Origin of the sequence: Cricetibacter osteomyelitidis (assembly GCF_004340985.1) — a bacterium.
GTDB lineage: Bacteria > Pseudomonadota > Gammaproteobacteria > Enterobacterales > Pasteurellaceae > Cricetibacter > Cricetibacter osteomyelitidis.
The window spans coordinates 1-115,343 of record NZ_SLYB01000004.1 but is presented as its reverse complement, the minus strand read 5'-3'; the positions used below and the strand labels follow the sequence as shown (position 1 = coordinate 115,343).

General features: G+C 39.4%; 121 protein-coding genes and 2 pseudogenes (1 of these 123 running past the window's edge). 99 read left to right on the top strand and 24 right to left on the bottom strand.

What is annotated here, in order from left to right:
- The 19 genes and pseudogenes from EDC44_RS03300 to EDC44_RS03210 form a co-directional block, all read left to right on the top strand.
- On the top strand, positions 1-125 hold the 3' end of the coding sequence (locus EDC44_RS03300) for a nucleotidyltransferase substrate binding protein (RefSeq protein ID WP_131975339.1). It extends 268 nt beyond the left edge of the window; 125 of the gene's 393 nt are visible here — the last part of the coding sequence; its start codon lies off the left edge, out of view; its stop codon occupies positions 123-125.
- Positions 126-234: 109 nt separating this feature from the next.
- Positions 235-927 carry an aspartate/glutamate racemase family protein gene (locus tag EDC44_RS03295; RefSeq protein ID WP_131975337.1) on the top strand — a complete coding sequence of 231 codons (693 nt, stop codon included), beginning with the start codon at positions 235-237 and terminating at the stop codon, positions 925-927.
- A gap of 59 nt (positions 928-986) precedes the next feature.
- Positions 987-2,441 (top strand): decarboxylating NADP(+)-dependent phosphogluconate dehydrogenase, encoded by a 1,455-nt coding sequence (gene gnd, locus EDC44_RS03290; RefSeq protein ID WP_131975335.1) that lies wholly within the window; start codon positions 987-989, stop codon positions 2,439-2,441.
- A gap of 174 nt (positions 2,442-2,615) precedes the next feature.
- Positions 2,616-3,971, top strand: a complete 1,356-nt coding sequence (gene dnaA, locus EDC44_RS03285) for a chromosomal replication initiator protein DnaA (RefSeq protein WP_243647894.1) — start codon at positions 2,616-2,618, stop codon at positions 3,969-3,971.
- A gap of 10 nt (positions 3,972-3,981) precedes the next feature.
- Positions 3,982-5,082, top strand: a complete 1,101-nt coding sequence (gene dnaN, locus EDC44_RS03280; RefSeq protein ID WP_131975331.1) for a DNA polymerase III subunit beta — start codon at positions 3,982-3,984, stop codon at positions 5,080-5,082.
- A gap of 3 nt (positions 5,083-5,085) precedes the next feature.
- Positions 5,086-6,174, top strand: coding sequence for a DNA replication/repair protein RecF (gene recF, locus EDC44_RS03275; RefSeq protein ID WP_131975329.1), 1,089 nt, complete (start codon positions 5,086-5,088; stop codon positions 6,172-6,174).
- A gap of 401 nt (positions 6,175-6,575) precedes the next feature.
- Entirely contained in the window at positions 6,576-6,707 is a 132-nt protein-coding gene (locus EDC44_RS03270; protein WP_279388364.1) for an SDR family oxidoreductase, read from the top strand.
- 9 nt (positions 6,708-6,716) lie between these two features.
- Positions 6,717-7,556, top strand: coding sequence for a 5-dehydro-4-deoxy-D-glucuronate isomerase (gene kduI / locus EDC44_RS03265; protein ID WP_131975327.1), 840 nt, complete (start codon positions 6,717-6,719; stop codon positions 7,554-7,556).
- 31 nt (positions 7,557-7,587) lie between these two features.
- Positions 7,588-8,574, top strand: coding sequence for a TRAP transporter substrate-binding protein (locus tag EDC44_RS03260; RefSeq protein ID WP_131975325.1), 987 nt, complete (start codon positions 7,588-7,590; stop codon positions 8,572-8,574).
- Positions 8,575-8,634: 60 nt separating this feature from the next.
- On the top strand, positions 8,635-9,114 hold the full coding sequence (locus EDC44_RS03255) for a TRAP transporter small permease (protein ID WP_131975324.1): 480 nt from the start codon (positions 8,635-8,637) through the stop codon (positions 9,112-9,114).
- Positions 9,115-9,127: 13 nt separating this feature from the next.
- A complete protein-coding gene (locus EDC44_RS03250) occupies positions 9,128-10,432 on the top strand; it encodes a TRAP transporter large permease (RefSeq protein WP_131975322.1) in 1,305 nt (434 codons plus the stop codon).
- Between the two features lie 344 nt (positions 10,433-10,776).
- Positions 10,777-11,784 carry a TRAP transporter substrate-binding protein gene (locus tag EDC44_RS03245; protein WP_131975320.1) on the top strand — a complete coding sequence of 336 codons (1,008 nt, stop codon included), beginning with the start codon at positions 10,777-10,779 and terminating at the stop codon, positions 11,782-11,784.
- Positions 11,785-11,799: 15 nt separating this feature from the next.
- Positions 11,800-12,309 (top strand): TRAP transporter small permease, encoded by a 510-nt coding sequence (locus EDC44_RS03240; RefSeq protein ID WP_131975318.1) that lies wholly within the window; start codon positions 11,800-11,802, stop codon positions 12,307-12,309.
- 13 nt (positions 12,310-12,322) lie between these two features.
- Positions 12,323-13,603, top strand: coding sequence for a TRAP transporter large permease (locus EDC44_RS03235; protein WP_131975316.1), 1,281 nt, complete (start codon positions 12,323-12,325; stop codon positions 13,601-13,603).
- Positions 13,604-13,614: 11 nt separating this feature from the next.
- Entirely contained in the window at positions 13,615-14,634 is a 1,020-nt protein-coding gene (locus EDC44_RS03230; protein WP_131975314.1) for a zinc-binding alcohol dehydrogenase family protein, read from the top strand.
- 10 nt (positions 14,635-14,644) lie between these two features.
- Positions 14,645-15,718: a mannonate dehydratase gene (gene uxuA, locus EDC44_RS03225; RefSeq protein WP_131975402.1), complete on the top strand. Its 1,074-nt coding sequence runs from the start codon at positions 14,645-14,647 to the stop codon at positions 15,716-15,718.
- The gene (locus EDC44_RS03220; protein WP_131975312.1) at positions 15,718-17,322 is read left to right on the top strand and encodes a mannitol dehydrogenase family protein; all 1,605 of its coding nucleotides are present in this window, start codon (positions 15,718-15,720) and stop codon (positions 17,320-17,322) included. Before uxuA (EDC44_RS03225) ends, EDC44_RS03220 begins: the two co-directional genes overlap by 1 nt.
- An 8-nt stretch (positions 17,323-17,330) precedes the next feature.
- A complete protein-coding gene (locus EDC44_RS03215) occupies positions 17,331-18,011 on the top strand; it encodes a GntR family transcriptional regulator (protein ID WP_131975310.1) in 681 nt (226 codons plus the stop codon).
- Positions 18,012-18,167: pseudogene (locus tag EDC44_RS03210) on the top strand (sugar kinase); the annotation flags it as partial.
- A 144-nt stretch (positions 18,168-18,311) separates the two neighbouring features.
- Here the strand turns inward: EDC44_RS03210 and uxuA (EDC44_RS03205) are convergent.
- Positions 18,312-19,499 (bottom strand): annotated as a pseudogene (gene uxuA, locus EDC44_RS03205) (mannonate dehydratase).
- A gap of 26 nt (positions 19,500-19,525) precedes the next feature.
- Complete coding sequence (locus EDC44_RS03200) at positions 19,526-20,281, bottom strand: FCD domain-containing protein (RefSeq protein ID WP_131975308.1); 756 nt, start codon at positions 20,279-20,281, stop codon at positions 19,526-19,528.
- Between the two features lie 161 nt (positions 20,282-20,442).
- Between EDC44_RS03200 and EDC44_RS03195 the strand changes: the two genes are divergently transcribed.
- The 6 genes from EDC44_RS03195 (at position 20,443) to EDC44_RS03170 (ending at position 25,076) form a co-directional block, all read left to right on the top strand.
- Positions 20,443-21,471: an alcohol dehydrogenase catalytic domain-containing protein gene (locus EDC44_RS03195; protein WP_131975306.1), complete on the top strand. Its 1,029-nt coding sequence runs from the start codon at positions 20,443-20,445 to the stop codon at positions 21,469-21,471.
- Positions 21,472-21,495: 24 nt separating this feature from the next.
- Positions 21,496-22,482: a TRAP transporter substrate-binding protein gene (locus EDC44_RS03190; RefSeq protein WP_131975304.1), complete on the top strand. Its 987-nt coding sequence runs from the start codon at positions 21,496-21,498 to the stop codon at positions 22,480-22,482.
- Positions 22,483-22,543: 61 nt separating this feature from the next.
- Positions 22,544-23,011, top strand: a complete 468-nt coding sequence (locus EDC44_RS03185; protein WP_131975302.1) for a TRAP transporter small permease — start codon at positions 22,544-22,546, stop codon at positions 23,009-23,011.
- 2 nt (positions 23,012-23,013) lie between these two features.
- Entirely contained in the window at positions 23,014-24,288 is a 1,275-nt protein-coding gene (locus EDC44_RS03180; RefSeq protein WP_131975300.1) for a TRAP transporter large permease, read from the top strand.
- A gap of 97 nt (positions 24,289-24,385) precedes the next feature.
- Entirely contained in the window at positions 24,386-24,661 is a 276-nt protein-coding gene (locus tag EDC44_RS03175; RefSeq protein ID WP_131975298.1) for a type II toxin-antitoxin system RelB/DinJ family antitoxin, read from the top strand.
- Between the two features lies 1 nt (position 24,662).
- Positions 24,663-25,076, top strand: a complete 414-nt coding sequence (locus EDC44_RS03170; RefSeq protein ID WP_165870219.1) for a type II toxin-antitoxin system VapC family toxin — start codon at positions 24,663-24,665, stop codon at positions 25,074-25,076.
- 101 nt (positions 25,077-25,177) lie between these two features.
- On the opposite strand, the gene uxuA (EDC44_RS03165) is transcribed toward EDC44_RS03170, so the two are convergent.
- From uxuA (EDC44_RS03165) to EDC44_RS03145, 5 genes are read right to left on the bottom strand one after another with little or no spacing between them, the layout of a single operon-like run.
- Positions 25,178-26,365: a mannonate dehydratase gene (gene uxuA / locus EDC44_RS03165; RefSeq protein WP_131975294.1), complete on the bottom strand. Its 1,188-nt coding sequence runs from the start codon at positions 26,363-26,365 to the stop codon at positions 25,178-25,180.
- A 21-nt stretch (positions 26,366-26,386) separates the two neighbouring features.
- A complete protein-coding gene (locus tag EDC44_RS03160) occupies positions 26,387-27,136 on the bottom strand; it encodes an FCD domain-containing protein (protein ID WP_165870218.1) in 750 nt (249 codons plus the stop codon).
- Positions 27,137-27,155: 19 nt separating this feature from the next.
- The gene (locus EDC44_RS03155) at positions 27,156-29,516 is read right to left on the bottom strand and encodes a glycoside hydrolase family 31 protein (RefSeq protein ID WP_131975290.1); all 2,361 of its coding nucleotides are present in this window, start codon (positions 29,514-29,516) and stop codon (positions 27,156-27,158) included.
- An 18-nt stretch (positions 29,517-29,534) separates the two neighbouring features.
- Complete coding sequence (locus tag EDC44_RS03150; protein WP_131975288.1) at positions 29,535-30,836, bottom strand: TRAP transporter large permease; 1,302 nt, start codon at positions 30,834-30,836, stop codon at positions 29,535-29,537.
- Positions 30,837-30,848: 12 nt separating this feature from the next.
- Positions 30,849-31,340, bottom strand: a complete 492-nt coding sequence (locus EDC44_RS03145; protein ID WP_131975286.1) for a TRAP transporter small permease — start codon at positions 31,338-31,340, stop codon at positions 30,849-30,851.
- 241 nt (positions 31,341-31,581) lie between these two features.
- Here EDC44_RS03145 and EDC44_RS03140 point away from each other — a divergent pair, with 241 nt between their 5' ends.
- The 5 genes from EDC44_RS03140 (at position 31,582) to EDC44_RS03120 (ending at position 36,488) form a co-directional block, all read left to right on the top strand.
- Positions 31,582-32,571 carry a TRAP transporter substrate-binding protein gene (locus EDC44_RS03140; protein WP_131975284.1) on the top strand — a complete coding sequence of 330 codons (990 nt, stop codon included), beginning with the start codon at positions 31,582-31,584 and terminating at the stop codon, positions 32,569-32,571.
- Positions 32,572-32,653: 82 nt separating this feature from the next.
- Positions 32,654-33,499: an SDR family oxidoreductase gene (locus tag EDC44_RS03135; RefSeq protein WP_131975282.1), complete on the top strand. Its 846-nt coding sequence runs from the start codon at positions 32,654-32,656 to the stop codon at positions 33,497-33,499.
- 1 nt (position 33,500) lies between these two features.
- Positions 33,501-34,904, top strand: a complete 1,404-nt coding sequence (gene uxaC / locus EDC44_RS03130; protein ID WP_131975280.1) for a glucuronate isomerase — start codon at positions 33,501-33,503, stop codon at positions 34,902-34,904.
- A 9-nt stretch (positions 34,905-34,913) separates the two neighbouring features.
- Positions 34,914-35,837: a sugar kinase gene (locus EDC44_RS03125; protein WP_131975278.1), complete on the top strand. Its 924-nt coding sequence runs from the start codon at positions 34,914-34,916 to the stop codon at positions 35,835-35,837.
- A gap of 9 nt (positions 35,838-35,846) precedes the next feature.
- Positions 35,847-36,488 carry a bifunctional 4-hydroxy-2-oxoglutarate aldolase/2-dehydro-3-deoxy-phosphogluconate aldolase gene (locus EDC44_RS03120; RefSeq protein WP_131975276.1) on the top strand — a complete coding sequence of 214 codons (642 nt, stop codon included), beginning with the start codon at positions 35,847-35,849 and terminating at the stop codon, positions 36,486-36,488.
- Positions 36,489-36,549: 61 nt separating this feature from the next.
- On the opposite strand, the gene EDC44_RS03115 is transcribed toward EDC44_RS03120, so the two are convergent.
- The gene (locus EDC44_RS03115; protein WP_131975274.1) at positions 36,550-37,461 is read right to left on the bottom strand and encodes a GntR family transcriptional regulator; all 912 of its coding nucleotides are present in this window, start codon (positions 37,459-37,461) and stop codon (positions 36,550-36,552) included.
- Between the two features lie 158 nt (positions 37,462-37,619).
- Here EDC44_RS03115 and EDC44_RS03110 point away from each other — a divergent pair, with 158 nt between their 5' ends.
- The 4 genes from EDC44_RS03110 to EDC44_RS03095 all read left to right on the top strand — a co-directional run bounded on the left by EDC44_RS03110 (position 37,620) and on the right by EDC44_RS03095 (position 41,619).
- Positions 37,620-38,624 (top strand): zinc-binding alcohol dehydrogenase family protein, encoded by a 1,005-nt coding sequence (locus EDC44_RS03110; RefSeq protein WP_131975272.1) that lies wholly within the window; start codon positions 37,620-37,622, stop codon positions 38,622-38,624.
- 174 nt (positions 38,625-38,798) lie between these two features.
- Positions 38,799-39,782, top strand: a complete 984-nt coding sequence (locus EDC44_RS03105) for a C4-dicarboxylate TRAP transporter substrate-binding protein (RefSeq protein WP_131975270.1) — start codon at positions 38,799-38,801, stop codon at positions 39,780-39,782.
- A gap of 56 nt (positions 39,783-39,838) precedes the next feature.
- The gene (locus tag EDC44_RS03100; RefSeq protein ID WP_131975268.1) at positions 39,839-40,330 is read left to right on the top strand and encodes a TRAP transporter small permease; all 492 of its coding nucleotides are present in this window, start codon (positions 39,839-39,841) and stop codon (positions 40,328-40,330) included.
- On the top strand, positions 40,327-41,619 hold the full coding sequence (locus EDC44_RS03095; RefSeq protein ID WP_131975266.1) for a TRAP transporter large permease: 1,293 nt from the start codon (positions 40,327-40,329) through the stop codon (positions 41,617-41,619). The genes EDC44_RS03100 and EDC44_RS03095 overlap by 4 nt, the downstream gene beginning before the upstream one ends.
- A gap of 120 nt (positions 41,620-41,739) precedes the next feature.
- Here EDC44_RS03095 and exuR read toward each other — a convergent pair whose 3' ends face one another.
- The 4 genes from exuR to EDC44_RS03075 form a co-directional block, all read right to left on the bottom strand.
- Positions 41,740-42,534 (bottom strand): transcriptional regulator ExuR, encoded by a 795-nt coding sequence (exuR, locus tag EDC44_RS03090; RefSeq protein WP_131975264.1) that lies wholly within the window; start codon positions 42,532-42,534, stop codon positions 41,740-41,742.
- Between the two features lie 97 nt (positions 42,535-42,631).
- A complete protein-coding gene (locus tag EDC44_RS03085; protein ID WP_131975262.1) occupies positions 42,632-43,948 on the bottom strand; it encodes a TRAP transporter large permease in 1,317 nt (438 codons plus the stop codon).
- Entirely contained in the window at positions 43,948-44,439 is a 492-nt protein-coding gene (locus tag EDC44_RS03080; RefSeq protein WP_131975260.1) for a TRAP transporter small permease, read from the bottom strand. Before EDC44_RS03080 ends, EDC44_RS03085 begins: the two co-directional genes overlap by 1 nt.
- A 64-nt stretch (positions 44,440-44,503) precedes the next feature.
- A complete protein-coding gene (locus EDC44_RS03075) occupies positions 44,504-45,493 on the bottom strand; it encodes a TRAP transporter substrate-binding protein (protein WP_131975258.1) in 990 nt (329 codons plus the stop codon).
- Positions 45,494-45,712: 219 nt separating this feature from the next.
- On the opposite strand from EDC44_RS03075, the gene uxaC (EDC44_RS03070) reads away from it, so the two are divergent.
- The 5 genes from uxaC (EDC44_RS03070) to EDC44_RS03050 all read left to right on the top strand — a co-directional run bounded on the left by uxaC (EDC44_RS03070) (position 45,713) and on the right by EDC44_RS03050 (position 51,808).
- A complete protein-coding gene (gene uxaC / locus EDC44_RS03070; RefSeq protein ID WP_131975256.1) occupies positions 45,713-47,125 on the top strand; it encodes a glucuronate isomerase in 1,413 nt (470 codons plus the stop codon).
- A gap of 13 nt (positions 47,126-47,138) precedes the next feature.
- Complete coding sequence (locus EDC44_RS03065; RefSeq protein ID WP_131975254.1) at positions 47,139-48,596, top strand: tagaturonate reductase; 1,458 nt, start codon at positions 47,139-47,141, stop codon at positions 48,594-48,596.
- 131 nt (positions 48,597-48,727) lie between these two features.
- On the top strand, positions 48,728-50,209 hold the full coding sequence (locus EDC44_RS03060) for a UxaA family hydrolase (protein ID WP_131975252.1): 1,482 nt from the start codon (positions 48,728-48,730) through the stop codon (positions 50,207-50,209).
- 9 nt (positions 50,210-50,218) lie between these two features.
- Positions 50,219-51,160: a sugar kinase gene (locus EDC44_RS03055; RefSeq protein WP_131975250.1), complete on the top strand. Its 942-nt coding sequence runs from the start codon at positions 50,219-50,221 to the stop codon at positions 51,158-51,160.
- Between the two features lie 9 nt (positions 51,161-51,169).
- Entirely contained in the window at positions 51,170-51,808 is a 639-nt protein-coding gene (locus EDC44_RS03050) for a bifunctional 4-hydroxy-2-oxoglutarate aldolase/2-dehydro-3-deoxy-phosphogluconate aldolase (RefSeq protein WP_131975248.1), read from the top strand.
- A gap of 33 nt (positions 51,809-51,841) precedes the next feature.
- On the opposite strand, the gene EDC44_RS03045 is transcribed toward EDC44_RS03050, so the two are convergent.
- Positions 51,842-52,885: a glycosyltransferase family 9 protein gene (locus tag EDC44_RS03045; RefSeq protein WP_131975246.1), complete on the bottom strand. Its 1,044-nt coding sequence runs from the start codon at positions 52,883-52,885 to the stop codon at positions 51,842-51,844.
- An 80-nt stretch (positions 52,886-52,965) separates the two neighbouring features.
- On the opposite strand from EDC44_RS03045, the gene EDC44_RS03040 reads away from it, so the two are divergent.
- From EDC44_RS03040 to EDC44_RS13150, 28 genes are all read left to right on the top strand, one after another.
- The gene (locus EDC44_RS03040) at positions 52,966-53,685 is read left to right on the top strand and encodes a 3-deoxy-D-manno-octulosonic acid kinase (RefSeq protein WP_131975244.1); all 720 of its coding nucleotides are present in this window, start codon (positions 52,966-52,968) and stop codon (positions 53,683-53,685) included.
- 86 nt (positions 53,686-53,771) lie between these two features.
- Positions 53,772-54,398, top strand: a complete 627-nt coding sequence (gene hflD, locus EDC44_RS03035) for a high frequency lysogenization protein HflD (RefSeq protein WP_131975242.1) — start codon at positions 53,772-53,774, stop codon at positions 54,396-54,398.
- 21 nt (positions 54,399-54,419) lie between these two features.
- Positions 54,420-55,787, top strand: coding sequence for an adenylosuccinate lyase (gene purB / locus EDC44_RS03030; RefSeq protein WP_131975240.1), 1,368 nt, complete (start codon positions 54,420-54,422; stop codon positions 55,785-55,787).
- A gap of 135 nt (positions 55,788-55,922) precedes the next feature.
- A complete protein-coding gene (locus EDC44_RS03025) occupies positions 55,923-56,678 on the top strand; it encodes a class I SAM-dependent methyltransferase (protein WP_131975238.1) in 756 nt (251 codons plus the stop codon).
- Between the two features lie 636 nt (positions 56,679-57,314).
- Complete coding sequence (locus EDC44_RS03020; protein ID WP_131975236.1) at positions 57,315-59,372, top strand: type VI secretion system Vgr family protein; 2,058 nt, start codon at positions 57,315-57,317, stop codon at positions 59,370-59,372.
- Positions 59,373-59,383: 11 nt separating this feature from the next.
- The gene (locus tag EDC44_RS03015) at positions 59,384-61,147 is read left to right on the top strand and encodes a DUF4123 domain-containing protein (RefSeq protein WP_131975234.1); all 1,764 of its coding nucleotides are present in this window, start codon (positions 59,384-59,386) and stop codon (positions 61,145-61,147) included.
- A complete protein-coding gene (locus tag EDC44_RS03010; protein WP_131975232.1) occupies positions 61,140-62,504 on the top strand; it encodes a hypothetical protein in 1,365 nt (454 codons plus the stop codon). The genes EDC44_RS03015 and EDC44_RS03010 overlap by 8 nt, the downstream gene beginning before the upstream one ends.
- Before the next feature lies 1 nt (position 62,505).
- A complete protein-coding gene (locus EDC44_RS03005) occupies positions 62,506-62,874 on the top strand; it encodes a hypothetical protein (protein ID WP_131975230.1) in 369 nt (122 codons plus the stop codon).
- A 131-nt stretch (positions 62,875-63,005) separates the two neighbouring features.
- Positions 63,006-63,746, top strand: coding sequence for a hypothetical protein (locus EDC44_RS13180; protein WP_243647893.1), 741 nt, complete (start codon positions 63,006-63,008; stop codon positions 63,744-63,746).
- Between the two features lie 2 nt (positions 63,747-63,748).
- The gene (locus EDC44_RS02995; RefSeq protein ID WP_131975228.1) at positions 63,749-64,138 is read left to right on the top strand and encodes a hypothetical protein; all 390 of its coding nucleotides are present in this window, start codon (positions 63,749-63,751) and stop codon (positions 64,136-64,138) included.
- A 170-nt stretch (positions 64,139-64,308) separates the two neighbouring features.
- Complete coding sequence (locus EDC44_RS02990) at positions 64,309-64,590, top strand: hypothetical protein (protein WP_131975226.1); 282 nt, start codon at positions 64,309-64,311, stop codon at positions 64,588-64,590.
- Between the two features lies 1 nt (position 64,591).
- The gene (locus EDC44_RS02985) at positions 64,592-64,939 is read left to right on the top strand and encodes a hypothetical protein (protein ID WP_131975224.1); all 348 of its coding nucleotides are present in this window, start codon (positions 64,592-64,594) and stop codon (positions 64,937-64,939) included.
- Between the two features lie 156 nt (positions 64,940-65,095).
- Positions 65,096-65,566, top strand: a complete 471-nt coding sequence (locus tag EDC44_RS02980) for a hypothetical protein (RefSeq protein WP_131975222.1) — start codon at positions 65,096-65,098, stop codon at positions 65,564-65,566.
- Positions 65,566-65,934 (top strand): hypothetical protein, encoded by a 369-nt coding sequence (locus tag EDC44_RS02975; RefSeq protein ID WP_131975220.1) that lies wholly within the window; start codon positions 65,566-65,568, stop codon positions 65,932-65,934. Before EDC44_RS02980 ends, EDC44_RS02975 begins: the two co-directional genes overlap by 1 nt.
- 364 nt (positions 65,935-66,298) lie before the next feature.
- Positions 66,299-66,751 (top strand): hypothetical protein, encoded by a 453-nt coding sequence (locus EDC44_RS02970; protein WP_131975398.1) that lies wholly within the window; start codon positions 66,299-66,301, stop codon positions 66,749-66,751.
- Positions 66,751-67,161, top strand: a complete 411-nt coding sequence (locus tag EDC44_RS13175) for a hypothetical protein (RefSeq protein ID WP_243647892.1) — start codon at positions 66,751-66,753, stop codon at positions 67,159-67,161. Before EDC44_RS02970 ends, EDC44_RS13175 begins: the two co-directional genes overlap by 1 nt.
- Positions 67,162-67,332: 171 nt before the next feature.
- On the top strand, positions 67,333-67,614 hold the full coding sequence (locus tag EDC44_RS02960) for a hypothetical protein (protein WP_131975218.1): 282 nt from the start codon (positions 67,333-67,335) through the stop codon (positions 67,612-67,614).
- Between the two features lies 1 nt (position 67,615).
- A complete protein-coding gene (locus tag EDC44_RS13170) occupies positions 67,616-68,005 on the top strand; it encodes a hypothetical protein (protein WP_243647891.1) in 390 nt (129 codons plus the stop codon).
- A gap of 157 nt (positions 68,006-68,162) precedes the next feature.
- Positions 68,163-68,636: a hypothetical protein gene (locus EDC44_RS13165; RefSeq protein WP_243647890.1), complete on the top strand. Its 474-nt coding sequence runs from the start codon at positions 68,163-68,165 to the stop codon at positions 68,634-68,636.
- A gap of 2 nt (positions 68,637-68,638) precedes the next feature.
- Positions 68,639-69,028 (top strand): hypothetical protein, encoded by a 390-nt coding sequence (locus EDC44_RS02945; RefSeq protein ID WP_131975216.1) that lies wholly within the window; start codon positions 68,639-68,641, stop codon positions 69,026-69,028.
- Between the two features lie 104 nt (positions 69,029-69,132).
- Positions 69,133-69,417, top strand: coding sequence for a hypothetical protein (locus tag EDC44_RS02940; RefSeq protein ID WP_131975214.1), 285 nt, complete (start codon positions 69,133-69,135; stop codon positions 69,415-69,417).
- A 1-nt stretch (position 69,418) separates the two neighbouring features.
- A complete protein-coding gene (locus tag EDC44_RS02935) occupies positions 69,419-69,808 on the top strand; it encodes a hypothetical protein (protein WP_131975212.1) in 390 nt (129 codons plus the stop codon).
- A gap of 92 nt (positions 69,809-69,900) precedes the next feature.
- Positions 69,901-72,747: a toxin VasX gene (locus EDC44_RS02930; protein WP_243647889.1), complete on the top strand. Its 2,847-nt coding sequence runs from the start codon at positions 69,901-69,903 to the stop codon at positions 72,745-72,747.
- Positions 72,748-72,756: 9 nt separating this feature from the next.
- Positions 72,757-73,185 (top strand): hypothetical protein, encoded by a 429-nt coding sequence (locus EDC44_RS13160; protein ID WP_165870215.1) that lies wholly within the window; start codon positions 72,757-72,759, stop codon positions 73,183-73,185.
- A gap of 175 nt (positions 73,186-73,360) precedes the next feature.
- Positions 73,361-73,933 carry a hypothetical protein gene (locus tag EDC44_RS13155; protein ID WP_165870216.1) on the top strand — a complete coding sequence of 191 codons (573 nt, stop codon included), beginning with the start codon at positions 73,361-73,363 and terminating at the stop codon, positions 73,931-73,933.
- A gap of 118 nt (positions 73,934-74,051) precedes the next feature.
- Positions 74,052-74,492 carry a hypothetical protein gene (locus EDC44_RS02920; protein WP_243647888.1) on the top strand — a complete coding sequence of 147 codons (441 nt, stop codon included), beginning with the start codon at positions 74,052-74,054 and terminating at the stop codon, positions 74,490-74,492.
- Positions 74,493-74,501: 9 nt separating this feature from the next.
- Positions 74,502-75,272 carry a hypothetical protein gene (locus tag EDC44_RS02915; protein ID WP_243647887.1) on the top strand — a complete coding sequence of 257 codons (771 nt, stop codon included), beginning with the start codon at positions 74,502-74,504 and terminating at the stop codon, positions 75,270-75,272.
- A gap of 15 nt (positions 75,273-75,287) precedes the next feature.
- Positions 75,288-75,668, top strand: coding sequence for a hypothetical protein (locus EDC44_RS13150; protein WP_243647886.1), 381 nt, complete (start codon positions 75,288-75,290; stop codon positions 75,666-75,668).
- A 134-nt stretch (positions 75,669-75,802) separates the two neighbouring features.
- Here EDC44_RS13150 and EDC44_RS02910 read toward each other — a convergent pair whose 3' ends face one another.
- From EDC44_RS02910 to rbsK, 3 genes are read right to left on the bottom strand one after another with little or no spacing between them, the layout of a single operon-like run.
- Positions 75,803-76,819: an aldose 1-epimerase family protein gene (locus tag EDC44_RS02910; protein ID WP_131975210.1), complete on the bottom strand. Its 1,017-nt coding sequence runs from the start codon at positions 76,817-76,819 to the stop codon at positions 75,803-75,805.
- Positions 76,820-76,829: 10 nt separating this feature from the next.
- Positions 76,830-78,119, bottom strand: coding sequence for an L-fucose:H+ symporter permease (gene fucP, locus EDC44_RS02905; RefSeq protein WP_131975208.1), 1,290 nt, complete (start codon positions 78,117-78,119; stop codon positions 76,830-76,832).
- 11 nt (positions 78,120-78,130) lie between these two features.
- Positions 78,131-79,051 carry a ribokinase gene (gene rbsK / locus EDC44_RS02900; protein ID WP_131975206.1) on the bottom strand — a complete coding sequence of 307 codons (921 nt, stop codon included), beginning with the start codon at positions 79,049-79,051 and terminating at the stop codon, positions 78,131-78,133.
- Positions 79,052-79,209: 158 nt separating this feature from the next.
- Between rbsK and deoC the strand changes: the two genes are divergently transcribed.
- The 16 genes from deoC to prmA all read left to right on the top strand — a co-directional run bounded on the left by deoC (position 79,210) and on the right by prmA (position 91,339).
- On the top strand, positions 79,210-79,884 hold the full coding sequence (gene deoC, locus EDC44_RS02895) for a deoxyribose-phosphate aldolase (RefSeq protein ID WP_131975204.1): 675 nt from the start codon (positions 79,210-79,212) through the stop codon (positions 79,882-79,884).
- Positions 79,885-79,900: 16 nt separating this feature from the next.
- Complete coding sequence (gene deoR, locus EDC44_RS02890) at positions 79,901-80,641, top strand: DNA-binding transcriptional repressor DeoR (protein WP_131975202.1); 741 nt, start codon at positions 79,901-79,903, stop codon at positions 80,639-80,641.
- A 233-nt stretch (positions 80,642-80,874) separates the two neighbouring features.
- Positions 80,875-81,423 (top strand): PTS glucitol/sorbitol transporter subunit IIC, encoded by a 549-nt coding sequence (gene srlA, locus EDC44_RS02885; protein ID WP_131975200.1) that lies wholly within the window; start codon positions 80,875-80,877, stop codon positions 81,421-81,423.
- Positions 81,424-81,450: 27 nt separating this feature from the next.
- Entirely contained in the window at positions 81,451-82,446 is a 996-nt protein-coding gene (gene srlE / locus EDC44_RS02880; protein ID WP_131975198.1) for a PTS glucitol/sorbitol transporter subunit IIB, read from the top strand.
- Between the two features lie 10 nt (positions 82,447-82,456).
- A complete protein-coding gene (srlB, locus tag EDC44_RS02875; RefSeq protein ID WP_131975196.1) occupies positions 82,457-82,822 on the top strand; it encodes a PTS glucitol/sorbitol transporter subunit IIA in 366 nt (121 codons plus the stop codon).
- A gap of 10 nt (positions 82,823-82,832) precedes the next feature.
- Positions 82,833-83,612 carry a sorbitol-6-phosphate dehydrogenase gene (gene srlD / locus EDC44_RS02870; protein ID WP_131975194.1) on the top strand — a complete coding sequence of 260 codons (780 nt, stop codon included), beginning with the start codon at positions 82,833-82,835 and terminating at the stop codon, positions 83,610-83,612.
- A 49-nt stretch (positions 83,613-83,661) separates the two neighbouring features.
- A complete protein-coding gene (fsa, locus tag EDC44_RS02865; protein ID WP_131975192.1) occupies positions 83,662-84,324 on the top strand; it encodes a fructose-6-phosphate aldolase in 663 nt (220 codons plus the stop codon).
- A 59-nt stretch (positions 84,325-84,383) separates the two neighbouring features.
- On the top strand, positions 84,384-84,743 hold the full coding sequence (gene gutM, locus EDC44_RS02860) for a transcriptional regulator GutM (RefSeq protein ID WP_131975190.1): 360 nt from the start codon (positions 84,384-84,386) through the stop codon (positions 84,741-84,743).
- Positions 84,744-84,767: 24 nt separating this feature from the next.
- Positions 84,768-85,532: a glucitol operon DNA-binding transcriptional repressor SrlR gene (gene srlR, locus EDC44_RS02855; RefSeq protein ID WP_131975188.1), complete on the top strand. Its 765-nt coding sequence runs from the start codon at positions 84,768-84,770 to the stop codon at positions 85,530-85,532.
- A 154-nt stretch (positions 85,533-85,686) separates the two neighbouring features.
- Positions 85,687-86,139, top strand: coding sequence for a type II 3-dehydroquinate dehydratase (gene aroQ / locus EDC44_RS02850; protein ID WP_131975186.1), 453 nt, complete (start codon positions 85,687-85,689; stop codon positions 86,137-86,139).
- A gap of 172 nt (positions 86,140-86,311) precedes the next feature.
- Positions 86,312-86,773: an acetyl-CoA carboxylase biotin carboxyl carrier protein gene (gene accB, locus EDC44_RS02845; RefSeq protein WP_131975184.1), complete on the top strand. Its 462-nt coding sequence runs from the start codon at positions 86,312-86,314 to the stop codon at positions 86,771-86,773.
- 97 nt (positions 86,774-86,870) lie between these two features.
- The gene (gene accC, locus EDC44_RS02840) at positions 86,871-88,217 is read left to right on the top strand and encodes an acetyl-CoA carboxylase biotin carboxylase subunit (RefSeq protein WP_131975182.1); all 1,347 of its coding nucleotides are present in this window, start codon (positions 86,871-86,873) and stop codon (positions 88,215-88,217) included.
- A gap of 63 nt (positions 88,218-88,280) precedes the next feature.
- Positions 88,281-88,760, top strand: a complete 480-nt coding sequence (locus EDC44_RS02835) for a hypothetical protein (protein WP_131975180.1) — start codon at positions 88,281-88,283, stop codon at positions 88,758-88,760.
- Positions 88,761-88,772: 12 nt separating this feature from the next.
- Positions 88,773-89,012: a YhdT family protein gene (locus EDC44_RS02830; protein WP_131975178.1), complete on the top strand. Its 240-nt coding sequence runs from the start codon at positions 88,773-88,775 to the stop codon at positions 89,010-89,012.
- Entirely contained in the window at positions 89,012-90,457 is a 1,446-nt protein-coding gene (gene panF / locus EDC44_RS02825; protein ID WP_131975176.1) for a sodium/pantothenate symporter, read from the top strand. The genes EDC44_RS02830 and panF overlap by 1 nt, the downstream gene beginning before the upstream one ends.
- Positions 90,458-91,339: a 50S ribosomal protein L11 methyltransferase gene (gene prmA / locus EDC44_RS02820; protein WP_131975174.1), complete on the top strand. Its 882-nt coding sequence runs from the start codon at positions 90,458-90,460 to the stop codon at positions 91,337-91,339.
- A 55-nt stretch (positions 91,340-91,394) separates the two neighbouring features.
- Here the strand turns inward: prmA and EDC44_RS02815 are convergent, their stop codons facing one another.
- The gene (locus EDC44_RS02815; protein WP_131975172.1) at positions 91,395-92,792 is read right to left on the bottom strand and encodes a DASS family sodium-coupled anion symporter; all 1,398 of its coding nucleotides are present in this window, start codon (positions 92,790-92,792) and stop codon (positions 91,395-91,397) included.
- A 203-nt stretch (positions 92,793-92,995) separates the two neighbouring features.
- Complete coding sequence (gene gdhA / locus EDC44_RS02810) at positions 92,996-94,342, bottom strand: NADP-specific glutamate dehydrogenase (protein WP_131975170.1); 1,347 nt, start codon at positions 94,340-94,342, stop codon at positions 92,996-92,998.
- A gap of 310 nt (positions 94,343-94,652) precedes the next feature.
- Between gdhA and EDC44_RS02805 the strand changes: the two genes are divergently transcribed.
- From EDC44_RS02805 to EDC44_RS02795, 3 genes are read left to right on the top strand one after another with little or no spacing between them, the layout of a single operon-like run.
- Entirely contained in the window at positions 94,653-95,426 is a 774-nt protein-coding gene (locus tag EDC44_RS02805) for an amino acid ABC transporter substrate-binding protein (protein ID WP_131975168.1), read from the top strand.
- Positions 95,410-96,126, top strand: coding sequence for an amino acid ABC transporter permease (locus EDC44_RS02800; protein ID WP_131975166.1), 717 nt, complete (start codon positions 95,410-95,412; stop codon positions 96,124-96,126). Before EDC44_RS02805 ends, EDC44_RS02800 begins: the two co-directional genes overlap by 17 nt.
- Positions 96,127-96,147: 21 nt before the next feature.
- Complete coding sequence (locus tag EDC44_RS02795) at positions 96,148-96,915, top strand: amino acid ABC transporter ATP-binding protein (RefSeq protein WP_131975164.1); 768 nt, start codon at positions 96,148-96,150, stop codon at positions 96,913-96,915.
- 58 nt (positions 96,916-96,973) lie between these two features.
- On the opposite strand, the gene smpB is transcribed toward EDC44_RS02795, so the two are convergent.
- Positions 96,974-97,456: an SsrA-binding protein SmpB gene (smpB, locus tag EDC44_RS02790; protein ID WP_131975162.1), complete on the bottom strand. Its 483-nt coding sequence runs from the start codon at positions 97,454-97,456 to the stop codon at positions 96,974-96,976.
- 144 nt (positions 97,457-97,600) lie between these two features.
- Here smpB and EDC44_RS02785 point away from each other — a divergent pair, with 144 nt between their 5' ends.
- The 4 genes from EDC44_RS02785 (at position 97,601) to argG (ending at position 103,384) form a co-directional block, all read left to right on the top strand.
- A complete protein-coding gene (locus EDC44_RS02785; protein ID WP_131975160.1) occupies positions 97,601-98,908 on the top strand; it encodes an acetyl-CoA C-acyltransferase in 1,308 nt (435 codons plus the stop codon).
- 14 nt (positions 98,909-98,922) lie between these two features.
- Complete coding sequence (locus tag EDC44_RS02780; protein ID WP_131975158.1) at positions 98,923-101,058, top strand: 3-hydroxyacyl-CoA dehydrogenase NAD-binding domain-containing protein; 2,136 nt, start codon at positions 98,923-98,925, stop codon at positions 101,056-101,058.
- 71 nt (positions 101,059-101,129) lie between these two features.
- Complete coding sequence (locus tag EDC44_RS02775; protein ID WP_131975156.1) at positions 101,130-101,960, top strand: NAD(P)-binding domain-containing protein; 831 nt, start codon at positions 101,130-101,132, stop codon at positions 101,958-101,960.
- Between the two features lie 89 nt (positions 101,961-102,049).
- A complete protein-coding gene (argG, locus tag EDC44_RS02770; RefSeq protein WP_131975154.1) occupies positions 102,050-103,384 on the top strand; it encodes an argininosuccinate synthase in 1,335 nt (444 codons plus the stop codon).
- Between the two features lie 131 nt (positions 103,385-103,515).
- Here argG and rpmG read toward each other — a convergent pair whose 3' ends face one another.
- The 3 genes from rpmG to radC form a co-directional block, all read right to left on the bottom strand.
- Positions 103,516-103,686, bottom strand: coding sequence for a 50S ribosomal protein L33 (gene rpmG / locus EDC44_RS02765; RefSeq protein ID WP_005613503.1), 171 nt, complete (start codon positions 103,684-103,686; stop codon positions 103,516-103,518).
- Positions 103,687-103,697: 11 nt separating this feature from the next.
- Positions 103,698-103,934: a 50S ribosomal protein L28 gene (rpmB, locus tag EDC44_RS02760; protein WP_131975152.1), complete on the bottom strand. Its 237-nt coding sequence runs from the start codon at positions 103,932-103,934 to the stop codon at positions 103,698-103,700.
- Between the two features lie 196 nt (positions 103,935-104,130).
- Complete coding sequence (radC, locus tag EDC44_RS02755; protein ID WP_243647885.1) at positions 104,131-104,793, bottom strand: RadC family protein; 663 nt, start codon at positions 104,791-104,793, stop codon at positions 104,131-104,133.
- Positions 104,794-104,989: 196 nt separating this feature from the next.
- On the opposite strand from radC, the gene coaBC reads away from it, so the two are divergent.
- From coaBC to crp, 5 genes are read left to right on the top strand one after another with little or no spacing between them, the layout of a single operon-like run.
- Positions 104,990-106,201, top strand: coding sequence for a bifunctional phosphopantothenoylcysteine decarboxylase/phosphopantothenate--cysteine ligase CoaBC (coaBC, locus tag EDC44_RS02750; protein ID WP_424276061.1), 1,212 nt, complete (start codon positions 104,990-104,992; stop codon positions 106,199-106,201).
- A complete protein-coding gene (gene dut / locus EDC44_RS02745; protein WP_131975150.1) occupies positions 106,188-106,643 on the top strand; it encodes a dUTP diphosphatase in 456 nt (151 codons plus the stop codon). Before coaBC ends, dut begins: the two co-directional genes overlap by 14 nt.
- Positions 106,644-106,652: 9 nt before the next feature.
- On the top strand, positions 106,653-107,291 hold the full coding sequence (gene slmA, locus EDC44_RS02740; protein WP_131975148.1) for a nucleoid occlusion factor SlmA: 639 nt from the start codon (positions 106,653-106,655) through the stop codon (positions 107,289-107,291).
- A gap of 41 nt (positions 107,292-107,332) precedes the next feature.
- Positions 107,333-107,551 (top strand): YheU family protein, encoded by a 219-nt coding sequence (locus EDC44_RS02735; protein WP_131975146.1) that lies wholly within the window; start codon positions 107,333-107,335, stop codon positions 107,549-107,551.
- 24 nt (positions 107,552-107,575) lie between these two features.
- Positions 107,576-108,229 (top strand): cAMP-activated global transcriptional regulator CRP, encoded by a 654-nt coding sequence (gene crp, locus EDC44_RS02730; protein ID WP_131975375.1) that lies wholly within the window; start codon positions 107,576-107,578, stop codon positions 108,227-108,229.
- A 30-nt stretch (positions 108,230-108,259) separates the two neighbouring features.
- On the opposite strand, the gene EDC44_RS02725 is transcribed toward crp, so the two are convergent.
- Both EDC44_RS02725 and EDC44_RS02720 read right to left on the bottom strand, forming a co-directional pair.
- Positions 108,260-108,991, bottom strand: a complete 732-nt coding sequence (locus EDC44_RS02725; protein ID WP_131975144.1) for a glycosyltransferase — start codon at positions 108,989-108,991, stop codon at positions 108,260-108,262.
- Positions 108,981-110,576, bottom strand: coding sequence for a glycosyltransferase family 2 protein (locus EDC44_RS02720; protein ID WP_131975142.1), 1,596 nt, complete (start codon positions 110,574-110,576; stop codon positions 108,981-108,983). Before EDC44_RS02720 ends, EDC44_RS02725 begins: the two co-directional genes overlap by 11 nt.
- A gap of 126 nt (positions 110,577-110,702) precedes the next feature.
- Between EDC44_RS02720 and rfaD the strand changes: the two genes are divergently transcribed.
- From rfaD to glmU, 4 genes are all read left to right on the top strand, one after another.
- Positions 110,703-111,632 carry an ADP-glyceromanno-heptose 6-epimerase gene (gene rfaD / locus EDC44_RS02715; RefSeq protein ID WP_131975140.1) on the top strand — a complete coding sequence of 310 codons (930 nt, stop codon included), beginning with the start codon at positions 110,703-110,705 and terminating at the stop codon, positions 111,630-111,632.
- 83 nt (positions 111,633-111,715) lie between these two features.
- On the top strand, positions 111,716-112,753 hold the full coding sequence (gene waaF / locus EDC44_RS02710) for a lipopolysaccharide heptosyltransferase II (protein ID WP_131975138.1): 1,038 nt from the start codon (positions 111,716-111,718) through the stop codon (positions 112,751-112,753).
- An 89-nt stretch (positions 112,754-112,842) separates the two neighbouring features.
- Positions 112,843-113,811, top strand: coding sequence for a lipopolysaccharide heptosyltransferase RfaC (rfaC, locus tag EDC44_RS02705; RefSeq protein WP_131975136.1), 969 nt, complete (start codon positions 112,843-112,845; stop codon positions 113,809-113,811).
- A 16-nt stretch (positions 113,812-113,827) separates the two neighbouring features.
- Complete coding sequence (gene glmU / locus EDC44_RS02700; RefSeq protein ID WP_131975134.1) at positions 113,828-115,198, top strand: bifunctional UDP-N-acetylglucosamine diphosphorylase/glucosamine-1-phosphate N-acetyltransferase GlmU; 1,371 nt, start codon at positions 113,828-113,830, stop codon at positions 115,196-115,198.
- Positions 115,199-115,343 lie beyond the last annotated feature (145 nt).

The following is a 115,343-nucleotide window of genomic DNA, read 5'->3' as shown; positions in this document are numbered from 1 at the left end:
AATATCGGGAAATACGTAGCAGAACCGGCCATACTTATGACGAAAATATTGCAGTCGAAGTTGTTGCAGATATTCCAAAATTTTTAACGGAAGCAATTTATTTAACAGAAAAACTGGAAAAATAATTATGTTGAATATGCAACCGGAACATTTAAAAATCGTGCAGGCTATTTTAAAGCGGCATGTGCCAAATTTTGCAATAATATTACTTTTTTATCACTAATGGAGTTAAAAATGAAAACCTTAGGCATTATTGGAGGTATGAGTCCTGAAAGTACGGTAACCTATTACAATGAAATTAACCGTTTAGTTAATCAAAAAATGGGGAAAAATACTTCTGCCCCAATTGTGATGGTGAGCGTAGAATTTGAAGAAATTGTACAGTACCAAAAAACCGGACAATGGGAACGAGCGGGCGAGATTTTAGCAGATTCTGCAAAAAAATTAGTACAGATTGGTGCGGATGGTATCGTACTTGCGACTAATACAATGCACAAAGTGGCACCGCAAATTATTGAAGCGATTAATATTCCTTTTCTGCATATTCTAGATGCTACAGCCGATGCGATTAAAGCTCAAGGTTTAACTAAAGTGGCTTTACTTGGAACACGTTTTACGATGCAGGATAATTTTTATCGTGAGGGTTTGGCACAGCGCGGTATTATTGCTATCGTACCAAATGATAAGGTACAAACGGAAATTCATCGTATTATTTTTGAAGAACTTTGTATTGGCCAATTTATCGAAACATCAAAACAGTTTTATTTACAAACTATTACAGAACTTGCTCAATTAGGTGCTGAAGGTGTAATTTTGGGCTGTACAGAAATTGGTTTATTAGTACAACAAGAAGATTTCACATTGCCTTTTTTTGATACGGCACAGCTTCATAGCCAAATGGCGGCAAAATTCGTATTAGAAAAATAACAATTTAAAATGTGCAATTTAGATTGCTCGTAATCAGTTCAACACAACAGGAGAAAAAAATGTCAATGAAAGGTGATATCGGCGTTATCGGTTTAGCGGTAATGGGACAGAATTTAATTTTAAATATGAATGACAACGGCTTTAAAGTAGTGGCGTATAACCGCACTACTGCTAAAGTTGATGAGTTTTTACAAGGTGCGGCAAAAGGTACGAATATTATCGGAGCATATTCATTACAAGATCTCGCGGATAAACTTGAAAAACCGCGTAAAGTAATGTTAATGGTGCGTGCCGGTGATGTAGTGGATCAGTTTATTGATTCTTTACTACCTTACTTAGAAACAGGCGATATCATTATCGACGGTGGTAATTCAAATTATCCGGATTCAACCCGTCGCACTAAAGCCTTGGCTGAAAAAGGTATTCGCTTTATCGGTTCCGGCGTTTCCGGCGGTGAAGAAGGGGCCCGTCACGGACCATCGATTATGCCGGGCGGTAATGAAGAAGCATGGCCTTATGTAAAACCGATTTTACAGGCCATTTCCGCTAAAACCGACAAAGGAGAACCTTGCTGTGACTGGGTGGGGAAAGACGGTGCCGGGCATTTCGTGAAAATGGTACACAACGGTATCGAATACGGCGATATGCAATTAATCTGCGAAGCCTATAACTTCTTAAAAGACGGTTTGGGGTTAAGCTATGATGAAATGCAGTCTATTTTTGCCGAATGGAAAAAAACCGAACTTGACAGCTATTTGATTGATATTACAACCGATATTCTAGGTTACAAAGACACCGATGGCGAGCCATTAGTGGAAAAAATCCTAGACACAGCCGGTCAAAAAGGGACGGGTAAATGGACGGGGATCAATGCCTTGGATTTAGGTATTCCGTTGACTTTAATTACAGAATCTGTATTTGCCCGTTGTGTATCATCTTTTAAAGATCAACGCACAGCATTAGAAAACAGCTTTAAGAAAACCGTCGGCACTGTTGAAGGCGACAAAAAAGTCTGGATTGAAGCGGTACGCCAAGCATTGTTGGCATCAAAAATCATTTCTTATGCACAAGGCTTTATGTTAATTCGCGAAGCATCCGAAAACAACAACTGGAATATCAACTACGGCGGTACTGCATTATTATGGCGTGAAGGCTGTATTATTCGCAGTGCGTTCTTAGGCAACATCCGTGATGCTTATGAAGCAAATCCGGATTTAGTGTTCTTAGGCACCGACCCATACTTCAAAGGTATCTTGGAAAACTGCTTGAGCAACTGGCGCAAAGTGGTGGCAAAAGCTATCGAAATCGGTATTCCAATGCCTTGTATGGCATCGGCTATCACCTTCTTAGACGGCTACACCACAGCTCGTTTACCGGCGAACTTGTTGCAGGCTCAACGCGACTATTTCGGTGCTCACACCTATGAACGCACCGACAAACCGCGTGGTGAGTTTTTTCACACTAACTGGACAGGTCGCGGTGGTAATACGGCATCAACCACTTATGATGTATAATTAAAATTAGATATCGGGGCAATATTTGCCCCGAATTTTTGCTTACCAAATTCCCTTCAAGATCTCAAACGATCTTTTTATCTTTTTTTGCATCTTGGTTACAGATCTTTTGCCCGCTTTATTGTAAAATCTCTGCCATTGCAATTAACTTTTTTAGATAAAACGGAGTTTTCTGTGTCATCACTGTGGCAAGACTGCCTTACCCAATTACAAGATCAAATCGAACGCAGCCAATATGATGTGTTTATCAAACCCCTACAAGCGGATGAGATGAACGGCAAGATTGTGCTTTATGCGCCGAATATTATGATCGTGAACTGGGTAAAAGAAAAATTTTGGACATTGATAGAAGACAGCTTACGTTTTATCAGTAAAAATCCGGAATTTTCCGTGAAAATCCAGCAAGGCTTAAAGCCGGTGCGGGAAGTTGCGGTTCAGCCGGTTATTGAAGCGAATAACATCGAAAAAAGTGCGGTGGATTCTGACAAAGAATCGCAAAGCGATTTTCGTTCCAATCTCAACACCAAATATGTGTTTGAAAATTTCGTGGAAGGTAAATCCAACCAAATGGCACGAGCGGTGGCACAAAAAGTCGCACAGAATCCCGGCGATCCCACTTCAAACCCGTTTTTCTTATATGGCGGTACCGGTTTAGGTAAGACCCACTTATTGCATGCTATCGGCAACGAAATTCTGGCGAATGACCCGAATGCCCAGGTGTTGTATATCCATTCCGAACGTTTTGTGCAGGAAATGGTGAAAGCCTTACGCACCGATACTATTGAAAAATTTAAAAAATTCTACCGCTCTTTAGATGCTTTGTTGATTGATGATATTCAATTCTTTGCCGATAAAGATCGCACACAAATTGAATTTTTCCATACCTTCAACAGTTTATTTGAAGGCGGACGACAAATTATTCTGACTTCCGACCGCTATCCGAAAGAAATTGACAAAATCGAAGAGCGGTTAAAATCCCGTTTCGGTTGGGGATTAAGCATTGCCATCGAACCACCGGATGTAGAAACCCGCGTGGCGATTTTATTGAAAAAAGCGGAAGAAAATAATATTGTCTTACCGGAAGAAGTCGCGTTTTTTATCGGTCAACGGTTGCGTACCAATGTGCGAGAATTGGAAGGGGCGTTAAACCGCATTAAAGCCACCGCCAATTTCACCGGCAAACCTATTGATATTGATTTTGTGCGTGATGCTTTGAAAGATATGTTAGCCGTGCAGGAACGTTTGGTGACCATTGATAATATTCAAAAAGTGGTAGCGGAATACTATCGTATTAAAGTCTCCGATTTAAAATCCAAAGTGCGTACCAAACAAATCGCTCATCCGCGACAACTTGCAATGGCATTAGCAAAAGAATTGACTAACCGCAGTTTGCCGGAAATCGGCAAAGCCTTTGGTGACCGCGATCACACAACCGTGTTACACGCGTGCCGGGCGGTGGATAAACGTTGCAAAGAAGACAACAGTACACAGGAAGATTATTCCAATTTAATTAGAACATTATCAGCATAAGGGGCAGACGATGCAGTTTATTATTTCTCGTGAAAATCTGTTAAAACCATTACAACAAGTTTGCGGTGTATTGAGCAGTCGCCCAAATATTCCGGTGCTTAACAATGTGTTATTGAACATCGATAACGGCGTGTTGACCATTACCGGTACGGATCTTGAAGTGGAATTATCCACCCGCACCCAATTGGTTTCTGCCAGTGATAATGGGTCTTATACCATCCCGGCAAAAAAATTCTTGGATATCTGTCGTAGTCTGCCTGATGAGGCAGAAATCAATGTTAGTTTTGAAGATGATCGTGCCTTGATTAAATCCGGTCGCAGTAAATTTAATCTCACCACGCTACCGGCACAGGAATACCCGAATTTAGAAAATTGGCAGTCCGAAGTGGAATTTAGCATTGAACAGGTGACACTACGCCGTTTAATCGAAGCGACCCAATTTTCCATGGCAAACCAAGATGCCCGTTATTTTTTAAACGGAATGAAGTTTGAAACCGAAGGTAATTTATTACGTACCGTCGCTACCGACGGTCACCGTTTGGCAGTTTGTACCATTCCTTTAGATCAAGATCTACAAAATTATTCCGTGATTTTGCCACGTAAAGGGGTGTTGGAATTAGTGCGTTTGTTGGAAGCTAACGAGCAACCGGCTACCTTGCAAATCGGCACCAATAATTTACGCGTACAATTAGGCAATATTACTTTCACATCAAAACTCATTGACGGCCGTTTCCCTGATTATCGACGTGTATTACCACGGGATGCCAGCCAGATCTTAGAAGCCGACTGGAATGCGTTAAAACAAGCCTTTGTGCGTATGGCGATTTTATCCAGCGAACGCTTCCGCAGTGTACGTTTGATCTTAGAACAAAACCAATTGAAAATCACCGCTACCAATCCGGAACAGGAAGAAGGCGAAGAAATCGTTGATGTATCATACAACGGTAATCCGATGGAAGTGGGTTTTAATGTCAGCTATATTTTAGATGTATTGAATGCTTTGAAATGCAGCCAAGTGAGAATGCGTTTAACGGATTCATCGTCCAGTTGCTTAATTGAAGACTGCGAAGATCCGAGTGCGGAATATGTAATTATGCCGATGCGTTTGTAGTTTATGGCAATTTCACGCTTACTCATTGAAAATTTTCGTAATTTAAAAGCCGTCGATCTGGAATTTGATCACGGCTTCAATTTCTTAATGGGCAATAACGGCAGTGGCAAAACCAGTTTATTAGAAGCTATTTTCTATCTCGGTCACGGCAGATCCTTCAAAAGTGCGGTCAGTAATCGCATAATTTCCTATGATGAACCGCACTTTACCTTACACGGTAAAATTCAAGAACAGCAACATCATTGGTCGGTAGGCTTACAAAAACATCGCCAAGGCAACACAATTGTAAAAATCAATGGCGAAGATGGTAATAAAATTGCCGATCTTGCTCATTTATTGCCAATGCAAATCATCACCCCGGAAGGCTTAACTTTATTAAACGGCGGACCAAGCTATCGCCGGGCTTTCTTAGATTGGGGCTTATTTCATCATCAAACCGGCTTTCATTCAGCGTGGTCAAACTTACACCGTTTACTCAAACAACGCAATTCTGCCTTACAGCAAACCACGCATTATGCCCCGCTGAAAATTTGGGACGTGGAGCTGGCCAAATTAGCACATCAGGTAACTGAATGGCGGGCAAATTACGCCGAAGCTTTACGCCCTGAAATAGAACAAACCTGCCGATTATTTTTACCAGAACTGGAAATCAGTGTGAGTTTTCATCAAGGTTGGGAAAAAAATACTGAGTATGCCGACTTATTAGCCGTGCATTTTGAGCGTGATAAAACCATGGGTTACACAGCCTCAGGTCCACAACGTGCGGATTTCCGTTTCAAAGCTAACGGACTTCCCGTGGAAGATGTGCTTTCTCGCGGACAACTTAAACTTTTAATGTGTGCCCTACGCCTTGCCCAAGGCGAACACCTAATGCTCGAAAAACAACGCCACTGCATTTTCCTCATCGACGACTTCGCCTCCGAACTGGATCAAACTAAGCGTAGCTTATTAGCCGAACGCCTGCAACAAAGCGGCTCGCAAGTGTTTGTCACTGCGATTACTCAAGATCAACTAAAACAAATGCAGCCGGAAAAACACCGCACTTTTGGGGTGGATAATGGCAAATTGCAACTATGGAATGAAAGTTTATAGCTTTGATAAATTTTTTTGCCTAATGCTGTGCTATATGGGATAACTCAGTTATCGCAATATTCTTTTGTTTAGATAACATTTCTTTTAAATACGACAGAGATAGAATCTTGTTGTATTCCTTATTATAAGTTACTAGAACATAGTAAATATCAAATATAGTGGCTTGGACACTTATCAAAAATATTGAATAGCATTTAGCTATGATTACCCTCCTGTATTATGGAACTGATATTCAAGATATATATAGTTATTTTTAATATTAAAAAATCTGTTTTAATTTTATAAAACATTATTTTGTTTTTGTTGATTTGTGGTTTTAGGTGTTGTACTATATACACAAATGAAAAAAACACTGATCTTGAGCGAAGTAAAGAAATCTTAGATTGAATTCCGGCAGGAAGATGGGGACACCAAATAATGTTGGTGGTCCATGCGTATTTTTAGCATCGCCGGCATCTGATTATTTGAATGGTTATACCGTCGCAATAGATGGTGGTTGGCACGCAAGAGAATATTCAAAAAATAATTTGTAGGAGATAGTAATGAAAATTTATCACAATATTCATCCAATGGATTCTAAAGATTATGATACGGAGCGTCTTCGTGAGGAATATTTATGCCCGGATTTATTTGAAAAAGATTCAATTAAAGTGGTGTATAGCCATATAGATCGCTTAGTTGCCATTGGGGTTGTACCTAATAAAAATCTATTAAAATTAGATGATTTTATCGATAACAAGCAATTTGGTACAAATTATTTTCTTGAACGTCGAGAGTTAGGGATTGTGAATTTAGGTGGAAAAGTAGAGGTCAGATATAAAGGCGGTAGTTTTATTTTAGAACATCTCGATGCGTTATATTTATCTAAAGAGACTGAGTCTGTTGAATTTTTATCTTTAAACGAATCGGAAGATAATTGTTTATATTGTTTAAGTGCACCAGCTCATCACAAATATGAAAATAAACTGATTCAAAGAAATAATGCAAGAATGATTAAATCAGGTTCTCAAGAAAATGCTAATGCGAGGGTCATTTATCAATACCTCCATCCGGAAGTTGTGCAAACATGTCAGCTATGTCTAGGTGTTACCCATTTAGAACCCGGTAGTGTATGGAATACAATGCCGGCACACACTCATGTGAGAAGAATGGAAATTTATCTATATTTTAATATTAAACCTTCTCAAGTCGTTTTCCATTTCATGGGGGAACCATCAGAAACAAGACATTTGATAATCCGAGATAAACAAGCCGTATTTTCACCAAGTTGGTCTATTCATTCTGGTTGTGGTACTCAAAATTATAGCTTTGTTTGGGGAATGGCCGGAGAAAATCAAACTTATGATGATATGGATTTTGTCAATATGGATGAAATTAAGTAATTTTTTAATATTACCCAGTAAGGAGATTATTATGCTTATTACTAAATTAACTAAATTAGTTCGATCAATTGTTATTGCCGGTGGATTATGCGTTACACTAACCGCTAATGCAGCAACAGAGTTGAAAGTTGCATTTAATCAATCGGATAAACATCCACAATATCAAGCTCTAAAATATTTAAGTGAAAATCTTTCAAAGGAAACTGATGGACGTTATAAATTAAACATTTATCCAAATGAATTATTAGGCGATCAACGAGCATCATTAGAGCTAGTTCAAAATGGGGCGATACATATGGCAATCGTCGCTAATCCTTTGGTTGAGAATTATGATAAAACATTCTCCGTTATCGCTTTGCCTTATATTTATAACTCTTTGGAACACCAAGAAAAAGTCTTTACTGGAAATGTGCTGGATGAGTTGTTTGCTTCAACAAAAAAATTTGGATTTGAAGTTTTGGGGGCTTACACCGCTGGTGCGAGAAGTGTATATACAAAATCTTCTCCGGTAAAATCTATTGCCGATTTGAATGGAAGAAAAATCCGAGTAATGCAATCTAACACAATGATAAAAATGTTAGCTTGCATGGGAGGCACCGGTGTACCGATGAATCAAGGAGAAGTTTATACAGCCATTCAACAAGGAGTATTAGATGGTGCGGAAAATAATGAAATTACTTATATGGATTTAAAGCAATATGAAGTAGCGCCATATTTTTCTCGTACAAAACATCTTATGGTTCCTGATTTACTCGTTATTAGTGAACAATTTCTTTCTTCTTTATCTGAAAAAGATCAAGCAATTTTGAAAAGACTTGTAAAAGAGAGTATTCAAAAAGAATATCAGTTATGGAGAGAGCAGGTATTAGTTGCTGAACAATTCTCCAAAGATAAAGGCGCTGAATTTTTAGAAGTGGATATCAAACCATTCCAAGATAGTTGTCAAGGTTTACAAAATGATTTAATTAAAACAGATTTTCAAAAACAATTGTTTGAAAAAATCCTTTCTTTAATTTAAATATTATTAAACCCGGATTATTTATAAATAATCCGGGTTTATATTAAGTAAGGAGAAATTATGCTTCTTCTCGTAAAAAAAATAGTTGATAAGATTATGGCATTATTATGTATCGCTATTGTTTTATCTATGTGTGTATTAGTCACATATCAAGTTATTACTCGATATATATTTAATAGCCCTAGTGCAGTTAGCGAAGTGTTAGCCAGATATTTATTCATTTGGCTTGTTTTATTTGGTGGTGCCTATGTATTCGGATTAAGAGAACATATGTCAATTTCATTTATTAAACAAAAATTTTCCAATAAAGTACAAATATATCTTGATATGTTTTCTGAATTAGTCATAGCAATGTTTTCATTAAGCATAATGATATTAGGTGGATATAATATTACTGTTCGCCAAATGTTCCAGATGGATTCTGCTTTACAATTACCGGTGGGTGTAATTTATAGTGCTATACCTGTATCCGGAGTTATTATTCTATTTTATTTTATCCATAATGAAATAATGTTATTCAGAAAATTAAAAGATTCGTAATAAAGGAGATATTATGGAACTATCAACTATCGCGGCTCTTGTTATGTTACTTGGGACAGTATTCTTTTTAATTATCGGAACACCAATAAGTATTAGTGTTGGTATTTCTTCGTTCTTGTCAATGCTATTAATCCTTCCATTTTCGGGAGCTGTAATTACATCATCCCAGCGTATATTTGTTGGCTTAGATTCATTCGCATTACTGGCTATCCCATTTTTTATCCTTGCGGGAAATATAATGAATAGTGGCGGTATAGCATTGCGATTAATTAATTTATCAAAACTGGTCAGTGGGTGTTTTCCGGGTTCGCTGGCACAAACAAACACAGTTGCAAATATGCTATTTGGTTCAATTAGTGGTTCAGGTGTTGCCTCTGCGGCTGCTATTGGTGGAATAATGGCACCAATTCAGGAAAAAGAAGGCTACGATCCAAAATTTAGTTCTGCTGTAAATATAGCTTCAGCACCTACAGGAATGTTAATTCCGCCAAGTAATACTCTTATTGTATATGCAACGGTTGCGGGTAGTGTATCGGTATCCGCACTGTTTATGGCAGGCTATATTCCTGGTATCCTATGGGGTGTTAGCGTCATGATTGTTGCTGGAATTATAGCGAAAAGAAAAGGGTATATTCAAAAAAATACCATAACATGTAGAGAAGCTTTTAGAGTATTAATCGATGCATTACCAAGTTTATCATTAATTTTTATTGTGATTGGTGGAATATTAGGTGGCGTATTTACTGCAACCGAAGCCTCTGCAATAGCAGTCGTATATTCATTATTTCTAGGTTTTTGTTATAGAAATTTATCTTTAAGTCAATTACCTAAAATATTTTTAGATACGGCAAAAATGTCTGCCATCGTTATTTTTATGTTGGCTACATCTTCAATTATGTCATGGGTTATGGCATTTACTCAATTACCTACTATTATTGCTAATAGTCTTTTATCAATAACAGATAATCCAATTTTAATTTTATTAATTATTAACATCGTTTTATTGTTTATTGGTACTTTTATGGATCCAACTCCCGCAGTATTAATATTCACTCCGATCTTTTTACCGATTTGTATGAATTTAGGCATGGATCCTGTGCATTTTGGAATATTGTTAGTATTTAATTTATCCCTGGGAACAATAACACCACCTGTTGGACCAATATTATTTACCGGTTGTAAAGTCGCTAATATTGAGATTGAAGATGTGATAAAAATGCTGGTTCCTTTCTTTGTCATGATTTTTATTGTATTGATGTTAGTGACATATGTACCTGCAATCTCAATGTTTATTCCTCAGTTAATGGGATTAGTTTAATCACAAGGAAATGTTCGTGAAAGCTCTCGCAATTTTGCCGGAAAATGACCGCACTTTTACCGATTATCAGCGTTGCCTTGGTGCCCTCAGCTGAGCGACTATGGTCGTTTGATGATAAAGAAGCCGGTAATATGTGAGTATTTTATCGGCTTTTTCTATTTCCTTTAATGTGATAAATGAAATGGTGGTGTAATAAACAAAATGCGGGAATTTGGATGGTTTTCTTAAAAGAATTTTCTATTTTGTGATCTCCTTCACAGTTTTTATTTTCTATTTCTGCTAATTTTTCACCGTTAGTTAAACTTGTATACTAGTATTTGTTAAACCAATCTATCGAGGTTACTATGAAAAAGAGAACATTTTTAAAAACATTATTGGCAAGTGCAATGCTGTTTTCCGTAGCGGCTTGTAATGATTCGGGCGATTCAGCAGAGAAAAAAGTGGTAAAAGTTTCATCGGTGGTTGCTGCAACACATCCTTCAACAGTTGCTTTAAAAGAAGTTTTTAAACCAATGATTGAAGAAAAAACACAAGGTCGTTTCCAAATTGATGTGTATGATTCAGGTCAATTAGGCGATGAAAAACAATCCTTTGACTATACCCGTCAAGGCATTATTGATTTGTCTGTGCTCGGTACGGTGATGTGGTCTGAAGTGCCGAAAATGTCAGTGCCTGATTTTCCATTCTTATTTAAAGATGTTCCACACGCTCGCAAAATTTATCAAGGTGAAATCGGTAAAGAAATTGCGGATAGTTTTGAATCCACTCAACCGATCAAGTTCTTAGCCTGGATGCCGAACGGCGCTCGTGTGTTTTCCTCAAGCAAAGCGTTGACCAATCCTGACCAATTCAAGGGGCAAAAAATGCGTATGCCTAACAATCCGATTCACGTCAAAGTAGCGGAATTATTGGGGGCAAATGTGGCAATTATGAGCTTAGGAGAAGTGTTTAGTGCTTTGGAACAAGGCGTGGTGGATGGTCAGGATAATCCGCTTTCTACTTTCGTACAACAAGGTTTCTATTCCGTAAATAAAAATATTTATGAAACCAATCATATGATTTCATCACTTGAGTTGCTTGCCAATAGTAAATTCTGGGAAAAATTAAGCGATGAAGATAAAGCTATTTTCTTAGAAGCGGCTAAAACAACATCAGATAAAAGCTGGGATTTATACCAAGCCAGTATTGATGCAGATAAAAAATTCGTCACTGAAAAAGGCGGTTCAGTTGTAACACCAAGTGATGCGGATAAAACGGTGTTAGTAGAAAAAATGCAACCGCTTTACGATGATTTATACAAAAAATACGATTGGGCAAAAGATCTCGTTGAACGTATCAGAAATACCGATTAATCAAGGGGCTAGAGTATGAAAACTCTGACAGATAAATTGTTTAAAGGTATCTCGCTGTTGCTGGGGTTAATGTTGGTTGTGATGATCGCATTGGTATTCCTGAACGTTATCTTACGCTTTTTCTTTAACTCCGGTCTGGTATGGTCGGAGGAAGTATCAAGATACGTATTTGTGTATGTGATCTACATCGGTGCGATTGTCGCAATGAAAGAAAACGCTCATTTAGGCGTAGATACCTTGATTAAAAACGTGCCGGAAAAAATTAAGCTGTTTTTATTTATTCTCGGTAGATTAATCATTATTGCGGTAATGGGTATTTTGATGAAAGGATCTTATGCCATGGTAATGCAATCAATGACGGCAAAAGCCGCTGCTACGGGATTACCGTTATCTTTCGTTTATGTGACGGGATTAATTACCGGTGCCGCCATTATTTTGATCAGTGTATTAAATATTGTCGATGTGATTAAAAATCCTCAAGTTATTCATCGAGCGGTATTGATGAGTGACTCGGATTCAGATTAACAGGTAGGTCTCTATGACAATTATTATTTTCTTAGCAAGTTTAATCGGTGGCATTATTATTGGGGTGCCGATTGCATTTTCACTGCTCTTTTCAGGCATTACGCTAATGCTCTATTTAGATGTGTTTAATGCGCAAATTTTGTCACAAAACTTATTCAATGGTGCCGACAGTTTCTCCATGATGGCGATTCCATTTTTTGTGGTTGCCGGTGATTTAATGAACCGTGGCGGATTAACCACTAAAATTGTGGATGCAGCAACGGCAATGGTGGGGCATATTCGTGGCGGTTTGGGTTATGTAGCGATCGTAGCAATCTTATTATTCGCAAGTTTGGTCGGTTCTGCCGTTGCCTCCACGGCGGCACTTGGCGCAATATTGATTCCAATGATGGTGCAATCCGGTTATAACCGAGATCGTTCTACCGCATTAATTGCCGGTGGTAATATTTTATCACCGATTATGCCGCCATCCGTGCCAATGATTATTTTTGGTGTCACCGCAGGTGTTTCCGTAACCGATCTGTTTATGGGCGGTATCGCACCGGCGGTATATATTACCGTAGTGCTGTGCGTAGTTTGGGCATTGGTATCTCGCAAAGATTCCGCAGCACCATTGCCCCGTAAATCTTTCAAAGAAGTCATTACAGCGTTACGTAAAGCAGTATGGGCAATCTTAATGCCGATTGGTATTTTACTCGGTTTGCGAAGCGGAATGTTTACGCCAACGGAAGCCGGCGTTATGGCTGTTGTGTATTCTCTTGTGATTGGTGTGTTTGTTTATCGTGAGCTTACTCTTGCAGACATCAAAGAAAGTATGATTGCTTCTGCTAAAGCCAGTAGTGCAATTATGTTCTTAGCCGCTGCGGCAATGGTATCTGCTTGGCTAATGACGATCGGTAATATCCCTCGTATTGTGACCGATTTACTCCATCCGTTCCTTGATTCTCCAACCTTATTAATGCTGGTTATCGCAGGATTAGTCTTACTGGTTGGAACCGCAATGGATGTTGTACCGACCATCTTAATTCTCACACCAGTACTTATGCCGGCAGTAAAAGCGGCGGGAATTAATCCTGTGTATTTTGGCGTGGTATTTATTATTCTCTGTGTAATGGGTTTATTAACACCACCGGTAGGCACGGTTCTCAATGTGGCAGCCAGTACGGGCAAAATCACAATGGAACGCATTGTGAGAAAAATCGGACCGTTCTTGCTTGCTATTGTGATAGTGGTGTTAGGGTTGATTTTATTCCCGAGTCTATTTATGCAACCGTTAGAATTTTTCACGAAATAAGGATTCGTACAATGAAAGTGATTAATGTAACCAAACCTTTTGAATTGAGTATTCAAGATAGCCCAAATTATGAAATTGAAAAAGATGACGATGTGATTATCAAAGTGCAATACGGTGGTATTTGCGGTTCCGACATCGGGATTTATACCGGTGGTAATTCGCTTGCAAAATACCCGATTATTATCGGACACGAGTTTGTCGGGCGAGTAGAAAAAGTGGGACAAGCGGTAAAACACGTGAAAGTCGGTGATTTTGTAGTGAGCGATATTGTCAACAGCTGTGGACATTGTTATGCCTGCCGTACGGGTCATCACAATGTATGTAAAAATCTTCAAGTTACTGGTGTACATCTAAATGGCGGTTTTGCCGAATACGCAAAAGTGCGGTCGGAAAATGTGTATTTTGTGGATACTAACAAAATTCCGGAAAAAACGGCTTGTTTAATTGAGCCTTATGCGGTGGGCGTTGAAATTAATACCCGAGCTAACGTAGCAAAAGGCGATAAAGTTGTGGTGTTCGGTTCAGGTCCGGCAGGATTGGCAGCAATGCAAGTGGCGATTGCCCGAGGTGCGGAAGTACTGATTACCGATATCTTTGATGAACGTCTAGCTCTTGCACGAGAAATGGGGGCAACTCAAGCCATTAATGTTAAAGATGTTGATATGCGAGAAGCAGTCAATAAATTTACAGATAATGAAGGGGCTCACGTGGTCATTGATGCGGTTTGTTCGCCACAAAGTATTTTAGATGCCTTGGATATTGTTGCTCCGTCAGGGCGATTTGTGGTGTTAGGTACGGGGGCGACACCATCGGAAATTCCGCAAGTGGCATTTACCAAAAAAGGTATTAATGTATTCGGTACACGTTTAAATAACAAACGTTTCCCTGAAGTGATGGCATTATTTGAACAGGGCAAAGTAACTCCTGAAAAAATGATCACCCATACCTATAAATTTACTGATATTGAAAAGGCATTTGATGTGATCAAAAACGAAAAAAATACCGTATGTAAAGTTTTATTAGAGTGGTAAGGATTAAATGATGAAAACAACATTCAGATGGTACGGCTTAGGCAATGACACAATTCCACTAAGTTACATTAAACAAATTCCAAGTATGAGCGGTGTTGTGTGGGCATTGCACGATATGGCAGCAGGCGAAGTATGGCCGGAAGAACGTATTGCCGAAGTAAAAACCCAAGTTGAGCCATACGGCTTAAATATTGATGTGGTGGAAAGCGTGAATATTCACGAATCCATCAAACTCGGCACACCGGAACGTGAACAATATATCGAAAATTATAAAACCACATTAAGAAACCTCGGCAAATATGGCGTAAAAGTGGTTTGTTATAACTTTATGCCGGTATTCGATTGGATTCGTACGGATTTATTTAAAGAAACTGAAGACAAATCGACCGCACTTTTCTATGAACACGCCCGTATTGACGGCATTGATCCGAAAGTGCTGGTGAAACAATTTGAGGAAAACTCAAAAGAATTAACCCTGCCGGGTTGGGAGCCGGAACGCTTAAAACATTTAGATAAACTCTTTGATTTATATAAAAATGTGACCGAAGATGATTTGCGTGCGAATTTAAAATATTTCCTTGAACAAATTATTCCCGTAGCGGAAGAAGCGGGCATTAAAATGGCTATTCATCCTGATGATCCGCCCTTTTCCGTATTCGGCTTACCGCGTATTGTGAAATGCCACGATGATTTGCAAAAAATTGTGGATATGGTAGACAGCCCGTCTAACGGCTTAACCCTATGCAGTGGTGCGTTAGGACCGAATTTAAATAATGATATTCCGAAAATGATCCGCACTTTCCATAAACGTATTCCCTTTGCCCATATTCGTAATATCAAAGTGTATGATAACGGTGATTTCCTGGAAACCTCCCATTTAACTTCTGACGGATCTTTGGATATTACGGAAATTGTAAAAGCCTATCATGACGTGGGATTTGAGGGCTACTATCGTCCGGATCACGGTCGCCATATTTGGGAAGAAAAATGCCGTCCGGGTTATGGATTATACGATCGTGCCTTAGGCATTATGTATATTCAAGGCTTATGGGATGCTTTTGAAAGAGCCAAAGGAGCGAAATAATGAAATTATCTTACCAAGGTATAGCCAATCAGGCAGCGTGGTTGGATAAAGGCTATATTTTGCCGGAATATGATGTTGCTAGCGTTGCCAAAAATACAGCGGAAAACCCGATTTGGTTACATCTCGGTGCCGGTAATATTTTTCGTGCATTTTTAGCGAATTTGCAACAACGCTTATTAAATCAAGGGTTAAGTGATAAAGGCATTATTGTTGCGGAAGGTTTTGATTATGAAATTATTGAAAAAGCCTACCGCCCTTTTGATAATTTATCTATTTTTGCCCGTTTAAAAAACGATCATTCGGTAGATAAAATCGTCGTGAGCAGTATTGTTGAATCACTCAAAAATGATCCGAGTTTTACCGATGATTTTGCTCGCTTAAAAACCATTTTTGCTGCCCCTTCATTACAAATGGTTTCTCTTACCATTACGGAAAAAGGTTACCTGATTAAAAATCAAGCCGGAGAATATTATCCAACCGTTCAAGCCGACTTTGAAAACGGTATAGATAAACCGCAAAGTTATATCGGTAAAATTGTTGCTTTACTGCATTATCGTTTTAGCCAAGGCGCAAATCCGCTGGCAGTGGTGAGTATGGATAATATGTCTAAAAACGGTTCCAAATTGGAAAACGTCATTTTGGAATTTGCCGAACAATGGCAAAAGTGCGGTATGATTTCACAAAGTTTTATTGATTATTTGCATTCCGATAAAATCAGTTTCCCTTGGTCAATGATTGATAAGATCACCCCTCGTCCCGATAGCGAAGTGCAAGCTATGCTACAGGCTGACGGTGTGGAAAATCTTGATCCGGTGATAACGTCCAAAAATACCTATGTTGCTCCATTTGTTAATGCGGAAGAGTTGGAATATTTAGCCATTGAAGACCGATTCCCGAACGGACGACCGCCATTAGAAAAAGTCGGCGTGATTTTTACTGATCGTGAAACCGTTAATCAAATTGAAACAATGAAAGTGACCACGTGCTTAAATCCGTTGCATACCGGCTTAGCCGTATTCGGCTGTTTACTGGGCTACACTTCCATTGCGGCGGAAATGCGGGATCCTGAACTGCTTGCCTTGATTAAACGTATCGGCTATCACGAAGGTTTACCGGTGGTTACTGATCCGAAAATTATCAATCCGAAACAGTTTATTGATGAAGTAATCAATATTCGTTTCTCCAATGATTTTATTCCCGACACACCACAACGGATAGCAACGGATACTTCGCAAAAGCTCTCAATTCGTTTTGGCGAAACCATCAAATCTTATGTTCGAGAAAATAAAAATCTCAATGAATTGGTGGCAATTCCGCTCGTCTTTGCCGGTTGGCTACGTTATTTACTCGGCGTTGATGATCAAGGCAATACCTTTGAATTGAGTTCTGATCCATTATTATCAGAGTTAAAAGGCAAACTTTCTTGTGTTAAACTGGGCGAAAAAGTAGCAACAGAAATCTTACAACCGATCTTATCGGATAAAAATATTTTCGGTGTAAATCTGTATGATGTGGGGCTTGCTCACAACGTGGAACACTATTTTAACGAAATGTTGATTGGTCAAGGTTCTGTACGAGCAAGTTTACAAAAATACCTGAACTGAGAAAGAGAATGAACGAGCCAAAGAAACGAGAAAGTTCACGAGAATTTGCTTATCGAATGATAAGAGAAATGATCGTCAATATGGAATTAAAACCGGGCAATAAAGTGAGTGAAACCGAACTGGCTACACTGCTGGGATTAAGTCGCACACCGATTAGGGAAGCGTTAATTGATTTGGAAAAAAGTGGAGTTGTGCGGGTGATTTCACAAAAAGGTACATTTATTTCCTATATTGATCCTTTATTGATCGAAGAGGCTCGTTTTCTGCGTTTAACATTGGAAAAAGAAGTGGCTTCCCAATTATGTGAAGAGCAATATCAAGAACATCTTTATCTACTTGAAGACAATGTAAAATTACAGGAATTTTATCTTAATAACGAAAATTACGAAAAATTTTTAGAATTGGATAATGAATTTCATCGCTTGTTTTTTCAATTAACCAATAATATGAATATTTATAAGTTAATGAGCGGATTAAATATTCATTTTGACCGTGCACGTGTGGCAGTATTTAAAAATAAGCCTTCACTAAAAACCATTGTGGAACATCGTAATATATTAAGTGCAATGAAAAAACAAGATAAAGATCAAGTAAAAGAATATATTGAAGCCCATTTATATCAGTATATTTTAGATAAAGATCGCTTTGAAAAAGAATATAGTCAATATTTCAACAAGAGTGATGATTAAATGAAAACCCTCGCAATCCTCGGCGAATGTATGATTGAGCTGAATGGCGAACCATTCGGCAATATGCGGCAAACTTATGGCGGCGATACGCTTAATACCGCCACTTATTTAGCTCGTTGTACGCCCAAAAGTGCGGTGGAAATTCGCTATGTTTCTCTTTAGCAATTTTGCCCGAAAATGACCGCACTTTTACCGATTATCAGCGTTGCTTTGGTGACCTTTGACTATGAATAAGCGACAAAATAATGGATATTAAAAATATAGGGAATGCACTGATTCCCTATTTATTTTTATGATGACTTATTTATCTGAAAAATAAACCTTTTTAAGCCCTAATTCCAGTCCTCGAAATTCTGCCAACCCTTTTAATCGGCCGATTGCGGAATAACCCGGATTGGTTTTCTTGTGTAAGTCATCAAGCATTTGATGACCATGATCCGGACGCATTGGAATTAAACGGGTTTCGCCATTGGCTTTGCGTTTGTATTCTTCATCAAGCAAGACTTTGACCACATTAAACATATCCACGTCCCCTTCCAAATGCGCGGCTTCGTGGAAACTGAGCGGATTCTCTTCACGACAGGTTGAACGCAAGTGGGCAAAATAAATACGATCCGCAAATTGGGTTGCCATTTTCACTAAATCATTATCAGAACGCACGCCATAAGAGCCTGTACAGAAAGTAAAACCGTTTGCCGGTAGCAGTTGGGTGTTCACATACCATTGCATATCTTCAATCGTGGAGACAATACGCGGCAAGCCTAAAATCGGGCGTGGCGGATCGTCCGGGTGAACCGCCATTTTAATGCCCACTTCTTGGGCGACAGGGATAATTTCATTTAAGAAATAAGCTAAATGCGTACGGAATTTTTCCGTATCAATATCCTTATAGCGATCCAATTGCCCTTGAAACTCCTCTAACGTATAGCCTTCTTCTGCACCCGGTAGCCCTGCGATGATATTATTGGTCAGTTGCTTAATATCCGTTTCGGACATATTGTCAAAGTAAACTTTGGCTTGCCGGCGTTATTCTTCCGTATAGATGGCTTCCGCGCCCGGGCGTTTTAAAATATGTAATTCAAAGGCGGCAAAAGCGATTTGGTCAAAACGTAATGCTTTTGAGCCGTCCGGCAGTTCATAGGCGAGATCGGTACGGGTCCAGTCCAGCACCGGCATAAAGTTATAACACACCGTATCAATACCGCACTTTGCCAAATTGCGGATACTCTGTTTGTAGTTATCAATCCATTGTTGATAATTGCCGGTTTGCGTTTTGATTTCTTCGTGAACCGGCACGCTTTCCACCACCGACCAAACCAGCCCTGCCGCTTCAATTTCCGCTTTACGTTTTTCAATTTCTTCCAGCGACCAAATTTGCCCGTTTGGAATATGGTGAAGTGCCGTCACAATACCGGTTGCACCGGCTTGACGAATATCGGATAAAGAAACAGGGTCTTTCGGTCCATACCAACGCCACGTTTGTTCCATAGTTTTCTCCTATTGTCGTAGTATTATTAGATACCTACTGCAATCGGATTTGTATTGAATAGGTATCCATCAAATTTAGGATCTTCAACATCAGATAGTTCAAATAATTTAACTTTTACATTTTCTAAATGTTGCCACATTGTTTTGCGTGCAAGTAAAGGATCTTTTCTTTGTATTGCATTCAAAATATTTTCATGATCAATGATCCATAATCTGTGATGTTCATTTTTTAAGATTCTCAAGTGCAACTGTGCCCACATAGCACTATTAAATCGATATTCCCAAAGATCATTTTGCATTTTTATGAGAACATCATTTTGTGTAATTTCTGCTAATGCTAAGTGAAATTTCCTATCTACACTATAATCATCAGCATCTTTTTCTAGCAAAGCACGTTCTTCATCAAGCAATGTTTTTAAGAGAACAATATCTTTTTTTGTTGCCTGTTGAGCTGCAAATTCAGCGATCCCACTTTCAATTAATTGTCTGGCTTGTAAGAGCTCAAAGGGACCAACATCATTAAGAAGATTGGTATCTTTTTCTGCAATATTATTGCTAGGTAAATTTGTTACATATGCTCCAGAGCCTCTTTTTACCGTAACTAATTGTTCGACTTCCAGCATAACAATAGCTTCTCTTACTATAGTACGGCTGACGTTGAAGCGTTCTGATATTTCTCTTTCGGTAGGAAGACGTGATCCTATCGTATAAATACCTTGTTTTATTTCCGTTTTAAGTTGATTGCCAATATTGATATATGCTCTATGTGTACTATTTTCCATTAATTCCCCTTAAATTGGTATGCCAAAATATCAAATTTGTGATTTGGTTCACAAATTTGATATTTTGGCATACCATTTTGCTTTTTTATTGATTAAAATATTACCATATCGTTAGACAAAAGCGATCTTTTTTAACGAAATTTCAGTAGGAGAAATATTTTATGGGCAAAACAGTCAAAGCGGTATGCTTAAATGAACCTAATCATATTGAAATTAAAGATGTGGCATACCCAGAAAAACAGGAAAATGAAGTATTGATCAAAGTGGAAGCAATGGGAATTTGTGGTTCGGATATCGGAGCTTATAGAGGAACCAATCCACTTGTCACTTATCCGAGAATTTTAGGACACGAAATTATTGGTACTATTTTAGAAAAAGGAATTGGTATTCCAAATGAGGTTGAAGTTGGTGATCGTGTTGTGGTTGATCCATATGTTTATTGTGGACATTGCTATCCTTGTAGTATTGGTCGAACAAATTGCTGTGAAAGTTTAAAAGTCATCGGCGTACATATTAATGGCGGTATGCAAGAAGTTATAACTCACCCGGCTCATATGGTTGTAAAAATTAATGGCAATATACCAATAAATTATTTGCCGTTAGCTGAACCACTTACTATCTCTCTGCATGCATTACACCGTACTAATGTTACTGCCGGAGAACATGTAGTAATTATCGGTGCCGGAGCTATTGGTTTAATGGCTGCTCTTGCATGTATTCAATATAAAGCAATACCTATTTTAGTTGATATTCTCGATCAACGGTTATCTTATGCAAATCAAATCGGCATAGCACATACCATTAATCCAAATAATGAAAACGCTGAATTAAAAATCAAAGAAATCACAAAAGGGCGTATGGCGGAAGTTATTATTGAAGCTTCCGGAGCTAATATTTCGATCCGAAATGCGTTGAAATATGTTTCGTTCGCAGGGCGAATTGCTTTAACCGGATGGCCAAAAATGGAAACACCATTACCAACAAATCTAATTACATTTAAAGAATTAAACATTTATGGTTCAAGAACAAGTAAGGGAGAATTTGAGGAGGCACTGCATTTATTGGAAACAGGAAAAATCAATGCTGAAAAAATTGTTACTAAAACAATTAATTTCAATGAATTACCAAAATATGTTCAAAATCTATCTGAGCATCCGGAAAATTATTTAAAAGTAAACGCTATTTTTTAACAACCTTAAAATGAGGATCTTGCTATGAGACACTTATCATTGGTATTTAAAGCATTAGTTGCATCATCAATTTTATTAGGTTCACAAGCATATGCTAAAACCATTATAAAATTGGGACACTATAATTCAGATACACATTCATCAAATGTGGCGTTAAATGAATATTTCAAAAAGACGGTTGAAGAAAAAACCAATGGTCGTTATGAAATCAGAATTTTCCCGAATAACCAATTAGGCGGCGAAGATCAAATTGTTAATGGTCTACGTAATGGTACGATTGAAATGGGAATCACTGGATTGTTGTTACAAAATGTTGATCCTGTTTTTGGTGTTTGGGAATGGCCGTATCTATTTAAAGATAACCTGGAAGCTAAAAAAGTATTTTCATCGCCTATTTCTAACGAGATTGGCGATCAAATGGAAAAATATGGTATCAAATTGCTTGCTTATGGTATGAATGGATTTCGAGTTATTTCATCAAATAAGAAAATTGAAAAATTTGATGATTTTAAAGGCTTAAGATTGCGAGTACCGTTAAATTCTTTATTTGTTGATTGGGCAAAAGCAATGGGTATTAATGGGCAAAGTATGCCGCTAAGTGAAGTATTTACAGCATTGGAACAAAAAGTAATTGATGGGCAAGAAAATCCGTATGCCTTAATTAAAGAGTCTGGATTATATGAAGTTCAAAAATACATTATTCAAACAAATCATATTTTTTCACCGGGTCTTTTACAAATTAGCTTAAAGACTTGGAATAAAATATCAGATGAAGATAAAAAAATTTTTGAAGAAGCAGCAGCTCTTTATCAAGAAAAACAATGGGATTTGGCAATAAAATCTGAACAAGACGTAAAAGATTTTCTTAAAAAGAACGGGAAAGAAATTATCGTTCCTGATGAAAAATTCCACGCTGATATGTTAGAGGCCTCTAAGATACTTTATCAAAACTTTTATCAGAAATACCCTTGGGGGAATGAATTAATAAATAAAATTAATGCTTCTAAATAGTATTAATGTGCATCACGATTTCGTATTGTGATGCACCTATTTGAAGATTAAGGAGTTTCTTATGAAAGTAGTTTCAATATTAGATAAAACATTAAAAACTATATCCATACTGGCTTTAGTTTGTATGATTTCTCTTGTCTTCTTTAATGCAATATTGAGGTATTTTTTCCATTCAGGTATCGCATGGTCTGAAGAATTTGCACGGATATGCTTTGTTTATATGATTTTTTTCGGAATTATTTTAGTCGCTAGGGATAAAGGGCATTTAACTGTAGATATAGTAACATCAAATATTTCTATAAAATTTAAAAAATTATTTACAATAATTTCAGATCTCTTAATTTTATTTGCAATGTTACTTGTTTCTTATGGTGCGGCACAATTGATGGAATTGACATACACACAAAGAATGCCGGCAACTGAATTATCTTCGGCATTATTATATCTGGCTTCCTTTGTTTCATCAGTTACGTATTTCTGTATGACTTTGTATGATTTATATAAAAATGTATCCGTTAAGGAGAATTAACTATGTTACTCTTATTTCTTGGTAGCTTATTTACTCTGCTTTTTATTGGTGTACCAGTTGCTATATCAATGATATTAAGTTCAACTATTATGCTATTCCAATTGGATATGTTTGATACACAATTAATTACTGAAAATTTTGTGATGGGGACAAATAATTTCCCTTTAATGGCAATTCCATTCTTTATGCTTACTGGTGAAATAATGAAGCACGGCGGCATATCTGAAAGGATTATCAACTTTGCAATGAGTATGGTTGGGCATATAAAAGGTGGATTAGGATATGTTGCTATTATTTCAGGATTAATTTTTGCCGGATTATCTGGGTCTGCCGTTGCTGATACCGCAGCATTAGGAGCAATTTTAATTCCGATGATGGTCACAAGAAAATATGATGCTGCTCGCTCAACAGGTTTAATTTGTGCAGCCGGAATTATTTCAGTGGTTATTCCACCTAGTATTCCGATGATAGTTTATGGGATCACTGCCGGGGCGTCTATTACAAAATTGTTTATGGGAGGTGTTATTCCTGGTTTGCTAATGGTTGCCGGGTTATGGATTGTATGGAAAGCATTATACAGAAACGAAGAAAATAATATTTTTGAAAAACAAACAAAATCACAGCGTTGGCAGGCATTTAAAGCTGCTTTTCTTCCACTGTTATTGCCTGTCATTATTATTGTCGGATTAAGAGGAGGTATTTTTACTCCCACAGAAGCAGGGGTTGTTGCAGCAATTTATGCAGCAGGTGTTAGTATTTATTATCGTAGTTTATCTTTAGAAAAATTATCGGAAGTATTCATTGGTACAATTAAAACGACCTCAATGGTTATGTTTGTTGCAGCAGCTGCAATGATTTCAGGCTTTGCTGTAACAGTTGCACAAATTCCTACAGAGTTAGTCACCTTTATTCGTGAAATTACAGATAATGCAACAGTATTGATGCTTGTGATTATGGTGTTTTTACTTTTGATTGGTTGTGTTATGGATCTTATTCCTGCAGTACTAATCTTTGTACCTGTTTTACTTCCATTGTTGAGAGCATACAATATAGATGTGGCATATTTTGGCGTAATGATGGTAATTAACTTATCTATTGGCTTAATTACTCCCCCGGTTGGTACGGTTCTTTATGTCGGCTCAGGCATATCTAAACAAGGTATTGGTCAGTTGACAAAAGGGATAGCACCATTTCTGGTAGTATATTTTGTTATTCTAATATTGTTAGCCGTATTCCCACAAATAGTGATCACGCCGATGAATTGGCTATCTCAATAATATTTGAAAATTTCACGAATTAGATTTGCCGGAAAATTGAAAAGCGTGCAGATTAAGAGTATGATGTTGTCATTACAAAATAAATACGGAGGCTAATATGTCACAATCTGCATTATATCAATTTCGTATTGATCCGAAAGAAAAAGCGGAATCCTTTGCCGTGCTGGAAGAATTAGGGATTAATCCTGCGGTTGCAATTCGTATGTTTTTACGACAGGTGAAAATCAATCGTGCTATTCCCTTTAATATTCAGACTGAAAACATTAATCAAATTCAAGGATTTAATAGTGCATTGATGAATATGCCAAAAGGTGACGACATTTTATTTGAACATATTGAGCAAGATGCCCGTAGCGAAAATTGGGATAGTTAATATGTACTTATTCGATACGAATGTGATTAGTGAGCTCAGAAAAAAACAACCTAATCAAGGCGTTACTCGTTTTATCAATGAGATTAATGCCAAAGGCGAGCCTATTTTACTTAGCGTAATTACATTGGGTGAAATTATTAAAGGAATTTATGCTTTACAACAACGCGGTGATATTGAGCAAGCTAAAAGATTACAATATTGGTATCAGTCTGCAATTGAACCGATGCGCCCCTTGGCGGTTCCTTTTGATGCTCAATGTGCCGAAATGTGGGGAAAACTGATCGCTGAAAATCCTCATAATGTGATTGATAAACAATTAGTTGCTACTGCGATTGTAAAAAATCTGATTTTTGTAACACGCAACACCAAAGATATTCAAAATACGGGGGTGAAATATATTAATCCCTTTGATTAAACTAAATACGTGAGTATTTCATGGTCATACACTAGAAACCATAATAATGGATATTAAAAATATAGGGAATGCACTGATTCCCTATTTATTTTTATGATGACTTATTTATTTGAAAAATAAACCTTTTTAAGCCCTAATTCCAGCCCTCGAAATTCTGCCAACCCTTTTAATCGGCCGATTGCGGAATAACCCGGATTGGTTTTCTTGTGTAAATCATCAAGCATTTGATGACCGTGATCCGGACGCATTGGAATTAAACGGGTTTCGCCATTGGCTTTGCGTTTGTATTCTTCATCAAGCAAGACTTTGACCACATTAAACATATCCACGTCCCCTTCCAAATGCGCGGCTTCGTGGAAACTGAGCGGATTCTCTTCGCGGCAGGTTGAACGCAAGTGGGCAAAATAAATACGATCCGCAAATTGAGTTGCCATTTTTACTAAATCATTATCAGAACGCACGCCATAAGAGCCGGTACAGAAAGTAAAACCGTTTGCCGGTAGCGGTTGGGTGTCCACATACCACTGCATATCTTCAATTGTAGAGACAATACGCGGCAAACCTAAAATCGGGCGCGGCGGATCGTCCGGGTGAACCGCCATTTTAATCCCCACTTCTTGGGCGACAGGGATAATTTCATTTAAGAAATAAGCTAAATGTGTACGGAATTTTTCCGAATCAATATCCTTATAGCGATCCAATTGCCCTTGAAATTCCTCTAACGTATAGCCTTCTTCTGCACCCGGTAGCCCTGCGATGATATTGTTGGTCAGTTGCTTAATATCCGTTTCGGACATATTGTCAAAGTAAACTTTGGCTTGCCGGCGTTCTTCTTCCGTATAGGTGGCTTCCGCGCCCGGGCGTTTTAAAATATGTAATTCAAAAGCGGCAAAAGCGATTTGGTCAAAACGCAATGCTTTTGAGCCGTCCGGCAGTTCATAGGCAAGATCGGTACGGGTCCAGTCCAGCACCGGCATAAAGTTATAACACACCGTATCAATACCGCATTTTGCCAAATTGCGGATACTCTGTTTGTAGTTATCAATCCATTGTTGATAATTGCCGGTTTGCGTTTTGATTTCTTCGTGAACCGGCACGCTTTCCACCACCGACCAAACTAGTCCAGCCGCTTCCACTTCGGCTTTACGTTTTTCAATTTCTTCCACCGACCAAATTTGCCCGTTTGGAATATGATGAAGTGCCGTCACAATACCGGTTGCACCGGCTTGACGAATATCGGATAAAGAAACAGGGTCTTTCGGTCCATACCAACGCCACGTTTGTTCCATAATATTTTCCTCTTGTCTAAATTAAATACCCACAGTAATTGGATTTACGTTAAATAAATAGCCGTCGAAATTCGGATCGTTGAGATCGGAGAGTTCAAACAGTTTTTCTTTCACATTTTCTAAATGTTGCCACATTGATTTACGGGCGAGAGCCGGATCTTTGCGCTGAATTGCGGTAATAATATTCTCGTGATCCTGCAACCAAAGAAAACGATAGTTTTGGTCAGGGATATGCTGATGTAAGCCCTTCCACATATCACTATCATTACGATAGTCCCATAAGTCCTTTTGCATTTTAATTAACACTTCATTTTGTGTAATTTCAGCAATGGCACAATGAAAATCCTCATCGGCAACATAATCTTCATCACCGTGTTCAAGCGTTTCTTTTTCACGATTGAGAATCGCCTTAAGTCGCTCTACATCTTTTTTGGTTGCCTGAATTGCGGCAAATTCGGCAATACTGCTTTCCAGTAATTGTCTTGCCTGTAGTAATTCAAAGGGACCTACGTCAATAAAGTCTTTTTCATCATTTGCCGCTGAGCGTTTTGGCAAATTGATTACATAAACTCCGGATCCTTTACGAATATCAATGAGATTTTCTAATTCCAGCATAATCAGTGCTTCACGAATCACTGTACGGCTTACGCCCAACTCTTCAGATAAATCACGTTCGGTTGGGAGCCGCTCTCCTACTTGGTAAGCGCCTTGTTCCAAACGGGATTTGAGCAAAAGCCCGATTTTTTTATAGGATCTTAATTCATCGTTCATTATTTATCCTTCTTGAAATCTATAATGCTAATTGATTGGTTAAGCGGTTATTTACCATTAATGTTCTTGTTTCACCTTTTGGCAAGGTAAAATCCAACATTTTATATTGCGGCACGAAGTCGCCTTGACGTTCAACGGTCACTTCAATGGTTGAACTTGTACATTTTAATTCAATGTTGAGTAATAAGTGATGATTGTTTAAATACCCAAAGGATTTTCCATCGTCATCAAATAGTTCAATATTGGTTTTCCCTTGATTTGCGAACGGCAGAATCAATAATTCTCTCGTATCATCGGTTAATGTATTTTTATGGCCAAGCCCTGCTAACGGTAAAATCGTACCGGCTTTAATAAAGAGCGGGATTCGTTCCAGCGGTGCCTCTATATTCAGTTCTTGTTTGCCTTTATACCATTGATGGCTATAAAAATCATACCAACCGACGGTATTATCCGGTAGATAAACATTGCGAGTGCGCTGACCTTCTTCTACCACCGACGCGACTAATAAATCCTGACCGAATAAATAATCATCGGTTTCCGCAAAAGTGCGGTCATCTTTTGGGTGATCCAGAAATGTTGGGCGTAACATCGGCTCATTATATTTATGCGCCTTCCATAATAAATTATAGATGTACGGCATTAAGCGGTAACGCAATTGAATGGCACGACGGATAATATCCGTGACTTCCGGATACATCCAAGGTTCATTGACGGTGTTATCATCATTCCAAGAATGAATAGTAAAACGAGGGTGCATTACACCATTTTGAACCCAGCGTACGAATAATTCAGGCTCCGGCTTATTACCGGAAAATCCGCCGACATCGTGCCCGACATTATATAAACCGGATAAGCTCATTCCCAAGCCCATACGAATATTGTAGCGTAAGGTATGCCAATTAGTCCGATTATCTCCGGACCAAGTTTGTACATAACGGTTCATACCCGGCGAGCCCGAGCGGGAAATTAAGTAAGGGCGAAGCTCAGGCGCGTATTCCATTTGTGCCTCATAGGAGGCTTTCATCATCAATAATGGCTGCAATGGGCGAATTAATTTAATCGGTAAGCCTTTACCGAAGAAATGACATTTAGCGTTATTATCCCAGACTTCAAATTCATTATTATCATTCCACGTTGAGCCGATGCCCATTTCAAGCAGTTGGGATTTAACATTGGCTTTCCACCAATTCACCGTATCGGGATTGGTAAAATCCAAATGCGAACCTTCATCGTCCCAAAACATTGAACGTTCGGGATTATCCGATTCGGAATCTTTAATAAATAATCCTTTTTGGGCAACTTCTTGATATTTAGGGTGATCCTGCAATAAACAAGGCTTAATATTTGCCGCCAAATTCATACCCGCATCCAAGAAATATTGGCTCATTAATTTGGGTTGCGGGATTTTGTCATAGTTCCAGTTGAATACATAACGCTTGCCGTTAATTGAGGTATAGCCTGATGAGAGCTGGAATGAATCACAGGGAATATCGTGTTTTTTGCAGAGATCGACAAATTTTTTTAGTTGTTCTTGCGCATCCGGCGCATCGGTATAACTCATTGTGGAACCACTGTACCCCAAACTCCATTTCGGACCCAAAATAGTACCGCCGGTTAATTGGGTATATTTCTTGGTAACATCCAAAATTTCAGGCCCTAAGATCATATAGTAGTCTAAATCACCGTCTTCCGCTTGATAGCTGCGATAGTAGGCGTGGTAATTATCAATTTCACTGCCCAATCTAAACCAGCAAGAAGCAAGATTGTCATAATATAAACCGTAGCTGATTTTTTCCGTATGGGTAATATAAAACGGAATATGTTTATATAACGGGTCGGTAAATTCGGCGTTATAGCCCATCGCATCAAGATTACGCATTTCAAAGCGGCGACCTTTGCGGTTTAAATCACCGGCTTTTTCGCCTAAGCCGTAGTAATTATCCGTTACGGAACGCTGCACAAAATGAGAAACCTGCTTGTCGGAAATGCCGAATAAATACGCACCTGTTTTACGATCTGCCGCAAAAGTCTGCCAATTTTGACCGCACTTATATTGCCATTCCAGCCATAAGGGCTGATGTACAATGACTTTCAAGGTATCGGTTGCAATTTCCAGTTCACCCTGATTATCGGTGAGTGTATAAGAGGGTAATGAATAATCTTCCAAAGACCAGCGATCACGCCCTTGCCATGCCACATCGGTTTTATTTGGGCTAATTGCCCAAGTTTGAGGTACACGGAATGTTTCATTTTGGGTAAACGTGATACGGAAAATATCCTGTTCCAAGACAAAAATATGCAGCTGCCAGTTATGCTCGCATTGAATATCAATGCGATTATTTGCCTGTTTGATAAAATTTGTCAGTTTCAATGTTTTCATTTTCACCACCTAATTTGCTTAGTAACCTAATAATGTTTGTGGTAGTAATAAACTTAATTGTGGGACGAAAGTGACTAATAATAAAGTCAAAATCAATACGGCGTAGAATGGGAGTAACGGTTTGATCACCTGATCAATTTTTACGCCGCCAACAGAACAACCGACGAATAATGTACTGCCAACCGGCGGTGTGCAAATACCGATAGATAAATTGAACGTCATTAAAATACCGAAATGAACCGGATCCATTCCTAATTCCGTTACGATTGGCAAGAAAATCGGCGTGAAAATTAACAGTGCGGGGGTCATATCCATAAATGTCCCGATCATTAATAAAATCAAATTGATAATGAGCAAAATAACAATCGGATTTTCAGAAATTGCCAGTAATCCATCGCTAATAAGATAAGGAATATCCGCGTTTGCCATTGCCCAAGACATTCCCATTGATGTGCCGATTAACAATAAAATAATTGATGTTGTAACAGAGGCATCCAAAATGATTTTTGGCAGCTCTTTAATAGCAATTTCTTTATAGATAAATACGGATAGAATCAAGGTATAAACCACAGCAATTGCCGATGCTTCGGTGGCGGTAAATATACCGGCAATAATTCCGCCAATAATGACCACAATAAGCCCTAAACTTGGTAAGGCATCTAAGGTTTTGGTGGTGACATCTTTAAAGGTTGGTTTCGGTGGAATTGGGTAGCCTTTTTTACGGGCAAAGAAATAAGCTACAATCATAATCCCTAATCCCATCAAAATTCCGGGAATATAGCCGGCAAGGAATAGCGCGCCAATTGAGGTACCGCCGGAAATTAAGGAATACACAATAAAGGTATTACTCGGCGGAATTAACAAGCCTGTCGGCGAAGAGGAAATATTCACCGCAGCAGAAAATGCAGGGTCATAACCTTCTTTCTTTTGTAACGGCGCCATTGTGCCGCCAACTGCCGCCGCAGCGGCAACTGCAGACCCTGAAATTGAACCGAACATCATATTCGCAAGTACATTCACGTGTGCAAGCGATCCCGGTAATCGTCCACCCAATACTTTGGCAAATTCAATCAGGCGTAGTGCTATGCCGCCACGATTCATAATATTACCGGCTAAGATAAAGAAAGGAATTGCAAGTAAAGAGAAGCTATCTAAACCGGTTGCCATCTTTTGAGCAATAACCTGAATTGCCGCATCAACGGGAATTGACATCATAATGGTGAGTAGAGAAGCAATACCGATTGCAAAAGAAATTGGTGTACCAATGGCAAGTAAAATAAAGAAACTACCTGCCAGAACAAGAATTATTGACCATTCCATATCATATTTCCTTTAGTTATGTGAAGCTAATTGGCGATATTCTTCGGCTAAATCACGTAATAAGAATACCAACATAAAGAAACCGCTAACCGGGATTGCGCCGTAAATTAAGCCCATTTGAATACCCAGTACCGGTGAGATTTGCCCTGCATTAAGCGTATCCAGGACCAACTTACCGCCGCCGTAGCACATAACGGTAACAATGAATAAGATACTGATAATGTTAATAATCACACGAAGCGTATCTCGTTTTTTGGGCTGGTTTTCCCACTTAGTCAATAATAAGTCAATTGCAAGGTGTTTTTTCTGCCCTAATCCATAAGCCGCACCGACTAAGCCAACCCAGATAAATAAAAAGCGAGCTAATTCTTCGGTAACGGTGCTGGGATCATTAAGGATATAACGGGAAAACACCTGCCAAACAACGCAAACGACCAATGCGGCACAAACAATCACGCAAAGTGTAGAAAGCACTCTATCTAATAAGGCAATTAAGCGATTCATACATTCTCCTCATAGTAAGAAAGATTTGATTGGTGAACCAAATATACTGTATATCAAAATTTTTTGCTGCTTTTTTTATCGATTTTGTGATCTATATCACAAATTTAATAAAATTCATTAGTTCAATTACTACAATTGGTTTAATATCTTTGCGTCAATAAAACGATACTTTGTGTTTTAGTTGTCGTTTGATCGTAATCATTGTTATTTTTAGATCAATCCTACTATGGAGAATAAAACTATGTTTATCAAAAAAAGTACCTTAGCGATGGCACTAAGTGCGGTAATGGCTGCAACAGTTTCATTTTCAGCCGGGGCAAAAGTTGTCCTTAAATTAAGCCATAACAACGACAAAACTCACCCGGTGCATATTTCTATGCAAAAATTTTCCAATGATGTAAAAGCACAAACTAATGGCGAGGTGATTATTCGTATTTATCCGAACAGTCAGTTAGGCAATCAACGTGAATCAATAGAATTGTTACAATCCGGCTCTTTAGATATGGCGAAATCCAATGCAAGTGAATTAGAAGCGTTTGAACCGGTTTACGGCGCGTTTAATCTACCTTACCTATTTAAAGATACGGATCATTATTACCGCGTATTACAATCTCCTGAAGTCGGACAAAAAATTTTAGATTTAACCAAAGGAAAAGGCTTTATCGGATTAACTTACTATGATGCCGGTTCTCGCAGTTTTTATGCCAAGAAACCGATTAGAACACCGGAAGATTTAAAAGGGTTAAAAGTTCGTGTTCAGCCAAGCCCGAGCGCGTTAGAAATGGTCGAATATATGGGCGCATCGCCAACGCCTTTAGCTTTCGGTGAACTCTATACTGCGCTGCAACAAGGCGTGGTAGATGCGGCAGAAAATAACCCGACGGCATTAACCTTAATGCGCCACGGTGAAGTGGCTAAATTCTTTAGTGAAGATGAGCACACCATTATTCCTGATGTATTGGTGATTGGTGAAAAATCTTGGGCAAAATTAACGCCGGAGCAACAAGCCATTGTTAAGAAAGCGGCGAATGATTCGATGATGGCGCATAAAACCCTTTGGGCGGAAATGACTGAAAAAGAAATTCAAACGGCGAAAGAAAAAATGGGCGTAGAATTTGTAAAAGTTGAAAAACAACCCTTTGTTGATGCCGTAAAACCGATGCACGACAAAGCATTGAAAGATCCGGTTATCGGCTCTTATGTACAAAAAATTGATGAGTTACGTCAATAATAACTCACAATAACAAAACAATAAGGGCAAAGTCCGCACTTTGCCCTATATTAGTTGCTATTTAACCAGTGGAGAAAGTATTATGTCTATTGCACAAAATCATAATTTTAAAAATAAAACCATTGTTATTACCGGTGCTGGCGGTGTACTGTGTGGATTTTTGGCACACCAATTAGCCAAAACAGGTGCTAACATTGCATTATTGGATATTAATTTTGATGCCGCCGACAAATTCGCCCAAGAAATCAATGGGGCAGACGGTGTTGCCAAAGCCTATCAAACCAATGTGCTTGAATTGGATAGTATCAAAGCAAGCCGTGATGCCATTTTGGCTGACTTCGGCACTTGCGATATTCTTATTAATGGTGCCGGTGGCAATAGCCCGAAAGCCACCACGGACAACGAATTTCACGAATTAGAATTGCCGGAAAACACTAAATCATTTTTTGAATTAGACAAAGCCGGTGTGGAGTTTGTATTTAATCTTAATTATTTAGGTACATTATTGCCAACTCAAGTCTTTGCTAAAGATATGGTGGGTAAGCAAGGGGCAAATATCATCAATATTTCCAGTATGAATGCCTTTACCCCGCTCACTAAAATTCCGGCATATTCTGGCGCAAAAGCGGCAATCAGCAATTTTACCCAATGGCTAGCGGTGCATTTTTCACACGTGGGTATTCGTTGTAATGCCATTGCACCGGGTTTTCTTGTGAGTAATCAAAACCGTGCATTATTGTTCGATCAAAACGGCAATCCAACGCCTCGGGCACATAAAATTTTAACCAACACTCCGATGGGGCGTTTCGGCGAAGCGGAAGAGTTAGTCGGTGGTATTTTATTCTTAATGGACGAACGTTATTCCGGTTTTGTGAATGGTGTGGTGTTACCAATTGACGGTGGTTTCTCTGCATATAGCGGGGTGTAATATGAAATCTTTTATGGACGATGATTTTCTACTTTCTACGGAAACGGCAAAAACGTTGTATCATCAATATGCCGAAGTTATGCCGATTTTTGACTATCACTGTCATTTAAGCCCGAAAGAAATTGCAGAAAATCGTCAATTTAACAATCTTGCTGAAATTTGGTTAGAGGGCGATCATTATAAATGGCGAGCGGCACGCAGTGCGGGCATTGAAGAGCATTTTATTACCGGTGATGCTTCCGATTTGGAAAAATATCAGCAGTGGGCAAAAGTTGTGCCGAAATGTATCGGCAATCCCATTTACCACTGGACGCATTTGGAATTGCGCCGCCCGTTCGGCATTGAAAATACCGTATTTAATGAAAAAAGTGCGGTGGAAATTTGGGAAAAATGCAATACGTTACTTGCCAAGCCGGAATTTTCTGCCCGCGGCATTATGCAACAAATGAATGTAAAACTGGTGGGAACGACAGACGATCCGGTTGATGATTTACGCTATCACCAACAAATCAAGGCGGATAGCAGTTTTGATATTGAAGTCGTGCCGACGTTTCGTCCGGATAAAGCGTTCAAAATCGACTTGCCGACATTTACGGATTATATTCACACCCTATCTCAAGTGAGCGGCATTCAAATTAATCAGTTTGCCGACTTGTTAGCGGCGCTTGAGCAACGTTTAAATCATTTTGACAATGTGGGCTGCAAAGCCTCCGATCATGGTATTGAAATTGTGCGTTTTGCACCTATTCCGTCGGAACAAACGTTAGATCGCATTTTACAAACCCGATTAAGCGGCAGCGCATTAACGGAATTGGAAATTTCTCAATTTTACACCGCACTTTTAGTGTGGCTCGGCAAAGAATATCATAAACGAAATTGGGTGATGCAATACCATATTGGTGCACTTCGCAATAATAACACCCGAATGTTTAAGCAATTAGGTGCAGATAGCGGTTTCGATTCTATCGGGGATCGCAATTACGCAGAACAATTATCCGCCCTGCTGGATACGATGGATCAGACCAATCAACTGCCTAAAACCATCTTATATTGTCTAAATCCGCGTGATAACGAAATGATCGGGACAATGATTGGTAATTTCCAAGGTGGCGGCATTGCCGGCAAAATTCAATTCGGGTCAGGTTGGTGGTTTAATGATCAAAAAGACGGTATGGAACGCCAGTTACAGCAACTTTCCCAACTGGGTTTATTAAGCCAATTTGTGGGAATGTTGACGGATTCCCGCAGCTTCCTATCCTACACCCGTCACGAATATTTCCGCCGCATTTTATGCGAAATGTTAGGGAAATGGGTCGAAAATGGTGAAGTACCAAATGATCTAGAACTGCTTGGAAAAATGGTGCAGGATATTTGTTACAACAATGCGAAAAATTATTTTAAATAGGATATTGAAATGAAAAAAATCGCAATCCTCGGCGAATGTATGATTGAACTAAACGGCGAACCATTCGGCAATATGCGGCAAACCTATGGCGGTGATACGCTCAATACGGCGACCTATTTAGCCCGCTGCACGCCCAAAAGTGCGGTTAAAATTCATTATGTTTCCGCCCTTGGCACGGATATAGAACATTGGCAGGCTGATGGCATTAATACGGACTGGTTGCTGCGTGATGAAAAACGTCAACCCGGTTTATATTTAATTCAATTGGATAGCGTCGGTGAACGCACATTCTTATATTGGCGAAATCAATCGGCAGCCCGTTATTTATTGCAACACAATGATTATCCAAAGGTTTTAAGTGAATTACGCCACGTAGATATGATTTATCTCAGTGGCATTTCTCTTGCAATTTTGCCGGAAAACGACCGCACTTTATTGATAGAACAGCTTGCCGAGCTTGCCAAACAAGGTATTGAAATCGCCTTTGATAGCAATTATCGTCAGGCATTGTGGGAATCCTTGCAAAAAACACGTGAAATTTACACCGCACTTTTACCGATTGTCAGCGTTGCATTGGTGACTTTTGACGATGAACAAGCCATTTGGGCAGATTCCGATGAACAAGCAACAATCAAACGCTTAAAACAAGCCGGCGTGAAAACCGTGGTAGTGAAATCCGGTAAGTGCGGTGCGATTTTCAATCGTTTTGACGGTGTGGAACAACAAGTGCCGACCGTTCCGGTGGAAAATGTGGTGGATACTACCTCCGCCGGTGATGCCTTTAATGCCGGTTTTCTAAACGGTTATTTGCAAGGCAAATATTTAGTGACTTGCTGTCAACAAGGCAATAAACTGGCAGGGATTGTAATTCAACATAAAGGGGCAATAATCGAGAGTTCAGCGACAGCACATTTAATTCATGAATTTAATTAAGGAAAAACCATGTCATACACAACCGAACAAATTATTGAAAAACTAAGAAAAATCAAAGTAGTACCAGTGATAGCACTGGATAATGCGAACGATATTATTCCGCTAATGGATACCCTTTCCCAAAACGGCTTACCGGTGGCGGAAATTACCTTCCGTTCTGAAGCAGCAGAAGAAGCGATTAAATTACTCCGCCAACACGCCCCCGAGATTTTAATTGCAGCCGGCACGGTGTTGACCTCTGAACAAGCGGTCAAAGCCAAAAATGCGGGAGCGGATTTTGTGGTCACACCGGGGTTTAATCCGAAAATTGTGCAATTATGCCAAGATTTGAATTTTCCAATTACACCAGGAGTGAACAATCCAATGTCTATTGAAGCGGCAATGGATATGGGATTAAACGCAGTAAAATTTTTCCCTGCGGAAGCTAGTGGCGGCGTGAAAATGATTAAGGCATTGCTCGGGCCTTATGGCAATCTGCAAATTATGCCGACGGGCGGTATTAGTCCGAGCAATATTAAAGATTATTTGGCAATTCCAAATATCGTTGCCTGTGGTGGTTCGTGGTTCGTGGAAAAATCTTTAATTAAAGCGAAAAATTGGGATGAAATTGGACGATTAACTAGAGATGTGGTAGCGTTGGTTAATTCATAACGTCGCTTGATAATAAAGAAGCCGATAATACTGAGTATTTTATCGGCTTTTTCTATTTCCTTTATCGTGATACGGCATTGATACTGTGCATGAGCGTTTTCTTCGCAGTTTGCAGATGCCGCTTTAATTCAACAATGGCTCCTTGTTGATCTTTGCTGATAATTTTGATCAATAATGCTAAATGTTCTTCGACCGCTAAAATGTTACGACTTCGTAAATCTCTATTGTCCCACTGATAATGAAAGTGAAATATTACTGACATTAATTCTATAAAATCATCAATAAACGGATTATCTGCCGCTGAGAGAATTAAGGTGTGTAATTTATGATCCAGAAGTGAGAGATCAGCATATTGTTCAACGATATTTTCCTGTAAATATCGGTGTTCTTGTAATAATACTTTTATTTCGGACCATCTCATATCACTTTTGGGTAGCGCCATAAAGCAGGTTAGAGCATGACACTCCAACATTTCTCTTAATTCGAATAATTTATCCGCATAGTGCGGTGTAAATTCTATTAATTTCCAGGTTCCACGCGTTAAACTGGTAATCAATCTGAAACGGGAAAATTGAATTAAATATTCTCGTACGGTGAATATATCAACATTTGCATTTTTAGCTAATTCTAATTCTCTAAATTCATCACCCGGTTTGAAAAGTTTCTTTTGGATTGCATTTTTGAAATAGTTTTCAATTCGTTGATAGTGATTTGCACTACTTCTTTTTGTATGTATATACAGGATTTTATCATCCAACGTTGGGATACGGATAATATAAAAGAGACTATTTCTATATTCTATAATTCCTTTTTCAAGCAAATAGTTAGTTGCATGACGTATAGTCGTTCTGCTGACATTATATAGATCGGCTAAAGCCGATTGAGAGGGGAGTGGCGAAATTAAAAGTTGGTTCATTATAGAATCAATAATTTGATTGATAATATCCCGGCGTAAATTGAGATTCTTACTCATTTAACATTCTCCCATATAAAACCAGTCAATATAAAATACAGATAAAAAACATAAAAATTGACGAATAGTCACATAAATTTGAAGGATATCTGAATTACATAAAAAATTAAAGAAAAATCTACGTATTGTTTATATGACTAATTATGAGGATGTGTTTTATGAAAACTTTGGTATGTAATCAGCCGTATTCTTTTTCTTATCAAGATGTACCGGCTCCTACGGCACAAGCCAATGAAGTAGTGATTAAAGTTGCGGCTATTGGTATTTGCGGTACGGATATTCACGCTTATGCCGGAAATCAACCGTTTTTTTCCTATCCTAGAGTATTAGGGCATGAAGTCAGTGGTCAAATTACATCTGTTGGTTCACAAGTTACTCAATATAAAGTGGGTCAACGAGTCGCATTAGTGCCATATTTATCTTGTGGTAAGTGTGATGCTTGTATTGGCGGTAAAACAAACTGTTGCGAAAAAATCTCTGTAATAGGGGTACACCAAGATGGTGGTTTTGCTGAGTATTTGGCAATTCCGGAATCAAATGTGTTATCTGTGGCAGATAATGTTGATGATATTAGTGCAGCGCTCATTGAACCTTTTGCTATCAGTGCACATGCTGTAAGACGAGCCCAAATTAATGCCGGTGATGATGTATTGGTTGTAGGAGCCGGTCCAATTGGTCTGGGTGCGGCAGCAATTGCATTTGCAGACGGTGCTAATGTTGTTGTTGCAGATACCAGCCCCGAACGTTGTGAGCATGTTAAAAAACATGTGAATGTCAAAACAATCGATCCGTTGAATGAAAAAATTGAAGAGGCTTTCAATGGCCGTTTACCGTTAATAGTGATTGATGCGACAGGTAACCAAAAAGCAATGAGTAATGCCGTTAATCTGATCCGTCACGGTGGCCGAATTGTTTTCGTAGGATTGTTTAAAGGTAATTTAGAAATTAATGATCCTGATTTTCATAAAAAAGAAACAACAATGATGGGAAGCCGTAATGCCACTTACGAAGATTTTGCCAAAGTACAACGATTAATGGCAGAAAATCAATTATCTTCATCAATGATGTTAACGCATACTTTTAAATTTGATGACTTAGCTGAAATTTATGAGGAACAAATTGTTAAAAATAAAGCGTTATTTAAAAGCGTAATTCTTCTATAGAACATTATAAAGAACAGATAAAAAACATATAAATATGAGATTGGTACTAATTTATGAACAATTTCTTATGCAATTAGTGTGCCTTTATTTAAAGTACCACTGGCGATGAATTAACGTATTTTACGAAATCTCATAATCTGAAATTACGTTCAACCAACAAATAGAGAGGAAATTATGAAATTATCTAAATCATTAAAAACTATTTTGGCAACAGGATTACTTGGTATGAGTTTTTATTCTCAAGCGGCAACGGAATTGATGGTTGCTTATGGAAACCAGCCGGGTGAACCCATTGATAAAGCGATGCACTTTTGGGCTGAGAAAGTAAAAGAAAAATCTAATGGTGACGTTATTTTTAAACTATTCCCATCAAGTCAATTAGGTAGTCAAACTGAAGTATTAGAGCAGGCAAAATTTGGTGCGAATATTTTAACGATTAGTGATTATGGCGAATTAATGGATATTGTGCCTGATTTCGGCGTTATCAATGCACCTTATATTACTCAATCTTTTGAGAAAAAATCCAAGTTATTACAATCTGATTGGTTTAAAGACCTGAGTGCAAAATTAGACCAAAGCGGTGTCCATATTATTGTGCCTGATGTGATTTACGGTACCCGTCATTTATTGACCAAAAAACCGGTTACTAAACCGGAAGATTTAAAAGGAATGAAAGTTCGTGTACAACCAAACCGTTTATTTATTCAAACGGTTAAAGGAATGGGCGGTGTACCGACCCCGATGTCCTTGGCTGATGTTTACCCCGGCTTATCGGAAGGGATTATTGACGGTTTGGAAAACCCTTCTGTAGTGTTATATGGCGGTAAATTCTATGAAGTGGCGAAAAACCTTAACTTAACAGCCCATATGAAAAATGTATCGCCATTTGTTGTTGGAACTATTACTTGGAATAAATTGACACCAGAGCAACAGCAAATTATTACGGAAACAAGTCGTGATATGGTTACTTTTGTTGGTGAGTTAATGAACGAAGCTGAAAAAGAAGCTCTTGAAAAATTAAAAGCTGCGGGCGTTACAGTTAATGAAGTCGATATTCCTGCATTTGAAAAGTCGGTTGGTGCAACGATTTCAGAGGCTTTTCCTGAGTGGTCTCCGAATTTATATAAAAATATCCAAGAAAAACTTGCTCAGTATTAACCGCACTTTTGGGTATTCACTATCAGTGAATACCCTATTTTAAAGAGGATTGTTCTATGAATACTCTCACGAAAAAGAAATTTTGGCTTAGTGATTTAGATGAAATTTTTGCTTCCGTTTTCTTAGCGTTAATCGTTGTATTATCTTTCTACGGCGTAATTATGCGTTATTTTGTTAACTCACCAAGTGCCTGGGTTGAAGAAGTCTGCGTGGTATTCTTTATTTGGTTTACATTCTTGGCATCTAGTGCATTATGTAAAAATAATGAGCTAATTCGGATTGATTATGCGCTCACCAAAATGTCTGCTGATTGGGCACGTTTTATAGATGGAATTATTCAACCCCTAATTATGATTTTTTGTTTGGCATTTATGATTTATCTAGGCTTTAAATTGTTGCCAATGTCTAAATTAAGATTCACCCCTGCGTTACAAATTTCTTATCTTTATATTTATTCTGTCATTCCTATTAGTGCATTATTTATGGTTTGCTATGAAATCAGAAAGATTTATGTCTATATTAAAACTGTGAGAGGGAGCCAAGTATGAGCGTAATTATTCCAATTATCATTCTGTTATTTCTATTTGTTATTGGTACTCCCGTTGCATTTTGTATTTTCTTTTCAACATTAAGTTATTTCTTAATGAGTGATTTACCAATGCTTATGCTTATTCAGCGTTTAGCCGGTGGGTTAGAATCCGTCACCTTATTAGCTATTCCGTTCTTTATTATGGCCGGTGTATTTATGAATCATACGGGGATTAGTGAACGGCTATTAAAATTCTGTGAAGTTTTAACCGGGCATTTGAATGGCGGATTAGCTCAAGTAAACGTAGTATTAAGTACATTAATGGGCGGTTTGTTCGGTTCGAATATTGCTGATGCCGCAATGAATTCGAAATTACTTGTCCCGCAAATGGTGGCTCGCGGTTATAGTGCATCATTCTCTGCAGCTGTGACTGCTGCAGGTTCATTGATTACCCCTATAATTCCGCCGGGCATTGCGATGATTATTTACGGTTATGTGAATAACGTATCTATCGGTCGTTTATTTTTAGCTGGAGTTGTACCCGGAACAATGCTTTGTATCTTGATGATGATATTAGTATCTATCATTTCTAAGAAACGTGGTTATTTGCCAATTCGTGAAAAACGTGCCAGTTGTCAAGAAATTGTGGTTTCCGCTAAAGATGCAGTGTTAGCATTATTGTTACCGATAATTATCATCGGCGGTATCCGTATGGGGATATTCACACCGACAGAAGCCGGTGCCGTGGCAGTAATTTATGCTTTAGTATTAGGCATGTTTATTTATCGTAATATGGATGCTAGAAAATTATGGTTGGCAACACGTGAATCCGCATTAGGTGCAGCAAATGTATTACTGATTATCTGTGTTGCAGTAGCATTTTCCAAATTCTTGACTTGGGAAAGAGTTCCACAAGCTTTAGCCGCTTGGATGACTACGGTGGTTGATAGTCCGTTAATGTTCTTAATGCTAGTGAATGTTGCCTTATTGGTATTGGGTATGTTTTTGGAGGGGAATGCGATTATGATCGTACTTGCTCCACTGCTTGCACCTATCGCTCATTCTTACGGTATTGACCCAATTCATTTCGGTATTGTATTTATCTTTAACGGAGCAATCGGCACCATTACACCGCCACTTGGAACAGTAATGTTTACCACTTGTTCAATTACTGAGGTTCCTATTGAGAAATTTATAAAGGATGTGATTCCATTCTGGGGATTATTGTTAGTGGAATTATTACTCTTAACTTATATTCCGGCAATTTCCACTTGGTTACCTAACTTAGTGTATGGTGTAGCAAATTAATACGGATATAAATAAAGATTATCTCGTTATTCCGAATGTAGTGGTTTGTGGAAGTTCAGACCGAATCTGATAATTCAGTAAAAAATTATCTCTGTTTAATTCGGTCTGTTTTTCTAGAGATTAATCAGTTTGATTATTTGTGATCGATATGAGGTTATCATTCAAATGAATGACGGGATTTTCAGAAAACATATATCTATCAATACTTATTTCAAAATCATCATTTGCGCCATTAAATAACATTTGTTTAGTATTTTCTAGATGTTGCCACATTGCTAATTTTGCAGAATGCGGGTCTTTATTCATTAGTGCCTGCAATATTTCATCATGTTCTTTACACCAGCTATCAATTGAACGAGCGTCAATATGTTCATGTAATTTTCGCCAATATGGATTTAATACACGCTGTTGCCACATTTCTTGCACAATAGTGATTAGTGCACTATTACGTGTAATTTGAGCAATTTTAGTATGAAATTTAAAATCCCATTCTGAATCTCTGAAGCGATCTTCTTTACGGGCATTTTTTTGAATTTCCATGATATCAATAATGTCTTCCTTGGTAACTTGAGTTGCTGCAAATTCCGCAACAATACTTTCTATTAGTTGCCTTGCTTGTAGCAACTCAAATGGCCCGCACTTGGAAAACTCTAATCCTTTTTCTTGTGTTTCAACGACTCTTTTCGGATTATCTGAAATTACATGGATTCCGGAGCCTTTTTTGACTTCGACATATCCTTCTACTTCTAGCATTATAATAGCTTCACGTACAACCGTTCTGCTTACATTCATCTCTTCAGATATGAAACGCTCGGCAGGTAATTTTCCACCAACTTTATAAAAGCCGGAAGTAATTTTATTTTTTAATTCTTGTGCCAATTGTTGATAAAGGCGTTGATCATCAGTCCATTTCATATAAATGTAAATTTTAACTTGATTAGAATGAGAAAATTATAGCATAGATTAGCATAAATTGGTCGTTATCTTCGGATATATAGCGACCAATTTATAATTAGATTCCTAGCCAATTTGGTAAGAATAATGACAACTGTGGTATATAAGTTACTAATAATAAAGTAATTAATAATACAGCAAAGAATGGTAACATTGGTTTAATGAGATCTTGTAATTTAACTCCTGAAACTGAACATCCTACAAATAATGCACTACCCACAGGAGGAGTACATAGACCAATACATAAGTTAAAAATCATCATGATACCGAAGTGAACCGGATCCATTCCTAATTCTTGCACGATTGGTAAGAAAATCGGTGTAAAGATCAGTACTGCAGGTGTCATATCCATAAAAATACCGATGAGCAATAGTAAAATATTAATAATTAATAAGATAATAATTAAATTGTCGGAGATACTAATGAGCAATTCGTTAATCATATATGGAATATCGGCATTAGTCATCGCCCAAGACATGGCAACGGATACGCCAATTAAAAAGAGCACAATAGATGTTGTTACAACCGAATCTAAGATAATTTTAGGCAACTCTGTAAGTTTGATTTCTCTATATATTAATACAGAAAGAATAAACGTATAAACTACGGCAATAGCCGAAGCCTCGGTTGCTGTAAAAATACCACCAAGAATACCACCAATCACAACAATAACCATTAGTAGGCTGGGAACTGCATCTAACGTATATTTGATAATCTGTGATAACGTAGGTTTTTCAGAAACGGGGTAGTTACGTTTTTTAGCGATAACATAGTTCACAATCATAATGCCTAGTCCCATCATTAACCCGGGCACATATCCGGCCATAAAGAGAGTTGCAACGGAAATACCACCTGCAGTAAGAGCGTAAACAATCATGACGTTAGAGGGAGGGATTAATAAGCCGCTTATGCAAGATGTCACGTTGATTGCAGCAGAATATGCAGGATCACACCCGGCTTTCTTTTGTAGCGGAGACATTGTTCCACCAACAGCAGCTGCAGCAGCTACTGCTGAGCCGGAAATTGATCCGAACATCATATTTGCCATTACATTAACATGACCTAAAGATCCAGGGACTCGCCCAACTAATACTTGTGAGAAATTAATCAGACGTGTTGCAATTCCGCCGCTATTCATTAATGAACCGGCAAAAATGAAAAATGGAATTGCTAATAATGAAAAACTATCTAATCCGGTTGCTATTTTTTGTGCCGATACAATTAACGTAGTATGAACCGGTAACATAAAAAAGCCGGCTGATAAAGTCGCTATACCAATTGAAAAAGATATAGGTACTCCAAGAAACACGAGAAAGAAGAAAGAACCAAACATTACGAGGGGAATAAACCATTCCCATGACATTAACCATTCCATTATTTATTCTCCTTCAATACTGAAATATTTTCTATAAGAAATAAAATACTATAAAAAATCATTAAGATACCACTTAAAGGTAGAGCAATATAAACATAAGCCATTGGAATTTGCATGGATGGAGAAATTTGCCCGGAAGCATAAACATTGGAAACCAAGGTCCATCCTCCAAATACCATTACACCTGCTGAAAATGCAAATATACAGACATTAATTAAAATATTACTCATTGCCTTTTTCTTATGAGTGAGATTATGAGTAAAGAGATCAATGGACAAGTGTTTTTGTAACCCGACTGTATAAGCGGCACCTAATAATCCAACCCAAATCATACTGAAACGAGCAATTTCATCGGTCACAGTGCTTGGTATTTGTAATACGTAACGGCTAAATACTTGCCAGGTTACACAGATTACGAGTAATACCATCATAATTATTGAGAATGTTGAAATAAATATATCAACGGGTTTCTTTAAATTTATCAATAGCATATACAGTACCTTATATGAATAAAACAAGAATATCTCCCTACCTATTTTGTAGGGAGCGTATCTTTTATTGTGCTTTTAGGGCATTAATTTGTTCGAGCACTTTCTCTAGCTTCGGATTTTTAGCAAATTCTTCATATAGCGGTACCAGAGCATTACGGAATGGTTGTTTATCTACCTGAATAAAAGTAACTCCGGCTTTTTCAGCTTCTGTTCTCGCTTTTGCAACTTCTTCATCCCATAATTGTTGTTGATAAATTTCAGAATTTTTAGTCGCTTCTTCTAAAATTTTACGTTGATTATCATCTAGTTTTGTCAGAGATTTGCTGGAAATGATTAAGTAATCCGGCACGCTGGTATGTTGATCTTCAATATAATATTTTGCTACTTCCATATGGCGGGTTTGAGTGTATGACGGAATATTATTTTCCGCACCATCAATCACGCCTTGTTGTAATGCAGTATAAACTTCTCCAAATGGAATTGGTGCCGGTGAGCCACCTAATAATTCAATGAGTTTATTGGTTGTTGGTGTTGAGACCACACGAATTTTCATTCCTTTCATATCAGCTGGAGAGTGGATTGCTTTTTTAGCATAGAAACTACGTGTTCCGGCTACATACGAAGCGATAACATCAAAACCACTTGCTTTTGTTTTATCCGTTAATTCTTTGCCGATAGAACCGAATAACACTTTTTTAAAATGTTCATCATTATCAAATAAATATGGACAGCTGAATACAGACAATTCATTTACGAAGGATTCCATTTCACTTGCACTGGCTTTAGTCATATCTAGAGCATCATTTTGCAGTAATTCAATAGTTTCGCGAGGTCCCCCCATTTGACCGCTAGGATAAATACGAATTTTAAGTTCACCGTTTGATTTTTCTTGTACTTCTTTAGCCATTTGCTCAAGAGCTTTATGTACTACATGTGATTGATCGAGGTTGTGAGCTAGTTTTAAAGTAACTTTTTTAGCTAGTGCATCTGTTGATGTTGCAAGCATTGGTAGAGCAATACATAAGCTGGAAAGTAATAATTTGTTAAGTTTCATAATAGAAATCTCCAATAGTTAGGTTAGGAATATTAAAAATCATTTAATAAAAGTTATCATACAAATTTAACAACATGTTAATGCTATCACTTTAAAATTTAAAAGTATCATACAAGTTTTTATTATTGTGATCTTAATCACAAAAAAATATGTATAATTTATTTTAAATTGGTATAACATATTAAGCATTAAATCAAAACAACAAAACGAGGCTTAAAAATGAAAAATTTTATCAATGATAACTTTTTATTAGATACTGAAGTTTCAAAACAATTGTTTTTTGAATATGCTGAGAATCAGCCTATTTTTGACTATCATTGTCATTTACCACCGGAACAAATTGCATCAAATTATAAGTTTAAAAATCTGTATGATATCTGGTTAAAAGGGGATCACTATAAATGGCGGGCAATGCGTACTCATGGTGTTGATGAGAAATACTGTACGGGAAGTGCGGATGATTTTGAAAAATTTTCTGCATGGTGTGAAACTGTACCGCATACTATTGGTAATCCTCTTTATCATTGGACACATTTAGAATTACGTCGCCCATTTGGTATTACGGATAAATTACTTTCACCAAGCACAGCTAAAAGCATTTGGAAGGAGTGTAATACACTTTTGCAGCAAGATAATTTTTCTGCCAAGGGGATCATTACTCAAATGAATGTGAAATTTATAGGTACAACAGATGATCCTATTGACGATTTGAAATATCACCGACAAATTGCACTTGATCAATCATTCAAAACCCGAGTATCACCGAGTTTTAGACCGGATAAAGCCTTCAATATTGAATCCGAACATTTTGTAAATTATATCCAACAGCTGGGTAAAGTGGCTGATATTGAAATTACAACGTTTAACAATCTTTGTGATGCTTTAGCAAAACGTATCGATTATTTTGATGCAAATGGTTGCAAAGTCTCTGATCATGCATTAGATGTTGTGCTATATGAAGACTCTAATGAAAAAACTCTCGATCAAATTCTTACCGCAAGACTTGCCGATAATCAATTAGATAAGTCTCAGATTGCCCAATTCAAATCAGCCGTATTGGTTTTTCTTGGCGCGGAATACCACAAACGTAATTGGGTACAGCAATATCATATTGGCGCATTACGCAATAATAATACCTTTATGCTTAATCAATTAGGTCCGGATACTGGGTTTGATTCTATTAATGATGAACCGATAGCCCAAGCTCTTTCCCGTTTACTTGATGCTCAAGCCACAAATAACAGCTTACCAAAAACCATTCTTTATTGCCTGAATCCAAGAGATAACGAAGTACTTGGCACTATGATTGGAAATTTCCAACAAGCAGGTATTAGAGGAAAGATGCAATTTGGTACCGGTTGGTGGTTTAACGATCAAAAAGACGGCATGCAACGTCAAATGATGCAGTTAAGTCAGTTGGGATTACTTAGCCATTTTGTGGGAATGTTAACGGATAGCCGTAGTTTCCTTTCTTATACGCGGCATGAATATTTCCGCCGTATTTTATGCCAAATGATTGGTCATTGGGTACGTGATGGTGAAGCACCAAATGATATTAAATTATTAGGCGAAATGGTTTCAAATATTTGTTTTAACAATGCAAAAGACTATTTTGGTATCGAATTAAAATAATGAGGAGTAAAGAATGAAAACCCTAAACAGAACAAACTTTCCCGGTGCTCAATATCCAAGCAAAATTATTCAATTTGGCGAGGGGAATTTTTTGCGTGCATTTATTGACTGGCAGATTGATATTTTAAATGAAAAAACGGATTTTAATGCTGGTATTACGATTGTTCGCCCGATTAATACGGATTTTCCACCGTTGTTGAATACGCAGGATGGTTTATATACCACCATTATTCGAGGTTTGGATGAACAAGGTAATGTGGTAAAACAATGCCGTATTGTACGTTCGGTGAATAATGAAATTAATATTTATCAAAACTATGATGAATATTTGGCTTTAGCACATAATTTAGACATTAAAATTATTTTCTCAAATACCACCGAAGCAGGTATTAGTTATCATCAAGGCGATAAATTTGATGATCGTCCGGCAGTGAGTTATCCGGCAAAATTAACTCGATTGCTGTATGAACGTTTTACTGTTTGCAAGGGCGATAATGCACATGGATTTACAATTTTACCTTGTGAATTAATTGATTATAACGGTGAACAGTTAAAAGCCTTAGTATTGAAATATGCCGCTGAATGGAATTTAGTTGCGGAATTTACCCAGTGGTTAGAAACCGCAAATATTTTCTGTTCTACGTTGGTTGACCGTATTGTTACCGGTTATCCGCGTAATGAAGCGGAAACCTTAGAAGCGGAATTAGGCTATAAAGATACCTTCCTTGATACAGCAGAACATTTTTATTTGTTTGTGATTCAAGGTCCGAAATCCTTAGAAAAATTATTCCGTTTAGATCAAGTAAAAATGAATATTCTCATTGTGGATGATATTAAACCGTATAAAGAACGCAAAGTGGCGATCTTAAATGGTGCTCATACCGCTCTTGTACCGGTGGCTTATTTAGCTGGCGTGGATTATGTGGGGGAGGCGATGAAAGATCCTCAATTATGTCAATTTGTGAAAAGTGCGGTGGAAAAAGAAATTATTCCGGTATTGAGCCTGCCTAAAGATGAATTACAGCAATTTGCCGAAGCTGTTATCGGACGTTTTCAAAATCCGTTTATTCAGCACCAGCTATTGTCTATTGCTTTGAACAGTATGACTAAATATCGCACCCGTAATTTACCGCAATTATTGGCATATTATGAGAAATATCAGCAATTACCACCGCACTTAACCTTGGCATTGGCAGCATTGATTGCGTTTTATAAAGGCGAACGTAATAACCAAGTTATTCCATTGCAGGATGATGAATTTTGGCTAACCAATTATGCACAATGGTGGCAGGCCGTAGATGCCGGTGAAATGTCCGTGCAAGCCTTAGTCCATCAGGTATTGGCTCAAAAAGAGCATTGGCAACAAGATCTGACTCAAGTACCTAATTTAGTAAGTACAGTAGCAACACAACTGCAGACTATCCTTAACCAAGGTATAAGAAGTGCTATTGATATATATTGCAAGGGTTAAGTATGTTTCAACACACAGAGCCTTACAAGAGTTAGGCGCTATGTATTGCTCTGAATTGGAAGAGGTTACACCTATCCCAATTAAATTCTCCGCCATAAATGGCGAGGTTTCAACCATAAGGTAGATATTTGATGAAGCGGTTTATTAAAATTCATTCTGGTGATAATGTGGCGGTGGCATTGCAAAATTTATCTGCTCATACCTATTTTGCAGAACTCGGCGTAACCTTGTTGAGCGATATTGATCGCGGACATAAATTCGCCTTATGCCCGATTAAAGCCGGTGAAAATATTGTGAAATACGGTTATCCTATCGGCTATGCCACACAGGATATTGCAGCGGGCGAGCATATCCACACGCACAACACCCGCACGAATCTGAAAGATATTAATGATTACGAATATCTGCCGGAATTTACCGCACTTTCCATTAATACGGTGGATCGTGAAGTGCAAATTTATCGCCGTAAAAACGGTGATGTAGGGATCCGTAATGAATTGTGGATTGTGCCGACGGTCGGTTGTGTGGTGGGTATTGCCAATCAAATCAAAAAGCAATTTATGCAACGTCATTCCCTTGATGATATTGATGGCATATTCACGTTTAATCACAGCTATGGTTGTTCACAACTTGGTGAAGATCACGAAAATACCAAAATTATTTTACAGGATATGGTCAAACATCCGAATGCGGGGGCCGTGCTTGTGATTGGTTTAGGGTGTGAAAATAATCAAGTGGATATATTCCGGCACAGTTTAGGTGAATATGATGAAGAGCGTGTGAAATTTATGGTGTCACAACGTTTTGATGATGAAGTGGAAGCCGGCCTGGAATTATTAGAGCAACTTTACCAACAAATGCGACAAGATCGCCGACAATCAGGACTTTTAAGCGAAGTGAAATTCGGTTTGGAATGCGGCGGTTCAGATGGTTTTTCTGGGATTACCGCTAATCCGATGTTGGGTAATTTCTCGGATTATCTTATCAGCCACGGTGGTACGACCGTATTAACCGAAGTGCCGGAAATGTTCGGTGCGGAACGCATTTTGATGAGTCATTGTAAAGATGAAAGCACTTTCCATAAAACTGTGCAAATGATAAATAATTTCAAACAATATTTTATTGAGCATAACCAACCGATTTATGAAAACCCTTCTCCGGGCAATAAAGCTGGCGGCATCACCACATTGGAAGATAAATCCCTTGGCTGTACGCAAAAAGCAGGTCACAGCCAAGTGGTTGATGTACTAAAATACGGTGAACGGCTAAAAACCAAAGGCTTGAATTTATTGAGTGCTCCGGGTAATGATGCGGTTGCCACCAGTGCCTTGGCTGCGGCAGGTTGCCATATGGTGTTATTTAGCACGGGGCGTGGTACGCCTTATGGTGGTTTTGTTCCTACAATGAAAATTGCTACCAATAGCGAATTGGCACAAAAGAAAAAACATTGGATTGATTTTGATGCGGGTCGTTTAGTATATGATGTATCAATGGACAGGCTATTGGCAGATTTCATCGATTTAGTTGTGGATACGGTAAACGGCAAACCGACCAAAAACGAACTTAATGAGTTTAGAGAATTAGCTATTTTTAAAAGCGGCGTAACATTATAAGGTTAGATTATGAAAAAACTCGCAATCCTCGGCGAATGTATGATTGAGCTGAATGGTGAGCCATTCGGCAATATGCGGCAAACTTATGGCGGCGATACGCTCAATACGGCGACCTATTTGGCACGCTGCACGCCCAAAAGTGCGGTCAAAATTCATTATGTTTCCGCCCTTGGCACGGATAAGCTCAGTCAAGGCATGTTAGAACATTGGCAGGCTGATGGCATTAATACGGACTGGGTGCTGCGTGATGAAAAACGTCAACCCGGTTTATATTTAATTCAATTGGATAACGTCGGCGAACGCACATTTTTATATTGGCGAAATCAATCGGCAGCCCGTTATTTGCTACAACACAATGATTATCCAAAGGTTTTAAGTGAATTACGCCACGTAGATATGATTTATCTCAGTGGCATTTCTCTTGCAATTTTGCCGGAAAACGACCGCACTTTATTGATAGCACAGCTTGCCGAGCTTGCTAAGCATGGGGTTGAAATCGCCTTTGACAGCAATTATCGCCCGGCATTATGGGAATCCTTGCAAAAAACACGTGAAATTTACACCGCACTTTTACCGATTGTCAGCGTTGCTTTGGTGACTTTTGACGATGAACAAGCCATTTGGGCAGATACGGATGAACAAGCGACAATCAAACGCTTAAAACAAGCCGGCGTGAAAACCGTGGTCGTTAAATCCGGTAAGTGCGGTGCGATTTTCAATAGTTTTGAAGGTGTGGAACAACGAGTGCCGACCGTTCCGGTGGAAAATGTGGTGGATACTACCTCCGCCGGTGATGCCTTTAATGCCGGCTTCTTAAACGGTTACCTGCAAGGCAAAGATTTAGTGACTTGTTGTCAACAAGGGAATAAACTGGCAGGAATTGTAATTCAATATAAAGGGGCAATTATCGAAAACTCGGTGACAGCACATTTAATTCATGAATTTAATTAAGGAAAAACCATGTCATACACAACCGAACAAATTATTGAAAAACTCAGAAAAATCAAAGTGGTACCAGTGATAGCACTGGATAATGCGAACGATATTATTCCGCTAATGGATACCCTTTCCCAAAACGGCTTACCTGTGGCGGAAATTACCTTCCGCTCTGAAGCGGCAGAAGAAGCGATTAAATTACTCCGCCAACACGCACCCGAGATTTTAATTGCAGCCGGCACGGTGTTGACCTCTGAACAAGCGGTCAAAGCCAAAAATGCGGGAGCGGATTTTGTGGTCACACCGGGGTTTAATCCGAAAATTGTGCAATTATGCCAAGATTTGAATTTTCCAATTACACCAGGAGTGAACAATCCAATGTCTATTGAAGCGGCAATGGATATGGGATTAAACGCGGTAAAATTTTTCCCCGCAGAAGCCAGCGGCGGTGTGAAAATGATTAAGGCATTGCTCGGGCCTTATGGCAATCTGCAAATTATGCCGACGGGCGGTATCAGTGTGGCGAATATTAATGATTATCTCGCCATTCCGAATGTGGTCGCTTGCGGTGGTTCGTGGTTTGTGGATAAAGCGTTGATTAAAGCGAAAAACTGGATCGAAATCGGTCGATTGGCGAAAGAAGCGGTTGAAGTAATTAAGTAGTTGAAATGCCCTGCGATAATCAGGGCACTGTTTTTATATTGATAACAATTTTTTCATTTCTCTCTCCACATCACCCACCTGAATTTCCGCCATTAAATTTTTGCCTTGGAGTTTGGTTGCCCAAGGCAGTTGGTCTGAGGGTCTTCCGTATTCTTTTTGTACGTTTTTTTCGTACACGGAAATCACATTGGCGAGATTATTATAAGGCCCTGTGCGAAGCGGGTTGTGATAGGCATATAAACCGATCACTGGTGTGCCTTGGGTCGTGGCCATATGTGCCGGACCGGAGTCGGGGGAAATCACTAAATCCGCCATTCCAATCAACGCCGTGAGTTGTTTTAAATCGGTTTTCCCGGCTAAATTAGTGGGAATAAATTCACAAAGTGCGGTGATTTTTTCGATAATTTCCATTTCCCGTTTTGCCGATGAACCGCATAAGATCACATTGATATTTTGTCGATGAGCAATATTGGCTATTTCCGCATAACGTTCGGTCAGCCAATCCTTTTCCGCTTTGCTGGAGCAAGGTGAAATGATTAAATTTTTCCTTGCAGGATCAATATATTGCCGTACCGCTTTACGATCGGATTCACTGATGGGCATTGACCACGCAGGTTGATGTGTCGGCACGCCGAGATATGTCACAAAGGCTAAAAAGCCGTCAAGTACATGGGGATTTTGCGGATCGGCGATTTGACGATTAACAAATAATCGTTGCATTTCCCGTGAGCGTTTTTTACCGAAACCAATCTTATATTTTGCTTTAATTCCAAGAGAAATCATTGAAGCACGAAATGCTGTCTGCATATTGAGCAGGGCATCAAAGTGTTGATTTTTCAATTGTTTCCATAAAGCAAAAATTCCTTTCCAACCTTGTTTTTTATTGAATACCACAAATTCGACATTTTCCAAACCTCGCAATAATTGATATTCGGTTTTTCCGAGAATCCAAGTGATGTTGGTTTGCGGCCAATACTGTTGAATTTGCTGCACGGCGGAAACGGCGTGGCACACATCGCCAATGGCGGAAAGTCTTAAAATACAAAGAGATTTCGGCGGTTCAGTAAACAAAGGCATAAATTTTTGCTCGTATAGTGGGATTTTTCATTATTCTAAAGTAGAATAGCGAAATTAGCTACCCGCAACATAGGTGTTTTATGATTGAATTTCAACAGGAAAATAGTTTTTTTCTGCTTAATATTGTGCGTTCATTGCCCGATCAAAACCAATTTTTTAATGCGGATTATTGGCAGGCCCAACATCGTATTCTTGGTTCGGCAAAAGGGCGGGGAACCACCTGGTTTATTCAATCTGATGATTTGTTTGGCATGAACACCGCTTTGCGTCATTATTACCGCGGCGGGTTATTCGGCAAAATCGTGAAAGATCGTTATCCTTTTTCTCAGCTTAATTCCACTCGTAGCTTTGCAGAATTTCATTTGTTAAATCAATTACATCAAACAGGAATCCCGGTGCCCAAACCGATTGGGGCAAAAGTCACTAAAGGAAAAGCAGGTATCTGCTATCAAGCAGATATTTTAACGCAGCGGATCGAAAACGCCCAAGATTTGACCGCACTTTTACAACAAGCCACATTAGCACAAACACAGTGGCAGAAGATTGGCCGGGTGATCCGCCAATTACACGATTTGCAAATCTGCCACACGGATCTGAATGCTCACAATATTCTTGTACAGGAAAATCGTAAAATCTGGCTGATTGATTTTGATAAGTGCGGTGAAAAATCAGGAAATTTTTGGAAAGCTGAAAATTTACAAAGATTACACCGCTCTTTTGTGAAAGAAGTGGAACGTATGAATATTCAGTTTACCGAACAAAACTGGCAGGATTTGCTTGCCGGATATAATTTCATTTAACCTGAACTTTAAAAAATCCCCAATAAATGCTATATTACCCGCCGATTTTATGATTTCTTTTATTCTTTCATCATGCGGAATGTTCAATGGCCAATTTTTATGATATCACCCTGGCATTAGCCGGCATTTGTCAGGCGGCAAAGCTTGTGCAGCAGTTTGCTCACAAGGGACAGGCAGACTTGGAGGCTTTTGAACAATCTCTGCAAACTTTGCTGGTGACAAGCCCGAAAAATACACTCCATGTATTTGGTGGCAATGAAGCTAATTTACATTTAGGATTAACGACTTTATTGGAGCAAATCAACAACGGCAATGCCGGTGAATTGGAGATGGAAGTCGGGCGTTATTGGCTGAGTTTATTGGCACTTGAAGGCAAATTAAATAAGAATCCCGAAGCCAAATCGGAACTTGCCCGTCGCATGCAATATTTGCCGAATCAGACCGCACTTTTTGAGCTGACCGATCAAAATATGATTGATATTTTAGGCGGTATTTATGTGGATGTGATAAGTCCGCTGGGCAGCCGTATTAATGTTACCGGTTCGGCACTTTATTTACAACAACCTGCAATGCAAAGCCGCGTGCGGGCTTGTTTGCTTGCAGGAATGCGGGCGGCTGTATTGTGGCGACAGGTAGGCGGCACTAAATGGCAAATGCTCTTTTCACGCCGCAAAATCGCTACACAGGCACAACAGATTTTATCATCGCTTTAATTTTAATTAAGGAACCCCTTTATGCAACTTAACGCATTAACTGCACTTTCCCCTATTGACGGACGTTATCAAGACAAAGCTGCGGCATTACGCGGTATTTTCAGTGAGTTCGGTTTATTGAAATTCCGTGTGACTGTTGAAGTCCGTTGGTTACAAAAATTGGCTGCAACCGCTGAAATTCAAGAAGTGGCGGCATTATCGCCGCAAGCTAACGAGTATTTGAATCAAATCGTGGCAAACTTCAGCCTGGCGGATGCGGAACGCATTAAAGAAATCGAACGTACCACCAATCACGATGTGAAAGCGGTGGAATATTTCTTAAAAGAAAAAAGTGAAGCGGTAGCGGAATTGGCAAAGGTAAGCGAATTTATTCACTTCGCCTGCACATCGGAAGATATCAACAACCTCTCTCACGCATTAATGTTAAAAACAGCACGTGAAGAAGTGGTATTGCCGGAATGGCAAAAATTAATTGACGAAATCACCCGTTTAGCCAACGAATATAAAGAAATTCCGTTGCTTTCCCGCACTCACGGTCAACCGGCTTCACCTTCAACGGTGGGTAAAGAAATGGCTAACGTAGTATATCGTTTACGCCGGCAGCTCAAACAACTACAACAAATTGACATTCTGGGGAAAATTAACGGTGCAGTGGGTAACTATAACGCACACTTATCGGCCTATCCGAATATTGATTGGCACAAATTCAGCCAAGAATTTGTGGAAAGTTTGGGCGTCACGTGGAATCCGTACACCACTCAAATCGAACCGCATGATTACATTGCCGAGTTCTTTGATAATGTGGCTCGTTTTAATACTATTATTATCGACTTCGACCGTGATTTATGGGGTTACATTGCATTGAATCACTTCAAACAACGTACGATTGCCGGTGAAATCGGTTCATCGACAATGCCGCATAAAGTGAACCCAATCGACTTTGAAAATTCTGAAGGTAATCTTGGTTTGGCGAATGCAGTAATGGCACATCTAGGTGCAAAACTGCCTATTTCCCGCTGGCAGCGTGACTTAACGGATTCCACCGTGTTGCGTAACTTAGGTGTGGGCTTAGGCTATTGCTTGATTGCTTATGCGGCAACCCGCAAAGGTATCAGCAAATTAGAAGTGAACGAACAGCATTTACGTGATGAGTTGGATCAAAACTGGGAAGTGTTAGCCGAGCCGATTCAAACGGTAATGCGTCGTTACGGCATTGAAAAACCATACGAAAAGCTCAAAGAATTGACTCGCGGCAAACGTGTAGATGCCGTTGCAATGCGTGAGTTTATCGAAAAATTAGATATTCCGGCAGAAGAGAAAACCCGTTTACAACAAATGACCCCGGCAACTTATATCGGTGCTGCGGTACAGTTGGTGGAAAAACTTTAATTAATATAACTGGATAAGTACGAAGTGCGGTTAAAACTAAAAAAGTTTTAACCGCACTTTTTTTGTGTTTTTTTCTTATGGGTAAAGCGTGTAGAATAGCCGAATTAATAATCGTTTTTATTTTAGGAGTCAATCATGAAAAAAGATGAAATCGGTCATAATTTTTTAGCCCGTTTAGGCAAAACCCGTTTGCGTCCGGGTGGCAAAAAAGCAACGGATTGGTTGATTGCCAACGGTGATTTCAATGCAAATAAAAAAGTATTAGAAGTGGCCTGTAATATGGGAACAACAGCCATCGGGCTGGCTAAACGGTTCGGCTGTCATATTGAAGGTGTAGATTTGGACGAAGTAGCGTTGGAAAAGGCCAAAGCGAATATTAAAGCTAACGGCTTAGAAGATAAAATTCACGTACAGCGTGCCAATGCAATGAAATTGCCTTTTGACGATAATAGTTTTGATATTGTTATTAACGAAGCAATGCTCACTATGCTACCGTTACAAGCAAAAATGAAAGCCATCGCCGAGTATTTCCGTGTGTTAAAACCGGGTGGTTTTTTATTAACCCACGATGTTATGTTAACCACGGAAGATAGCGAGCCCGTAATCGAACAATTACGGGATGCCATTAATATTACCGTCACACCGCTGAGCAAAGAAGGCTGGAAATCGGTGTTTACTGAAAGCGGTTTCCGCAATGTGGATACCTTTTCCGGTGAAATGACCCTACTTTCACCAAAAGGCATGCTCTACGACGAAGGTGTACTCGGCACAATGAAAATTGTAAAAAATGCAATAAAATCAGAAAATCGAGAAACATTCAAAAAAATGTTTAAAACCTTCAACAATCCGGAGCATAAATTGAATTTTATTGCGGTTTGTAGTCAGAAATAGCGTTTTTATTGAAAAAAAGTGCGGTTAATTTTGAACAGCCCCAAAAAAGTTGGACTACACATCTAGCCTGAAATCAGTCCTATAATTAGAGTCTAACTTTTTGGGGCAGATCAAATCAGTGTGTTTTTCGCGGACATAGGCAATGATTTATATAACGATGAAGCCGGAAAAAGTTCTAACGGCGTAAGCAATATTGATAAACTCTATGCAGAGCATAATGATATGGGAGTCACTTACAGATGAAATATTTAAAAATTTTGCAAAAAAGCACCGCACTTTTATTATTTACTACGGTTGTTACCGCTTGCACTTAAGTCGGTGCACCATCAAATTTTCGGGATGAGTTTTTCAAAAATTGCCCAAATGCCGGAAATTTATTACTCCTGCACCGCTCGGATTTAAACGTCGGCAACCCAACTTTATTGATTCGATTTCCAATCAAGCGTTCTATCAGACACAGGGTATGAAAGAACCTTATCGGTCAGGAAATTATTTGAAAATAATGTGCTTAAAGCTAATAGGGGAAAAAGAGTTTTGAATGTTACTAAGAATAAATTTTTTCAGTAACTAAAATGTAGTATTTTTATACTATACTTAATTAATACAATACATTTAACGAACATAGAAGGAAATAATATGCCCCAACAATCCGACTACCGCTATAGTTTAAACGTGAACGGCGCTACCGAATTCGATGTCGTCAGTTTTGTATTAAAAGAAGGACTTTCTCAACTTTTTCGTCTGGAATTGGAATTAGCCAGTTTTGACTCGTCACCGTCGTTCTCTGAGATTTTGGACAACAGTGCCACACTCACTTTCTGGCAAGGTATTGAGCCGGTGCGTTATGTTAACGGGATTGTGACGCAGTTGGTACAGGGCGAAAGCGGTTTTTCCCGCACCCGTTATAATATGGTCATCGAGCCGGATTTGGTGCGGGCGTCCTATCAATCGGACAACAAAATCTTCCAACAACAAGACAGCGAAAAAATCCTGCGTCAACTCCTTTCAAAGAATTATATCAACCAAGTCGAATTTCATTTAAGCGACAGCTATTGGCAACGGGAATACTGCGTACAATACCGGGAAACGGATTTAGCCTTTATCGAACGACTGGCGGCGGAAGAAGGGACTTATTACTATTTTTCGCATACCGAAGACAGCCACACCCTCCATTTCAGCAACCATAGCGCATTGGCCCCGGAAAAAGGCACATTACTGTATAACCCTACCCCTGCCGGTGAACGCCCCGAAGCCGCTTTATGGCACTGGGCATATCAAGCCAAACTCGGCACCAACCGCCAAACCCTACGCGATTACACCTTCACCCACCCGACTTACTCTCAGGAACACCAGCATGCTAATCAGCAAAGTCACATCTTCGGCGAAAGTGCGGTCAATATTTACGAAAAATACGATTACCCGGGGCGTTACAAACGCGATGCACAGGGCGAACCGTTCAGCCGTTACCGATTGGAATACGAACGGCGCGAAGCGGAAGTGGCGCTTGCCACCGGGGATGATTTACGCCTGATTCCCGGTTATCGCTTTACCCTCTCGGGGCATCCGCGGGAAAGTTTCAACCAAAGCTGGTTAGCGGTGGAAGTAGAGCATCGTGGCTGGCAACCCGGCATTCTGGAAGAAGAAGCGGGGGAACAGGGCAACCGCTATGAAAACTATATCAAGTTTATCCCAAGCGCCACGCAATGGCGCCCGACCCCGAACCCGAAACCGCGAGTAGACGGCCCGCAGATTGCGCATGTCGTCGGCCCGGCAGGCGAAGAGATTTACTGTGATGACTGGGGACGGGTGAAAATCCAATTCCCTTGGGACAGAGAGGGTGAAAACAACGAAAACAGCTCCTGTTGGGTGCGGGTCAGCCAAGCGTGGGCGGGCGCCCAGTTCGGTAATATCGCCATCCCCAGAATCGGACATGAAGTCATCGTGGACTTCTTAGAAGGCGACCCGGACCAACCCATCATCACCGGTCGCACCTATCACAGCACCACCGAACCGCCGTATAACTTGCCGGAACACAAAACCCGCATGTCGATAAAATCCAAAACCCACAAGGGCAACGGCTTTAACGAACTCAGGTTTGAAGATGAAAAGGACCAGGAAGAAATCTTTATTCACGCCGAACGTGACCAGAACAACATCGTCAACCACGACGAAACCACCCAAATCGGCAGTGACCGCACGGAGCAGGTAGGGCATGATGAAACGATTAATATCGGCAATAATCGCACCGAAACGGTGGGCGTGGATGAGTCAATCACAATCGGACAGGATCAAAACCTATTGGTACACCGCAATCGCCAAACGAAAATAGAGAAAGATGATATTTTAAATATCGGTAATCATTTAAGTTTAGATGTGTATGCGAATCAATCCGTTAAAAATGGGCGGGATCATTTGACTGAAGTGACACAAAATCTTTTAATTAATGTCGGCAAAAACCTGAAACAACATAGCCAAAAAGTTCAAATTACCGGTTCGAAGAATATTAAAATGCTGGGTAAAGCCGGCACAATGCTTATTGACGGAGCAGGGATCACGTTGAAAGGGAAAGTGACAATTAAAGGCAATTTAGCGATTACCGGCGGCAGCCCTGAAGCGCCTAAAGTAATTAGCTTATCGGCTAATGATGGGCAAGAAATTTGTGAAGTGTGCGAAGCGATGAAAAATAAAAGCTAAAGGTATGTCGCATGAATGAACTAAACATTTGGGTCAATCACTATCATTATTCGTCGGCGGATTTGCCGAATGTCGTATCGACGGGCTATATCGCCTGTCGTGCGGAGAGTGCGGAGACGTATTATCAACAGGTAGCGGCGTATTGTAAAGCACAAGGTCTCGAGGCTTATGCGCAATTAGCGCCGTTGCCGATTCTGACGTGGTTCGAACGTCACGGATTTTCGTCGCAATTATTGTATTTGGCAAAAACCTTATCGGCGCAAAATCCGGTAGGGCTATTAAGTGACGGCGAACCAAAGGCTGATTCTTCGCCGCCGTTGCAACCCTATCTCACACAAAGCGAGACCGATTTTGAACCGTTTCTCGATATTTTTTCCGACGACGCGCTGCCGCATCCGGTAAGGCACGGCTTCTTCGCCCACTGCACCGGGTTGGACGAATGGCATAAGTGGACGGATTTAAGCGGAGCGGAACAGGGGGAAACACATTATTATGCGGTAGCGGATTGTGCGAAAGTGGTGGGGTTATCCGACCGTCTGGAACAAGTGGGAAGGACGGCGAATCTTTATAGCGGTGCGGTGGGAGCAAGCCTTGAAGAGAACGCGCCGTATCTGCTTGAATTCGACCCCAAACGTCTTGCCTGTGTAGATATGTTGCAAACCTTATTTCGCGACATGGACAGCGAAGTGCTGAGCTATTGGCAGGCAAACCCCATGATTTTTATCCGAAGCCGGGCGGATTTTGACAGTGTTTATCGCCATTTAAAAAAGTTTACCCATTTGCAAGAGCCGGAAACGAAGAAATGGTATTTTTTCCGTTTTTACGACCCGCAGGTGTTAAACGGCTATTTACCGCTGCTGACGAATCATCCGGCACATCTGGCGGCATTGTTCGGGGTGAAAAATGGCGAACAAATGATAGAGGCATTCGGCGTACGGATAGATAAACGGTTTATCACATTCGGGCTTGAAGCGTTACCGGAAGATATTGTACCGGCACGCATTGAATTCGGTGAAATCGAGCAGAATGCCATAAGAAGTATAATCACCGAAAAATTTAGACGAAAATTGACCGCACTTTATGTGAATAGCCATCCCGATCGTTTCCGCACATTAAAGGATAAACATATAACGGCTTTTGTGGAGCATGTTTATCAGTCTGCCCTTGCTTATAAAATCACCCGTCCCGAAGAAATCGGCTATTTCGGACACTTAATGCTTTATTTAGGCGCTTATTGGCATGAAGATCCGATATATCATTTTTTAAATCAACATCTTCATGAAGATACCGATATTGCCGATCGCAGAATGGATAACATTGCACATAAATTTACTCAAACTGCACCTAAAATATTCGGTAACGGGTTTGAAAATAATATAAAAATGGCTAAGGATATTGCGGATTGGTATCAATTGCAGAGCAAAGAGAGTTTATCGCCGACAGCAGTAATGCATTATCTTGCGAAAGTATCGCAGCCTTATTTTGGCGATTACGTGAAACAGCCGGAATATCTTGAACATATCCGGCAATCATTACAATATGCCTCGAAAAAACACGGCATAAAAACCGATTATGAACAGGCAATCTGGTTGTTGATGAGCTTAACGTTAGGGATCGGTTTTTATCATGATCCGCTTATGCCATGGGCGGGCGATATTCTTAACAGTCATCAGGATTCAACGGAAAAAATGGATGAATTGATTGGCATGTTACAAAAACGGACCAATAAAATGTTATCAGCCGCCTTTTCGGCGAAGGGAGAAACGCATGTATAAAATATCGGAAGAAGCGAAAAAAGGTATGCACGCGACACCGGAACAGCTGGGTGAAAAATTAACGGGTTTGCCGGAGGATATAACCCGCTGTAGTCGCGACTGTCCGTTTAATGTGTCTATTCGGTTGAAGAAAAGCACATTAACCCCATTGGCATTATCGGCATTTAATATTGAGGCTTGGGAAACCTGGTGGAATGATGATAACGACAAAGCGCCTTATCAGCCGATAGAGGGCGAAAAAGGCGAAGAAAAAATAAAAATTGAAATCACCGTGCAGCAACGGTCGGTGGAAAGGCTCTATGTAGAAATGCTGACAATCTCAGCCGACACGCCGAAAAGCGGAAAAGTATTAAAGCGTTGGCAGTTGTCGAAGTCGGGAGACAGACATTTGTCGGAAGGCAGCGGAGCGGTCGATATAGGGATTTATGAATGGGAATGGGACGGCTATATAGACGATAAGCTGGACACGAAATTACTAAAAGACGAAACGACCTATATTCGAGCAGTGGGTACAATCGGGAAGGCTTTTCGGGACGATGCGGTGCAGATACTGGCACAGCCGTTTAAAGAATGTGCGGAACCGGTGGATTGGGTGGATGTTGTGGTGGATAGAAAAGCCCATAAGGTCGATGTAGAATGGCGGGTAAAATTTGATGACGGGCATATATCGGATAAGCCGAGATCTTCCGATATTCCTAGTTATAGACAACTAATAGATTGGGCTATTGATGGGATTAAGTATCATTGGAATAGATCCGAAAATATTTTGATTAATAATATCGACTATAAAGTAATTATCAACCCCAAGGAAGCAGAAACAAAATCAGCACCATCATTAACTTTGCAAGTTGAAACATGGTATTTATTTTCTCCCTCTCGCTCGGTAAATGCTTCATGTGTTTGTGGAATTATAGGGGGGATAGCAGGGAATATAGGCAATGGGAATGCCGGTTTTTTAGGGCTCGATGCAACTAAGGTTTGGTATTTACAGAAATATTTTCAACAGCTCTACATATCATCACCTGCTCGAGCGGAAAGTGCTGCTAGAGATAATTTTAAAATGACTGCCGCACATGAGGCAGGTCATCCTGTTTTGGCAAGCTATGCCTATCAAAGTACGGGGCTAAATAATTATTCTTGGGTACATAAAGGAAGTTCAAAAGGGATTGGTAGTTTTTATAGTCTTCCGGATGACGGGGAAAAAGGATATGAAGAAGAACCTTTAATTGAAGCTGATTTAATGAAATATTATAATCAGAATAAATATAGTGTAGCGATACCTTATAAAATGTATTCTGCTAGTGAACATGATATAAAAAGCTTAGTATGGCTTTCTAGGTTAACTTTCGGAGAATAATATGAAATTTACTATATTATTAGTTGGAATTGCTTATTTGATAGGATGTTTACCTATTGAGCCGGCTCCAAAAGGAGTTATTAATATATATAATTTTTGTTCATCCCCAATTGAGTTAAGAAATGTGAATGTTTCAGATGATTTTTATATGAATAGGAGAGGTATAATTATTGATGTAAATAGTGTTGAATTTGGTATCTTTCATTCTAATGGAAATATTGTTTTAGATAATTTCAATAATTATTTTGTAGAAAATGGTATAAAAAAGCATTTTAAAATTGATAAGTATAGTAATGAGATAATTAATTTCATAGCCTGCTCCGAAAATGCCAAACCGACAGGTGACGGAAATTGGATTAGAGCTAAGTAAGACTAAAAGTGCGGTCAAATTTTGCGAAGTTTTGCTAGAAAACTTTTGAAAAATTGACCGCACTTTTTTGTATTCAGACGACAAAATAGAATTAACTTTTAAGTTACAAGCGGTTGGGGTTGGCTTAAATATTGCAAAAATTCGGCGTAACCGTTTATAGAAAAGCCCATAAGGTCGATGTAGAATGGCGGGTAAAATTTGATGACGGCGGCGTATCGGGCAGTGCGAATACGGATACGCCGAGTTATGAAGAGTTGGTACAGCTTGCATTAACGGGCATTGAAAAGCATTGGAATATTCCGGATGAAATCAGCACGGCGAAAGGAAATTATCGGGTAAATATAAAACCGGTTCTATCGGAAACGCATGCGGCACCGTCGTTGACGTTGCAGGTTGAAGTAAATAAATCATTTAATCGCTCGGTTAATGCTTCATGTGTTTGTGGTTTTGTTGGGCGAGTTGCAGGAAGTATCGGGAAAAATAGTTCGGGATTGCTTGATACAAGTAGAGCTTGGTATCTTCAAGGCTTTTTCGAGAATAGAAAGTATCCTATATATTATATAAAGAATCATTTTATGATGACTGTTGCCCATGAATCGGGTCATGTTGTGTTGGCTAGTTATGCTTATAAAAGTATAGGATTAAACAATTATTCTTGGGTACATAAAGGGAGTTCTAAAGGTGTCGGTTTTAATGTATTTAATGCTTATAGTATACCTAAATCAGGAGAGAAAGGGCATGAGTCAATGCCTTTGCTTTCAGCTGATTTAATGAAGTATTATAACGATCAAATTGATCCGCCGGATTACTATGCTGTTGAATATGATATTAAGAGTTTAATATGGCTTTCTCAGTTAATTGTAGGTAAATAATAATGAAATATTTGCTAATAATCTTATTCTTATCTTTGTCTGCTTGCTTACCTTTTGAACCAATTATGGGAACAAGCGTAATTTATAATTTCTGTGAATATCCGATTGAAGTGAGAAATGAGAAGTTTCCAGATAAAGAATATGAAGAAAATAAAAATTATCGTAGAAAAATTATCAATTCAAACGATGCTATATATGGTACTTTTATTGTGCAAGATAATCTATTAGATGAACAAATAAAAAACGCTAAAATGAAATATTTTCTTAAAAACGGTAGTAAAATGAAGACAAGATTTTATTTTGAAATATATAGTAAAGATAAACAGAATTTAGTTGCCTGCCCCGAAAACGCCAAACCGACAGGTGACGGAAATTGGATTAGAGCTAAGTAAGACTAAAAGTGTGGTTGAATTTTGCGAAGTTTTGTAGGAAAACTTTTGAAAAATTGACCGCACTTTTTGTATTTAGACGACAAGATAGAATGAATTTTTATGTTACAAGCGGTCGGATTTAGCTTGAGTTTTGCAAAATTTCGGCATAATTGTTTAAAGAATAAGACGAATTGACGGCAGCTCATGAATCCGGACATCCTGTTTTAGCGAGTTATGCCTATAAAAGTACAGGATTGAATAATTATTCTTGGGTACATAAAGGCAGTGCTAAGGGATTTAGTATTTCTGGTGGTCACAAGACTGCCAGTGCAGGAGAAAAAGGATATGAGATAATAAAAGGTGACCTAATGAAATATTATCCAGAATATGATTTTGATTTTTCTAAAATTAAATCTGTTGAGTATGATATAAAAAGTTTAATTTGGCTTTCTAGAGTAGAAATAGGAGAATGAAATGTTGCGTAATGTATTGATATGTTTGGTGTTTTTTATGTCATCGTGTTTGCCATTAGAACCATCGAAAGGAGGAGTTACATATTATAATTACTGTAATACCGAAGTTGTAGTAGGTTGGGATGATAATACATTTGATAACTTCTCTTTAAAGCCTAATCAAGCTGAAAATCGTTTTTTTACATATAATGATGAGGTGAAAGTGGCTTTTGAAAAACGATATTTTATTAAAAACGGATTAAAAAATAGATTTCATATTGAACAATATTTAGAAGCTAGATATAACCTTATCGCTTGCCCCGAAAATGCCAAACCGACAGGTGACGGAAATTGGATTAGAGCTAAGTAAGACTAAAAGTGCGTTTGAATTTTGCGAAGTTTTGTAGGAAAACTTTTGAAAAATTGACCGTACTTTTTGTATTTAGACGACAAAATATATCGGGTACATATAAAACCGATTCTATCGGAAACGCATGCGGCACCGTCGTTGACGTTGCAGGTGGAGATGGGAATTTCATATAATCGTTCGGTTAATGCTTCATGTGCATGTGGAACATTGGCAAAATTGGGACGGGGATTGGGTAATTTGTTTTCTGATGTTACACGAGTTTGGTATTTGCAGGGGTATTATGAATATAGAGGTTTTTATAAAGAATATATTATTAATGATTTCAAGATGACCACTGCTCACGAGTTAGGACATGCAATATTATCCAGCTATGCCTATAAAAGCAAAGGATTAGATAACTATTCTTGGGTGCATAAAGGAAGTTCTAAAGGTGTTGGTAATGGTTATTCATTGCCTAAAGTTGGTGAAAAAGGGTATGAACTTTATCTTGGGCAAGAAGCTGATTTAATGAAATATTACAATTATCCAGCTGGACAAGGTTATGAACCACTAAATTTTAGAGCGATTGAATATGACAGAAAAAGTCTTATTTGGCTGTCTAAATTAACATTAGGAGAAATAATATAGTGAAATTTATTACAATTACATTTATTACTTTTTTTATATTAGGATGCTTACCTTTTGAGCCAGCACCTTCAGGAGTTTTTGTTACTTATAATTTCTGTACTCATCCAATAGAATTAAAAAATGATGATGTATTAGAGTCTCCCGATAAGAATAAAAAAAGCTCTATTATAAATATTAATCATAATAAAGTTAATTTATCTTTTTCTAGTGAGGAACTTAATAAACAAATAGAGAAAGTGTATTTTATTGAAGAGGGAATGAAAAAATATTTTTTTGTAGATATATATAAAGAAGATAGAGTTAACCTAATAGATTGCCCAGAAAACGCCAAATCGACAGGTGACGGAAATTGGATTAGAGCTAAGTAAGACTAAAAGTGCGGTTGAATTTTGCGAAGTTTTGCGGGAAAACTTTTGAAATATTGACCGCACTTTTTTGTATTCAGATGACAAAATAGAATTAACTTTTAAGTTACAAGCGGTTGGATTTGGCTTAAATTTTGCAAAATTCCGGCGTAACCGTTTATAGAAAAGCCCATCCGGCGGTGTATCAGGCAGTGCGAATACGGATACGCCGAGTTATGAAGAGTTGGTACAGTTTGCATTAACGGGCATTGAAAAGCATTGGAATATTCCGGATGAAATTAGCACGGAGAAAGGAAATTATCGGGTATATATAAAACCGGTTCTATCGGAAACGCATGCGGCACCGTCGTTGACATTGCAGGTACAAATGAAAAACTCTGCTGATCGTTCAGTGAATGCTTCTTGTGTTTGTGGTTTTGTTGGGCGAGTTGCAGGAAATATTGGAAGAAATAGTTCAGGATTGCTTGATACAACTAGAGTGTGGTATTTGCAGGGATATTTAGGATTTAGAGCGAAGGATTATTTTATAATGACAGCGGCACATGAAGCAGGTCATTCAGTATTAGCTTCCTATGCTTATAAAAGTACCGGCGCGAATAATTATTCTTGGGTACATAAGGGGAGTTCTAAAGGTCTTTTAAGCGGTTATGCCATTCCAGAAGTAGGTGAAAAGGGGTATGAAAAGGAGCCTTTTATTTCCGCAGACTTAATGAAATATTATAGCCCTGATTATAGAATTGAAATACAAATGTATTCTAGTTCAGAATATGACATAAAGAGTTTATTATGGTTGTCTCGACTAACTGTAGGAGAGTATTGATGAATAAACTATTTTTCTTTAGTTTTTTTATTTTATTATCATCATGTAATTTTATATTCCCTATGTCATATGATCCTGCACACGGAGGCGCTTTTTTTTATAATTTTTGTGAAAAGGATATTGAATGGAGAAATGAGAGATTTTCAGATAAAGAATATGAAAATAACAAAAAATATCGTAAGAAGATTATTAAATCTGGAGAATCTTTGTTTGCTATATTTACTATGTCTGAACAATCATATGAAGAAAGAAAGGAAAGTGCGAAAAAGGAATATTTTATAGAAGAAGGAAGTGATATAAAAAAATATTTTCTCTTCGATATGCCGTTTAAAGAAGGTAGAGAAAATTTCATTGCCTGCCCCGAAAATGCCAAACCAACAGGTGACGGAAATTGGATTCGAGCTAAGTAAGACTAAAAGTGCGGTCAAATTTTGCGAAGTTTTGTAGGAAAATTTTTGAAAAATTGACCGCACTTTTTTGTTTTTAGACGATAAAATAGAATGAATTTTTATGTTACAACCGATCGGATTTAGCTTGAGTTTTGCAAAATTTCGGCATAATTGTTTAAAGAATAAGACGAGTTGACGGCAGCCCATGAATCCGGACATCCTGTTTTAGCGAGTTATGCCTATAAAAGTACAGGGTTGAATAATTATTCTTGGGTACACAAAGGTAGTTCTAAAGGGATTTCTAATTTTTATACGCCCCCTAAAATTGGAGAAAAGGGATATGAAGAGAGACCTAAATTATATGCTGATTTGATGAAATATTATGAGCATGAAATTAACCCATTAAAGTATTATGCGCTCGAATATGATGTGAAAAGTTTAGTATGGCTCTCACGATTAACTATGGGAGATTAGTATGAAGTATTTGTTAATAACGCTATTATCTTGCCTGTTAACAGTTGCATGTTTACCTTTTGAGCCTGTAATGGGTGGGGGAGTATTTTATAATTTTTGTAAATATTCTATTGAGTGGAGACATGATGATATTTCTGATGAAGATTACGAAAAGAACAGAAGTTTTGGGGATAGTATTAAACCTGATGAAACAATTTATACGATGTCTCCTGTACAGAGTAACTTAGAAGAAAGAAAAAGAATTGTTCAAAAAAACTATTTTGTTGAGAAAGGAAACAAAACTAAAAGACGTTTTTATATTGATATGTATGGAGAAGGAAGAACAAACTTTATAGCCTGCCCAGAAAACGCTAAACCAACAGGTGACGGAAATTGGATTAGAGTTAAGTAAGACTAAAAGTACGGTCATATTTTGCGAAGTTTTACAGAAAAACTTTTGAAATATTGACCGCACTTTTTTGTATTCAGACGACAAAATATATCGGGTACATATAAAACCGATTCTATCAGAAACGCATGCGGCACTGTCGTTGACGTTGCAGGTACAAATGAAAAACTCTGCTGATCGTTCAGTGAATGCTTCTTGTGTTTGTGGTTTTGTTGGGCGAGTTGCGGGAAATATTGGAAGAAATAGTTCGGGATTGCTTGATACAACTAGAGCTTGGTATCTTCAAGGCCTTTTCGAGAATAGAAAATATCCTATATATTATATAAAGAATCATTTTATGATGACTGTTGCCCATGAATCGGGTCATGCTGTGTTGGCAAGTTATGCTTATAAAAGTATAGGATTAAACAATTATTCTTGGGTACATAAAGGGAGTTCTAAAGGTGTCGGTTTTAATGTATTTAATGCTTATAGTATACCTAAATCAGGAGAGAAAGGGCATGAGTCAATGCCTTTGCTTTCAGCTGATTTAATGAAGTATTATAACGATCAAATTGATCCGCCAGATTACTATGCTGTTGAATATGATATTAAGAGTTTAATATGGCTTTCTCAGTTAATTGTAGGTAAATAATAATGAAATATTTGCTAATAATCTTATTCTTATCTTTGTCTGCTTGCTTACCTTTTGAACCAATTATGGGAACAAGCGTAATTTATAATTTCTGTGAATATCCGATCGAAGTGAGAAATGAGAAGTTTCCAGATAAAGAATATGAAGAAAATAAAAATTATCGTAGAAAAATTATCAATTCAAACGATGCTATATATGGTACTTTTATTGTGCAAGATAATCTATTAGATGAACAAATAAAAAACGCTAAAATGAAATATTTTCTTAAAAAAGGTAGTAAAATGAAGACAAGATTTTATTTTGAAATATATAGTAAAGATAAACAGAATTTAGTTGCCTGCCCAGAAAATGCCAAACCGACAGGTGACGGAAATTGGATTAGAGCTAAGTAAGACTAAAAGTGCGGTTGAATTTTGCGAAGTTTTGTAGGAAAACTTTTGAAAAATTGACCGCACTTTTTAAATAAAGTGTTCTGAAAATTATATAGAATAATTTTATGCTGACGGCAGCCCATGAATCCGGACATCCTATTTTAGCGAGTTATAGCTATAAAAGTACAGGATTGAATAATTATTCTTGGGTACATAAAGGTAGTTCTAAGGGGATAGCTAATCGTTATTTAACGCCGGAACCAATGGAAAAAGGTTATGAGAAAGAGCCTATTCCTTTGGCTGATTTAATGAAGTATTACAAATTTTTCATCGAACCATCAATAACTTATGTTGTTGAATATGATGTAAAAAGTTTGCTTTGGATCTCTCAATTAAAAATAGGTGATTAAGTTGAAATATATTTTGATAGTTTTGTCAGGAATGTTATTGTCATGCATACCACTAGCATTTGAGCCAGAAATGACACATGCTGTTTTTTATAATTTTTGTGAATATTCTATTGAATTGAGAAGTAATAATGTTTCAGAATGGGAATATGAACATATTGAAAAGAAATATAGAAAAATCATTGAACCTAAGAGTTCTAGATTTGCGAGTGCTGTTGCTTCGGATGATTCTGAAACAGAGAATGCGAGAAATAATCAATATTTTGTGAAAGAAGGGGATAATATGAAAAAATATTTTTATATTGATAAATATGCTAGACAACGAACTAACTTTATAGCCTGCCCCGAAAATGCCAAACCGACAGGTGATGGAAATTGGATTCGAGCTAAGTAAGACTAAAAGTGCGGTTGAATTTTGCGAAGTTTTGCGGGAAAACTTTTGAAAAAAGCGTTATCTAACTTTTCAATCGAACCTTATAACAGCAAATGAGTAATGATCGAAAAGAGCATATCGGTACACTTTCTTCACCGAACGGCATATTGTCGACCCAATCGGGCGGCAGCACACATCAATTAATGCAACTTCGTCAGGGATTTGTGTATATTTACACCTACAACAAACACCGACTGTTTTCCACGGATAAATCGGGAAAATGGCTGGTGTTTCGTTATATTACCCACACAGACGATATGAATAGCGCAAGTGAATTTGAACGGCCGAGCGGTGCGGAAACACATCAGGGGCAATATACTTTTTTGTTGTATAAATGGGGAGAGCAGGGCGCGAACGGCAAGTGGCAGGTAGGAAAGTTGGACGGAAAACATTATCCTTGTGTGGCGAATATCAGCACGTTCAGCTGTCCGTTTGTGGATAAGGATGCCGACAAGGTGGATATTGCCTATAGCGAATATGCGTGGTCATCGGAAATATTTGCGCGTTTGGAGAACGACAGTGAATTGAGACAGTCGATGATGACGACGGTGGAGGTGAACAAGTCGCAGGATACCCATCAGCGCCTGTTAGGCAGTTTGCCGTCGCATGTATTGGAATATGGCGATAAGGATGAAGAACTGCCGATTGTGACCCAGAGCTGGTACACACAACTGGCAACGCAATCCCGATTACCGAAGCAATCGTCCATGCTGCCTTATGAGAAGGCCCTGATGGTGGCATTGGAAGATGTCGTGGGGGAAATGCACGAGTTACAGAAAGTGATTTTCGATTTAACGGAAGCACAGAACGAATATTATGCCAAATACAGTTATCCGATAACCATAGGTAATATGATTGACCCGAAAATCGCCTATGATGTGCAGGGAAAAGCCTATCCGTTTAAGGCGGAGGAAAGGGTTATCGCACAAAAAGGCGTCCAAAGTGCGTTGATAAGCGAATTTAATAGCAAAATGACGGCATTGTTAAAAGAGCCGTTTGAGCGTTATGAAAAGCCGATAAATTTGTTGGTTAAACAACTTGTACAATTGGCAAATCAACGTTTTTCGTATAAACAATTTTTTACGATTGATAAGGATATAGTCGGTTATACCCCGAAAGAGGGCACGACGGACAGAGGTTACTACGTTTTTTGCCGCTTACAGGCGGATTTAACTTGCGGATTGGAATGTTCGTCGGAAGGGGTGAAGGTATTAGAAAGTTTATTTAGTGACAAATCGGTGCCTTCGGGCAATGCGCCGAGTGTTTTGGGATGGTTAAAAGAGCATAGTCAGAAAGTGACGGACGGAGTTTATGCCCTTGCGATGAAGGTGCCGCTGAGTCAGCGGGCGAAGGTGTTAGAGGGGTATTTTCAGGGGATGGAATCGATTTATACGTTTGCAGGGCGGACTATATCGAATGTTTGGGCAAAGAGTGAGCCAAAAGCAATAGAGAACTACTTAAAAATTTATGGTGCAGAACGGATTTTAAACAATCCGGAATATGCGTTTGCAGAACTGGCGGAAAATCTTGTCCAAGAAGCTCGCGATCAGTTATATAAATATCGTCAAAACAGTGGAAAGATAACCAAAAAGGAAATTAATCGTTATCTTAGTCAAGTGAAACGTGATTTAAAAGCACAAGGGAAAATCAGTGCAAATGAGATTAATGAGCTGAATGAGGTATTGGCACGAAATGAACGTTTTTATGGTTTTTCCGGTGTATTAGCTATTTATGCAGGGATAGTTTCATTGAGTAATGACGTAAGTATTCAACGAAAGCTGATACATACGCCGGCGGGAAAATTAGCAATGGATCCTATAATGTTAAAAACCACGGCGATACTGGATATATCAATTGGTTCGGCAGATACAGCATATGCCTTGGGAATAATAAATAAACCGAATGAAATGGTGGCGGTTAGTGGTGTTCGTAATTTTAGTGGAGCTATGCGAGCAGGATTGATAAATTTACGGGCAATTACTTATTCTTTCGCTTCGATAATAGGCGGGTTATTAACAGCTGTTATTGCCTTCGGTGGGCTGAGTGAAGCAATAAAAAATGAAGATAATGTGTCTATGACGGCTAATGGAGCGATACTGGGGGCTTCGGGTGTCATTGCATTAAGCGGGATATTCCAAATATTTGCTATTGACGGCACATTATCTGCCGCGTTAGGTGTGGCAAGTCCGTATGCATTCGTGATTATCTTATTAGCAACTGCGGCTATTGCGTTATGGGGAGATACTCCGGCAGAGACTTGGGTGAAAAAAGGATTTTGGGGAAAATCATTTAATTATTTATATTGGGATAACAAAGAAAGAGATAAGATCGATAAACAGATAAAACGAGCTCAAATATTAGCTAATGAACAAGTGGCGAAAGACGCCCAACTTCATCTTGAGCGCGCGGAATTAATCGCAACGGGACAAGTTGACGCAGTATTTAGTACGGCATTGACAATGAATGAGAACATTGAAGATTATTTATTAATCAGTCAAGGTTTTGAAAAAGAACTGTACGAATATGATATTCAATCGGGATTACAGGTGACTGAAATTGGTAAAGGTTATTACCGTATCAGCTGTGCTGAATTTAGATACAGCCCGCCGACAACTTCTAACTTAATCATTAATGTCTATCAATGGGGCTCGGCACAAGCGAAAGCGATTAGTCAGTTCTATCATACTCCGGCGACAAAAGAAGTGACGTTTTCCCTTAATGAAAACCGTATCAATGTTGATGATGTAAGAGTAGCGGTCATATTTACAGATAAAGAGGGAGAAGTGTTTAAAGGTTATTACGAGACTAAACAATTTAAACAACGCACATCGGAGCTGCTAGAAAAAAATAAAGCATTAATAGAAAAATGGACCGCGGAAAATGGCGAATTAATCGACTAAGGGGCAATAATGGCGGAAACGAAACTGAATAAAAAAGAACAACGCTTAATGCGTCGTTGGTTTAGAAAAACAGGTGAGAATACGATTGAGCTTAAGGAAAAACGATGGGGAGGAATAAAAATTATATTAGGAATAATCCTTTTAATAGGGATTTATTATAATTTTATAGATCCGCGTTATAAAGATGATACTTGGCGATATATCAAAATAACTTATCAACCGGATAAATGGGCTGAAGAACAATTTGAAGAAGAGGTATCCGAGACAGATCCTAATTTGACTAGATGGGGAGAAACAAAAGAAGAGTTTATTTCAGAGAGAAAAGAGTTTAGACTCGAAAGGGGGGGGGGTTATTTGGTATATTTATATTTTTACTGGTGTCTATATTCTTTTTATTCTTTATTGCCTTTGGCCCACCAAACGCCGTGTACGATTTGACCGAAAACGGGGAATTATTTACACCTATGTAAATAACAAGTTTTACCTGACGGAAGTGAATAAATTAATGCGCCCGTTTCCGGAATATATTGTTAATTCGGGTTCATTAATTGGCTTTTGGGTACATCCTTATACTTATACATTTCCGATAGGTTTTTTTCGGCAGAATTCTCAAATGATTGTATCGGATTATACGATGTGGTTGCCGATGCTCGGTAGAGCATTTCTTTTCAAATACGATATGTATAAAAAAAGTTCGTCGATTTTGTTAAAACAATATTTAGTGGATTTTATGAATCCCGAAACACAGCCGGAGCGGATAGCAAGCATGATGCAGGCGTTAGAGAGCAAACCAAGTATTTTGGAATATCTGGAACGGTTTTTATTCGGTTGGATAGACGGCGGTTTATTTTGCAGGAAATTACCGAAAGACAGCCGATTAGAAGTGGAAATTGAAAAATATTTCGCCGAAGAAGCCCCTAAAATTAAGGCACTACCGTCTTGTCGAATGTCAATGAGATTTAATGAAAAACTGACTTGGAAAACGGGTTATTTTATTATTGAGAGTGTTGAAGATAATATTAAAGCCGGATTTGATAAAGTACCGTGTCCGAATTTATATGAATATCCTGAGAATTCATTACATTTTAATAGCCAACTCTACGGCTGGGGCAATGAAAAAGAAATGGAAAGAGTGCCTTCCCAAAAGCCAAGGTTTAAAGCGCGAAAAAAGAAACGCATGAAATAGCGTATTAGTCAAAAGTGCGGTTAAATTTCGCGAAGTTTTACGGGAAAACTTTTGAAATATTGACCGCACTTTTTGTATTTAGCCGATAAAAAGGCGGATACCCGGTCCGGCATTGACAATGAATAAGGAAATTGCAGATTATTTATTAATCAGTCGCGGTTTTGAAAAGGAGCTGTACGAATACAACATCCAATTGGGATTACAGGTGACGGAAATCAGCAAAGGTTACTATCGTATCAGTTGCGCCGAATTTAGATATAGCCCACCGACAACCGCTAATTTAACGATTAATGTCTATCAATGGGGCTCGGCACAAGAGAAAGTGATTAGTAAGTTCTATCATACCCCGGCGGCAAAAGAAGTCACCTTCTATCTTAATGAAAACCGTATCAATGTCGATGACGTGAGATTGGTAGTCAGATTTACGGATAAAGAGGGAGAAACCTTTAAAGGCTATTATGAGACTAAACAATTTAAAGACCGCACATCGGAGCTGTTCGAAAAAAATAAAGCCGTAATAGAAAAATGGGTAGCGGAAAATGGCGAACTAATCGATTAAGGGGCAATAATGACGGAAGAAACAAAGCTGAATGCAAAAGAACAACGATTAATGCGTCGTTGGTTTAGAAAAACGGGTGAGAATACAATTGAGGTTAAAGAAAAACGCTGGGGAATACTCAAGCTTCTCTTTCTAGTATTTATTATGATTGGGATTTATTATGATTTTATTGATCCACGTTATAAAGATAATACATGGAACAATATTCAAATTACTTATCAACCGAATAAATGGATTGAAAATCAATTTAACGAGGTAGCTTCAACAGAAAATCCAAATACTACTAGATGGGGGCAAACAAAAGAAGAGTTTATTGCTTGGAAAAGAGAGCTTATAAATGAAAGGGGGGGGATTTTTATTTGGCATATTTATATTCTCACCGGAACAAATATTCTTTTTGTTCTTTTTTGTATTTGGCCTACCAAACGCCGCGTACGCTTTGACCGAAAACGGGGGATTATTTACACCTATGTAAATAACAAGTTTCATCTGACGGAAGTGAAGAAATTAATGCGCCCGTTTCCGGAATATTTTGCCTTTATAGGAATCGGAGTCTTTTTTTGGGTGCATCCTTATCAACAGGCGAAATATTTTGCCAATGCCCGACGGGGCTCTCAAATGATAGTGTCGGATTATACCATGTGGTTACCAATGATTTTTATGTGGATACCGGGAGTGTATCAAAAAAACAAAGGTGCAGTATTGAAACGTTTTTTAGTGGATTTTATGAACCCGAACACCCCGCCGGAGCGGATAGCAAGTATGATGGAAGCATTGTAAAGCCGCCCGGGTATTTTGGAATATCTGGAACGTTTTTTATTCGGTTGGATAGACGGCGGTTTATTTTGCAGGAAATTGCCGACAGACAGTCAATTGGAAGCGGAAATCGAAAATTATTTTGCCAAAGACGCCCCGCATATAAACGCCTTACCGTCGTTTAAAATGGGCACTCGCGAGGAAGGTTTAAGATTAAAATGTAAATTCAAGAACATGAAAATTATCTCGGTGGAAGAGAATGTTCAATGGGGTTACGGCATTATGCCTTGCCCGAACTTATACGAATATCCAATGCGTTCGTTACATATCAACCGATTTGGTCTCACGTGGGGCAATGGAAGAGAAATGGAAAGAACCCCCCAAAGCCAAAGTTTAAAGAACGGAAAAAGAAACTGGTGAAATAGCGTATTAGCCAAAAGTGCGGTTAAATTTTGCGGAGTTTTGCGGGAAAACTTTTGAAATATTGACCGCACTTTTGCCGACTTGAACGGAAAACATGAAAAGTGCGGTGGGTTTGAGCTGTACCCCAAAAGTTATGACTCAACGCCGGTAACCACTTTAAAGGTTCTTACTTCTTTCGGTTTCATTATAATTAAGCTGCCGGTATTTTTAGCTGCGAGATAGCCTTCCGGGCGGCAAGTAGCAGGTAGAACGAAAGCGCCTACCTGTTGATCTTCATTATACAAAATCCAACGCGTTGCATAATTAAAGTCTTTTGAGGAAAATTTTGTTAGATAAGTATGTCCGTCCGGTGAAATCATTCTATATTCTAAATTTTCCTGATATTGCTGTAAATTATCCATAAAGAACACAATTTCAGGATTATACATTTGATCATTGCTTAATGAATCTAACGTGTATTGACCTTGTTTGATTTGTTCGTTAAAAGCGAGCCATTCAGGGGTCGGTTTAACATGTGCCGGAATCGTTTCCCGCAAATGAATGGCTTGCGTAGGAATATTTTGAGCGAAGGTCGCACCATGTTCATAGCAGTAATTCATATGACACATATATTGCAATGGCATATCTACATTAGCTAAATTAGTTACTTTCATTTGAATTTCAAATAATGAACTTTTTGCTTTTAAAGTTAATTCCGGTTCTGCAAGATAATGATCGCCAAATCCTTTGATATATTCAACACGACCGCCTATGCCTAATAAGCCTTCACTAACGACTAGCCAGGCGTTGTCCATTATTGCACAAGGCATTTCACCGTGTAATGGGTGATCATCTTCAGGGCTTGGGCAACCGTTACGGATTAAGCCCGAATGGAACGCAAAGCAACCATAGGTATCAACGATGGTTGTTCCCCATTTAGGTTCGCTAAACATATTTTTCATTTTTAGGTTTTTACCGCAGAATTCGGCATCCCAAATGATTTGCCCGTAAAATGGCAGTACTGTGACAAAACCTTTACTGTTTTCTAATTTAATTGCTTCAATACCTGACGGGTATTTAAACGCAGTCGCTTTGAATTCTGAATTTTCAAATAAAATATATTCTTTTTCAGTAAATAATGCTTTTTTTAAATGAATATAACTTTTCATTTTTAGCTCCTTATTTATGTGTTTTGTATTTGTCAAAGAAATAATATCCTACATAAGCAAAGCAGAATAGCGGTACAATGAATGCAGTTTGTAATGAACCGATTGTGTCGGATACATAACCGTGGATTGCCGGCACAACCGCAGCCCCGATAATAGACATAACCACAACAGCACCTGCAACTTCACGGTGTTCTTGTTCAACGGTATCTAATACTGATGCGTAAATTGTCGCCCAGCAAGGGCCAAATAGCACACTGGCAAAAATAGCGGCATAAACGGCGGAGAAATCATGCACGAAAGCGGTATAAGCCAGAGTAAATACACCTAAGATAGAATAAACAAATAATACAAGATCGGATTTAAATTTTGTCATTAAGAAATTAGCAACAAATTTTCCGATAAAAAAGCCGATAAAGCTGTACACCATGAAATTAGAGGCATCACGTTCATTCATTTCACTTAAATTTAATGCTAAACGGATGGTAAATGACCATACAGCAACTTGCATACCTACATATAAGAATTGAGCTACAATCCCTTTTTTGAATGCGGTATTTTTAGCGAGATATTTCAGTGTATCAACAAAATGCACATCTTTATGTTCGGTCGAATCATTAACCGATTTACATTTCGGGAACGGTGTGATTAAGAACAGAAGCGTTACGGCTATTAATACAAAAATCAGATATTTGTAAGGTTGTAATGTATGTTCCAAGGTCGCCAATTTGAAAGCGTGTAGTTGATCCGGCGTCATGGTGGCGATTTGTTCGTGTAAACTCGCACCCTCTTGGAAAATTAAATATTTACCAAGCAATATACCGGCAATAGCCCCCACCGGATAGAATGTTTGACTGATATTTAAACGCAATGTCGCGTAATCTTTATGACCAATCATTGAACTGTAAGTATTTGCCGAAGTTTCAAGAAAACTTAATCCGATCGCAATAGAGAAAATCGCCGCAAGGAACATGGTATAAGTTGCCATATGAGAGGCCGGATAGAACATTGAACATCCGATAATATATAACGTCAAACCAACTAAAATTGCAATTTTATAACTGGTTTTTTTGATGACCAATGAAGCCGGGATTGCGATAAGGAAATACCCGCCATAGAACGCACTTTGTACTAATGCACTGGCAAAATCACTGAGTGTGAAGACACTTTTAAATTGTGTAATCAAAATATCATTTAAACTTGCCGCAGCTCCCCATAAAGGAAATAGACAAGATAATAGAATAAATTGAAATATCGGTGTTTTGTTTAAATAGCCGTCCGGCATTTGTTGAATGTTTTTCATGCTATTTCTCCTTAAATATATTGTTTTTTGAACTCATCAAATTGTGCTTTTGTCGGATAGGATGATTGAGTTCCTTGCCCCGTCACGCTATAAGCAGAAAATAATGAAGCCATTTTCATTGATTCAACAATATCTTGTGATTTTACGTAGTAATAGGCAAAGCAACCGATAAAGGCATCACCGGCTCCGCTGGTATCAACCGCATTAACTTTATAAGGATCAACATAAGTTACTTCCGAACCGTGCAACCAAACAGAACCTTTTTCGCCTAAAGTGACGATAAGATTTTTTAATCCTTTGGAAAGCAGGGTATTTGCTGCTGTGCGAATTTGTTCCATATTTTCCACAGGCAAACCGGTTAAAATTTCCAACTCGGTTTCATTCGGCATAAAGAAATCGCATTTACATGCATAATTAATATCCAGATCTTTACTGGCCGGTGCCGGATTGAGGATTACAGGAATGTTATTTTTATTAGCAAAATCAATTGCATAATAGACGGTTTCTAATGGTATCTCTAATTGCAAAATAAATAATTTGCAATTTTTTAACCGCTCTTTTGCATTATCAATATCATTTGGTTTCAGATGAGAGTTGGCTCCTTTAATAATTAGAATACGATTTTGTGATGATTTATCTACAAAAATAGGTGCGACCCCACTAGATACACCGGGGACTTTTTCTACATACTCCGTATTAACACCATATTGTTGAAAATTACGGATTGTATTATCTGCAAATGCATCATCGCCCACTTTGGTCATCATCATTACATTTGCACCTAATTTTGCTGCTGCAATAGCCTGATTCGCCCCTTTACCGCCGCAGCCCATTTGGAAGTTAGGTGCTTCGAGGGTTTCTCCCATTTTAGGCATATCATCAATATAAGTGATCAAATCCACCATATTTGATCCAATAACTGCAATTTCCATAACGCCTCCTTATTTTTTTTGAATGTTAAAATAGTAACAATTGGTGTGTTATTTATGATATTATAAATAAAATGTTAAAAAAGTGACATAGATCACAAATTTCAATATTTTTTTATGTATAATATAAAAAAGACAAAAACCAATAGGAGAAAATTCAAATGAAAGCAAATGAAATCGCTAAATATATTGATCACACTGCACTAACACCGGAAAAAACAGAGCAGGATATTCTCACTTTGTGTAATGAAGCTATGGAGAATCACTTTTATTCGGTGTGTATTAATCCTTGTCATATTCCTTTTGCGAAAAAAGTATTGCGGGATTCAAATGTTAAAATTTGCACAGTGATAGGCTTTCCTTTAGGGGCTAACACGACGGTTGTTAAAGTGTTTGAAACGGAAAATGCGATTGCTAATGGTGCGACGGAAGTGGATATGGTACTTAATGTCGGATGGATTAAATCAGGAAAATGGGAAGCGGTGCAAGATGACATTAAACAGGTTCTTAATGCCTGTAACGGTATACCGTTGAAAGTGATTTTAGAAAATTGTCTTTTAACAAAAGCAGAAATCGTCAAAGCTTGTGAAATTTGTCGGGATTTAAATGTGGCGTTTGTGAAAACATCTACTGGCTTTAGTAAAGGTGGAGCGACAGTAGAAGATGTGAAATTGATGCGTCAAACCGTGGGAGATAAGATTGGTGTTAAAGCCTCAGGCGGTGTGCGGGATACGCAAACTGCCGTAGCCATGATTGAAGCGGGTGCAACGCGTATCGGTGCCAGTGCGGGGATTGCAATTATTAAAGGATTAACGGATACTAACAGCCAATATTGATCTTGGAGATAATGTTGTGGATAGTAAAATTAATACCCGTATTCAAAAATTAGAGTTTCTATTGAAACAAATGGATAAATTGCATCTGCGAGATGCGGCAGAAATCCTGAATGTTTCTGAAATGACGATTAGGAGGGATTTAAATTCTACAACATCTTCGATTGTTTTGCTGGGGGGGTACATTGTACGAGATCCCCAGCTGCAAACATCAAATCAATATTTAATTACAGAGCAGCAAAATAAGAATATCGCAGAAAAAATGCAGGTGGGAAAAATTGCTTCCGCGTTAGTAGAAGATAATGATGTGATCTTTTTTGATTGCGGTTCAACTATTCCTTTTATTGCTTCTCAAATCCCAAATTCTATAAAATTCACCGCACTTTGTTGTTCTATCAACACCTTTATGGTTTTACAAGACAAACCAAACTGTCGTTTAATCTTGTGCGGAGGTGATTATTCAAGAGAAAATTCGTTTCTCACTCCGGTTCAAAATAACACCGAAATAGATATGATTTGCACCACAAAAGCCTTTATTTCTGCGGCCGGTGTTGACGTTAAGCAAGGCGTTACTTGTTTCAAATTGAATGAAACGCAAATCAAACTAAAAGCAATGGCGAAAACACAAAACCGTGTTTTAGTGTTTGATGATAGCAAGATTGGAAAAGTGCAACAGTCGTATGTCGGTGAATTAAATCAATTTGATCGGGTTATTTGCAATTTGCCTTTACCGCCGGAGTTTGGTGTTGTCGGGGATTAACTATATATTAATATTATGAATTTATACTAAAAGTGCGGTAACTTTCTCAGAAATTTACCGTACTTTTTATTTGTTTGTTAATCAAATTAAATATATTTTCTTTTATTTTGAAAGAAAATATATTTAATTTGTGATCTTTATCACAGATTTGTCTTTCAAAATATCATAATATAGGCGCCAATGATTCAATTTGGGATCAGAAATCTAAAATTCATCCTAAACAGAAAGAGGCGATTATGGAAATGATTACCCATGGTGCGGAATGGTTTATTGGGCTATTCCAAAAAGGTGGTGAAGTATTTGTTAGTATGGTGACAGGTATTTTACCGTTATTGATCTCACTTTTAGTTGTAATGAATGCGCTGATCAAGTTTATTGGTCAAGAACGTATTGAGCGTTTGGCACAACGTAGTGCCGGCAACCCGATTTCTCGCTACTTTATTTTACCGGTATTCGGTACTTTCGTATTCTGTAATCCGATGACCTTAAGTTTAGGTCGTTTCTTACCTGAATATTACAAACCAAGCTACTATGCAGCATCTTCTTATAGTTGTCACTCCATGAATGGTTTATTCCCGCATATCAATCCGGGTGAATTATTCGTGTATCTTGGCATTGCAAACGGTTTAACCACATTAGGTATTCCACTTGCGCCACTCGCAGTATCTTATTTATTGGTTGGTATGGTTACAAACTTCTTCCGGGGTTGGATTACCGACTTTACTACGGCGTTTTTTGAAAAACGTATGAATATCAAACTTGATCGTGAAGTTCACCTGTAACTCGGAAATTAAGAAGGAGAATAAGTTATGGCAAATGCAATTTATATTGAAAAAGGCAATGGCGGTTGGGGCGGTCCTTTAACTATTCCTGTGGTAGAAGGCAAAAAAGTGCTTTATATGACTGCGGGTACACGTCCTGCAATTGTGGATCAGTTAGTGAATTTAACCGGTTGGGAAGCTGTTGACGGGTTTAAAGAAGGTGAACCGTGCACTGAAGAAATCGGTGTTGTAATTATTGACTGCGGCGGTACGTTACGTTGTGGTTTATATCCTAAACGTCGCATCCCTACAATTAATATTCACGCTACCGGTAAATCAGGTCCGTTAGCGGAATTTATTGTAGAAGATATTTATGTTTCCGCAGTGAAAGAAAATAATATCAAACTGATAGATACAGATGACACAGTTCAAGCCTCAACGCCAGCATCAACTGTGGAAGCTAACAAGACAGACAAAGTGAAAGATTACGATTCATCTAAAAAAATTACTGAACAAAGCGATGGTTTATTGGCAAAAATCGGTATGGGGATGGGATCGATTGTTGCGGTATTTTTCCAAGCAGGCCGCGATACCATTGACACCGTATTAAAAACGATTTTACCGTTTATGGCTTTCGTTTCCGCATTAATCGGGATCATTATTGCTTCCGGTTTGGGGGATTGGATTGCTCACGGTTTAACACCGTTGGCAAACAGCCCAATCGGTTTGGTTACATTGGCATTAATCTGTTCATTTCCATTACTTTCACCGTTCTTAGGCCCCGGAGCCGTAATCGCTCAAGTAATAGGTGTATTAGTGGGTGTACAAATCGGCTTGGGTAATATTCCGCCGCACTTAGCATTACCGGCATTATTCGCTATCAACGCTCAAGCGGCTTGTGACTTTATTCCGGTGGGCTTATCAATGGCAGAGGCAAAACAAGATACTGTACGTGTAGGTGTGCCATCGGTGTTAGTAAGTCGTTTTTTAACCGGTGCACCCACTGTATTGGTGGCGTGGTTTGTATCCGGATTTATTTACTAGGGAGTTCAAAATGAAGGTGATTTATCAAACTCTAATCACAAAAGTCGGGGATTTTGCCAAAGATGCTTTGGGTGAAAATATGTTAATCACCTTCAAGCAAGGTGCTCCGGCAGATTTAGAGGATTATTGCTTTATCCATCAACACGGCGAATTAGTTACAGAGGTTGAAATTGGCGATATCGTTTCGTTTGGCAGTCAAGATTATAAAGTAACGTCAGTTGGTGGTGTAGCATCTTTCAATTTAAAAGAACTTGGTCATGTTACATTTCGATTTGATAGTGCAACTATTGCGGAATATCCGGGATGTATTCATTTAGCAGGTAACGTGCCAAGTGATATTGATGTGAATACAGAATTAAAAATTAGTCGATTATAGGAGTTATAAAATGAGTAGTAAAGTTGCTGTTGTGATTGGGGGCGGCCAAACTCTAGGTGCATTTTTAAGTGTCGGTTTGGCTGAAGCCGGTTATCAAGTCGCCGTAGCGGATTTAAATGGCGTAAATGCCGATCATATTGCAGCAGAAATTAATCAAAAGAGCGGTCAAAAAGCGAAAGGTTTTCAGGTGGATGCTACTGATGAACAAAGCGTTATTGAGCTTGCCCGGAATGTGGATAAAGCATTTGGTCGCTTGGATTTATTGGTTTATAGTGCCGGTGTTGCCAAAGCCGCACCCATTACACAATTTGCATTGAAAGATTTTGATTTTTCCGTAAAAGTGAATTTAACAGGCTATTTCCTATGTGCTCGCGAATTTGCGAAATTAATGGTACGTGACGGTATCAAAGGCCGTATTATCCAAATTAATTCCAAATCCGGTAAGGTGGGCAGTAAGCATAATTCCGGCTACAGTGCGGCAAAATTCGGTGGTGTAGGTTTAACACAATCTTTAGCTCTGGACTTGGCAGATAATGGCATTACGGTAAATTCGTTGATGTTAGGCAATTTATTGAAATCACCGATGTTCCAATCCTTAATTCCGCAATATGCGGAGAAATTGGGTATTCCGGCTGATCAAGTGGAACAAGTCTATATTGATAAAGTACCATTGAAGCGGGGCTGTGATTACCAAGACGTATTAAATGTGTTATTGTTCTATGCAAGTGAACAAGCTTCTTATTGTACCGGTCAATCCATTAATATTACCGGCGGTCAAGTAATGTTTTAATCATTAGGGCGAGAACTCGCCCTAAATTCATTTATTGAGGGAGATAATTATGGAACTCTATCTTGATACGGCAAATTTAAAGGATGTGGAACGTTTAGCCCGAATTTTACCTATCCAAGGGGTAACGACTAACCCTAGTATCGTAGCAAAAGAAAAAACCGAGATTTTTCAATGTCTATTGGAGCTACAACAAATTATCGGTAAAGATAAAACGTTATTTGCACAGACGTTATCACACAATGCCGATGAAATGATCGTAGAAGCGACCGCACTTTATGAGCGTGTGGAAAATCTTGTTGTGAAAGTGCCGGTTACTGCAGATGGTTTAATTGCGATTAGGGCATTAACTCAATTGGGTATTCCAACTTTAGGTACTGCGGTATATGGTGCGGGACAAGGTTTTCTTGCGGCACTTGCCGGTGCAAAATACATCGCACCTTATGTGAACCGTATTGATTCACAAAGCGGCGACGGTATTGTTGTTGTGCACGAGTTGCAAAGTTTGTTAACACAGCATAAACCGGATAGTAAAGTGTTAGCGGCGAGTTTCCGCACACCTCGCCAAGTATTAGATTGTATGCTTGCGGGGTGTCAGGCGATTACCGTAGGAACGGATGTATTAGAGCTATTTATCCAAGATCCGGCAGTGTTTGCTGCGATTGATAAGTTTGATCAGGATTGGCAGCAGGCTTTTGGTCGTAATGGCTTTTAATTAATAGGAATATTAAATTAAAATCTAACCTTTTTCTTTTAAATTATGAGATAATCCGAATGAATACGATTAATGCACTGATAGTTATTGCGGTTATCGCGTGGATTTTGCAAATCATTTTGGGATGGTGGCAAATTACTCGTTTTAACAAAGCATTTGAACAGTTATGTAAGCTCGGCAAGGTGGGCGTGGGTCGTACGGCGGGACGATTTAAACCTAAAGTTGTTATTGCGGTGGCTTTTGATAAAAATCAGCGTGTTACAGGTTCATTGTTAATGAAAGGCTATACCGTTTTTGCTCGACCGGAGCAGATCCCCGCATTGTTAGGGTTGCTGCACGGCGAGATTATACCGGCAGAACTATTTCCAAATAAACCGGCATATCAGGAAGCACTCGCACAAGCCATTCATTTGCAGTAGTTTATAGCAAAGAGATTAGGTTTTATGAAACCCAAAGAAAGACAATCAGCGATTCTAGATTATTTACAGCTTAACGGTAGAACACCTGTAGATGATCTTGCCTTCTATTTTAAAACTACGGGCACTACCATTCGTAAAGATTTAACTGCACTTGAAACCGAAGGTAAAGTGTTAAGAACTTATGGAAGTGTGGTGCTTGCATCAAATAATGATGAAGTGGAATTACCTATTATTAATAAAGCACATATCAATCTGGAGATTAAGAAAAAGATTGCTTATGAAGCCGCTAAATTATTAAAAGACGGTGATTCCGTTATTATGGATTCAGGTAGTACCGTACTACAAATGATCCCGTTTATGGCCGTCACCGATCTTACTATAATGACAAACAGCTTACCGATTACGAATGCTTTAGTTAATTCTAATAAAGACTATGAATTACTAATGACAGGCGGCACGTATCGTCCAAAATCAGGTTCTTACCACGGCATTTTGGCCGAATCTACCGTAGCTAAATTTTCTTTTGATAAATTGTTCATCGGGACTGATGGCTTTGATCTGGATTTAGGATTAACCACGTTTAATGAAGTACATGGCGTGAGTAAAGCAATGTGTAATGCGGCAGCTAAAATTATTGTGCTAACAGACTCATCAAAATTTAACCGTCGAAGTCCGAATGTAGTTTGCCCTATAGAAAAAATCAATACCCTAATTACAGATAGCGGTCTGGATAAAAAAATTTACCAAGCATTACTGGAAAAAGGGATTAATGTGATTTTAGCGGATTAACCACGATATCAATCTTATTTTAATGCAAAGTGCGGTAATTTTCTCAGAAATTTACCGCACTTTGCATTAAAATAGCGTAAACTAACCGCCACAGATACGACCACATTTATTGTGAAAGTCGTTATAATTCCGTAAACTCAAAAAGGAACAGATTATGCAGGAAAAAGCACGGATTTTGTTGTTAAATGGGCCGAACTTAAATATGTTGGGGATGCGCGAACCGAAGCATTACGGTTCGCTTTCTTTAGCGGTCATTGAAGCCAGAATGCAGGAATTGGCTTTTGAAAACGCGGTGGAGTTGAGTTGTTTTCAGGCAAACAGCGAAGAAAAACTGATTGAGCGGATTCATCAAAGTTTCGCTAAAATTGATTTTATTATTATCAATCCGGCTGCTTTTACCCACACCAGCGTGGCATTGCGTGATGCTTTGCTTGCAGTGTCGATTCCTTTTGTGGAAGTGCATTTATCAAACGTGCATAAACGCGAACCCTTTCGTCATCATTCTTACTTTAGTGATGTGGCGGAAGGGGTTATTTGCGGTTTGGGTGCTCAGGGATATGAATTCGCCTTTCATTATGCATTACAATTTTTAGCTAAAAAAAGCTGATTTTCGTAGATTTTGGTTAAATTTTTGAGAATTTTGTCGCCAAAATGCTAAAAATCAGGTAATCTTGGCAGCTGATACAAATTTCCTTATTTTTGACCGCACTTTTGAATGAATTTTATGTGGTAAAGTGCGGTCGGATTTATAATTTTATAGACAACAAACGGATCAAATTATGGATATTCGTAAAATCAAAAAACTTATCGAATTATTAGAAGAAGCGGGCATTATGGAACTGGAAATCACTGAAGGTGAAGAATCCGTTCGTATTAGCCGTGGGACACCGGCTCCGACAGCGATGCAATATAGTATTCCTGCGGCGGCGCCGGCGCCTGTGACAGCGGCTGCGATTGCTGCATCGGCACCGGTGGCTGTAGAACCTGCAGCAAGTGATGAAATCTCCGGTCATATCGTACGCTCCCCGATGGTAGGTACTTTCTATCGCAGCCCAAGTCCGGATGCCCCTTCATTTGTTGAAGTTGGTCAAACCGTTAAAGTCGGCGATGCACTTTGTATCGTGGAAGCAATGAAAATGATGAACCGTATTGAAGCGGACAAAGCGGGTGTGGTAAAAGCCATTTTGGTTGAAGACGGCACGCCGGTTGAATTTGACGAGAAATTAATCGTCATCGAATAAGTTGCTTTATCAGGTGGGCTTGCCCACCTATTTTTAATTAGGCAAAATCGCCTGGTCAAGTTTTCAATATACGAAATAAGAAAACGGAATAAAGAAAATGTTAGAAAAAGTTGTTATTGCCAACCGTGGCGAAATTGCATTGCGTATTTTACGCGCATGTAAAGAGCTTGGTATCAAAACCGTCGCGGTACATTCCACCGCAGATCGTGATTTAAAACACGTCTTATTGGCAGACGAAACCATTTGTATCGGTCCAGCTCCGTCAGTGAAAAGTTATTTAAATATTCCGGCGATCATTGCCGCTGCGGAAGTTACCGGTGCGGATGCAATCCACCCGGGATACGGTTTTTTATCTGAAAATGCGGATTTTGCCGAGCAGGTCGAGCGTTCCGGTTTTATTTTTATCGGTCCGACTGCAGATGTCATTCGCTTGATGGGTGATAAAGTATCCGCTATCAATGCAATGAAAAAAGCCGGCGTACCTTGTGTACCGGGTTCTGACGGTCCGCTAAGTTCGGATATTGTTAAAAATAAAGAAATTGCTAACCGAATCGGTTATCCGATTATTATTAAAGCCTCCGGCGGCGGCGGCGGGCGTGGTATGCGTGTGGTACGTAGCGATGAAGCATTGGAAGAATCCATCGCGATGACCAAAGCCGAAGCGAAAGCCGCATTTAATAACGATATGGTGTATATGGAAAAATATTTGGAAAATCCGCGTCATATCGAAATTCAAGTATTGGCCGACACCCACGGTAATGCGATTTATTTGGCTGAACGCGATTGTTCAATGCAACGTCGCCACCAAAAAGTAGTGGAAGAAGCACCGGCTCCGGGAATTACGGAAGAAGTGCGTCGCGATATCGGTTCTCGTTGCGCGAAAGCTTGTGTGGAAATCGGTTACCGCGGTGCGGGTACATTTGAGTTTTTATATGAAAACGGTAAGTTCTATTTCATCGAAATGAACACCCGTATTCAAGTAGAACATCCTGTAACGGAAATGATCACCGGCGTGGATCTGGTGAAAGAGCAGTTGCGTATTGCCGCAGGTTTGCCGTTATCTTATAAACAAGAAGATATTAAAGTGAAAGGTCATGCGTTTGAATGTCGTATTAATGCGGAAGATCCTAAAACTTTCTTGCCTTCACCGGGTAAAGTCTCTCACTTGCACGCACCGGGCGGCTTGGGGATTCGTTGGGATTCGCACGTATATGGCGGCTACAGCGTGCCACCACATTATGATTCAATGATCGCAAAATTAATCTCTTTTGGTGATAACCGTGATATTGCAATTCGTCGTATGCTCAATGCCTTAGATGAAACCATTATTGACGGCATTAAAACCAACATTCCGTTGCATCATCAGATTTTGACCGATGAAAATTTCCAAAAAGGCGGAACCAATATTCACTACCTTGAGAAAAAATTAGGAATGCATGATTAATTTGGATTAATCAATAAAAATAGGAATGAGCTGTTATTCCTATTTTTTTGTGAGTTAAATAAAATGTTAAAAAAATCTTTTCTGATTCTAACCGCACTTTGTTTAATCGGCTGTGCTTCCGATAAAGATAAGCAACGCTCGTCTTTTTCACTACTTATTCCCAAGCGGTTAACTTATCAAAATCAGCTCTTTGATTTGGTGAAAACGGAACGTAAGACATTAGTATATGGCCGTTTTACTTATGCGGATAAGGATAATCATCAGCTGCATTATCTACTGTCATCAATGGTTATGCCGCTTGATCAGGTACAGCAGAATCTGGCGGAGGTTGCCAGCGAAAAAGGTTACAAAGTGCAATTTAAAACCGCCAATCACAGGCTTTATGCCTTAACTAATCAAAAAACGAATTATAAACAGTCGGTGTCACAAAATACTGATTGCGGTACGTTAACAGTAATCAAAAATTCCCAAAAACCGACCGCACTTTTGGATGTGACATTAGGCGATACTTTAGATCAAATGAAATGTCAGAAAAATAACTAAGGAGCAAGTACAATGACTGACACTCGTTATAAACAAGCCACCAAGGAAGCACGATGGGCGTTTGCTTTAACCCTATTATATTTGATCGGTTGGTGTGTTTGTGCTTATTTACCTCAAGGCCGGCAAGGATTGCTCGGTTTTCCGTTATGGTTTGAATTATCCTGCATTTATTTGCCGATTCTGTTTACCGCAGTGGTGTATGCTTGTATTAAAGGGCTGTTTCGTCAAATTGATTTGGAGGATCATTCATAATGAATATGAGTATTTTAGTGCCGGTGATTCTCTATTTAATCGTGGTATTTGTGATTGCTTCTTATGCTTATCGCAAACGACAAAAAGGCGATTTTTTCACAGAATATTATCTCGGCAATCGTGCCGTATCGGGATTTGTGCTGGCAATGACCACGGCTGCAACTTATGTGGGAGCCAGTTCTTTTATCGGCGGGCCCGGTGCTGCGTATAAATTCGGTTTGGGTTGGGTGCTGCTTGCGATGATTCAAGTGCCGACCGTATTATTTACGTTAGGCGTATTGGGTAAAAAATTTGCAATGTGGGCAAGAGAGCATAATAGCTTGACCTTAAACGATATTTTATATTCCCGTTACAAAAATCCTTATATTGTATTGCTGGCAAGCCTGTCTTTGCTGTTTTCCTTTTTCTTAATGATGTCCGTGCAATTTATCGGGGCCGGACGGTTATTGGAAACAACACTGAATATTGACTATCAACTATCCGTACTGATTTTCGCTATTACGGTGGGCGTTTATACATTTATCGGCGGATTCCGTGCTGTGGTTCTCACCGATACTTTACAAGGTATTGTAATGATGATTGGGACGGCATTGTTACTGGGAGGCGTGATTTATGCCGGTGGCGGTGTCAGTCAAATTATGGATAAACTTGTTGCAATCGATCCGAATTTAATCACCCCTTACGGCATCGAAAGTCGCCCGTTGGATTTCACCTTTATGGCTTCTTTTTGGGTGTTGGTGTGTTTCGGTTTACTCGGCTTACCGCATACTGTAGTACGGGCGATTTCTTATAAAGACAGCAAAGCATTGCACAGCGGTATGATTATCGGCACTGTCGTGATTGCCGTATTAATGCTCGGTATGCACTTAGCCGGTGCATTGGGGCGTGCGATTGTACCGGATTTAACTGTGACCGATAAAATTATTCCGGCGTTAATGATTCAAGTATTGCCTCCGGTGATTGCCGGTATTTTCCTTGCCGCACCGATGGCCGCGGTGATGTCAAGCATTGACTCAATGCTGATTCAGGCATCCTCCACATTAATTAAAGATTTATACCTGCGTTTTAAACCGCAAGCCTTAAAAAATGAGCGACGTATTAAAGCACTTTCCACTCTTACGACACTTGCACTTACCGTGTTAGTGACTATTGCATCACTCAATCCGCCCGATATGCTCATTTGGCTGAATTTATTTTCTTTAGGCGGTTTGGAAACCACCTTTTTATGGGTGATTTTATTCGGCTTATACTGGGAAAAAGCCAACGCCGGTGGCGCGATTTGCTCAATGATCGTAGGATTAGGCAGCTATATTTTACTCACTGCATTAGAAATTAAAATCTTCAATTTCCATGCCATCGTGCCTGCTTTATTATTCGGTTTAGTGGCGTTTTTGGTGGGAAATCAATTGGGTAAACAAAAAAATCTTAATAATAAGGAAGCATAAATGGCTTGGGTACAAATTCGCCTAAACAGCACAAATGAAAAAGCAGAAGCGATCAGTGATTTTTTAGCGGAAATAGGATCGGTCTCCGTCACTTTTATGGACAGCCAGGATACGCCTATTTTTGAGCCGTTACCTGGTGAGACTCGTTTATGGGGCAATACGGATGTGATTGCCTTGTTTGATGCAGAAACCAATATGAACGAAGTGGTTACATTATTAGCGGCTGGCGGATATTTGACTGCAGAAACGGCATATAAAATCGAACAAATCGAAGATAAAGATTGGGAACGGGAATGGATGGATAACTTCCACCCAATGCAATTTGGTAAGCGGTTGTGGATTTGCCCAAGCTGGCGCGAAGTGCCGGATCAAAATGCGGTGAATGTTATGCTTGATCCGGGCTTGGCATTCGGTACGGGTACGCATCCGACCACGGCATTGTGCTTACAATGGCTGGACAGCTTAGATTTGCAAGGCAAAACCGTGATTGATTTCGGTTGCGGTTCCGGCATTTTAGCTATCGCTGCGTTGAAGCTTGGAGCAAAAAGTGCGGTAGGAATTGATATCGATCCGCAAGCGATTCTTGCCAGTCGTAATAATGCGGAACAAAATGGTGTAGCAGATCGTTTGCAGTTGTTTTTATCTGACGATAAACCGGCGAATCTGAAAGCTGATGTAGTGGTAGCAAATATTCTTGCCGGTCCGCTAAAAGCACTTTATCCGGTGATTAGTGAGTTAGTGAAACCGAACGGCGATTTAGGATTATCCGGTATTTTAGAAACTCAGGCGCAATCGGTGTGTGAGGCTTATGCGGAAAAATTTGATCTTGAACCTGTCGCAGTGAAAGAGGAATGGTGTCGGATTACCGGTAAGTTGAAATAATCTTAAAAAACGAAAGGGACATCGTATGATGTCCCTTTTGCGTAAAAGCGATTGATTATAACCAGAATAAATAGCCGATTGTGGCAATTAAAAGGATACACATAATATTCAGCCAAATCCCCACTTTGACCATTTCGCTTTGTTTGATTTGACCGGAACCGAATACAATCGCGTTTGGCGGAGTGGCCACCGGTAACATAAAGGCACAGGATGCGCCGAAGCCGATAATCAATGCCAGGCCGATAGGCGGAACACCGATAGCTTCCGCAATAGAGATAAATATTGGCACTAATAATGCAGCGGCTGCGGTGTTGCTGGTGAATTCCGTTAAGAACACGATGAACGTCGCAACCACTAAGCCGATGATATAGAAATGTCCGCCTTGAATTAAAGACACAATACCGTCCGCCATAATTTTGCTGGCTCCGGTTTGACCGAGTACGGAGCTTAATGTTAAACCGCCGCCGAACAACATTAATACGCCCCATTCCGTATTATCTTGAATTTGTCGCCAAGTAACCACTTTGCTGGCACATAGAATGATTGCGGCACTTAATGCGACTAAACTGTCAAAGCTGGCAATTTTGCCTTCTAAACCGAACAAACCGGCAAGGAGCGGATTGACTCTGCTGCTGAATATCCAGCAAAGCGCAATAGCAGTGAAAATAACCAAGGTGACAACACGTTGTTTGTTCATTGGAATGCTTTCAAATTTATGCTCAAAAGTCGATTTAAATTTTGGTTTTAAAATCACGTACAGTGTGCCAATCATAATCGGCATTAACAGCAGCATAACCGGAATACCGTATTGCATCCAATCGGAGAATGAAAGATGCAGGTTAGAGGCTACGATACCGTTTGGCGGGCTACCTACTAACGTTCCCATACCGCCGATACTGGCACTATAAGCGATACCGAGCAACACGAATACATAAGTGTTGTGGTATTGGATACGATCCAGTTTGCTTAAAATCCCCATTGCCAATGGCAACATCATTGCGGCGGTAGCGGTGTTACTCATCCACATGGAAAGAAATGCGGTGACACTGAATAAGTAAATAACCGCCAGGAATAATTTACCCCGAGCGAGAGCCATAATTTTATTGGCAATGAGTTTATCCAATTCTTGAATATGTAATGCGGCCGCTAAGGCAAAGCCCCCGAAGAATAAGAAAATGGTCGGATCGGCAAAGCCAACCAATGCGTTTTTAGTCGTCACTAAACCAAGAGCGATGGCCAACACCGGAACTAATAATGCGGTAATGGTAACATGCAAGGCTTCAGTGAGCCAAAGTACGCCGATAAACACTAATAATGCCAAGCCTTTGTTTGCTTTTACATCAAAAGGTAAGGTTTTTAATAAAATAAAAAACAATATGATATCCAACAGCAGAATAACTGCATTTCGGCTGAAAATACTGCCGGTTTGTTGTGGTGATGTTGTAATGCTCATAATTATTGTTCCTTTCTAGTAATTAAAATAGGAGCGAATGACGAATACACACGTCATTTGTATGCCAATATAACAATAAATGTAACGAAAGCGTTAAAAATATTATAATTATTTTTCAAAAATGTGATCGGCTTCAAAAAATTATAAAAAATGACCGCTCTTTTTTAAAAAAGTGCGGTCATTAAATTGAGAGTTTTTAATGATTAATACACGCCTTGCGCCAGCATGGCATCAGCTACTTTCACGAATCCCGCAATGTTTGCGCCTACAACATAGTTGATGTTTTTGCCTTCGTTTGAACCGTATTTTTTACAGTTAGCGTGAATGTCTAACATGATGTTGTGTAATTTTGCATCCACTTCCTCGCGGCTCCAGTATAAACGTTGCGAACCTTGAGCCATTTCAAGACCTGAAGTTGCTACACCGCCCGCATTTGCGGCTTTCCCCGGTCCGAATAATACATCTGCTGCCAAGAATGCGTCGGTTGCTTCGATAGTGGTCGGCATATTCGCACCTTCAGCCACTAATTGGACGCCGTTTGCGATTAATTTTTTTGCATCCGCCAATTCTAATTCGTTTTGGGTCGCACAAGGCAATGCGATATCTACTTTCACGCTCCAAGGGCGTTCACCCGCGTAGTATTCTAAACCGAATTGTTCCGCATAATCTTTCACACGACCACGTTTCACTTCTTTGATTTCCATTAATGCCGCTAATTTTTCTGCAGTGAAGCCGTCTTTGTCATACACATAACCGGATGAATCTGAACAAGTTACCACTTTCGCACCTAATTGAAGGGCTTTTTCAATGGCATATTGTGCAACGTTACCAGAACCGGATACGGACACGATTTTACCTTGGAAACTGTCGTCTTTTTCTGCCAACATCGCTTGAGCGAAATACACTAAACCGTAACCCGTTGCTTCAGGGCGAATTAATGAACCGCCGAATGACAAACCACGACCGGTGAATACACAAGCAGCTTGGTTAGATAATTTTTTCATATAACCTGCAAGATAGCCCACTTCACGACCGCCTACACCGATGTCGCCCGCCGGAACGTCTGTATCCGGACCAATGTGGCGATATAATTCAGCGATTAAGGCTTGGCAGAAACGCATTACTTCACCGTCTGATTTACCTTTCGGGTCAAAGTCTGAACCACCTTTAGCACCACCCATAGGTAATGTAGTTAAGGCGTTTTTGAAAATTTGTTCGAAACCTAAGAATTTTAAGATAGATAAGTTCACTGAAGGGTGAAAACGCATACCGCCTTTGAATGGACCGATAGCACTGTTGAATTGTACGCGAAATGCACGGTTGACTTGGGTTTGACCTTTATCATCAGTCCAGGCTACACGGAATTGGAATGCACGCTCCGGTTCGACCAAACGCTCTAAAAGTGCTTGAGATTGATATTTCGGATTGGCTTGGATAAATGGCCAGATTGAAGTTAATACTTCACGAACAGCTTGTAAAAATTCCGGTTGGTTGCCGTCACGTTGTTGGACTTTTGCTAAAAAGTCTTCAACTGATGCATATTGAGACATAATGAAATTCCTTCTGAGTTTGAGTTGTAGTTTGCTTAAAAAAAGTTACCGTCTTACGCGGCTCGGATTTAATATAAAATAGAATTTACTTTCTGTGTAATATTTTTTTACTTTCAATCTGTATTTTTTATAGTTATTAGATTTTATATAAAAATAAACGCCTTTTTGTATTTTTAATCTAAAAATATAAAGGGTGAGTTTGTTTTTCAGGATTAAAAATAAACAGAATTTATTGTCAGGATTTAAATTTCTCTCTTATAATGACTTGCTTTTACATTATTTTAACTTGGCTAAATCAAAGGAAAAACACATGAAATTATTAACTAAAGCCTTATTTGCCGGCTTGGCATTAAGCCTTGGCATACAGTTTGCCAATGCGTCGGAGCTAGCCGAGAGTTTGGAAAAAACAAAAACCGTCCGTGTCGGAACCGAAGGAACCTATGCTCCGTTTACTTTTCATGATGAAGCAGGAAAATTAACCGGTTATGATATTGATGTAACTAACGAAGTGGCTAAACGTTTAGGCTTAACGGTGGTTTATCAAGAAACTTTATGGGACGGTATTTTTGCCGGTCTGAATGCAAAACGTTTTGATGTGATAGCCAACCAAGTCAGTGCAACGCCGGAACGTGCAAAAAAATATGCGTTTTCCGAGCCTTATAACGTTTCCCGTGCGGTGATTGTCACTCGTGAAGACAATGACAAAATCAAATCTTTTGCCGATCTGAAAGGCGTGAAATCAGTGCAATCTGCAACCAGTAACTATACCGAACTGGCTAAGAAAAACGGTGCGGATCTTGTGATTGTGGACAGCTTGGCACAAAACTTGGAATTAGTAAAACAAGGTCGTGTGGCAGCGACCGTGAATGAACAAATCGCCGTATTGGATTATTTCAAAAAACACCCGAATGTAGGCTTGAAAATTGCGGTGAAAAACGATGAAACCGTGGGTTCCGTATTCACTTTTTTACAAGGCAATGAAGATGTGGCGGCACAATTTAGTAAAGTGTTAGCGGAAATGCGTGCAGACGGCACATTAAAAGCCCTTTCTATTAAATGGTTCGGCGATGACATTACTCAATAATTTTCTTGCCCAATTACCGTTTATGACACCGGAACGGGCTGAATTATTTATCAGCTCGTTTTGGCCAATGGTGGAAGCCACATTAATTAACACCATTCCATTGGCGGTGCTTTCCTTTATCGGCGGTTTAATTATTGCAACTTGTGTTGCATTGCTGCGTACAACACAATCTAAATCAATTTTTCATAAAATTTTGACCGCACTTTGCCGTATTTATGTATCAATTATTCGCGGTACACCTTTATTGGTGCAGATCTTTATTATTTTCTACGGTTTGCCGAGTATCGGAATTACGTTGGATTCTTTTCCAACGGCCATTATTGCTTTTTCATTAAATATTGGTGCATATGCATCCGAAACTATTCGGGCGGCAATTTTATCTATTCCGAAAGGACAATGGGAAGCATCTTATGCCATCGGTATGAATTATTCTCAAGCGTTTGTGCGTACGATCATGCCGCAAGCCATGCGGGTTTCCGTGCCGCCATTGGCAAACAGTTTTATCAGCACGGTGAAAGACACTTCTTTGGCATCGCTGGTATTGGTGACGGATTTGTTCCGTGTCGCACAAAATATTACATCAATGAGCTATGAGTTTATTTTGATTTACAGCGAAGCCGCTTTAATTTATTGGATTATGTGTTTTATTTTATCTTTGTTGCAAGAGCGTTTGGAAGAGCGTCTTTCTCGTCACCTTTAGTTAAAGTAGTAGGAACCGCTTATGTTAGAAATTAAAAATATCCATAAACATTTCAAAGGTAACGAAGTGTTGAAAGGCATTGATCTTTCCATTCGGAAAGGTGAAGTTGTGGCGATTCTCGGGCCGTCGGGTTCCGGTAAAACCACGTTTTTACGTTGCTTAAATTTATTGGAACAGCCTGATCAAGGTACAATTCGCTTTATTGACAGTAACTTTGAAGTGAATTTTTCCGAAAAAATCAGCAAAGCTAAAGAATTGCAATTACGTCGCCATTCTTCCATGGTGTTTCAGCAATATAATTTATTTCCCCATCGCACCGCATTGGAAAATGTGATGGAAGGGCCGATTGTGGTACAAAAGAAAGAGCGCGGACAAACCTGCCAAAAAGCATTGGCATTACTGAAAAAAGTAGGTTTGCAAGATAAAGTGGATTTGTATCCTTCCCAGCTTTCCGGCGGTCAACAACAACGGGTAGGTATTGCACGGGCATTAGCGGTGGAACCGAATTTGATTTTACTTGATGAACCTACATCCGCATTGGATCCCGAATGGGTGGGTGAAGTGTTGCAGGTATTAAAAATGTTGGCGGCGGAAGGTTGGACAATGATCATCGTCACTCACGAAATGCAGTTTGCCAAAGATGTGGCGGATACGGTGTTGTTTATGGACGGCGGAGTAGTGGTGGAAAAAAATACCGCAAAAAACTTTTTTGGCAATCCACAACAAGAACGTACCAAACAATTCTTAATGCAAAATAAAGCCGTGGAATTTGAGGATTATTGTATTTAACTTTTGAAAGAAAGAGCCCGAAAGTGCGGTCATTTTCGGGCAAGTTTTAGAATCAAGTTTATCCGCGAGCGGCATTTTTCATAATACGTTCTTTTTGTCGTTTCCATTCTTGTTCTTTGATGTCATCACGTTTATCGTGTTGTTTTTTACCTTTCACCAAACCGATTTTCACTTTTGCCCAAGCCTGTTTCCAATAAAGGGATAAGGCCACAATGGTGAAACCATCGCGGTTTGCTTTACCAAATAAAGAATCTAATTCCCTTTTGTTTAATAATAACTTACGTGTACGGGTCGGGTCGCAGACAATATGCGTGGACGCTACGCTGAGCGGGGTGATCATTGCCCCGAATAAGTAGGCTTCACCGTTTTTAAAAATCACATAACTGTCACTGATATTGGCTTTACCCGCCCGCATGGATTTCACTTCCCAACCTTGTAATTCAAGGCCGGCTTCAATTTCGTCTTCAATAAAATAGTCGTGTCTTGCCCGTTTGTTGAGTGCGATAGTATTTGAGCCAGCTTTTACTTTTTTCTTTGCCATTTTGTATTATTTGTTTTTCTGATTAATTATTGGGGGTGATTGTACCTAATCCGCGTGAAATGTACAAATTTCTGCATTATTTGCTTGTCTTTAAATAGGCTCTGGTTAACAATATCTTCAATAAAATGAAGAAAGGATTTTTTAATGGCAACAGAACAAAACTTAGTCACGTCACAAGGCCAACGCATTGCGATTGTAGCGGGATTACGCACGCCCTTTACTCAAAAAGATACAGGGTTTAAAGATGCCTATGCCATTGATTTAGGCACAATGGTAACCAATGAATTGCTAAATCGCGTGGGAATCGACCGCACTTTAATTCAGCAGTTGATTTTCGGGCAGGTGACTCAACACGCCGATATTCAAAACATTTCCCGTGGTATCGCCATTAACTTAGGACTTGCTCACACTCAGGCTTATACCATTAGCAGTTCTTGTGTGACCGGATTGCAAACGGTAGCCAATCTTACTTCAAGTATTGTCAGCGGCTCGGTGACGGCAGGGATTGCAGGCGGTGCGGATTCCGTCTCTAATTCATCCATCAGTTTGAATTCTCGTATGATGCAACGTTTGAAAGATATTCTTAATGCACAAGGCGTGGAAAATAAATATGAATTGTTGAAACAGCTTTCCTTAGATGATCTTAAACCGCATTCCACCAGCCAAAAAGATTATATTACCGACTTGTCCGTTGCCGATGTGTCTGAACAAATGGCAAAAAATTTCGGCATTAGTCGTCAGGAACAAGACGAATATACCGCACGTTCTCACCGTTTAATCGGTGAAGCTTGGCTCAACGGCAATTTACGCGATGAAGTGATGATTTCCTTTCCGCCGCCTTATGAAAATTTTGTGGTGGCGGATAATCTGTTTGAAACGTCATTAAAATCATCCCGTTATGGAAAATTTCAACCGGTGGCGGATAAGAAATATGGTTCAGTAACAGACTGGAATACATCCAAAGGCTGTGATGGTGCGGGAGCGGTGATGTTAATGCGGGAAGATATTGCAAAAGCACAAGGCTTGACGGCGTTAGGCTATATTCGCAGTTATGCTATGACGGGTAACGATGTGTGGGACAATATGCTCAGCGGCATGACTTACGCCTCATCACTGGCATTATTACGTGCGGATGTAAGCGTGCAGGATATTAATTTAATTGATTTTCACGAATCGTCAGCGGCACAGGTGCTGGCGAATTTGTGTTTATTTGAATCCGATGAATTTGCCCGAGAGAAACTTAATCGCACATCGGCTATCGGTGCCATTGATATGGATAAATTCAACGTTTTGGGCGGTTCTTTAGGGATTGGTAATCCGCGGGCGGTAACAGGCATTCGCGTGCTGATTCAAAATTTATTTGAATTACAACGCCGTGGTGGCGGCCTGGGCTTAGTGGCGTGCAGCGGTTTAGGCGGCTTAGGTGCGGCAATGGTTTTGGAAACGGAATAATCAGGGGTAAGCAAATGACAGAACAACATTCGCCCTTTACTTTAGAAGTTCGGGATAACATTGCCATTGTGCATATCAACACGCCGAATAAACCTTATAATTTATTCACCGCACTTTTTCCGGATGAATTAAGAGCGGTCTTGGGCACGATTATTTATCAGCAATATCAAGGCGTGGTATTCTTTTCCAATAAACCGAATAACTTTATTCGCGGCTTTGATTTAGCTTGTTTGGAGGGTAAAAGTGCGGTGCAAATTACCGAATTTTCCGAGCAGGTTCAGTTATTAATGCGGGAAATTGAAGGCTTAAAATGCCCAACGGTGGCGGCGATCCACGGTGATTGCTACGGTATCGGTTTGGAATTGGCATTAGCCTGTACAGCCCGTATTGCAAGCCAAGATGAAAACACCAAATTTGCTATTCCGCAAGTAAAATCAGGCCTATTGCCTTTTGCCGGCGGCACGCAGCGTTTACCGCAATTAATCGGCTTAAAAGATGCCGTACCATTATTACTTTCCGGCGATAAAATCAACGCCCGTACGGCATTGCAATTAGGCTTGTTGGAGGATGTGGTAGCCAAAGAAGTGTTGTTAGATACCGCCTTGTTATATTTGAAAAAACAGCAAAATCAAACACACAACAAGCCCGCAGAGCAAAATCAAAAATTCTTCACCAAAGTGAAAAATGTGCTGGCATATTCCAAATACACCCGCAACCGCGTGCTGACTTTTGAGGAAAGCAATATTTCCCACAAAGCTTTTGGCAGCTACGAAGCGATCCAAGCTATTATTAATATTCTCAAGCTCACCGATGAAAAAGAAGGTTTGAAAGCGGAGCGAGAAAGTTTAAGCAAGTTATTTTTTACCAAAGAATCTGCGGTGTTACGCCATTTAGAACAAACTGCCAGAGCGATGAAACTGCAATATCGTGAACGTTCCCAAGTGCGTGATGTCAACCGCTTAGCGATTTTAGGCAGCGGCTTTATCGGCGCGGGCATTGCCTATATCACCGCTCATCGGGCTAATATTCCTGTGCGGATTAAAGATATTCACCCGGCGGGGATTCAACAAGCTTTGCATCGCACTTATGAACTGCTGCAAAAAGAAGTGGCGGACGGCACTTTATCTATCGGTAAAATGCGCCAGCAAATGCAGTTGATTTCCGGCGGTGAACGCTTTATTGGCAATACCAAAGCAGATTTCGTCATCGAAGCGGTGTATGAAGATTTGCGCCTGAAACAACAAATGGTGGTGGAGAGCGAACAGTTTTTTGATGAACATACGGTTTTTGCCACCAATGCTTCGACTCTGTCTATCGCAGAAATCGCTTCCGTGGCACAACGACCGCAAAACGTGATCGGTGTACATTATTTCAGCCCGGTGACAGAACGAAAAATGTTGGAAATCATACCACACTTAGGCGTTAACGGTGGGCAAGGCACATCGGAACAAACCATTGCTACCGCTATTCATTTTGCAATGCAGCAAGGTAAGATTCCGTTTTTAGTGGCGGATAAAGCGGGTTTTTTCGTGAATCGGATTTTAACGCCGTATTTATTGGAAGCCATTCGCTGTATTGAAGACGGTGAAAGTATTGAATTTATCGACCGCTCTTTGCAGGAATTCGGCTTCAGTATTGGCCCATTGGCGATGATTGATGAAATGGGCTTAGATGTATTGGTGAAATCCATTCCCCATTTAGTACAGGCACACGGCAGCCGTTTTGCTTTGCCGAATAAAGTGGCGTTATTGACAGAAAATGATCGCAAAGGTGCAAAAAATCGCCGCGGTTTTTATCTTTATCATTCGGCAGATAACATCCGCAGCGGTGAGGATAAAAGTATTTATCACGTTATGGAAACCATCACCCGCAACGATTTAGAAGCCGAACAAGTGGCCCGCCGCTGTGTATTGATGATGATTAACGAAGCCGCTTATTGCTTGCAGGATAACGTGATCCGCAACATCGATGAAGGTAACGTAGCCTCCGTATTAGGTGCGTTTTTCCCGGATTTCCGCGGTGGCATATATGCCTATATCGAACAAATAGGTGCGAAAAATATCGTGGCAGAATTAAACCGCCACGTGGAATTATATGGTGACAGATTTACACCTTGCGCGTGGTTGGTATCAAAGAGCAGTGAAAACTAAGAGAAATTTAAATTGGTGAACAAAAATCCGTGGGTTTCGCCCTAGGTGAAAGTTAAAAAGGACTATTTAAAATGAAATCAGTGGCAGTTGTGGGATTAGGTTGGCTTGGCTTGCCGATGGCCCGGCTTTTGCAACATGCGGGTTGGGATGTAAAAGGCAGCAAACGCACGCATGAGGGTGTGGAACAAATGCGGTTGCTGCGATTGGAAACCTATCACCTTGAACTTACACCGGAAATTAATGCGGATCCCGATGATTTGGCCGTATTGTTTGATGTGGATGCTTTAGTGATCAATATTCCACCCAGCCAATATTTCTTTGATGCCCGGCAATATAAAGCCGGTGTGGAAAATGTGGTAAAAGAAGCCTTGCTGCACAATATTAATCATTTGATTTTTATCAGTTCCACATCGGTGTTTGCCCAAGTCAGCGGGCGGTTTGATGAAAAATCCATTCCCGTTCCCCAAGGTGAAACCGCAAAAGCCTTATATGAAACCGAACAATGGCTGCAACAATTGGCGGATATCGACTGCGATATTCTGCGTTTAGGCGGATTAATCGGCCAAGACCGCCACCCCATTCATTCTCTGGCAGGCAAAACCGATATTTCGCTGGGTAATCAGCCGGTGAATTTAGTGCATATTGATGATGTGATCCGAGCGGTGGAAGTGTTGCTGGAAACCCCAAGCGGTAAGCGGTTATATCATTTGGTTGCCGCCGAACACCCGATCCGTGCGGATTATTACACCCGCACAGCCGAAAAACTCGGCGTAAACCCACCGCACTTTATCTGCTCCCCGCAAGATCCGCAACGAGTAATCTTAGGAGATAAAATCGCTCAGGAATTGGATTTTGTTTATCAATATCCTGATCCGGATTCGATGCTACCAACAATAAAATAGACAAACTAAATCATAAGTGCGGTGGACTTTTTACGAGTTTTCACCGATAATAGAGCGATTTTATGCAAACGATTACTATAGGATCTACTATGTCAAACACTATTTTACAACATCTGCCGAAAGGTCAAAAAGTAGGTATCGCATTTTCAGGCGGTTTGGATACCAGTGCGGCATTATTATGGATGCGTCAAAAAGGTGCCGTGCCTTATGCGTACACCGCAAATTTAGGTCAACCGGATGAGGACGATTACAATGCGATTCCGCGTAAAGCAATGGAATACGGTGCGGAAAATGCCCGTTTAATTGATTGCCGCAAACAATTGGCACATGAAGGTATCGCGGCCATTCAATGCGGTGCGTTCCATATTTCTACCGGCGGTGTAACTTATTTCAACACCACGCCATTGGGTCGCGCTGTGACCGGTACAATGCTGGTTGCCGCCATGAAAGAAGATGATGTAAATATCTGGGGCGACGGTTCAACCTTTAAAGGTAACGATATCGAGCGTTTTTATCGTTACGGTTTATTAACCAATCCGGCACTTAAAATCTACAAACCTTGGTTGGACGATCAATTTATTGATGAATTGGGCGGGCGTTTTGAAATGTCGCAATTTTTAATCGCCAACGGTTTTGACTACAAAATGTCCGTAGAAAAAGCCTACTCAACCGATTCAAATATGTTAGGTGCAACCCACGAAGCGAAAGATTTGGAAGAACTCAGCACCGGCATCAAAATCGTGAAACCGATTATGGGCGTTGCATTCTGGGACGAAAGCGTTGAAATCAAACCGGAAGTGGTGACCGTACGTTTTGAAGAAGGCGTACCGGTGGCATTAAACGGCAAAGTTTTCAGCGATCAAGTGGAACTGTTCCTTGAAGCCAACCGTATCGGCGGCCGCCATGGCTTAGGAATGTCCGATCAAATCGAAAATCGTATCATCGAAGCGAAATCCCGTGGTATCTATGAAGCACCGGGAATGGCGTTGTTCCATATCGCTTATGAACGCTTAGTGACAGGTATCCACAACGAAGATACTATCGAACAATACCGCATCAACGGTTTGCGTTTAGGTCGTTTATTATACCAAGGCCGTTGGTTTGATCCGCAAGCGTTAATGTTGCGCGAATCAACACAACGCTGGGTAGCGAAAGCCATTACCGGCGAAGTAACCTTAGAATTACGTCGCGGTAATGATTATTCTATCTTAAACACCGAATCACCAAACTTAACTTATGCTGCGGAGCGTTTGAGTATGGAAAAAGTAGAAGACGCACCGTTCGATCCAATAGACCGTATCGGTCAATTAACCATGCGTAACTTGGATATTGTAGATACCCGTCACAAACTTGGCGTGTACTCACAAGCGGGCTTGATTACAACGGCGAAAGACAGCGTTGTACCACAACTTGAAGATAAATAATAAAATTTTAAAAAAATAAACCGCACTTTTAACTGATAGCTTAAAAGTGCGGTTTATTTTTGGAAAATTTTTCTGTTTGATAATAAAAAACCCGACAATCATCGGGTTTCTTTAATCTGCTCAAAATCAAATTATTTGATTTTTGCTTCTTTATAGATAACGTGTTTACGCACTACCGGATCAAATTTTTTGATTTCCATTTTTTCAGGCATATTACGTTTGTTTTTATCAGTTGTGTAGAAGTGACCGGTTTCTGCAGTAGAAACTAAACGGATTTTCTCACGAGCACCTTTTGCTGCCATTTGTTAGCTCCTTAGATTTTATCGCCACGAGCACGGATATCAGCTAAAACTGCATCGATGCCTTTTTTATCGATAATACGCATACCTTTCGCAGTTAAGCGTAAAGTTACGAAACGGTTTTCACTTTCAACCCAGAAACGGTGAGTGTGAAGGTTCGGTAAAAAGCGACGACGAGTCGCATTCAATGCGTGCGAACGGTTGTTACCAACTGCCGGACGCTTGCCTGTTACTTGACAGACTCTAGACATTTTTTATTCTCCAATAATTAATATAAAGGGCGTAGCCCTCGCTCGAGCTTCGCGGTTCGGGCTATCGAAAGGCTCAACACTTATCGACACCTCGTCAGGCATTCACCCGACCCGCAACTATTATCTATAGTAAAGGTCGCAAATTATACTGATTTTGTCCGTTTGACTCAAGTAAAAAATCAATTTAATTGTTAATTTATAGACAATCGTTCTCTGAAAAAGAGAAATATTCGCCTTTTCCGATGATAAAATGATCCAAAATCCGCACATCGATCAATTTACAGGCCTGTTTGATCTTTTGAGTTATTGCATGATCCGAACTGCTGGGTTTGGAAACACCGGAAGGATGGTTATGTGCTAAAATCACGGCTGCGGCATTACAATAGAGAGCCGTTTTCACAATTTCTCGAGGATGTACGGAGGCAACGTTAACCGTTCCTAAAAACATTTCTTCTTGTTTGATTAGACGGTGCTGATTATCTAAAAATAACACCATAAATATTTCTCGTTCACGCTGCTCCAATTCGGTTTGTAAATATAAACGCACCACTTCCGGACTGTTAAACAGATGAACCATTTTTATTTGTTGTGCCAAATAACGTTTAGTCATTTCCGTACATGCCTGTAATTGAATAAATTGTGTAATGCCGATCCCTTTCACAGCACAGAATTGTTGTTGATCCGCAGAAAGTAATGCCCGCAGTGAACCAAAGGCGTCGAGCACTTGTTGCGAGAGTTGCATAACAGGGCAATTTTTAATTCCCGTGCGTAAAAAGATTGCTAAGAGCTCCTGATCGGTTAAGGCTTCTGCACCATATCGGAGTAATTTCTCCCGGGGCATTAATTCAGTTTGTTCCATGATAAATTTCCTTGTCAGATTTTCTCCTTTGAGCGGAGAGAGTGCGCTCTCTATTATTTTTAATGTCATGTTATTTTCCTAAAGTGCGGTATGAATTTTGTTTGTTTTTGGAAGTGGGATCACAAAAATCCATTTTTTATTGCACAAAATTACAGTAAAATAACCGCACTTTTGATTGGACTGGCGAGAAATAACAATGCAAGGAAAACGAATTGTCGTGGGTATAACCGGTGGTATTGCGGCCTATAAAACCATTGAACTGATCCGTTTGCTGCGTAAAAGCGGTGCGGAAGTGCGAGTCGTGTTGACACCTGCCGGCAAAGAATTTGTCACACCGCTAACTTTGCAAGCGATTTCAGGTAATGCCGTGTCGGAAACTTTACTGGATACCCAGGCAGAATTAGGGATGGGACATATCGAATTGGCAAAATGGGCGGATATGTTGGTGGTTGCTCCGGCAACAGCGGATTTTATCGCCCGTCTTAATGCGGGAATGGCCAATGATTTACTTTCGACCATTTGCCTTGCGACTGCATCACCGATTTTATTGGCACCCGCAATGAATCAGCAAATGTATCGTCAGTCTGTCACTCAGCAAAATTTAGCGGCATTAAAAGCCCGTGGAATGTTGACTATCGGCCCTAATTCTGGTGAACAAGCCTGCGGCGATGTTGGGGCGGGCAGAATGGCGGAACCGGCGGAAATTTTTACCGCACTTTCTGATTATTTCACCCAATCGCAGGATTTAATCGGTTTAAATGTGGCGATCACAGCGGGGCCGACCCGCGAAGCCATTGATCCTGTGCGTTATATTTCCAATCATAGTTCAGGCAAAATGGGCTTTGCCATTGCAGGAGCCTTTGCGGAACGTGGTGCGAATGTAACGCTGATTGCCGGACCGGTCAATTTAGCAACACCGCAAAAGGTGAAGCGAATCAATGTGATTTCCGCACAGGATATGTGGCAGGCAGCACTTGAAAGTGCGGTGAAAAATCAGATTTTTATCGGCTGTGCCGCTGTGGCAGATTATCGTGTGGCTGAAATTGCCGAACAAAAAATGAAAAAATCCGGTGATGAGATCAATCTTACCTTAGTGAAAAATCCCGATATTATTGCGGATATCGGCCATTTGTCACAACATAGGCCGTTTACCGTAGGGTTTGCCGCCGAAACACAGCATCTGGAACAATATGCTAAAGACAAATTGGTGCGTAAAAATTTAGATTTAATCTGCGCAAATGATGTATCATCTGCAACACAAGGGATGAATGCCGACCAGAATGCATTACAGCTGTTTTGGCAAAACGGTAGTAAACATTTATCGCTTAACGATAAAAATTTATTAGGTAAACAACTGGTTACTGAAATCGTAAAACAATATAACGAGTATAAAAATGAAAAAAATTGATGTTAAAATTTTAGACCACCGTATCGGTACGGATTTCCCGCTGCCCGCTTATGCCACGAATGGTTCTGCCGGCTTGGATTTACGGGCTTTAATTGATGAATCTTTTGAATTACAACCGGGAGAAACCAAATTAATTCCTACCGGTTTATCTATTTATATTGCCGATCCGAATTTGGCCGCAGTGATTTTACCCCGTTCCGGTTTAGGTCATAAACACGGTATTGTGTTAGGTAATTTAGTAGGCTTAATCGATTCTGATTATCAAGGTCCGTTAATGGTTTCTATGTGGAATCGCAGTGATACGGCATTTAAAGTAGAAGTGGGTGATCGTATCGCACAATTAGTGTTTGTGCCGGTGGTGCAAGCCGAATTTAATATTGTAGAAGAATTTACTGCTACCGAACGAGGTGAAGGCGGTTTTGGTCATTCGGGAAAACAATAATTAGTTACTATGTCTGATAAACAAGTCATTAATCAAGCTGTCAATCCGAGCAAACCCATTGAAAAACGCAGCAAAAAAGAACGTCAACAACAGGTGTTGACGGTGTTGGCTCATATGTTGCATTCCGAGCGGGGAATGGAACGCGCTACGACGGCACGTTTGGCGGAAGCGGTGGGCGTTTCCGAAGCGGCGTTATATCGCTATTTTCCCAGCAAAACCAAAATGTTCGAAGCTTTGATTGATACTATTGAAGCCAATTTATTTACCCGTATCAATCATTCTATGAAAATGGAAACCAACACGCAAAACCGAGTGCGGGATATTATGCAAATGGTGTTGGATTTTGCCCGTAAAAATCCGGGTTTAACCCGCGTGTTGACTGGTCATGCTTTAATGTTTGAAGATGCGGCTTTAAGAACGCGGGTCGGGCAATTTTTTGATCGCTTGGAAATGCAGTTTATCAATATTCTGCAAATGCGGAAATTACGTGAAGGTAAAGCTTTTGCAGTGGAAGAACGCGTTATTGCCGCTCATTTAGTGACTATCTGCGAAGGGCAGTTTATGCGTTATGTTCGTTCAAACTTCCGCGTTTCCGCTTCTCAGGGCTTTGAGCAGCAATGGCGGTTTATCGAGCCGCTATTTATATAACGGTAATAGTTGCAAAAAGTTTAAATTTAAGGTAAAAAAGAATGCTTATTCCGTGGCAGGATTTAGAACAGGAAACCTTGATCAACATTGTGGATTCTTTTATCTTACGAGAAGGTACAGATTATGGTGTGGAAGAATATAGCTTAACGGAAAAGCGTCAACAATTGTTGGATGGTATTAAGCAAGGACGTGTGGTGATCGTTTGGTCTGAATTACACGAATCAATAGATCTTAAAAGTAAAGATGAATTCTTAAAATAACGTTTTAAGGAATGGATTATGGATATGGAAGAACAAGGACTACAAACACAAAGCACAGCGGCACAAGCACCGGATCCGACTTTGGATTGGTTCTTATCACATTGCCATATTCATAAATACCCACCGAAAACGACATTAATTTATGCCGGTGAAAAAGCGGATACCCTTTATTATTTGATCAAAGGTTCCGTAACCGTATTAATTAAAGATGATGAAGGCAAGGAAATGATTTTATCTTACCTTAATCAAGGGGATTTCTTCGGTGAAATCGGTTTATTTGAAGAAACTAAACGTACCGCTTGGGTGAAGGCGAAAACTTCTTGCGAAGTGGCGGAGGTTTCTTATAAGAAATTTAAGCAACTTATTCAAATTAACCCTGAAATTTTGATGTATTTAACCGCACAATTAGCCAATCGTTTACAAAATACCTCAAAACAGGTGACCAATTTGGCTTTCCTTGATGTTGCAGGCCGTATTGCTCAAACATTAATGCACTTGGCTCAACAGCCGGAAGCTATGACTCATCCGGAAGGTATGCAAATTAAAATCACCCGTCAAGAAATCGGACAAATGGTCGGGTGTTCCAGAGAAACCGTCGGACGAATTTTAAAAATGCTGGAAGATCAGCATTTGATTTCGGCACATGGTAAAACTATCGTGGTGTATGGGACGAGATAGATAAAAGCGATCACGAAGATCGCTTTTTTGTTATTTGAATAAATTTAACAGTTTGACTTTAATGCGTTTCATTAATTGATCAAGTTTTAACTTAAGCATTGTGTTTTTATTTTTCTTACTAAAATGCACTCGCCGTTTATCACCGATATGCATTACAGCGGGTTCTTTCAAAAATACCATTGCAAATCCTTTTTCTTGATAAAAATCCGATAAGACTTTTTCAAATGGTTGGTTGGCCAAAGGCTCATATAAACCAAATAATGCCATATCCGATTTTCGACGTAATCCCGGATTAAAGGTAAATACTTCATTTTTAGCCTGATAAAAATGTTCTTGTTGCTGCGAAATATAATCCTGTTCAGTAAAGAAATCCGTACCATAGTCCGATTTAGGGCGTAATCCTACGATAAGAATATTTTTATCTTCTTCTAATAAATCTAATGATTTTTCAATAAAACCTTTTGCAAAGAAATGCCAATCGTCTTCACAATGGAAAATATATGTTGTATCCACTTCTTTATAGGCTTTATCAATGGATCTTAATTGCCCCAAACGTTGATTATTAATGATCAGTTGAAAGTTTTGATCTTTATATTTTGCAACCAGTTTTGTTAATTTATTACCCTCATTACTATCCTCCGTGATAATAATTTTATGAATCGGGTAAGTGTTATAAGCAAAAAAGCTGTCTAATGTTTCTTCCAATAAATCAAAACGTCCGGCACTGGTGATTACAACGGTAACATCTTTATTATTTGACATTAAAATCTCCATTTTTATTAATAATTTGTTGTACGCCATTGTTACAACAGATTAACTTTTCTTCCACAGCCTGTTTAAGTAATTTGTCATTTTCAGGCAGGGCATCGCGTTCGGCTTCATGATGATAAAGATGATAGGCTATTGCAGCAAATTTAAGGTTGGCTCGTTTACCGCCGTTATTATAAAAACGAGCGACAAATTCGCTGTCTTCACGCCCCCAACCAACAAAATCACTATTAAAGCCGTTAATTGCAAGTGCATCTTCACGGAAAAATGCCATGTTGCAACCGCGGATAGCGTTATATTTATGTTTCATTTCTTTGGAAAAAATGACCGCACTTAAGAGTGGGATATGTAATGCGGACAAGCGTTTTTCCAGGCGTTTTTCTAGGCCTTTTTCATACCAATATAAATAGTGATAAGTACCGGGTTCGGCAAGAAGTGCATCAGTTTTTTCCGGTGTTAAAATAACTCTGCTAGCTTGCACAAATAAGCCTTTGCGGGCTGCTTTTTTATGGTCTGCAATAAATAACGGGTGCAACACCATATCACCGTCAATAATCACAATATAATCAGACTTCGCCATAGCTAAGGCTCGATTGCGGGATTCTGCCAATCGAAAACCGTTGTCCGGCTGCCAGGCATGTTTGACTTTAAAAGGCAAATCTTGTTGGCAAAAACGTTCGATGACTTGTTTGGTTTCAGCGGTGGAACCGTCATCGGCAATAATCACTTCTTGTGGAAATACTTTTTGCGCCAATACGGATGTCAACACTGCTTCCAAGGCATCAGGACGATTATAAGTGGTGATAATTAAAGCGGTTGTCAATGTTTGGTTTGCTTCCGCCAATTTAATGTATTTGTAATAAGAACCGCAAGCATTGGCAAACGAAATCACAAAACCGTCTGCTCCTGAAAGCACCCCGCGTTTTAAGAAATAATTTTTGAAAAAGGCAGACATGCCATGGGTAATAGCAGAAAATACCGAAGCTTTTTTGCGGAATTTTTGTTGTTGTGCAAATAAAGTCGTGTATTGCTGCATTTTATTGATCAAGCCTTCCGCGCCGTCGAAGGAATAATGCAAAAAGGTATTATTTAGGCGGGTGACTTCAATGTTATCCGATAATATTAAGGATTCGTGTACCTGTTTATCGTTAAATTTTACCGCACTTTTATGGTATAAACGCAACACGTAGTCAGGATACCAACCGCAAGTTTTAATTAATCGGCCGCGATAATGATTTAAGCGAGAAATGGCATAAACTTTATTATGTTGAGATAAATCAAGATGACGGATTTCATCGACTAGTTCTTCGGAAAACACTTCATCACTATCTACATTAATTACCCATTCATGAGTTGCAAATTTCGCAGCTAGATTTTTCATCGGTCCAAAACCGATAAAAGGATGATAATGAATTTTTACATTGGTAAAGGTTTTTGCAATCTCCAAAGTAGCATCCGTCGATCCGTTATCCAACACAATAATTTCCGCAAAATCCTGCAATGATACCAAACTACGAGACAAATAACGCTCGGCATTTTTTACCAACATTGTGACACTAATGGGCAACGGTGTATTCATTATATTATTCCTTGATTATTGATTGCGTGAAGACTATTGTACATTTATCGATAAAAATTTGCGATACACATAACAGCTAAAATCCATTACAATAAACAAAATCTATTTATTGAAAAGGATACAACTATGATTATTGTAACAGGCGGTGCAGGGTTTATCGGTAGTAATATCGTCAAGGCCTTAAATGAAATGGGGCGCAAAGATATTTTAGTGGTGGATAATCTCAAAGACGGTACGAAATTCATTAACTTAGTGGATTTGGATATTGCGGATTATTGCGATAAAGAAGATTTTATTGCATCCATTATTGCCGGTGATGATTTTGGTCATATTGATGCGGTGTTCCATCAAGGAGCTTGTTCGGCGACGACCGAGTGGGACGGTAAATATATTATGCAAAATAACTACGAATATTCCAAAGAGTTATTGCATTATTGTTTAGATCGTGAAATTCCGTTTTTCTACGCATCCAGTGCGGCCACTTATGGGGATAAAACCGAGTTTGTGGAAGAGCGTCAGTTTGAAGGCCCGTTAAATGTCTATGGCTATTCCAAATTCTTATTTGATCAATATGTGCGTGAAATTTTACCGCACGCCAAATCACCGATTTGCGGTTTCAAATATTTCAATGTGTATGGTCCGCGTGAACAGCATAAAGGCTCAATGGCAAGCGTGGCGTTTCATTTAAATAATCAGATTTTAAAAGGCGAGAATCCGAAATTATTTGCCGGCAGTGAACATTTCCTACGTGATTTTGTTTATGTCGGCGATGTGGCGCAAGTGAATTTATGGGCGTGGAAAAACGGCATTTCCGGAATTTATAACTGTGGCACAGGCAAAGCGGAGTCCTTTGAAGAAGTGGCAAAAGCAGTGGTCAATTTCCACGGTAAAGGTCATATTGAAACCATTCCGTTCCCGCAACATTTAAAAGCCCGTTATCAGGAATACACTCAAGCGAATTTAACCAAGTTGCGTGCGGCGGGTTATGACAAGCCGTTTAAAACCGTTGCGGAAGGTGTCGCGGAATATATGGCGTGGTTGAATAAAGATTTTTGATTTCAATACGTTTCAGGAAAGTGCGGTGATTTTTACCGCACTTTCTTTTAATTTCAATAGTGTTTAATTAAACAGGCAATTTTATGAATATTTTAGTGATTGGTCCGTCTTGGGTTGGCGATATGATGATGTCGCACAGTTTATATCAAACTCTGAAACAGCAATATCCCGACTGCCATATTGATGTAATGGCACCGAATTGGTGTAAGCCTTTATTGGAACGGATGTTGGAAGTCCGTCAGGCAATTACAATGCCCATTGGTCACGGTTCTTTTGCCTTGGGTGAACGTTATAAACTCGGTAAATCGCTGCGTAATCAATATGATATGGCGATTGTACTGCCTAATTCATTGAAATCTGCATTTATCCCGTTATTTGCCAAAATTCCTGTACGTCGCGGTTGGAAAGGGGAAAGCCGTTATTTTCTGCTCAATGATTTGCGCAGCAATAAAGCGGATTATCCGATGATGGTACAACGCTATGCGGCACTGGGTTATGAAAAAAGTGCGGTGCCGAATGCCGAAGATTTAGCGATCCCTACACCTTATTTTACCACCAATGCGAATGATATTGCTGAAACCAAACAAGCCTTTGCTAAACAGCTACTATTAGCGGAAAATCGTCCGGCCATTGGCTTTTGCTCCGGTGCGGAATTTGGTCCGGCAAAACGCTGGCCCCATTATCATTATGCTAAATTGGCTGAAATATTGATTACTCAAGGTTATGCTGTACGGTTATTCGGTTCGCAAAAAGATAATGAAACGGGCGAGCAAATTCGTTTAAGTCTGCCGGAAAATTTACAGCCATACTGCACTAATCTATCAGGGCAAACTACGTTAAACCAAGTGGTTGATCTCATCGCCGATTGTACTGCAGTTGTCAGTAATGACAGCGGGTTAATGCACATTGCTGCGGCATTAGGTCGTCCGCTGGTGGCATTATACGGCCCGACCAGCCCGCAATATACCCCGCCGTTATCCGATAAAGCGGTGATTATCCGCCTAATCGAAGGCGGACTGATTAAAATCCGCAGAGGCACGGATAGCAGTGAAGGCTATCACCAAAGTTTGATCGATATTCAACCGGAAAAAGTATTGCAGGAATTATTCACAATCCTTTGACAGCGTTGTTTATCCCTTCGGGGTCATTGCTAAAGCAATGTTCAAAAACTAAAGTTTTTGTGACCGCACTTTTGACATAATAAGTAATAATGAAAATCTGCCTGATTAAAACTTCATCAATGGGCGATGTACTGCATACACTGCCTGCACTGACCGATGCTCAGCAAGCGATACCTGATTTGCAAGTAGATTGGGTGGTGGAACCGTATTTTGCGGAAATTCCCCTTTGGCATCTCGCAGTGAATCAAATTATTCCTATTGCGTTACGCCGTTGGCGGAAATCGCCTTTTTCCGCTCAAACCAGAAATGAATGGAAAACCTACCGCACTTTATTACAACAAAATCAATATGATGCAGTGATTGATGCACAAGGCTTAATCAAAAGTGCCTTTTTTGCCACCCGTTTGGCTCAAGGAGTGAAACACGGCTACGATAAACATTCCATTCGTGAACCTTGGGCCGCTTGGTGGTATGACAAAAAATATGCCATTAGCTACCAACAACACGCCGTTGAACGGGTTCGTCAACTATTTGCCCAAGCATTGAATTATCCGTTACCACAAATCCAAGGGAATTATGGTATCGCCGAGCATTTTCAAATAGAAAAAAATGTTCTAAATAATAATGTACATTTTGTATTATTTTTTCATGGAACCACTAGAACCGATAAATTTTGGTCGGACGATCATTGGCGAAAATTAGCGGAAAAACTTACCGCACTTGGCGTACAAGTGCGAGTGCCTTGGTATTCGGACAGCGAGAAACAAAGAGCGGAAATGATTGTCAAAGAGTTGGATAATGCGGTGATCTTGCCGCTAATGAACATTAGCGAACTGGCTCAACAAATTGCACAAAGCAAAGCGGTGGTGTCGGTAGATACGGGAATGGCACATTTAACCGCAGCCTTGGATAAACCGAATATTACTTTATACGGCGCGACAGATCCGCGATTAGTGGGCACTTATGGTAAACATCAAATTCATTTGAAAGCGGATTCAATGGCGGAAATTTCCGTAGAATCCGTTTGGGAGCAGTTTATAATCAACAATATTTTTTAAAACAATGAGAAAAATTATGACAAACAAAAATTTAAGTGTAGTAATTTTAGCGGCAGGCAAAGGCACGCGGATGTATTCCGATTTACCGAAAGTATTGCACAATATTGCAGGAAAACCCATGGTTAAACACGTGATTGACACGGCGAAATCTTTGAACGCCACCAATATTCATCTGATTTACGGACACGGAGCGGAATTATTGCAACAGCGTTTAAAAGATGAACCGGTGAACTGGGTGTTCCAAGCGGAACAGTTAGGTACAGGGCATGCAATGCAACAAGCCGCACCGTTTTTCAAAGATGATGAAAATATCGTGATGTTGTATGGTGATACTCCGCTCATTACCAAAGAAACTTTGGAAAAATTAATTGCGACAAAACCGGAAAACGGCATTGCGTTATTAACGGTGAATTTAGACAATCCGACGGGTTATGGTCGTATTTTGCGTGAAAATGGTGCCGTGGTTGGCATTGTAGAACAAAAAGATGCAAACCCTGACCAATTAAAAATTACCGAAGTGAACAGCGGCGTTATGGTGTCGGACGGTGCGAGTTTAAAAAAATGGCTTGGTCGTTTGGATAATAACAACGCACAAGGCGAATATTATATGACGGATGTTATCGGCTTGGCGAATCGGGACGGTTTTAAAGTCAGTGCGGTGCAAGCTACCGAATTTATGGAAGTGGAAGGGGCGAACAATCGCTTGCAATTAGCAAATTTAGAGCGTTTTTACCAAACCAAACAAGCCGAAAAATTATTGTTAGCAGGCGTTACTTTAATTGATCCTGCACGTTTTGATTTACGCGGTGAACTAACCCACGGCAAGGATGTTGAAATTGATGTAAACGTGATTATTGAAGGAAAAGTGCGGTTAGGAAATCAAGTGAAAATCGGTACAGGTTGCGTACTGAAAAACTGCGAGATCGGGGATGGTGTAGAAATCAAGCCTTATTCCGTGATTGAAGATGCTATCGTCGGCGAAAAAGCGCTTATCGGCCCGTTCTCCCGTTTACGTCCGGGGGCAGAATTAGCGGCAGAAACCCATGTGGGTAACTTCGTAGAAATTAAAAAAGCCGTGGTAGGCAAAGGTTCTAAAGTCAATCACTTGACCTATGTGGGCGATGCGGAAATCGGTAGCAACTGCAATATCGGTGCGGGCGTGATTACTTGTAATTACGACGGTGCCAATAAATTCAAAACCGTGATCGGCGATAATGTATTTGTGGGATCTGATACCCAACTTGTAGCACCGGTAACGGTCGAAAATGGTGCGACAATCGGTGCCGGTTCGACGATTACCAAAGATGTGCGGGCGGATGAATTAGTGATTACCCGCGTACCACAACGACATATCAGTGGTTGGGAACGTCCGACAAAACAAAAATAATTTGTTATAAGATAAAAAAACGGCATCAAATGATGCCGTTTTTCAGACCGCTGACAAACCCACCTTTTCAAAATAATTTGATAAAAGTGGGTTTATCTTTTTACTTTTTTCACCTTTCTCTTGATATTCCCTTTCAGATAACCAC

Bases quoted from the DNA above. Each gene is read 5' to 3' on its own strand.
- EDC44_RS03155 (WP_131975290.1), bottom strand. From the start codon at position 29,516: ATGAAAACATTGAAACTGACAAATTTTATCAAACAGGCAAATAATCGC.
- kduI (WP_131975327.1), top strand. From the start codon at position 6,717: ATGAAAATTTATCACAATATTCATCCAATGGATTCTAAAGATTATGAT.
- rfaD (WP_131975140.1), top strand. From the start codon at position 110,703: ATGATTATTGTAACAGGCGGTGCAGGGTTTATCGGTAGTAATATCGTC.
- EDC44_RS13165 (WP_243647890.1), top strand. From the start codon at position 68,163: ATGAAAAACTCTGCTGATCGTTCAGTGAATGCTTCTTGTGTTTGTGGT.
- EDC44_RS03050 (WP_131975248.1), top strand. From the start codon at position 51,170: ATGTCATACACAACCGAACAAATTATTGAAAAACTCAGAAAAATCAAA.
- accC (WP_131975182.1), top strand. From the start codon at position 86,871: ATGTTAGAAAAAGTTGTTATTGCCAACCGTGGCGAAATTGCATTGCGT.
- EDC44_RS02800 (WP_131975166.1), top strand. From the start codon at position 95,410: ATGACATTACTCAATAATTTTCTTGCCCAATTACCGTTTATGACACCG.
- EDC44_RS02980 (WP_131975222.1), top strand. From the start codon at position 65,096: ATGGGAATTTCATATAATCGTTCGGTTAATGCTTCATGTGCATGTGGA.
- EDC44_RS03135 (WP_131975282.1), top strand. From the start codon at position 32,654: ATGTCTATTGCACAAAATCATAATTTTAAAAATAAAACCATTGTTATT.
- EDC44_RS03260 (WP_131975325.1), top strand. From the start codon at position 7,588: ATGCTTATTACTAAATTAACTAAATTAGTTCGATCAATTGTTATTGCC.
- EDC44_RS03060 (WP_131975252.1), top strand. From the start codon at position 48,728: ATGAAGCGGTTTATTAAAATTCATTCTGGTGATAATGTGGCGGTGGCA.
- accB (WP_131975184.1), top strand. From the start codon at position 86,312: ATGGATATTCGTAAAATCAAAAAACTTATCGAATTATTAGAAGAAGCG.
- purB (WP_131975240.1), top strand. From the start codon at position 54,420: ATGCAACTTAACGCATTAACTGCACTTTCCCCTATTGACGGACGTTAT.
- EDC44_RS03235 (WP_131975316.1), top strand. From the start codon at position 12,323: ATGACAATTATTATTTTCTTAGCAAGTTTAATCGGTGGCATTATTATT.
- EDC44_RS02995 (WP_131975228.1), top strand. From the start codon at position 63,749: ATGAAATATTTGCTAATAATCTTATTCTTATCTTTGTCTGCTTGCTTA.
- EDC44_RS02910 (WP_131975210.1), bottom strand. From the start codon at position 76,819: ATGAAAAGTTATATTCATTTAAAAAAAGCATTATTTACTGAAAAAGAA.
- EDC44_RS03195 (WP_131975306.1), top strand. From the start codon at position 20,443: ATGGGCAAAACAGTCAAAGCGGTATGCTTAAATGAACCTAATCATATT.
- rbsK (WP_131975206.1), bottom strand. From the start codon at position 79,051: ATGGAAATTGCAGTTATTGGATCAAATATGGTGGATTTGATCACTTAT.
- recF (WP_131975329.1), top strand. From the start codon at position 5,086: ATGGCAATTTCACGCTTACTCATTGAAAATTTTCGTAATTTAAAAGCC.
- EDC44_RS03075 (WP_131975258.1), bottom strand. From the start codon at position 45,493: ATGAAACTTAACAAATTATTACTTTCCAGCTTATGTATTGCTCTACCA.
- EDC44_RS03025 (WP_131975238.1), top strand. From the start codon at position 55,923: ATGAAAAAAGATGAAATCGGTCATAATTTTTTAGCCCGTTTAGGCAAA.
- srlD (WP_131975194.1), top strand. From the start codon at position 82,833: ATGAGTAGTAAAGTTGCTGTTGTGATTGGGGGCGGCCAAACTCTAGGT.
- aroQ (WP_131975186.1), top strand. From the start codon at position 85,687: ATGCAGGAAAAAGCACGGATTTTGTTGTTAAATGGGCCGAACTTAAAT.
- EDC44_RS03220 (WP_131975312.1), top strand. From the start codon at position 15,718: ATGAAATTATCTTACCAAGGTATAGCCAATCAGGCAGCGTGGTTGGAT.
- argG (WP_131975154.1), top strand. From the start codon at position 102,050: ATGTCAAACACTATTTTACAACATCTGCCGAAAGGTCAAAAAGTAGGT.
- EDC44_RS02725 (WP_131975144.1), bottom strand. From the start codon at position 108,991: ATGTCAAATAATAAAGATGTTACCGTTGTAATCACCAGTGCCGGACGT.
- smpB (WP_131975162.1), bottom strand. From the start codon at position 97,456: ATGGCAAAGAAAAAAGTAAAAGCTGGCTCAAATACTATCGCACTCAAC.
- glmU (WP_131975134.1), top strand. From the start codon at position 113,828: ATGACAAACAAAAATTTAAGTGTAGTAATTTTAGCGGCAGGCAAAGGC.
- EDC44_RS13175 (WP_243647892.1), top strand. From the start codon at position 66,751: ATGAATAAACTATTTTTCTTTAGTTTTTTTATTTTATTATCATCATGT.
- EDC44_RS03140 (WP_131975284.1), top strand. From the start codon at position 31,582: ATGTTTATCAAAAAAAGTACCTTAGCGATGGCACTAAGTGCGGTAATG.
- EDC44_RS02985 (WP_131975224.1), top strand. From the start codon at position 64,592: ATGTTGCGTAATGTATTGATATGTTTGGTGTTTTTTATGTCATCGTGT.
- EDC44_RS02830 (WP_131975178.1), top strand. From the start codon at position 88,773: ATGACTGACACTCGTTATAAACAAGCCACCAAGGAAGCACGATGGGCG.
- EDC44_RS03120 (WP_131975276.1), top strand. From the start codon at position 35,847: ATGTCATACACAACCGAACAAATTATTGAAAAACTAAGAAAAATCAAA.
- uxuA (WP_131975294.1), bottom strand. From the start codon at position 26,365: ATGGAACAAACGTGGCGTTGGTATGGACCGAAAGACCCTGTTTCTTTA.
- EDC44_RS13170 (WP_243647891.1), top strand. From the start codon at position 67,616: ATGAAGTATTTGTTAATAACGCTATTATCTTGCCTGTTAACAGTTGCA.
- rpmB (WP_131975152.1), bottom strand. From the start codon at position 103,934: ATGTCTAGAGTCTGTCAAGTAACAGGCAAGCGTCCGGCAGTTGGTAAC.
- EDC44_RS03095 (WP_131975266.1), top strand. From the start codon at position 40,327: ATGAGCGTAATTATTCCAATTATCATTCTGTTATTTCTATTTGTTATT.
- rfaC (WP_131975136.1), top strand. From the start codon at position 112,843: ATGAAAATCTGCCTGATTAAAACTTCATCAATGGGCGATGTACTGCAT.
- EDC44_RS03230 (WP_131975314.1), top strand. From the start codon at position 13,615: ATGAAAGTGATTAATGTAACCAAACCTTTTGAATTGAGTATTCAAGAT.
- EDC44_RS02785 (WP_131975160.1), top strand. From the start codon at position 97,601: ATGGCAACAGAACAAAACTTAGTCACGTCACAAGGCCAACGCATTGCG.
- hflD (WP_131975242.1), top strand. From the start codon at position 53,772: ATGGCCAATTTTTATGATATCACCCTGGCATTAGCCGGCATTTGTCAG.
- EDC44_RS03175 (WP_131975298.1), top strand. From the start codon at position 24,386: ATGTCACAATCTGCATTATATCAATTTCGTATTGATCCGAAAGAAAAA.
- EDC44_RS03115 (WP_131975274.1), bottom strand. From the start codon at position 37,461: ATGAGTAAGAATCTCAATTTACGCCGGGATATTATCAATCAAATTATT.
- EDC44_RS02805 (WP_131975168.1), top strand. From the start codon at position 94,653: ATGAAATTATTAACTAAAGCCTTATTTGCCGGCTTGGCATTAAGCCTT.
- coaBC (WP_424276061.1), top strand. From the start codon at position 104,990: ATGCAAGGAAAACGAATTGTCGTGGGTATAACCGGTGGTATTGCGGCC.
- EDC44_RS03190 (WP_131975304.1), top strand. From the start codon at position 21,496: ATGAGACACTTATCATTGGTATTTAAAGCATTAGTTGCATCATCAATT.
- EDC44_RS02835 (WP_131975180.1), top strand. From the start codon at position 88,281: ATGTTAAAAAAATCTTTTCTGATTCTAACCGCACTTTGTTTAATCGGC.
- EDC44_RS02930 (WP_243647889.1), top strand. From the start codon at position 69,901: ATGAGTAATGATCGAAAAGAGCATATCGGTACACTTTCTTCACCGAAC.
- EDC44_RS02780 (WP_131975158.1), top strand. From the start codon at position 98,923: ATGACAGAACAACATTCGCCCTTTACTTTAGAAGTTCGGGATAACATT.
- EDC44_RS03125 (WP_131975278.1), top strand. From the start codon at position 34,914: ATGAAAAAAATCGCAATCCTCGGCGAATGTATGATTGAACTAAACGGC.
- EDC44_RS03005 (WP_131975230.1), top strand. From the start codon at position 62,506: ATGAAATTTACTATATTATTAGTTGGAATTGCTTATTTGATAGGATGT.
- gutM (WP_131975190.1), top strand. From the start codon at position 84,384: ATGAATACGATTAATGCACTGATAGTTATTGCGGTTATCGCGTGGATT.
- EDC44_RS03185 (WP_131975302.1), top strand. From the start codon at position 22,544: ATGAAAGTAGTTTCAATATTAGATAAAACATTAAAAACTATATCCATA.
- EDC44_RS03065 (WP_131975254.1), top strand. From the start codon at position 47,139: ATGAAAACCCTAAACAGAACAAACTTTCCCGGTGCTCAATATCCAAGC.
- EDC44_RS02920 (WP_243647888.1), top strand. From the start codon at position 74,052: ATGAATAAGGAAATTGCAGATTATTTATTAATCAGTCGCGGTTTTGAA.
- EDC44_RS03015 (WP_131975234.1), top strand. From the start codon at position 59,384: ATGAATGAACTAAACATTTGGGTCAATCACTATCATTATTCGTCGGCG.
- gnd (WP_131975335.1), top strand. From the start codon at position 987: ATGTCAATGAAAGGTGATATCGGCGTTATCGGTTTAGCGGTAATGGGA.
- EDC44_RS02945 (WP_131975216.1), top strand. From the start codon at position 68,639: ATGAAATATTTGCTAATAATCTTATTCTTATCTTTGTCTGCTTGCTTA.
- fucP (WP_131975208.1), bottom strand. From the start codon at position 78,119: ATGAAAAACATTCAACAAATGCCGGACGGCTATTTAAACAAAACACCG.
- EDC44_RS03105 (WP_131975270.1), top strand. From the start codon at position 38,799: ATGAAATTATCTAAATCATTAAAAACTATTTTGGCAACAGGATTACTT.
- EDC44_RS02915 (WP_243647887.1), top strand. From the start codon at position 74,502: ATGACGGAAGAAACAAAGCTGAATGCAAAAGAACAACGATTAATGCGT.
- uxaC (WP_131975256.1), top strand. From the start codon at position 45,713: ATGAAAAATTTTATCAATGATAACTTTTTATTAGATACTGAAGTTTCA.
- EDC44_RS02940 (WP_131975214.1), top strand. From the start codon at position 69,133: ATGCTGACGGCAGCCCATGAATCCGGACATCCTATTTTAGCGAGTTAT.
- EDC44_RS03270 (WP_279388364.1), top strand. From the start codon at position 6,576: ATGGGGACACCAAATAATGTTGGTGGTCCATGCGTATTTTTAGCATCG.
- EDC44_RS03100 (WP_131975268.1), top strand. From the start codon at position 39,839: ATGAATACTCTCACGAAAAAGAAATTTTGGCTTAGTGATTTAGATGAA.
- EDC44_RS03150 (WP_131975288.1), bottom strand. From the start codon at position 30,836: ATGGAATGGTCAATAATTCTTGTTCTGGCAGGTAGTTTCTTTATTTTA.
- EDC44_RS03295 (WP_131975337.1), top strand. From the start codon at position 235: ATGAAAACCTTAGGCATTATTGGAGGTATGAGTCCTGAAAGTACGGTA.
- EDC44_RS03200 (WP_131975308.1), bottom strand. From the start codon at position 20,281: ATGGAAAATAGTACACATAGAGCATATATCAATATTGGCAATCAACTT.
- uxaC (WP_131975280.1), top strand. From the start codon at position 33,501: ATGAAATCTTTTATGGACGATGATTTTCTACTTTCTACGGAAACGGCA.
- uxuA (WP_131975402.1), top strand. From the start codon at position 14,645: ATGAAAACAACATTCAGATGGTACGGCTTAGGCAATGACACAATTCCA.
- gdhA (WP_131975170.1), bottom strand. From the start codon at position 94,342: ATGTCTCAATATGCATCAGTTGAAGACTTTTTAGCAAAAGTCCAACAA.
- srlE (WP_131975198.1), top strand. From the start codon at position 81,451: ATGGCAAATGCAATTTATATTGAAAAAGGCAATGGCGGTTGGGGCGGT.
- dnaN (WP_131975331.1), top strand. From the start codon at position 3,982: ATGCAGTTTATTATTTCTCGTGAAAATCTGTTAAAACCATTACAACAA.
- EDC44_RS03170 (WP_165870219.1), top strand. From the start codon at position 24,663: ATGTACTTATTCGATACGAATGTGATTAGTGAGCTCAGAAAAAAACAA.
- waaF (WP_131975138.1), top strand. From the start codon at position 111,716: ATGAATATTTTAGTGATTGGTCCGTCTTGGGTTGGCGATATGATGATG.
- srlB (WP_131975196.1), top strand. From the start codon at position 82,457: ATGAAGGTGATTTATCAAACTCTAATCACAAAAGTCGGGGATTTTGCC.
- EDC44_RS03160 (WP_165870218.1), bottom strand. From the start codon at position 27,136: ATGAACGATGAATTAAGATCCTATAAAAAAATCGGGCTTTTGCTCAAA.
- EDC44_RS03215 (WP_131975310.1), top strand. From the start codon at position 17,331: ATGAACGAGCCAAAGAAACGAGAAAGTTCACGAGAATTTGCTTATCGA.
- EDC44_RS03245 (WP_131975320.1), top strand. From the start codon at position 10,777: ATGAAAAAGAGAACATTTTTAAAAACATTATTGGCAAGTGCAATGCTG.
- srlR (WP_131975188.1), top strand. From the start codon at position 84,768: ATGAAACCCAAAGAAAGACAATCAGCGATTCTAGATTATTTACAGCTT.
- EDC44_RS03020 (WP_131975236.1), top strand. From the start codon at position 57,315: ATGCCCCAACAATCCGACTACCGCTATAGTTTAAACGTGAACGGCGCT.
- EDC44_RS13155 (WP_165870216.1), top strand. From the start codon at position 73,361: ATGATTGTATCGGATTATACGATGTGGTTGCCGATGCTCGGTAGAGCA.
- EDC44_RS03110 (WP_131975272.1), top strand. From the start codon at position 37,620: ATGAAAACTTTGGTATGTAATCAGCCGTATTCTTTTTCTTATCAAGAT.
- EDC44_RS03040 (WP_131975244.1), top strand. From the start codon at position 52,966: ATGATTGAATTTCAACAGGAAAATAGTTTTTTTCTGCTTAATATTGTG.
- EDC44_RS02795 (WP_131975164.1), top strand. From the start codon at position 96,148: ATGTTAGAAATTAAAAATATCCATAAACATTTCAAAGGTAACGAAGTG.
- EDC44_RS03250 (WP_131975322.1), top strand. From the start codon at position 9,128: ATGGAACTATCAACTATCGCGGCTCTTGTTATGTTACTTGGGACAGTA.
- EDC44_RS03180 (WP_131975300.1), top strand. From the start codon at position 23,014: ATGTTACTCTTATTTCTTGGTAGCTTATTTACTCTGCTTTTTATTGGT.
- EDC44_RS03045 (WP_131975246.1), bottom strand. From the start codon at position 52,885: ATGCCTTTGTTTACTGAACCGCCGAAATCTCTTTGTATTTTAAGACTT.
- exuR (WP_131975264.1), bottom strand. From the start codon at position 42,534: ATGAAATGGACTGATGATCAACGCCTTTATCAACAATTGGCACAAGAA.
- EDC44_RS03010 (WP_131975232.1), top strand. From the start codon at position 61,140: ATGTATAAAATATCGGAAGAAGCGAAAAAAGGTATGCACGCGACACCG.
- dut (WP_131975150.1), top strand. From the start codon at position 106,188: ATGAAAAAAATTGATGTTAAAATTTTAGACCACCGTATCGGTACGGAT.
- EDC44_RS03080 (WP_131975260.1), bottom strand. From the start codon at position 44,439: ATGCTATTGATAAATTTAAAGAAACCCGTTGATATATTTATTTCAACA.
- EDC44_RS02720 (WP_131975142.1), bottom strand. From the start codon at position 110,576: ATGAATACACCGTTGCCCATTAGTGTCACAATGTTGGTAAAAAATGCC.
- EDC44_RS02970 (WP_131975398.1), top strand. From the start codon at position 66,299: ATGAAAAACTCTGCTGATCGTTCAGTGAATGCTTCTTGTGTTTGTGGT.
- EDC44_RS03055 (WP_131975250.1), top strand. From the start codon at position 50,219: ATGAAAAAACTCGCAATCCTCGGCGAATGTATGATTGAGCTGAATGGT.
- rpmG (WP_005613503.1), bottom strand. From the start codon at position 103,686: ATGGCAGCAAAAGGTGCTCGTGAGAAAATCCGTTTAGTTTCTACTGCA.
- EDC44_RS13160 (WP_165870215.1), top strand. From the start codon at position 72,757: ATGGCGGAAACGAAACTGAATAAAAAAGAACAACGCTTAATGCGTCGT.
- panF (WP_131975176.1), top strand. From the start codon at position 89,012: ATGAATATGAGTATTTTAGTGCCGGTGATTCTCTATTTAATCGTGGTA.
- EDC44_RS03255 (WP_131975324.1), top strand. From the start codon at position 8,635: ATGCTTCTTCTCGTAAAAAAAATAGTTGATAAGATTATGGCATTATTA.
- radC (WP_243647885.1), bottom strand. From the start codon at position 104,793: ATGGAACAAACTGAATTAATGCCCCGGGAGAAATTACTCCGATATGGT.
- EDC44_RS03085 (WP_131975262.1), bottom strand. From the start codon at position 43,948: ATGGAATGGTTAATGTCATGGGAATGGTTTATTCCCCTCGTAATGTTT.
- deoC (WP_131975204.1), top strand. From the start codon at position 79,210: ATGAAAGCAAATGAAATCGCTAAATATATTGATCACACTGCACTAACA.
- EDC44_RS03145 (WP_131975286.1), bottom strand. From the start codon at position 31,340: ATGAATCGCTTAATTGCCTTATTAGATAGAGTGCTTTCTACACTTTGC.
- EDC44_RS02735 (WP_131975146.1), top strand. From the start codon at position 107,333: ATGCTTATTCCGTGGCAGGATTTAGAACAGGAAACCTTGATCAACATT.
- slmA (WP_131975148.1), top strand. From the start codon at position 106,653: ATGTCTGATAAACAAGTCATTAATCAAGCTGTCAATCCGAGCAAACCC.
- crp (WP_131975375.1), top strand. From the start codon at position 107,576: ATGGAAGAACAAGGACTACAAACACAAAGCACAGCGGCACAAGCACCG.
- prmA (WP_131975174.1), top strand. From the start codon at position 90,458: ATGGCTTGGGTACAAATTCGCCTAAACAGCACAAATGAAAAAGCAGAA.
- EDC44_RS03240 (WP_131975318.1), top strand. From the start codon at position 11,800: ATGAAAACTCTGACAGATAAATTGTTTAAAGGTATCTCGCTGTTGCTG.
- fsa (WP_131975192.1), top strand. From the start codon at position 83,662: ATGGAACTCTATCTTGATACGGCAAATTTAAAGGATGTGGAACGTTTA.
- EDC44_RS02775 (WP_131975156.1), top strand. From the start codon at position 101,130: ATGAAATCAGTGGCAGTTGTGGGATTAGGTTGGCTTGGCTTGCCGATG.
- EDC44_RS02815 (WP_131975172.1), bottom strand. From the start codon at position 92,792: ATGAGCATTACAACATCACCACAACAAACCGGCAGTATTTTCAGCCGA.